Source organism: Yersinia similis (genome assembly GCF_001053095.1).
In the GTDB taxonomy this organism is placed as follows: domain Bacteria; phylum Pseudomonadota; class Gammaproteobacteria; order Enterobacterales; family Enterobacteriaceae; genus Yersinia; species Yersinia similis.
Genome location: NZ_CGBP01000008.1, coordinates 1 through 115,343 on the forward strand (window position 1 = coordinate 1; position 115,343 = coordinate 115,343).

Genomic DNA, 115,343 nt, shown 5'->3' on the forward strand with positions numbered 1-115,343 from the left:
TTTCGGCGAATCTTACGGTAACGCGGGAGGCAGATAATACGCTTTCCCGCTACAGAGTCAACCACTTAATCAGTTAATTTTCTCTGCTCTTCCCGGCCACTCTGTGAAGTTGCTCACAGCGCCGTGTTGATGGATGCGCATTATAGGGAGCTGCTCCAGAATGGCAAGGATTTATCTTCACATTTTTTTCGTTTGTTGATTATTTATGCATGCAGGCTATTTATAACGCGTTTTTATGGCTTTTGGTAGATCTGCCAGACTATTTAGCACCCAATCAGCCGCTGCTTCGCCTTCGGCAGTCACGGGCTTACCCGTTCGAACCAATACTTTAGTGCCGATATTCGCCGCTAATGCTGCCTGCATATCTTCGATTTTATCGCCAACCATATAAGAAGCAGCCATATCAATGTTAAGTTCATTCCGCGCTTGCAGTAACATACCGGGTAATGGTTTGCGGCATTCGCATGTTTCACTGAACTCAGCGACACTGCCATCAGGATGATGTGGGCAAAAATAGATACCATCTAAATCAACACCGCGATCAGCCAACGACCAGTCCATCCATTCAGTTAGGCTTAAAAACTGTTCTTCGGTGAATACCCCGCGGGCAATACCTGATTGATTGGTTACCAACACCAATATAAAACCCATCTCTTTCAATTCACGGCATGCGTCAATAACACCATCGATAAATTGAAAGTTGTCAATTTCGTGGACATAACCATGATCAACATTGACTGTACCATCACGATCTAAAAATATTGCGGGAACGGACTGAGTCACTTATATACTCCTGAGGGCTGTAAACCCCGATAGTATCGCATGTTTTATTACCTATTGAGAACGGAAGAGAATCCACGTTGTCAGTTGACTTGGCCGTCTAGACGCCTTAACATCCGATCCACACTTTGGTTCTACTAAAGTCCACTTTTTATCTAGCCACGGAAATAACGATAAAATAAGAATAATATGATTAAACTCACCCACATCAGCAAAGTGTTCCAGCAGGGTTCGCGCACTATTACCGCGCTATCAGACGTGAGTCTTCACGTCCCTGCTGGGCAAATTTATGGCGTTATCGGCGCTTCTGGCGCTGGTAAAAGTACCCTGATTCGGTGCGCTAATATGTTAGAACGGCCAACCAGCGGTCAAGTTCTGGTTGATGGCCAAGATCTGACCACCTTGTCTGAAGGCCAATTAACACGCGCGCGTCGTCAGATTGGCATGATTTTTCAGCACTTTAATTTACTCTCATCACGCACTGTATACGGCAATATTGCATTGCCTCTTGAGTTGGACAATACATCGCGTGCAGATATAAAGAAGAGAGTGAATGAATTACTGGATTTAGTAGGGTTGACCGATAAGCAAGATGCTTACCCCGCTAATCTGTCCGGTGGGCAAAAACAGCGGGTCGCGATCGCTCGCGCGCTGGCCAGTAATCCTAAAGTTTTGCTGTGTGATGAAGCCACCAGCGCATTAGACCCAGCCACCACCCGCTCAATATTGGAGCTGCTAAAAGATATTAACCGCCGTTTGGGGTTAACGATTTTGCTTATCACTCATGAGATGGATGTCGTGAAACGCATCTGTGATCAAGTTGCAGTAATAAGTGAAGGCAAACTGATTGAAAAAGACAGTGTCAGTGAGGTGTTCTCTCATCCCAAGACACCATTAGCACAACAATTTATTCAATCCACCCTGCATTTGGATATTCCGGAAGATTACGCCAAACGTATGAGCCCGGAGCCAACGGTAGATCACGTCCCGCTTCTGAAGCTGGAGTTCACCGGTAAGTCAGTTGATGCTCCGCTAATTTCACAAGCCGTGCGCCGCTTCAATATTGATATCGGTATCCTAAGCTCGCAGATGGATTATGCCGGTGGGGTGAAATTCGGTGTCATGTTGGCAGAGCTACATGGCGACGTTCAGGATGGCCTGGCTGCCATCAAGTTTTTACAAGATCATCATGTGAAAGTAGAGGTTCTGGGTTATGTCTGAGGCAATGATGTGGTTAATGGCTCGAGGCGTCTGGGAAACTCTTATGATGACTTTTGTTTCCGGTTTCTTTGGCTTTGTTCTGGGGCTACCTGTAGGGGTGCTGTTATATGTCACCCGTCCTGGGCAAATTATCGCTAACAATAAAATTTATAGAACGCTGTCTGGTGTGGTGAATATTTTCCGCTCCATTCCTTTTATTATCTTATTGGTATGGATGATTCCATTTACACGCATGATCGTCGGCACATCGATTGGATTGCAGGCCGCTATCGTGCCGTTAACGGTAGGAGCCGCGCCTTTCATTGCCCGCATGGTGGAAAACGCTCTGCTAGAGATTCCGTCAGGTTTGGTTGAAGCGGCACGTGCGATGGGCGCAACACCGATGCAGATCATCAAAAAGGTATTATTACCAGAAGCCCTGCCCGGCTTGGTGAATGCGGCAACGATTACATTAATTACTCTGGTAGGCTATTCCGCTATGGGAGGAGCAGTAGGCGCCGGTGGCTTAGGTCAAATCGGTTATCAGTATGGTTATATTGGGTATAACGCTACGGTGATGAATACTGTATTAGTATTACTAGTAATTCTGGTCTACCTAATTCAGTTAAGTGGTGATCGGATAGTCAAAGCCGTTACGCACAAATAGTGATTAATCAGCGACTGCCTCACACAGCGGCGCATCTTAACGAATGTCTATAGAGGAAGGGATATGTCTTTAAAATTCAAATCTATCGCAGCAATTAGTGCGCTGATTGGTACCTTGACTTTGGTGGGTTGCGGCCCGACTGAAAAAGCGCCAAACCATATTAAAGTTGGCGTTATTGTCGGTGCAGAGCAACAAGTTGCCGAAGTGGCTCAGAAAGTGGCTAAAGAAAAGTACGGTCTGGACGTTGAACTGGTGACATTCAATGACTATGTGTTACCAAACGAAGCACTGAGCAAAGGGGATATCGACCTTAACGCTTTCCAGCATAAACCTTATCTGGATCAGCAAATCAAAGACCGTGGCTACAAACTGGTTTCTGTTGGCAACTCGTTCGTTTACCCCATTGCCGGCTATTCCAAGAAAATCAAGTCACTGGATGAACTACAACCTGGATCTCAGGTCGCCCTACCAAATGACCCTACTAATTTGGGCCGTTCTCTGTTATTGCTACAAAGCGTTGGTCTGATTAAGCTGAAAGACGGTGTTGGCCTGCTGCCAACCGTATTAGATGTGGTTGAGAACCCTAAAAATCTGAAACTGGTTGAGTTGGAAGCGCCTCAATTACCACGTTCTTTGGATGACCAACAAATCGCTCTGGCGATTATCAATACCACTTACGCTAGCCAAATTGGCCTGACACCAGCTAAAGATGGTCTGTTTGTGGAAGATAAAGAATCACCGTATGTGAATCTGATTGTTGCCCGCGAAGACAATAAAGATGCGGAAAATGTGAAAAAATTTGTTCAGGCTTACCAGTCTGACGAAGTTTATGATGCAGCGAATAAAGCATTCAACGGTGGTGCAGTAAAAGGCTGGTAATCTTTAATTACCTCTTTTATTGAATATATCGACAAGACGGGCTATAGCCCGTCTTGTTATTTGAATAATAGATTGCTTCAATAGCACAACTTAAATGAATAAGGCTGAGGAATTTTTATGCGTGCGTTACCTCTGTGTCTGTTAGCTCTGTCGCTAACTGGATGTACCCTGCTTCCATCAAAGCCATCCACCACAGATAATCCGATTAAGCAACCACCTCCGGTTATCGAACGCAGCCCCACGGCAGCACCACGGCCTGCACCGGTAAAGCTTTATAAAAGTGCCGAAGAACTTGTGGGTAAGCCTTTTCGCGATCTAGGTGAAGTGTCTGGTGAATCTTGCCAATCAACCGTTCAGGATTCTCCACCCAGTATTTCAACCGCTCGTAAGAGAATGCAAATTCGTGCATCTTATATGAAAGCAAATGCCGTCTTACTGCATGAATGTGAAATACAAAGTGGTGTCCCTGGCTGCTATCAACAAGCGGTGTGTCAGGGTTCAGCACTGAACGTTTCATCTAAATGAGTACATTCTCTTTTAATCAGATCGGCGTGATCCGTTCACCATATAAAGAAAAGTTTGCGGTACCACGGCAACCCGGTTTGGTTGAGGATGGTGGTGGCGAATTACAATTGTTGGCACCTTACAACCAACCAGAAAGCGTACGCGGCTTATCTGACTTCAGCCATTTATGGGTGATATTCGTTTTCCATCAGACGATAGATGGTGGCTGGCGTCCAACTGTTCGCCCTCCCCGACTGGGGGGGAATACACGAATGGGCGTATTTGCGACCCGTTCAACTTTCCGCCCAAATCCGATAGGCATGTCACTAATTGAGTTGAAAGGCGTTCGTTGCCAAAATGGTGAGGTGATTCTGGAATTGGGCAGTCTGGATTTAGTTGATGGTACGCCAGTTATTGATATTAAGCCTTATCTGCCTTTCGCTGAGAGCCAACCTCAGGCGCGAGCTGGTTTTGCACAATCTGCGCCAGATGCAGATATGCAAGTTTGCTTTTCTCCAGCCGCCGAGCAACAGTTAGCTAACCACCAGCAGCGTTATCCACATTTGCGCCGTTTTATCAGCCAAGTTTTAGCACAAGATCCACGCCCAGCTTACCGTAAAGAAGATAATGAAAGCCGTGAATATGCCGTTTTATTACTGGAATTTAATGTGCGCTGGCGGGTTATTGGTCAGCAAACAGAAGTGTTATCACTCGACCCACGCTAAATTTTACTCTGCTCTCTTTTGACAACCCGTGCTCACTGGTAAACTAGGCCACTTTTTACTTTTTGGCTGCCCCTAATTGCAGTGCTAATGGAACAAAAATATCATGCGTACTAGCCAATATCTGCTCTCCACTCAGAAAGAGACACCTGCCGATGCTGAAGTTATCAGCCATCAACTCATGCTCCGTGCCGGGATGATCCGCAAACTGGCCTCAGGTCTTTATACCTGGCTGCCAACCGGGGTTCGGGTGTTGAGAAAAGTTGAAAACATCGTGCGCGAAGAAATGAATAACTCTGGTGCTATCGAAGTATCAATGCCAGTGGTACAACCCGCGGACTTATGGCAAGAGAGTGGCCGCTGGGAGCAGTACGGCCCTGAGTTGTTGCGTTTTGTTGATCGCGGTGAACGCCCTTTTGTTCTTGGCCCAACCCATGAAGAAGTGATTACCGATCTGATCCGCGGCGAAATTAACTCTTACAAACAACTGCCGCTGAACTTCTTCCAAATCCAGACCAAGTTTCGTGATGAAGTTCGCCCGCGCTTTGGTGTCATGCGCGCCCGTGAGTTTTTGATGAAAGATGCCTACTCCTTCCATACCACGCAGGAGTCCTTACAGGAAACTTACGACGCTATGTATACCGCTTACAGTAAGATTTTCAGCCGAATGGATTTGAATTTCCGTGCGGTACTGGCGGATACCGGCTCTATCGGCGGCAGTGCATCCCACGAATTCCAAGTGCTGGCAGAAAGTGGCGAAGATGATATCGTTTTCTCCACTGGCTCTGATTACGCAGCAAATATTGAATTCGCTGAAGCATTAGCACCAACTGAACCGCGCGCACCTGCAACAGAAGAGCTGCGAATCATTGATACCCCGAACGCAAAAACTATCGCCGAGTTGGTAGAGCAATTCAAACTGCCAATTGAGAAAACCGTGAAAACCTTATTGGTTCATGCTCACGAAGAGAGTGGTCATAAGTTGGTTGCGCTCTTGGTGCGCGGCGATCATGATTTAAATGAAATCAAAGCAGAGAAGCTGCCACAAGTTGCCAAACCACTGACCTTTGCTAGCGAAGAGGAAATTCGTGCAGCTATCGGCGCTGGCCCAGGTTCATTAGGCCCGGTTAATTTATCATTGCCTGTTATTGCTGACCGCAGTGTGGCGGTGATGAGCGATTTCGGTGCTGGCGCGAATATTGATGGGAAGCATTACTTTGGTATTAACTGGGAGCGTGATTTGCCGCTGCCGCTCGTTGCTGATTTGCGTAACGTAGTAGAAGGCGATATCAGCCCTGATGGCAAAGGCACTCTACAGATCAAACGCGGTATTGAAGTGGGCCATATCTTCCAGTTAGGGACCAAATATTCTGAAGCCATGAAAGCCACCGTTCAGGGCGAAGATGGCCGTAATCAGGTGATGACCATGGGTTGCTACGGTATAGGGGTATCCCGTGTGGTGGCGGCGGCTATTGAGCAGAACCATGATGACCGCGGTATCATCTGGCCAGATGCCATTGCGCCATTCCAGGTTGCTATTCTGCCTATGAATATGCACAAATCTTTCCGAGTGAAAGAATTGGCGGAAGAGCTCTATACCACCCTTCGTTCTCACGGTATTGATGTTATTCTCGACGACCGTAAAGAGCGCCCTGGTGTGATGTTTGCCGATATGGAATTGATTGGCGTGCCACACAATATCGTCATTGGTGACCGTAATCTCGATAGCGAAGAAGTGGAATACAAAAACCGACGCGTCGGTGAGAAACAAATGATTAAGACCAGCGAAATTGTTGAGTTCTTGCTGAGCCAAATCAAACGCTGAATGGCTATCTATGTACCCATCATAAATAAAATTCCCGGCTATTAGGGCTGGGCATTTTACTGATGAAGCTGCCGGAGAACTACCGTGCAGCTTCTTATTTTAACTATGGACAAAGGCTATTTTTTCTCACAACTTTTATTGGCATTAAACTGAATATCACCCTCCGGAATCAGCGTTTTATTCGTTTGCCCTTCTTCCATTGATGGTCTTGTACCAAAATACCCTTTGAGGGTCAAAAACACGGGTTCTCCCGGGTTTCTGCGAGCTTTTAAATACCCAGTTTCCAGTTCGATATTATTCTCTACCGGGAACGCCTTACCAGTTACACAATCGGTAAATATAGCGGCATCAGCAAAGTATTTATACATACCACTTAGTGGCATTGGTGTTTTTGGTAACGGCTGGTCGCTGGGTTCCAACTGATAATTTAGTGCCGATTTAATGGGCAAACCTTGCTGATCGAGCATCACCAAACTTTTATCAACAGGATGGAAGTAACGTTTTTCTCCCTGATCGTTGGTTAACACTAACTTATCAGCAGTACGCGCCCACTTACCGTATTCCGCAAAAGTTTGGTCGCCATCTTTACTGCCGAGATAAACCTCTTTCAAGATAAAAGTCCCATCACTATCGAGGAACAAAGAAGTGTCTAAACCGCTGCAATCCGCACAAGGTAATACGCCCTGATAACTCTGCTGCATGGGTTGCAAAACCTGTTCAGCAGGTTGAGAGCGATTATTACAACCTAATAATGACAGCGCACCTACTGCCAAAAATAGCGTTATTGTTAATTTACTCACAGTCATTCTCCCATACTGTGTCCGATATATATGGAATGAAGTCATATCAACCGCAATGTATCGACATTCGTATAAATATTGACTTCACTCCTGATGTATTTTACCGCGCAGCGCTTTTGTCGCCCCTTTGCGGACTTTACTCTCAACTCGCCTGATTTTGGAACCTTTGGTTGGTTTTGTCGCCCGACGGGCCTTTTCTACCACCATTGCCTGGCGAATTAGGGCTACCAAACGCGCTAATGCCGCCTCACGGTTCATATCCTGGCTACGGTATTCCTGCGCTTTTATAATGACAACACCTTCAGCCGTCACCAAATGGCTATTTAGCAACAATAACCTTTCTTTATAATACTCTGGCAGGCTTGAGGCCTTAATGTCAAAGCGCAAATGGATCGCAGTTGAGGTTTTATTAACATGCTGGCCTCCAGCGCCCTGCGCCCGGATAGCTGTCAGCTCAATCTCACCGCTGGATAGCGTGATACTATTAGATATAATTAACACACTTATTGCCCGTGGTTTTGCCATTCGGCAAAACTAATTTCCAGATTATTCTGTACATCTGATAGCCAGATAGTCCCTTCTTGCAGTGTCGCCTGTAATGACATATTGCGGTTAGACAGCGCAGCTAACTTCGCCATCTGTTCGTCATCAAGAAAACGTACTCTTAAGTTACGATGCCCAGCGAGTTTCTCCTGAACTTGTGGCCACCAGACTTTGGCCGCACGCTCACTGTATGCATACAGTACGACTTGTTTCGATTGATTACAGGCCTTGCGCAACCGTTTCTCTTCAGGTAACCCCAATTCAATCCACAGTTCAATACCGTTGTGGTCATTATGACGCCAAACTTCTGGTTCATCATCAGCACTTAGCCCCTTGGTAAACAGTAAGCGCTCATCAGCATGGCAAATCCATGCCAGTAAACGCAGCATCATACGTTGATCAGTTTCCGAAGGATGTTGCGCTATCGTCAGGTTAATATCCTGGAAAAAATTACGGTCCATATCTGCAATGTTAATAGCGGCTTTATGGATAGTTGCTTTTAGTGCCATGGGTGACCTCTGAATTATCTGGCTAACAGTGTACTTGATTAGACCTGCAAGCAGACAGCGAACCATACAGAAAGAAGGATATAAGTGGTATCAATACCAAAAATAAACCTTAGCTTGCACTCTAATATCTCTACAACTCCTGTGCTATAGTCCTTATAAGTTCAGAGTTTATCTTCGTAGGTTTGCAGTTTGTATTTTCTGCTGAGAGCTTACCGGGTTAAACTTTTCCGGGAGGATTATTGTGCAGCAATACTGTGAATTAGTACGCCGTTTTTATGCCGAGATTGGAAGTGGTGATCTTGGCTACGTGCCAGACGCACTACGCTGTGTATTGAAAGCATTGGACGAAGTTGCGGCTAACGACGCACTCCCGTCCTCCGTTAGGGAACAGGCGGCCTATGCCGCCGCTAACTTATTGGTGAGCGATTATGTCGATGAGTGAAGAGTATCAACCCATCAATTGTGATGACTACGATAATCTGGAACTCGCCTGCCAACATCACCTGATACTGACGTTGAAGTTGAGAGGCGGTGAGATCGTAGAAGGGAAAGCCAGCGATCTGCTGCTGAGAAAAAAGGTCGAGTACCTGATTGTCGAGCAAGAAGGGACAATGCGCGAATTGCGTCTGGACCATATCGCCAGCTTCAGTCACCCCGAAATTGGAACGGTCGTAGTGAGCGCATCATAGTTTCCACTTCCTTGTGAAAAACGGGTCGCTGAAGAGCGGCCCGTTTTACATTTACTCAGCTTACATTTACCTTGCTTACATTTTACCCTGCTTACCTTTAACCCAGCGTACTTGACGTTACTACTGTACTAGCGGCTTTTGTTACTCTGCCCGTCATTGTGCCTTGCCTCTACAAAGCCGCTGTAAGCAACGGTAAAATCGCGTCTGGCAGGTTTATCACCCGACTCACTGACTGGTTTTATTTATTATCCATATATACTAAGGCTTTAGACTGGCATAATACGCAGCCAAATCAGAAAAATCTTCATCGGATAAACCTGATACATAAGCGCGCATCACTTCGGCTTGCCCACCTGAGCGGCTCCCCTTTTTATAGGCTTCTAATGATTGTTGCAGATACAGTGCATTCTGCCCGGCAAGGTTAGGGTACATAGGTACTGAAACTTTACCATTCATGCCATGGCAGGCCACACAATTGGATGACTTAGCACGCCCTGCCTCAATATCATTTTTTGCCCACACCTGAAAACTACACAAACTCAGTAATACCGCCATACCGACGACTAATTTCATCACTGCTCCTCAAAAATTAACGGGGCTATTTCAGACAACTGACAAGCCCTCAATGACTCGCTTTTAAACGGTGAGGAAGACTGCCCACGCCATGGATGGCACTGTTCTAACCCACATGGAAACTATTTTCATACAGGGAATAGGCATTTTTACGATCTGTTTATTCTCTCTGCTGTGGGCATTTAGTCATCAACCGCTACTCTCTCTTCTTCTTTTTCAATGCTGGTGTTGGTTTATCCCAATCTAAGTGCCAGCACGGCTCATTTTCATTCGCCTGCCCCGCTTGGGTAACGAATACCCCCGCGGCTGCAATTAATTGTTCACCGAAATATAACAGCGGAATACGTCCCCGCTGCCATGGGGGAATACCCAGCTCTTGCCATACTTTTTTACTTTGACGCGAGTGATGCCGCCCAACAATTTTGATATCGCCCTGTAAACCAAAACGTACACTTATTTCCTCGCCAACGGTGGCAGACCGGACCGCTTGCCCACCAGCAGAGACAAACCTCAGTACGCCTAAATCGGCAGGTAGCCATAATGGCTCTGGCAATAAAGGTATTATCGACGAATTTGGGGCAGCCTTAACGGTTGCCCAAGGTAAGTAATTTATTGTTATTTCAGCCAGGGGCATTAATAAATACAGATGTTGACGAAAACGGCGTACCTGACAGGTGCCAATCATTAATTGAGGCTCCGCATCTTGCCGTGCCATGGCAACCTCCAACCACAGGCGCTGCAATTGGCTTTGCGATGGCATTGGTGCACCAAGACTCGCCAACCAGCGACGCAATATAGCAGCCCGCTTCGCCACTGATGCCTGTAATAACCCATCAATAGAGAGTGAGCTGTCAGGTTTCTGTAACTGCTGTAGGTTTTCAGCCAACAGTTCATCCAATAACTGCTCCTGCTCAGCACATAACCCCGCACTACGTGCCGTGGCCTGAGCAAAATGTGGCCACCGTTGATTGAGTATTGGCAGAACCTTTAGCCGTAAGAAATTGCGATCAAAACGATCATCTTGATTGCTATCATCTTCAATCCATTGTAGTTGCTGTGTCCGCGCATAGTTCTCTAATATCTTTCGAGAAAAAGCGAGTAGTGGCCGCAAGAGTTGGCTGTGGGCAAAGGGCATTTTGGTCGCCATCGCAGAGAGCCCTGCTGGCCCGCTGCCACGCTTAAGCGCCAACAGGAAGGTCTCACATTGATCGTCCAAATGCTGGGCGGTCAGTAAGACTTCATTGGTAGCCAAATTGGCAGAAAAGGCCTGGTAACGTGCTGATCTGGCTGCCGCTTCTATTCCATTCTGCCGAGAATCAATATTAACTCGCACCACCTTCAGCTCAACATTCCATTGCTCACATTGCTGTATGCAATGTTTTACCCAGCTATCAGCCTGCGGGTTTAAACCATGATGAATATGAATAGCGCGAATGCTCAGCTCGGGAATAAGTTGCTGACGTAAACAGACCAATAAATGCAGTAACACCGTGGAATCTAACCCACCACTGAACCCCACCAACAGATGACGGTTTTCACCCAGTTGAGCGAAAAGGGGGTTAAGTAACACATTGGGTATCGAGGTGACTGAGTTCATGTCATTCCGGTTTCAATTCATATAGCTCCAGTGGTAAACCATCTGGGTCATTAAAGAAAGTAAAACGTGATTGAGTATAGGGATCAATGCGAACTGCTTCGCAAACAACTCCCGCGACGGCAAGTTCTCTTAGCGCCAGATCAATATCATCAACTTGGAAAGCCAGATGACGTAAACCACAGGCCTCTGGACGACTTGGGCGTGGTGCCGGTGAAGGAAAGGAGAATAATTCGATGGTGTATTGACCATGTAACGCCAGGTCAGCTTTCCATGAATCACGCTCTTCGCGATAAACCTCACTGATCAGATTAAAACCTAGCACCTCACAGTAGAACCGTTTACTGGCCTGATAATCTGAGCAAATGATCGCAATATGGTGAATCTTATTTATTGCCAGCACGTGTCCTCCGTTAAATTAAACATGTTCCCCCTGCCATGCTTTAAGTTGCATGTGTGTTGGCCCCCCTGCAACTCGAATTATTAGGGTATATACCCGTCGCTCTTCAAGATGCAAGGGTGTTAGCTGTCCTTTCTCACCCCAGTCACTTAGTTATCTAAGCTCCTGGGGATTTACTCGGTTGCCGCCTAACTGTATCTCGAAGTAACTTGGGTATAGATTGCTTAACTAAATTCGGGTATTCAGTAAAAAATAGATAAAAAAAACCGGCGCTTAAATTCCGCACCGGCTTTATCAGTTAGCAATCAACTCAGCAATAGCCGTAGTTCATCAAGCGCTGATAACGACGATTTAATAACTCTTCATCATTCAGCACATCCAAATCATTGAGATCTGCCAACAGTTGCGCTTTCAGTGAGACAGCAATCGCGAAATAATCACGATGTGCGCCCCCCAGAGGTTCAGGGATCACTGAGTCAATCATTTTCAGTTCTTTTAGACGATGTGCAGTAATCCCCATAGCTTCTGCGGCTAATGGCGCTTTATCCGCACTTTTCCACAGAATAGAGGCACAACCTTCTGGAGAGATAACAGAATAAGTGCTGTATTGCAGCATATTCACTTTATCACCCACACCAATAGCCAACGCACCACCAGATCCACCTTCACCAATCACGGTACAAACGATAGGGACATTCAGTCGTGACATTTCGCGCAAGTTGCGCGCAATCGCTTCTGATTGACCACGTTCTTCCGCCCCAACCCCCGGATAAGCACCCGGTGTGTCGATGAAAGTAATAATAGGTAACTTAAAGCGTTCAGCCATTTCCATCAGACGTAAAGCTTTACGATACCCTTCTGGTGCTGGCATACCAAAGTTACGACGGATCTTCTCTTTGGTTTCACGCCCTTTTTGATGACCAATAATCATCACCGGGCGGCCGTCCAGACGTGCAATACCGCCGACAATAGCTTTATCATCGGCATAAGCACGATCACCAGCCAGCTCTTCAAAATCGGTAAAGATGTTAGCGATATAATCCAGGGTATAAGGACGACGAGGATGGCGTGCCAATTGGGCAATCTGCCATGCGCCGAGGTCCGAGAAAATTTTCCGCGTCAGCTCAACACTTTTCTCACGCAGACGCTGGACCTCTTCATCCAGATTAATATCTAATTTTTCGTCTTGACGGCTGACTGCAGTCAGCGAGTCAATTTTCGCTTCCAGCTCTGCAATCGGCTGTTCAAAATCAAGAAAATTCAGACTCATAGCATTCCTATTTTAGTCAAATTCCAGTTCCACTTGCTCATTACCTACCAACGTTCGCAAATCGATTAATAAGCGATCGGTGGGCGTCACGCGCCATGTGGCCCCAAACCGCAGCCGGGCGCGAGCATCTTCCCGTTGGTAATAAAGATGTACTGGGATCGTCCCCGCTCGATGGGGTTCCAACGACTGACGGAGACGGTTCAAAAGCTGGTCATCAATTTGCCTGTCGGTCAGCGATATAGCAAGCCCACGGGCATATTTTTCACGAGCTTCACTGATGTCCATTAACTCACGGGCGGTCATTTTAAGCCCACCACTAAAGTCATCAAAGCTGACCTGTCCGGTGGCTATCAGGATACGGTCTTTTTCCAATAAATGCTGATATTTTTCCAATGCATCGGTGAATAACATTACCTCCAGACGACCAGAGCGGTCATCTAGCGTACAAATACCAATACGATTACCACGTTTTGTGACCATAACCCTTGCCGCGATCACCAGCCCCACTGCGGTGGTCATTTTGCCCCGATCCGTTGGATGCATATCCTTCAAACGCATCCCACCGGCATAGCGTTCGATTTCCTTAAGGTACTGAGTGATCGGATGGCCAGTTAAATACAACCCCAGTGTTTCCCGTTCACCGTCTAAAACAACCTGCTCCTGCCATGGCGGCACATTGGCATAGGATTGCTCAACCTGCTCAGGCGCGTCGGCTAATACACCAAACATATCTACCTGACCAATCGCTTCGGCTTTAGCATGTTGATCTGCGGCTTTAAGCGCTTCCCCCAGAGAACTCATCAATGCTGCACGGTGTGGCCCCAAACGGTCAAATGCACCGGACATGATAAGTTTTTCTAAAATGCGCTTGTTAAGCTTTTTGGTATCGACGCGGGCGCACAGGTCAAACAACTCTTTAAAGTAGCCCCCCTCTTTACGCGCCTCCAGAATGGCTTCTATCGGCCCCTCACCTACCCCTTTAATGGCACCAATACCATAAACAATTTCGCCATCATCATTCACATGGAAATGGTATAAACCGCTGTTGATGTCAGGGGGCAGAATCTTCAGCCCCATGCGCCAGCATTCATCGACCAAGCCGACCACTTTGTCAGTATTATCCATATCAGCAGTCATTACTGCAGCCATAAATTCAGCCGGATAATGGGCTTTTAACCACAACGTTTGATAGGAGACTAATGCATAGGCTGCCGAGTGAGATTTGTTAAAACCATAACCCGCAAATTTCTCAACCAGGTCAAAGATTTTAATCGCCAACTCACCATCGATACCCTGACTTTTCGCACCATCTTCAAATACAGAACGCTGCTTAGCCATCTCAGCAGGGTTTTTCTTACCCATGGCACGACGCAACATGTCCGCACCACCCAGTGAGTAGCCAGACAGAACCTGCGCAATTTGCATGACCTGTTCCTGATACAAGATGATGCCGTAGGTCGGCTCAAGCACAGGTTTCAAGGATTCATGTTGCCACTCAATATCTGGGTAAGATATCGCTTCACGGCCATGTTTACGGTCAATAAAGTTATCAACCATCCCTGATTGTAACGGACCGGGACGAAATAACGCCACCAATGCGATCATATCCTCGAAGCAGTCAGGCTTCAGGCGCTTGATCAAGTCTTTCATCCCTCTGGATTCCAGCTGGAATACTGCTGTCGTTTCCGAGCGTTGCAGCATATCGAAGCTTTTTTTATCCTCCAGCGGAATAGAGGCGATATCAATTGGCTCCAATCCAGTTTTAGCGCGCCGGGCGTTAATCATCTCCAACGCCCAGTTAAGAATGGTTAGTGTACGCAAACCGAGGAAGTCAAACTTCACCAGCCCAGCATATTCCACATCATTTTTATCAAACTGCGTGACTGGGTTATTACCTTCCGCATCACAATAGAGTGGGGCAAAATCGGTAATTTTGGTGGGGGCAATAACCACACCACCTGCATGTTTACCGGCATTTCGCGTTACCCCTTCCAGCTTACGCGCCATATCAATTAGCGCCCTGACCTCTTCATCAGCTTCATAAATTTCAGGTAGCTGTGGCTCTGCCGCAAATGCTTTTTCCAGCGTCATCCCCGGATCGAGTGGGATTAATTTTGAGATCCGATCGACAAAACCATAGGGATGGCCTAATACACGGCCTACATCGCGGATGACCGCTTTAGCCGCCATGGTACCGAAGGTAATTATCTGGGAAACAGCATCGCGGCCATACATTTCCGCCACGTGTTCGATCACCAGATCACGTTTCTCCATACAGAAGTCAACGTCGAAGTCAGGCATCGATACACGTTCCGGGTTCAGGAAGCGCTCGAACAGTAGATCAAACTCCAGTGGGTCAATATCCGTAATTTTCAGAGCGTAAGCCACCAACGAGCCTGCGCCAGAACCACGCCCTGGCCCCACCGGTACGCCGTTGTCTTTTGACCACTGGATAAATTCCATAACAATCAGGAAGTAACCAGGGAAGCCCATTTGGTTAATAACTTTGAGCTCGATATCCAGCCGTTCATCATATTCTGGCCGTTTTTGCAGCCTAACCTCAGGGTCCGGAAACAGAAACTCCAAACGTTCTTCCAAACCTTGTTTGGCTTTTTCTACCAGAAAATCTTCTGTACTCATCTCCCCCGTGGGGAATTGCGGTAAGAAATATTCCCCAAGACGGATAGTGGCATTACAGCGCTTGGCTATCTCAACACTGTTGATCAACGCTTCTGGAATATCAGCGAACAGCTCACACATCTGTTCTTCATCGCGCATAAACTGCTGTGGGCTGTAATTCTTCGGCCGTTTAGGATCAACCAATGTAAAACCGTCGTGGATAGCAACACGGACTTCATGGGCATCAAAATCCGACTCATCAATAAAACGCACATCATTGGTCGCAACAACAGGCAAACCGCGCTCAGTGGCCAATGCCACGGCAGCATGAAGATAGTTCTCTTCGTCTGGACGCCCGGTACGAATAAGTTCGAGATAATAACTGTCTGGAAAGTGTGCCTGATAAAAGGCGAGACATTGATCAACCTGAACCTGGTTACCCCGTAGCAGGAATTTGCCCACATCCCCCATTCGGCCACCAGACAGCAGAATTAATCCTTCTTTATATTTGCTCAGCCAATCGCGATCAATGATAGGACCCGCAGCGCCATAACCTCGTTGGTAGGCTTCTGAGATCAATAAAGTCAGATTTTGGTAGCCTTCATTATTGCGAGCCAAAACCGTGAGGTGGGCTAATTCATCACCCAGTATTTCACTTTGTACGTAGAAGTCAGCACCGATGATGGGTTTAATCCCTGCACCATGAGCGCTACCGTAGAATTTCACCAGGCCACAGAGGTTAGTAAAATCGGTAATAGCCAGAGCAGGCATACCTAACGCAGCGGCTCTTTTCACCAAAGGTCCAATCTTAGCTAATCCATCGATCATGGAGTAATCGCTATGAACACGCAGGTGGACAAAACGAGGTTCGGCCATATCCAGATACCAGAAATGAGTGAATTGAATCATACGCCCCGGTAGCTAAGTACTCGGAACATCATAGCTATTCCCGTAATACTTCAAGTTGCCTATGTGTAGGCTATCTTCATGCAACTCAAATTATTTAGGGTATATATGTCATGGATGCAAGCTTATCATTTACACCAAACCCAGCACCCGTTTAACCGGGCTAAAACTGCGCCGGTGATGTACCGTTGCACCAAGCGCAGCTAATTTTTCCAAATGAAAAGCCGTTGGGTAGCCTTTATGTTGTGCGAAACCATATTCAGGGAAGAGGAGATCCAACTCAGTCATTTCACGATCACGCGTCACCTTAGCTAAAATAGAAGCCGCGCTGATCTCCGCCACCCGGCTATCTCCTTTGACAACGGCCAGTGACGGCATCTGTAATTTCGGGCAACGATTACCATCGATCAACACATAATCGGGTACAATATGCAGCCCCGAGACAGCCCTTTGCATCGCAAGCATGGTTGCGTGCAAAATATTAAGTTGATCAATTTCTTCTGGTTCAGCACGACCGAGGCTCCATGATAGCGCCTTTTCAGTGATTTCGTCATACAGTGACAGACGGCGCTTCTCACTGAGTTTTTTTGAATCTGCCAAGCCAACTATTGGCCGATTAGGGTCAAGGATCACCGCCGCAGTGACTACAGCACCCACCAAGGGGCCACGACCCACTTCATCCACGCCAGCGATTAAATTAGCCTGTGGGTAAATAAAAGTCTCGCTCATCGACCTGCCAGCTCCAATACAGCTTGTGCTGCCTGTTCATCCGCACCACAGCGGATGCTCTGATGCAGAACCCAAAAACGTTCCTTTAAGGCTGCTATTTCGCTACCACCTTGTAGCAACGGTAAAAGTGCACCAGCGAGTTTTTGCGGCTGGCACTCTTGTTGCAACAATTCTGTCACCAACTCTTCCCCTGCTAACAGATTCGGTAATGATACATAAGGTGTTTTGACTAATCGCTCTGCCAACCAGAAAGTAAATGGCTTCATACGATACCCCACAACCATAGGGCATTTGGCCAGCATACATTCAAGTGCAGCGGTGCCTGAGGCTAACAATGCCGCATCACTGGCGATCATCGCTACACGCGCTTTACCATCCAGTAAATGTACTGATAAATCAGGCGCAATTTCTGCTTTAATTCGCTCGAATTGTTCACGTCGCTTGCTGTTGACCAAGGGAACCAATACTTCCAGATTTGGCAATTGATCACGCAGAATTACCGCTGTACGTAAAAAATCAGCGCTGAGCATTTCAACTTCAGAGTGGCGGCTACCCGGTAACAGCGCCAGACAAGAGGCATTAGCCGCAATGCCAAGCTCTACTCTTGCTGCCTGCTGATCTGGCACCAGTGGCATAGCATCGGCCATGGTATGGCCTATAAAACGACAGGGGACATTGAAACGATCATAAAACGCTTTTTCAAAAGGGAGAAAAGCCAACACCATGTTGGTCGCTTTTCCAATTTTGAAAACACGTTTTTGTCGCCAGGCCCAGACTGATGGGCTGACATAATGAATAGTTCGGATACCACGTTGTTTTAAGCGCCCTTCAAGGGTGATATTGAAGTCGGGGGCGTCAATGCCAACAAAGACATCTGGAGAAAGCTCACTAAAACGCTGAGTCAGATCCCTCCTGATTTTCAATAACCGTGGTAGGCGCTCTAATACTTCAACAACACCCATGACGGCTAACTCTTCCATCTCATACCAGGCTTCACACCCTTCGGCTTGCATCAGAGGCCCAGCGACACCGACAAATCGGGCATTGGGTACTTGAGCTTTCAGCGCCCGAATCAATCCAGCGCCTAAGATATCGCCGGAAGTTTCTCCGGCAACTAAACCAATCGTTAGGGGACGTCCAGCGTTTAATGAACAATCAGCAGTCAATGGGCTATTTTGCATAGGTCAGCGAATAATACCGCGGGTCGAACGAGCAAAGAAATCACTGAACGCTTTAACTACTGGATATTGCTTCGCTAGTTCAGCAATTTCTGGTTTCACTTCATCCAGTGACCGACCACTGCGGTACAATAATTTGTACGCACTACGGATAGCATGAAGAGATTCTTTGTCGAAACCACGACGCTTCAAACCTTCAATATTAATCCCAAATGGTGTCGCATGATTACCCTGAGCGATGACAAAAGGAGGCACATCCTGAGTAATACCGGAACAACCACCGACCATAACATGTGCACCGATCACACAAAATTGATGGATAGCTGTCATTCCACCGATAATAGCGTAATCGTCAATCTCTACATGGCCACCCAACGCTGCGTTATTAGCAAGAATGCAACGGTTACCAATGACACAATCATGGGCAACATGGGTATTAATCATCAGTAGATTGTCGCAACCGACCTGGGTCAAGCCCCCACCTTGTGTAGTACCACGGTGGATAGAGACACTTTCGCGTATACGGTTACGATCACCAATCTCAACCCGAGTAGGCTCACCAGCATATTTCAGATCTTGGTTCGCTTCACCGATGGAAGCAAACTGGTAAATTTGATTATCACAACCGATCTTGGTTATGCCATTAACGACAACGTGGGATTTCAGTTCCGTGCCAGCACCAATTTCCACCTGGGATCCGACAATGCAGAAGGGCCCAATATAAACACCAGCGCCAATGACGGCACCTTCTTCAACGATAGAACTTGGATGGATAAAGGCGGTTTTGTCAATCACGAATCAGGACTCCTTAACGACAGGATTTACAACATCTGGTTTTACAACATCTGATTTTACAACGACAGATTCTGCAGGTGCTGTTGCTGGTTTGCTACGCGCGCACATCATGGTTGCAGTGCAGACGATTTCGCCATCGACTTTAGCTACACCGGTAAAACGGGTCAGGCCACGGCGTTCTTTAACAAACTCAACTTCCATGATCATCTGATCGCCAGGCACTACCGGGCGCTTAAAACGTGCTTCATCAATACCAGCAAAGTAATAAAGCTCGCCCGGTTCCAATTTACCACGACTCTTAAACGCCAAAATCCCTGTAGCCTGTGCCATCGCTTCTAATATAAGCACACCAGGGAAGATAGGCTTGCCTGGGAAATGGCCTTGAAAAAATGGCTCATTAAAAGAGACGTTCTTCACTGCACGCAGAAATTTTCCTTCCTCAAAATCAAGGACACGGTCTACCAGCAAGAACGGAAAACGGTGCGGGAGTAGATCCAAAATCTCTTCAATATGCAGAGTATGAGTGTCAGTAGTCAAAATACTCTTCCTGTCTAAAAAACTGATGCTATCAACAACACGGCCTGCACAGCCCCAAAGGGAGGCATTAGGCAGGCCGCAAATTAGGAACTCTGTAGACTTTTGGCATCACTACCAATAAGTTTGATTATTAACTCAGAGTGTCAGGCTAGAGTGATTATTCTTTATCGATTTTACGCTCAACAGCTTTTAAGCGTTTATTAATACCATCAATATTCATCACTAAAGCGGCAGTTTTGCGCCACATTTTATTCGGTTGTAACGGAATACCGGAGGAGTATAACCCAGGTTCAGTGATTGGTCGCATCACCATTCCCATTCCGGTGATTGTTACTTTATCACAAATTTCCATATGGCCATTAATCACACTGGCACCGCCAATCATACAATAGCGGCCCACTTTCAAACTGCCAGCCATGATAACACCACCGGCAACTGCCGTATTGTCGCCAATCACAACGTTATGTGCAATCTGACATTGGTTATCAATGATGACACCGTTACCAATAATTGTGTTATCCAGAGCACCACGGTCAATCGTTGTACAGGCACCAATCTCAACACGGTCGCCAATATGTACAGAACCAAGCTGTGGTATTTTTATCCAGTTACCACGATCATTTGCATAACCAAAGCCATCGGCACCAATGACAGTACCAGATTGGATCAGGCAGTTCTGCCCAATAACAATTTCATGATAGATAGAAACATTAGCCCACAGACGGCTACCAGCACCAATATGGGTGTTCTTACCAATGAAGCAACCCGCACCGATGACAACATTATCGCCGAGTACAACACCCGACTCTATGACTGCATTCGCACCAACAGAAACCCTCTCTCCCAACGTTGCCTGCGGAGAAATCACGGCACTTGGTGCGATATCCTGAGCAGGTTGAGGTGTGGTATCCATTATTTGAGCCATGCGCGCATAGGTGAAATAAGGATTTTCAACAACTAACGCGGCAACTTTACAAAAAGGTAAATCAGCCTCAGTCAATACCACAGCACCTGCATTACAAGATGCAAGTTGTCCCCGATAGCGGCTGTTTGACAAAAACGTGATTTGCTCAGGTTGGGCAGAATGCATAGAAGCGATGCCGGTGATGACAAGATCGCCATCACCGTGCACCTGTGCATCCAACTGCTGGGCTAAATCAGCCAGTCGAATTGAAGGCATGTTTTATTTAACCTGTTTCAGTACGTCAGCAGTAATGTCTTTAGAAGAATCAGCGTATGCCACTGCATTCGCATCAATGACGACGTCATAGCCACCTTTGGTAGCAACAGATTTAACAGCATCCTGGATACGGCTCAGGATTTTGTTACGCTCTTCTGCCTGACGACGGCGGTTATCTTGCTCAAAAGCCTGAGCTTTAGTAGAGAAAGTTTCACGCTGTTTCATTACTTCATTTTCCAGTTTGGTACGATCACTGGCTTTCATGGTAGAACCATCACGTTGTAGCTTCTGCATTTTAGTCTGCAGATCGCGCTCCATTCCTTGCAGTTCGGTTGCACGGCCTTTGAATTCATTCTCCAGCTGCTTAGCCACGGCTTCACGCGCGGGTAATTGTTGGAAAATGCTGGAAACATTAACAATAGCAATTTTGTCAGCGGCTTGAACGCTGGCTGAAGCAGCCAATGCTAAACCTAGACTTGCGGCACACAACCACTTTTTCACTATAAACTCCTTACCATTACCCGTTTGTGTCAGAGACACCTTGAATTGCACTTGGTAGTGTATCCCACCTGATGAAGCGTCAGATTTCGCCAACGCGACTTAAGATCCTTTCACTACCAGTGCTGTCTTTAAAATTCAGAACTGCTTTGCCCATCAATTACCAAGTTTTACCAATGTTAAACTGGAATTGCTCTGACTTATCACCTTCGTAATCTTTAACCGGTTTAGCATATGAGAACACCAATGGACCTAATGGAGACATCCATTGCAACGCTACACCCGCAGACACACGAATATTGCTCGCTTTACTGTAATCAGGAATACCTGCAGCACGCGTTTTAGCTGTGTTTTCCCAATTGGTATCCCATACAGTGCCTGAGTCGATAAAGACGGAGGTACGCACAGAATTTGAGTATTTTTCACTGATAAACGGTGTCGGTGTGATCAACTCAATACTGGCCACCGCCATCGCATTACCCCCTACCGCATCGGTAGAGTTATTTACTGTAGCCCCACCATTGGCATAATAAGCCGCTTTTGGACCAATGTTATTAGACCGGAAACCACGAACCGTGCTGGAACCACCGGCATAGAAGTTTTCGTAGAATGGCATCTCTTTCGAACCAATACCGTCACCATAACCTAAGCGACCACGACCTAAGAGTACCCACGAACGATCTTCATTTAATGGCTGGTAAGCTGATGTATCGAAAGTCACTTTGTAGAACTCATTATCTGAGCCTGGCACGGTAACTTTCGTGTTCACCGATGATTTCACACCCGATGTTGGGAAGAAGCCACGGTCAAGGTTGTTATATGTCCACCCCAGATTCAGTGTGAAGTCGTCAGTAGTGAAACCTTCGCGGCCATCATAGCCCGGACGCTCCCCCACTGATTCAAGATAACGCCACATGGCAACCTGCGGTAACATGTCAGACAGATCGTTATGGACATAACCGACACCAACACGTAATGAGTTATTCTCATTAATTGGGAAGCCAAGAGTACCGTCGGCACCATAGCTACTGTTGGTATAACCAGATAGATCCGCATTATCCGCTTTAAAGTCATTGTAGAAAATACGCCCACCCAGACTTACACCATCAACAGTGAAGTAAGGGTCCGTTAGCGTAAATTCTGCATAAGTCTGATAATCGTTCTTTGTGCCGTTAATACCCACGGTATTACCGGTACCTAGCCAGTTATCTTGCTGAACGCCAACCTGGAAACTCACACCACTCTCGGTACCATAACCAATACCAAAATTCAGGCTACCCGTGTTTCGTTCTTTCACTTTATAGGTCACATCAACCAGATCGGCGGCTCCCGGTACACGTTGAGTCTCAACATCAACGGTTTCGAAGTAACCCAAACGGTTAAGACGCTCTTTACCCGCCTCTACCTGATCATTGCCCAACCATGCGCCTTCCATCTGGCGCATTTCACGGCGCAACACCGAGTCTTTACTGGTATCGTTACCTTCGAAACGAATATGACGGACATAGAAACGGTTACCTGCATCCACGTTGATATGCAGTTTAACTGTTTTATCGTCATCATTAATTTCTGGCTGAGTGACAACACGTGGGTAAGCATAGCCGTAACGGCCCAACATCTTTTTGATGTCATCTTCCATACGTGTAACTTTACTGCCGTTAAACAACTCACCCGGCTCAATTTTTGTCAGCTTCTCAGCTTCAGATTGATGCCCTGCAAGATTACCGTTCACAATCACACTATTTAGCTTGAATTGTGGGCCTTCAGTAATATTGATGGTGACATAGATGCCTTTTTTATCTGGCGTCAAACTCACCTGAGTTGAATCGATATTAAAGCGCGCATAACCGCGGTCTAAATAGAAGCTGCGCAAGGTTTCAAGGTCACCTGCCAGTTTCTGTTTCTGATATTTACGATCACCGACCACGTTCCACCAAGGCACCTCGTCACGCAGTTGGAAGCGTGAGATAAGCTCATCAGTAGTGAAACTGTGATTACCTACGATATTAATCTGCTGAATTTTTGCAGAAACACCTTCGGTAAAGACCAATTTCAGGTCAACACGATTACGTGGTAATGGCGTAACAACAGCCTTCACTGAAGCGCTGTATTTACCCACACTGTAATAGAAATCTTCGAGTCCTTTTTCAATGTTGGATATAGTGGTACGGTCCAAGGCCTCGCCAACCCGGACGCCAGAGGCTTCCAGATTCTGCTTGAGCATATCTTCTTTCACCGCTTTATTACCGGAGAAAGTGATGCTGGCAATCGTGGGGCGTTCTTTGACTTGAACAATCAGCGTATTACCATCGCGCAGGACGCGAACGTCCTCGAAGTTGCCTGTAGCAAACAACGCACGGATAGTTTTACCGATGTCATCATCACTGACGGTATCGCCTACGCGAACCGGCATATTAAGTAACGCCGCACCGACGGCGACCCGTTGCAGTCCTTCGAAATGAATATCGTTCACTACGAACCCGTCTGCACCGTATACGGTGGCGCTGCCAAACAGCAGCGACGCTATGAGCAACTTTTTCATCGCCATCGTTGTTATGCGTTCTTCCTAACCTATCCCCTGCCGTTAAAGACGGGAGAAATCATTGAAAAGTGCAAGCCCCATTAATAGCACCAGCAAAATCGAGCCGATGCGATAACTGAAGTCCTGCACTCGCTCAGAAACCGGCCCACCCTTCAGCTTTTCTATCGCCAGGAAGAGCAGATGTCCACCATCTAATACCGGTAACGGGAACAAATTGATAATGCCCAAGTTGACGCTGATTAGCGCCAAAAACATCAGGTAGTACACCAACCCGTACTCAGCTGAAACCCCAGCGCCTTGCGCAATAGATATCGGGCCACTTAGGTTATTCAGCTTAACATCACCAGTAATCAGTTTACCCAACATGCTTACCGTCAACCGCATCAACTGCCAGGTTTTATCCCCAGCTTGATAGACTGCCGTAAACGGCCCATATTGGCGAATTGTTTTATATTCATCCGGAAGTGGTATCACTTTCGGCACTACACCCGCAAAACCTTCACTACGGTTTTCTCCAACCGATTTTGTATCTGGTATCAAGGTTAAAGACAAGGGGGTACCCACCCTTTCAATATCTAACACCAGCGGCTGGCCGGGATTATCACGAACCTGTAAAACAAATGTCTGCCAACGATCCAATAACTGACCATTAACTTTAACGATCCTATCCCCTGCTTGTAAACCCGCCTTTTGTGCCGCTGACCCCGGCTGAACTTCAGCCAAGACAGACTCAATCTGCGGACCACGTGGGATAATACCGAGTGCTACCACTGGATCTTGCTTATCCGGTTCAAATTGCCACTGACGTAAATCCAGAGTTTTCTCTACCACATTGGCGGAACCAAATGGAGCGACTCCCACTTGCATTTGCTTATCGCCAATTCTGCTGATCAACGCCAGACGAACAGAATCCCAATCAGGCGTTTCGATGCCATCAACAGACTTAAGTTCCATTCCTGAAGAAATATTGGCTTGCGCAGCAATAGATTGTGGCGAAATATCACCGATGACCGGACGCACACTTGGCACTCCGATGATAAACACCAGCCAGTAAGCGACAATAGCAAAAAGGAAGTTAGCAATAGGCCCCGCGCTGACGATTGCCGCACGTTGTAAAACAGTTTTATTGTTGAATGATTGATGGCGTAGTTCTGGTGCAACAGCCTCTACACGCTCATCTAACATTTTAACATAACCGCCCAATGGGATAAGGGCGATAACATACTCGGTTCCCTGACGATCAGTACGGCGCCATAACGCTTTACCAAAACCAATTGAAAAACGCTCTACACGGACACCACAGCGCCGTGCCACCCAAAAGTGGCCAAACTCATGCACTGTAATTAAGATCCCCAGTGCGACAATAAACGCAGCCAGGCTCCAGAGTATGCTCATCATAATCCCTAAACTCCCCGTCAGTGACGGATTAAAACACTAACAGCATTAAGCAGGCAAATACCGGCACAGCTGCGGTCAGGCTATCGATACGATCCAGTATCCCACCATGACCAGGAATCAAATGACCACTGTCTTTGATTCCCGCTTCACGTTTAAACATACTTTCAGTCAGATCACCGAGTACCGAGGCCAATGCAGCAACCACGGAACAGATTAACAGTTTTTCGGGGACGATATCCAACGGTGCGTATCGACCAAACAGCAATGATATCAGAGCTGACGTCAGTAAACCGCCAATTAATCCTTCCCATGTTTTACCTGGTGAGACTTTAGGCGCTAATTTGTGTTTACCGAACAATTTACCGAACATGTAGGCGCCAGAATCTGCCCCCCACACTAATAACATGACATATAACAGCCACCAAGCGCCGGTATTATGGTTCTGCTCGTAGCCATACTGGCGCAAGGCAAACATTCCCCAAAAGAATGGGACAATAGTCAGAATACCGAAGATGATGCGCAGGAGGCGCGAGTTACGCCAAAATACAGCAGAGCGCGGGTAAGTAAGCACCAGCATCAATGCAGCAACCCACCAGCCCATAGAGAGCCATAGTGGTATACTCACCAAGAGGTGATGAGGTGAATGCTGATATTCAGGGAGACTAAGCAGCATGGCAACAAGCAGGAGTCCGCACAGTATCGCTAACCAGATACGCTGAGTACGACTGACAAAACCCGCTAATTGACCCCATTCCCAGGCTGCAAGCATACTGACGACGAGAGTAACAATAGCGAAACCAACCGGCGGAAGTAGGAACAGTGCACCAATGACAACCGGAATCAAAATCAAAGCAGTTATGAGACGATACTTCAGCAAAAGTTCCCCCTAGGATGCAGTGGCATCGATAGGTGTAGTTCCCCCGAAGCGACGCTCGCGTTGTGCAAATGCATTCAGCGCACCTTCAAAGACATTTTCATCAAAATCAGGCCAGAGGACATCTGTAAAGTAAAGTTCAGCATAGGCTATTTGCCACAACAAGAAATTACTGATGCGATGTTCACCACCGGTTCTGATCACTAAGTCCACCTGAGATTGCTCATGCAGGCAGATATACGAGTTGAGCGACTCTTCACTGATATCTGTAGGTTGCAATTCCCCTTTCTGAACTTGTTCAGCTAAATGGCGCACCCCTTGGATGATATCCCAACGGCCACCATAATTGGCAGCAATGTTGAGTTTCAATCCGTCATTATTTGCCGTTAATTTTTCTGAACGACGAATTCGCTCTTGTAAACGCCCACTAAAACGGCTGATATCACCAATAATAGATAAACGAACATTATGTTTATGCAAGCTTTTTACTTCACTGTCCAGTGCGCGAACAAAAAGCTCCATCAGAGCGGTCACTTCTTGGTCAGGGCGATTCCAGTTTTCACTGCTAAAAGCATAAAGAGTGAGCGCATCTAAATTATGCGTCGCAGCAAAGCTCACTGCTCGTCGAACTGATTTCACCCCGGCTTTATGGCCGAAAACTCTTAATTTACCCTTGTTTTTAGCCCAACGGCCATTACCATCCATAATGATAGCAACATGACGTGGACTCCGGGGGGACAAGTTAGCCCTATCTTCTTTTACAGGCGACATAACGCGAACTTATTTCCTCAATAAATCAGTTGTTCGTCCCGAACATTAGGCATCAAGCGCACAAAAAAAGCCGTGTACCAAGTCACGGCTTCTGGAGTGACAGCCCAAATAGACGGTTTAAATACCTATTGGGTCACTAATCAACAGTCTATCTATCCATTGATAGGGTTGACTATACCATCTCAGCCTTTCCCTAACAAATGACCGGATCAGCGAACCTGACTTAATTATTTAATTTTGCGATGACTTGGGCCGCGACATCCCGAGCTTTGCGATCAATCACCAACACCTCTTCCACACTGGTAGGTTCTGGTAATAACAAACCTTCAACAACAGTACGGTTAATCACTTCAATATCAGTGAAACGAATTTTTGAATCTAAAAATGCCATGACTGAAATTTCATTTGCTGCATTAAGCGCTGTTGTCGCTGCCTGCCCCGCATTACAGGCGTCTATGGCCAACTTTAGACACGGATAACGTTGATAATCCGGGGTTGTAAAGGTCAGCGCACCTACTTTACAAAAATCCAATGGAGCAACACCTGAGTTAACTCGCATTGGGTAAGCCATCGCATGTGCAATGGGTGTCCGCATGTCTGGAGTCCCCATCTGTGCCAGGATACTTCCGTCATGATAGCGAACCATCGAGTGAATAACAGACTGCGGGTGTAACACAACCTCTATCTGTTCTGCGCTGGCATTAAATAACCATCGAGCCTCAATATACTCCAGGCCTTTATTCATCATCGTCGCTGAGTCGACAGAAATTTTCCGCCCCATAGACCAATTTGGATGAGCACAAGCTTGATCTGGGGTGACATCAGAAAACTGCGAAAGTGGAGTTTCACGAAATGGGCCACCAGAGCCAGTCAAAATAATCCGTGAAACGCCATTTTCATTTAATGAAGAATAGCCTAATTGGCGCTGAATTCTTTCAGGCAAACTCTGAAAAATCGCGTTATGTTCGCTATCAATTGGCAGTAATTGAGCACGGCTGCGTTTAACCTCATCCATAAAGAGTTTACCGCAGGTAATCAGCGACTCTTTATTGGCAAGCAAAACTTGTTTACCTGCACGAATAGCGGCCAATGTTGAGGGTAAACCAGCAATGCCAACAATCGCGGCCATCACTTGATCGACATCATCTAAAGCTGCCAATTCGCAGGCAGCAGCTTCGCCGAAATAAACCTCGGTGTCTGAACCCTGTTCTGCCAACAACAAACGTAGTGCTTTGGCTGAGTCTTCATCAGACATCGCTGCATAGCGGGGGGAGAACTCAAGGCATTGCCGCGCCATTTCCCTGACATTACACCCGGCAACTAACGCCGTTACTTTAAATAATTCGGGGTTTGCACGCACAACACTCAACGTGCTGTTGCCGATGGAGCCAGTAGAGCCAAGAATAGTCAGTTGCTTCATGAGGGCGCTCTGAATAACTGTTTGGTGATAGGCGATATATCAATTTGCCTGCATGGCAAACGATACCATCGTTCCAGGTTTTATGGCGAGTAACTGCCGAAAAAACATTGCTAAGATAAGACATTGATCAGATAAACATGACCGGGTAAAAAAGCAAAGCGCCGCCTAAGCGACGCTTATATCACCCGAGTGGAGATTAAAAATCCATCAACTCAGCTTCTTTTACCGCCAATGCGGCATCAACTTTCTTGATATAGGCATCCGTCAGCTTTTGCACATCGTCTTGAGAACGGCGATCTTCGTCTTCACTGATTTCTTTGTCTTTCAGCAATGCCTTCACTTTATCGTTAGCATCACGGCGCACGTTACGAATAGACACACGTCCCTGCTCTGCTTCTGCCCGCACGACTTTAATCAAGTCTTTACGGCGCTCTTCTGTCAGTGCTGGCAATGGAACACGGATAACTGTACCGGCAGACGATGGATTCAGCCCCAAGTCTGAAGTCATGATAGCCTTCTCTACCGCAGCACTCAGGCTACGGTCGAAAACAGTTAGCGCTAAAGTACGGGAGTCTTCTACTACAATGTTAGCCAATTGACGCAATGGTGTCGCCGTACCGTAGTACTCAACCTGAATACCATCAAGGATACTTGGAGAGGCACGACCCGTACGGATTTTACTAATGTGGTTCTGGAATACTTCCAGACATTTTTCCATGCGCACTTCGGCATCTTTTCTAATTTCGTTAATCACGTTGCGAACCCTTGGAAGCTGGTTACTTGGCTGGCCATAGCTTTTGAGTATAGCCGGTGAATATACAAACCAACTGTTGCTGGTTAAAGGGGCAGACAGAACAATCTGCTTACCCCTGATAATAAGGTCTGTCGCTTATTTAGCGATCAATGTCCCTTCATTCTCACCCATCACCACACGACGCAGGGCGCCGGGTTTATTCATGTTGAAGACCCGAATTGGCAGGTTGTGGTCACGGGCCAAAGTGAAGGCCGCCAGATCCATAACTTTCAACTCTTGTTCTAAAACATCCTGATAGGTTAACTGTTCGTACAATGTTGCGTCAGGATTTTTCACCGGATCTGCGGAGTAAACCCCATCAACCTTTGTTGCTTTTAACACAACATCGGCTTCAATTTCGATACCACGTAAACACGCAGCAGAATCCGTCGTAAAGAATGGGTTACCGGTACCCGCAGCAAAAATAACCACACGGTTATGACGCAGCAAGCTAATCGCTTCGGCCCAACTGTAATTATCACAGACGCCATTAAGTGGAATAGCAGACATCAGGCGGGCGTTCACATAGGCACGGTGCAAAGCATCTCGCATTGCCAGACCATTCATAACGGTAGCCAGCATTCCCATGTGGTCGCCCACTACACGGTTCATTCCAGCCTGTGCCAAACCGGCACCGCGGAATAAGTTACCACCGCCAATGACTACACCGACCTGAATGCCCAATTCAACCAGCTCTTTAACTTCCTGAGCCATGCGGTCCAAAACGCTAGCGTCGATACCGAAACCTTCTGCGCCTTGCAGGGCTTCGCCACTCAGCTTAAGCAGGATACGCTGATATACGGGTTTTGCATTGGTTGCCATGGTGTTGTGTCCTAAGCAGCAGTAATAATATTGGAGACTTGACCGTCAGATATTCAGAACAGCAGTGTGCGCTAAAAACTGAGCAGACTAAGCTTATACCCTAAACAATTCGAGTTATAGGAAGGCAGTCAACGCACTTGTAACTTGAAGTATAACGGGTATCGAGTGAATAAAATGGAACCGCCTATTGGCGGCCCCATTTTGAGCATTAAGACTGTTTGCTCATTGCTGCAACTTCAGCAGCAAAGTCAGTTTCAACTTTCTCAATGCCTTCGCCCACTTCAAAGCGGATGAAGTTTACTACATCCGCGTTGTTTTCTTTCAACAGATCGCCAACAGTTTTGCTTGGGTCCATAACGAAGTTCTGACCAGTCAGAGAGACTTCGCCAGTGAACTTACGCATACGGCCTTCAACCATCTTCTCAGCAATCTCACGTGGCTTGCCGGATTCGATAGCAATGTCCAACTGGATTTGGTGCTCGCGAGCAACAACTTCAGCAGGAACATCGTCTGGCTTAACATATTCAGGCTTGCTTGCAGCGATGTGCATAGCAATGTGCTTAACCAGTTCTTCATCAGCACCGGTTGCCGCAACCATAACGCCGATACGTGCGCCATGCAGATAAGTACCCAGAATGTCGCCTTCCAGTACAGCTACACGGCGAATGTTGATGTTCTCACCGATTTTAGCGACCAGGTTTGCACGTTGTTCTTCGAACTTAGCTTTCAGAACATCGATATCAGCGATTTTTTCAGCCAGAGCTGCGTTGATAACTTCTTCGCCAAATGCTTTGAAGCCAGCATCTTTAGCAACGAAGTCAGTTTCGCAGTTCAGTTCCAGAATCACACCGTACTTACCATCAGCGGAAACTTTAGCCAGGATGATACCTTCAGCAGCAATACGGCCTGCTTTCTTGGCAGCTTTAGCCTGACCAGACTTACGCATGTTGTCGATGGCCAGCTCAATGTCACCATTAGCTTCAACCAACGCCTTTTTACATTCCATCATGCCTGCGGCTGTACGCTCACGCAGTTCTTTTACCAAAGCAGCGGTAATAGCAACCATTTAAATTTCCTCGGTTCTCTTGTGAAGACAAAATCTCACATTAGATATGCAAAGGGGGCCTATAAGGCCCCCCTAACCAACATATTTCAATACCTGGTTAATAAGGGCTCACAACGAGCCGGACTTATTATTCAGCTTCTACGAAGCTTTCTTCCGCCTGAACGGCCAGATCTTGAGAACGACCTTCACGGACGGCGGTAGCAACAGCGCCTAGGTACAGTTTAACTGCACGGATTGCGTCATCGTTACCAGGGATGATGAAGTCAACGCCATCTGGATCGGAGTTAGTATCAACGATAGAGAATACCGGGATACCCAGGTTATTAGCTTCTTTGATAGCGATGTGTTCGTGATCAGCATCAACAACAAACAGTGCGTCAGGTAAACCGCCCATGTCTTTGATACCACCCAGGCTGTTTTCCAGCTTGTTCAGTTCACGGGTACGCATCAGCGCTTCTTTTTTGGTCAGCTTTTCAAAGGTGCCGTCTTGAGACTGGATTTCCAAATCTTTCAAACGTTTGATGGACTGACGAACGGTCTTCCAGTTAGTCAGCATCCCGCCCAACCAGCGATGGTTCACGAAGAACTGGTCGCAGTTGTTAGCAGCTTCTTTTACCGCTTCGCTTGCTGCGCGTTTAGTACCAACAAACAGGATCTTACCTTTACGGGAAGAAATTTTAGTCAACTCAGCCAGAGCTTCGTTGAACATTGGTACAGTTTTCTCCAGGTTGATGATGTGAACTTTGTTACGTGCGCCGAAGATGAAAGGTTTCATTTTCGGGTTCCAGTAACGGGTTTGGTGACCAAAGTGAACACCAGCCTGGAGCATGTCGCGCATGGAAACAGTTGCCATGATTAAAACCTCTATAGTATCAGTTGGGGTTATGCCTCCACGTGTCCCATAACGCCGACCCCATAAGCAATTGATAATAATCAAAAACTTTAGGGCACCCCGGCGAATGTGTCGACACGTGTGTGTTATTTACACATATGAGTGCGATTGGTATTGCCCGGCTAAACTGTCTATTTATCGTCAGAATACGTCATCAGAAGATTTGTATTCATTGGAATATAGTGCGGTTCGCCGGCGCGCTTTATACCATAAACAGCCATAACACACCAACTTTTGTTGTGTTTAGTGATGCCCTATAAAGGAAAATTTGGCAGCAAATTGCTTGGCTGATACCATTAGCCACAGATTTTTATTAATCGACAGTTATCTTTTCATTATCTGCATCTCATTAATAACGGCGGCTGGCTATTTACAGCCCCTACGGACACTTTTGCATGGCAATCTCAATCAAAACACCTGAAGATATTCAAAAAATGCGCGTTGCTGGCCGCTTGGCTGCTGAAGTGCTGGAAATCATCGAACCCTATGTGAAACCAGGGGCAACGACTGGTGAACTCGATCGTATCTGTCACGACCATATCACCAACCACCAACAGGCTATTTCTGCCTGCCTCGGGTATCACGGTTTCCCTAAATCTGTCTGCATCTCGGTAAATGAAGTGATCTGCCACGGCATCCCAAGCGATGAAAAAGTGCTGAAAGAGGGTGATATCGTCAATATCGACGTAACCGTGATTAAAGATGGCTTCCATGGCGATACCTCAAAAATGTTTATTGTTGGTAAGCCGACCATTCTGGGTGAACGTCTGTGCCGCGTGACTCAAGAGAGCCTGTACCTGGCGATTAAAATGGTTAAGCCGGGGATCCGTCTGCGGACTCTGGGTAAAGCTATCCAGAAATTTGTTGAAGCAGAGAACTTCTCCGTAGTACGTGAATATTGTGGTCACGGGATCGGTGAAGGTTTCCATGAAGAACCACAAGTTTTACATTACGATGCGGATGACGGCGGCGTAGTCCTGCAAGCAGGCATGGCCTTCACGATCGAGCCTATGGTGAACGCAGGGGATTACCGGATTCGGACCATGAAAGACGGCTGGACGGTAAAAACTAAAGATCGTAGCTTGTCGGCACAGTATGAGCATACTATTGTGGTAACCGATAACGGCTGCGAAATAATGACGTTGCGTAAAGATGACACTATCCCCAACATCATAACGCACGAGTAATAATGACAAGCCGGCACCGCCGGCTTCAGACTGCTGACAAACCCCGATGATGCGATCTTGAACGGTGAGGATAGGCAGAGGAGTAAAGAGTCCGCGCCAAGGAGGGCGCGGCTCGAGCCTACATGGATGTATTTACGGCGTCTTTACGATCTGCCTGTTCTCTCCGTCGCGGGCACTTTGTCAATAACCTCACTTTTTTATGGGCTGCGTTCCTCATCGGGTAAACATATGTCTGACAATCGCACCGAACACTCCCTATCGCTGACGCTCACATCCACTATTCCTGAGCAGCCCGCACTTCCCAGCACTTATCTTGATAGCGACATCAATTGCCCGACACTGAAGCAACGGCTTGAAGCTTTCCAGCGCTGGCAGGCAGAGGCATTTAATAGTGGCACCTGTGCCGAGGTATTAATTGCGGCACGCAGTGATTATATCGACCATCTATTACAGCGGTTGTGGACATTCTATGGTTTTGACAATGTGCCAGAAACAGCTCTGGTTGCGGTCGGTGGCTATGGGCGCGGCGAATTGCATCCATTATCAGATATTGATGTGTTAGTACTGAGTAAGCAGCGTCTGAATGATGAACATGCGCAACGAGTTGGCCAACTCATTACCTTATTGTGGGATTTGAAGCTGGAAGTTGGTCATAGTGTGCGCACACTGGAAGAGTGTTTGCTAGAAGGCCTCGCAGATTTAACCATAGCCACCAATATGATTGAGTCACGGCTGATTTGCGGTGATGTCGCCCTTTTTTTACAGATGCAAAAACATATTTTCAGTGACAGTTTCTGGCCCTCCCCTCAATTTTTCCATGCAAAAGTTGTTGAACAGCAAGAGCGTCATAAGCGCTATCACGGCACCAGCTATAATCTGGAACCCGATATCAAAAGTAGCCCCGGTGGATTACGGGATATCCACACATTACTCTGGGTTGCCCGTCGCCATTTTGGTGCCACATCGTTAAGTGAAATGGTTGATTTTGGTTTTCTCACCAACGCCGAGCGTAATGAACTGAATGAAAGCCAGAGTTTTTTATGGCGTATCCGTTTTGCGCTGCACCTGGTATTGACTCGCTACGATAACCGCCTGCTGTTTGATCGCCAACTGAGCGTTGCTCAACTTTTACGCTACGAAGGTGAAGGCAATGAGCCCGTTGAACATATGATGAAAGATTTCTATCGTATGACACGGCGTGTCAGTGAACTGAACAATATGCTGCTGCAATTATTTGATGAAGCCATACTGGCGTTGGATGCGAATGAAAAGCCGCGCCCACTTGACGAAGAGTTTCAACTGCGGGGAGATTTAATTGATCTCCGTGATGAGAACCTATTTGTTCGTCAGCCTGAAGCGATCATGCGGATGTTCTATCTGATGGTGCGTAATCAGGATATTAAAGGTATTTACTCCACCACTGTCCGGCGTTTGCGCCATGCCCGTCGTCATCTGAAAGCCCCTTTATGTCACATTCCTGAAGCTCGTAAGCTGTTTATGGCCATTTTGCGCCACCCTGGTGCCGTTTCACGTGCGTTACTGCCCATGCATCGTCACAGTGTTTTATGGGCCTATATGCCTCAATGGGGCAGTATTGTTGGTCAAATGCAATTTGACCTATTTCATGCTTATACGGTGGATGAACACACCATCCGGGTTTTGCTAAAAATTGAAAGCTTCGCGGATGAAGATACCCGGCCACGCCATCCACTCTGCGTCGAACTCTACCCTCGCCTACCTCAGCCTGAATTACTGCTGCTGGCCGCACTGTTTCATGATATTGCCAAAGGGCGTGGCGGTGATCATTCAATACTGGGTGCCCACGACGCGGTGGAGTTTGCTGAACAGCATGGGCTTAATTCACGCGAATCCCAATTAGTCGCTTGGTTAGTTCGCTGCCATTTATTGATGTCAGTGACCGCCCAACGTAGGGATATTCAGGACCCGGCCGTTATTCAGCAATTTTCTACCGAAGTGCAAAGTGAAACGCGCCTGCGCTATCTGGTCAGCCTGACCGTGGCAGATATTTGCGCCACCAATGAAAATCTATGGAATAGTTGGAAACAGAGCCTGTTACGCGAGCTTTACTTCGCGACCGAAAAACAGCTACGCCGCGGAATGCAAAATAGCCCTGATTTACGTGAGCGAGTACGCCACCATCGCCTGCAAGCATTAGCTCTACTGCGGATGGATAATATTGATGAAGAGGCACTGCATCGTATCTGGAGCCGTTGCCGAGCGGATTACTTCCTACGCCACTCGCCAAATCAACTTGCCTGGCACGCCCGTCATTTGCTGGAGCACGACTCAACCAAACCGCTAGTCTTGGTCAGCCGTCAGGCTACCCGTGGTGGTACTGAAATATTTATCTGGAGCCCTGACCGCCCATCACTCTTTGCCGCCGTTGTTGGGGAGCTTGATCGCCGCAACTTGAGTGTCCACGACGCACAAATTTTCACCAATCGTGATGGTATGGCGATGGATACCTTTATTGTATTAGAGCCGGATGGCAGCCCGTTGGCACAGGATAGGCACCCAATAATCAGCCATGCATTACAGCAAGCGATAAACCGGTCAGATTACCAACACCCGCCGCGGGTTAGGCGATTGTCACCTAAATTACGGCATTTCAGCGTACCAACCGAAGCTAACTTCTTACCAACCCATAACGAGCGGCGTACTTATTTAGAGTTAATTGCGTTGGATCAACCGGGGCTACTGGCACGTGTTGGCAAAATTTTTGCTGATTTGGGGTTATCACTGCACAGTGCACGGATCACCACTATCGGCGAGCGAGTAGAGGATTTATTTGTTTTAGCAGATAAAGATCGCCGTGCCCTGAGCCTTGAAACCCGTAGTGAATTAGCACAACGATTGGCAGATACTCTCAATCCAAACGATAAACTGTGATACAAATACCTTTTTAGTAATTAAAATTTCTTAAAGTTATTTTTTTACAATTCGCTTTTATTACGACTCATTTTTATTACAACCTATACCCCAGCGATTAGCGTTACAGGCAGCAGCGAATAACACTGTAATGTCAAGTAAGATAGGGTATATCGATATCAGGAAAGAGACCAAGATGCAGCAACTACAAAACGTTATTGAAACCGCCTTCGAGCGCCGTGCAGACATTACGCCAGCGAACGTAGACACCGTAACGCGCGAAGCGATTACCCATGTGATCGATTTATTGGATACCGGCGCTCTGCGCGTCGCAGAAAAAATTGATGGTCAGTGGGTAACACATCAGTGGCTGAAAAAAGCGGTACTACTTTCTTTCCGTATCAATGACAACCAAGTAATGGAAGGTGCCGAAACCCGTTACTATGACAAAGTGCCAATGAAATTCGCAGGCTATGATGAAGCGCGTTTCCAACGTGAAGGTTTCCGCGTTGTTCCACCTGCAACCGTGCGTAAAGGCGCGTTTATTGCCCGCAATACGGTGTTGATGCCTTCCTACGTCAATATCGGTGCTTTTGTTGATGAAGGCACCATGGTCGATACTTGGGCCACCGTCGGTTCTTGTGCGCAAATCGGTAAAAACGTCCATCTATCTGGTGGTGTTGGTATTGGCGGCGTCTTGGAACCACTGCAAGCGAACCCAACCATTATCGAAGATAACTGCTTCGTAGGCGCACGCTCAGAAGTAGTTGAAGGGGTTATTGTCGAAGAAGGTTCTGTTATCTCCATGGGCGTGTTTATCGGTCAAAGCACCCGTATTTATGATCGTGAAACTGGCGAGGTCCATTATGGCCGTGTACCAGCAGGTTCAGTTGTCGTCTCAGGCAACTTGCCATCGAAAGACGGCAGCTATAGCTTGTACTGCGCGGTTATCGTGAAAAAAGTTGACGCAAAAACTCGCAGTAAAGTCGGAATTAATGAGTTATTGCGCACCATCGATTAGAATTAAGAGTAGCGGGCTAATCACCCGCTATTTTTTCACCTTGTATACCAAAGTCATTGGCGACATTTTCCGCCATAATAGAAAGCTGTGGAATATAAAATCAAAAGGGTGGCGTTATGTATGACAATCTAAAAAGTTTAGGCATCACACAACCAGAAGATGTCGATCGCTATAGCCTGCGCCAAGAGGCCAATAATGACATTCTGAAAATTTACTTCCGCAAAGATAAAGGGGAGTTTTTTGCCAAGAGTGTGAAATTCAAATATCCGCGCCAACGCAAGACTGTAGTATCTGATAATGCAGGCCATGGCTATAAAGAAATCAATGAAATCAACCCTAATCTACGCTATGTCATTGATGAGTTGGATCAGCTTTGTAAGCGTGATCAGATTGAAGTTGATTTGAAAAGAAAAATTCTGGATGACCTACGTCACCTGGAAAGTGTTGTCACCAATAAGATTGCGGAAATTGAAGCTGATTTAGAAAAGCTCACCAATGGCCGCTAAATCAGGGTTGGCATAATAATCTCGGTAACCGAATACGTATTGTGACAACGAAAATTGCCACAATACGCAATAAAATCAATATATCAGCGTTACTGAAGCGAGTGACCCCATTGTTCCACCCATGGGGCAGAAACAGCCTCTGGCTCAGAGTGCTCAATAGCATCAATCTCTAACCTTTCGCCAATCCGCACCGCACCCTGCTCTTGCAATAACTCATCGAACGTACGCCCAGCACCACAGAAATTATCATAACTACTGTCGCCTAGCGCAATGACGCCATAGCGTAACTCGGGTTGGAACCCCACCTGCTCACGAACAGCGGCAAAAAGTGATGCGATACTATCCGGGAAATCGCCCTGCCCGGTGGTTGAGGTAATGATCAGAGCATAATGTTGGCGGTAATGCTGCCAGTCCTCTAACGTGCCTTCGTCAAATAACTTTACCTCATGCCCCTGATCTTTCAATATGTTCTCAGCTTCTTCTGCCACTAACAACGCATTACCGTAAACAGTACCAACAAAGATCCCAACTTGAGCCATAAAAGATATTCCTTTGTAGCCAAAAAATCATTCATTATCCTGACTGGTAGCCAGCGGAAACTCAACCCTTTCAAGATGAGGGGCGAGACCCGACCAGCCAAATTGTGACATCAACCCTTGCCAGGGTTCATCCCAACGAGCGCTGAGAGTAAGCACTTCATCGGTCACAGGGTGATTGAGGTGTAAATGACTGGCATGCAGCATTAACCGAGAACAACCAAAATGCTGAGCGACACCTCTGTTCTGACGTAAATCACCATGTGTACTGTCACCAATAATGGGGTGACGGATATGAGCCATATGCCGACGCAACTGGTGCTTACGGCCCGTTTCCGGTTTCAATGCCACCAAGCTATAGCGAGCGGTTTCATAGCGGCCAATCGCCAAAGGAACTTCCACTTGCGCTAATGCTTCATAATGGCTGACAGAAGGCTGTGGAGCCTTATCAGACTTAGCAAACTTATCCGCTATTTTATCCAGCTCTTCGGCCATCGCATAATCAACGGTGCCACCTTCCAATACATATCCGCGCACCACCGCATGATACGTTTTCTGAATCTGGTGTTGCTCAAATTGCAACGACAACATACGAGCCACATCACTGGACAATGCCATGAGTAATACGCCTGATGTCGGGCGATCAAGGCGATGAACGGTATAAACATGCTGACCAATCTGATCGCGCACCGTTTGCATAACAAATACCGTTTCATTACGGTCCAACCAACTACGATGCACTAACCAGCCGGCAGGCTTATTCACCGCAACGATATGTTCATCTTGATAGATAATTTCCAGCATTATTCACTTTCTTTATTCAACAGATCGTCAAGGCACCGTAATTGTGCCAGAAGCGCCGAGTAATCTGGCCGCCCATTACCGCTCAGAGCCTCTTCAAAATACGGCGTAATGGCAAAACGGGTGGGAAACGGGCTATTTAGCTCCAGTAATGCATACATCCGGGGGATAAACACCCACTGTAGCCACTGCTCTGCCGCCATAGTATCAATACTAAAAGGCTCGTTACTCTCAAAAGCTTCTGCTTCCGGTGGGGCGACTTGCCAGAGGTCAGCCTCCCGCATGGCAAACTCAATATCCTGTAAGCTTTGACGCACCCTATTTTCTGTATTCATCATTATGCTCTCAACCCAAAAATTACTACTTACCGGCACCTTCAACGGTGGGCAAGCATATCATTGAAGGGAGAATATGCCCAAATTAACACCATCGTCAATTGGTTCAAGTAACACAAGATCTATACAAAAAAAGGGGTACTGTTTTACCAGTACCCCTCAATTCGTTTTATAGCAATCCAGCTAAAATTGATGCTCCCTGCTCAATCCCTGAAAACTTTTCCGTATGGTTATACTAACCAGCAATCCATCGCAATGTTATACACCATCCCGGCGTTAATCCTTAGGTTATCCTAACCCACCAATCATCCTGAACTGGCTCTCAATCTCCATCCTGGAGGTGTCCCTTGTTTCATCCTGAAACGTCCCTTCACTCGTCCTAAGCAGTCCCTGTGTTCTTCATCCTGAAGCCACATCTTCCAGATGCGTTCCTTCTCCGCCAGATCCTATCCAGCGAGTAAAGGATCGCTTAATCTGCCAAGCGAGACAAGGTAGTGTAACAATAATGATGTATATACTTTTACATATGAAAAAATGAATATTTATAACGAAATGATTTTATTGGATATAAATCTAATACAAGAATTTTACATAGAAAGAATAGAAGTGATGTCTCACAGCTGGTGTGAGAGATCTCGCACACCAGTAACACACGAAGGAGCGAAAACTATGATGTTACTCAGGCAATACCGGTCGTAATGCATCTAAGAAGTGACTGAGCGTTGAAGCCAACAGTATGCGTTTGTCACTACCAAATTGCTCCAAAACAACATTCCCGCTAACGTTACACAATGAAGCCATCGTCATTTCCGACGAAGTGGTCGCTAAAAATAACGTTGGCGAGAGCTTTAACCTTTTCTGTGTAACTAAGTGGCCAATCAGATTTTCCTGTAAACGGATAAAATCATCCTCACTCCACACTTGCAACAATGTAAAACGGTGGTCTCCCAAATCGGCCATCATATCGCCAGCATATTGCTGAGTATAAAAATCATGAATATCGGGATGTAACTGAATCTCCAACGCCCGTTCAATATTGGCCAACGTCGCTTCTGGCAGAAATGCCTGAGGCTGCCAAAATACCTGATCCTCCCCCGTCTCCACAATACAAGGTGAAGGAACGCCATATAGCTCTTTACTGGCAGGCAGATGCCCGGTTTGCTGCTGCCATAAATCAATATAACGTTGAGTAAAACTGCAAAGTGCCGTTGAAACATTCAAATCCATTCTTATTCTCAGTATAGCGGCGGCTTGCCCTGCATCTGAGTGGTAACTGGCTCCACCTCAGAAATACAGTTAAGTGCGGCATAAATTGATAAACTAGCGCTATTGTACCGATCTCTCATCAAGGGAACAGCATGTCTTCGTATCAAAACCACAAGGCGCTGGCGGAACTGACGCTGGGCAAACCAACGGCTTACTGCGACCACTATAACGCCACACTGTTGCAGGCTGTACCACGCAGCATGAACCGTGAACCGCTTGGCCTATATCCAGACAATTTACCATTCCATGGTGCTGATATTTGGACGCTATATGAATTGTCTTGGCTAAACAGTAATGGCCTGCCTCAAGTTGCCGTTGGCGAAATAAGCTTAAACGCAGATAGCATCAATCTGATCGAGTCAAAAAGCTTTAAACTTTATCTCAACAGTTTTAACCAAACTGTTTTTGCCGATAAAGAAAGCGTGCGGATGACCTTACAACGGGATCTGGCTACCTGTGCTCAAGGTAACGTCAGTGTCGCACTGTATGATCTGGATGAAATAACGGGCCAACCCATCGCCAATTTCAATGGCGAATGTCTGGATAAACAAGATATTCGTATCGATAGCTATGAGTTCAATGCTGATTACCTGCAAGGTGCAGCGGGTAAAGATCATGTGGAGGAGAGCCTGGTCAGCCATTTGCTAAAATCTAACTGCCTGATTACCCATCAGCCAGATTGGGGCTCAGTACAAATTCACTACTGCGGCCCACAGATTGACCACAAGGCACTGCTGCGCTATCTGGTCTCTTTCCGCCACCACAATGAGTTTCATGAACAATGTGTAGAGCGCATTTTTAACGACATTATGCGTTTTTGTCAGCCAGAAACATTAACCGTTTATGCCCGTTATACCCGTAGAGGCGGGCTGGATATCAATCCATGGCGTTCCAACACAGATTTTGTACCGCTAACCGGCCGCCTGGCACGGCAATAAATGCGCGCCTGTGCGCAATATTACCGCTCACTGCACGTTAGTATTGGTAAAAAAAGAAAGACAACGTTAAGGTTAATTACAGTATTTTACAGCCTTTTCTGCTGTCCTACAGTGATACACCCTACAGTGATACACGGAATACCCCCTTCAGGGGCAAAGGAGTCATTTTGATTACACATGTCAGCCCGCTCGGCTCAATGGATCTGTTATCACAGCTCGAAGTGGATATGCTCAAACGTACAGCCAGCAGTGACTTGTACCGTTTATTCCGCAATTGTTCATTGGCAGTTCTCAATTCAGGTAGCCTGACCGATAACAGCAAAGAGTTGTTATCTCGCAATGAAACCTTTGATATCAACGTACTTCGCCGTGAGCGAGGAGTTAAACTTGAGTTGGTCAACCCGCCAGAACATGCGTTTGTTGACGGTAAAATTATTCGCTCATTACAAGCAAACCTGTTCGCGGTATTACGCGATATCTTATTTGTAAATGGTCAAATCGTCAGTGCGAACAACTTCCAGCATTTGAATATGGAAAGCTCCAGTCATTTAACTAACCTGGTCTTTTCTATTTTACGTAATGCCCGTGCCCTACATATTGATGAAGAACCCAATATGGTCGTGTGCTGGGGAGGGCACTCAATTAATGAAACTGAGTATCTGTATGCCCGTAAAGTGGGCAGCCAACTCGGTTTGCGTGAATTAAATATCTGCACCGGCTGTGGGCCAGGCGCGATGGAAGCCCCGATGAAAGGTGCTGCTGTCGGGCATGCTCAGCAACATTACAAAAAAGGCCGTTTTATCGGTATGACAGAACCGTCCATTATCGCTGCAGAACCACCAAATCCTCTGGTCAATGAACTGGTTATCATGCCGGATATTGAAAAGCGGCTGGAGGCCTTCGTCCGTATTGCTCACGGCATCATTATTTTCCCAGGCGGAGTGGGTACAGCAGAAGAATTACTCTATCTATTAGGGATTTTGATGAATCCGGAGAATAGTGAGCAAGTACTGCCACTGATTTTAACCGGGCCCAAAGAGAGTGCGGATTACTTCAAAGTAGTGGATGAGTTCATCATGAATACTCTGGGTGATAGCGCTCGTAAATACTACCAGATAATTATTGATGATCCGGACGAAGTTGCCCGTCAGATGAAGAAAGCGATGCCATTGGTGAAAGAGTATCGCCGTAATACTGGCGATGCTTATAGCTTCAACTGGTCTATTCGTATTGAACCAGACTTACAGCATCCGTTCGAACCAAACCATGAAAATATGGCTAATCTGGATCTGTCTCATAATCAACCACCGGAGAAACTGGCCGCAGCATTACGCCGGGCATTTTCTGGGATTGTGGCAGGTAATGTCAAGGAGGTTGGCATTCATGCTATTGAAGCTCATGGGCCATTTAAACTACATGGCGACCCGCAATTGATGAAGCAAATGGACCGCCTACTGCAAGATTTTATTGCTCAACATCGGATGAAGTTGCCAGGTAGCGCCTATACACCTTGCTATGAAATTTGTAGTTGATGAATAGATAATAGTATTTGATGAATAGATAAACTGTACCCAAAGTAATTGAAGTTGTAGTGAGGCAGCAAATAGCGGCCTCGTAGAGGCAAGGCCTATAAATAGGCCGAGTAACGAGAGCTGCTGCAACGCTACAACGTCAAATAAGAAGGGAATTCACTGGGTGACTAACGTTGCCCAACATTACTCTGGCTTAATGACTATTCAGCCCTTACATAAAACAGGTTATGCAAATACACCTTCTTATTGTCGATGCCCTGAATTTGATTCGCCGTATTCATGCGGTGCAGGGGTCACCTTGTATTAAGGCCTGCCAGCAAGCACTGCAACAACTGATTCAACACAGTCAACCCAGCCATGCCGTTGCCGTTTTTGATGAAGATGACCGCTCTGATAGCTGGCGACATCAATGCCTGCCAGATTACAAAGCTGGCCGCTCTCCCATGCCTGATAACCTGCAACAGGAAATGCCACTAATTCGCCAGGCATTTAATGAATTAGGGGTAGCATGCTGGCATTCACCCGGTAATGAGGCCGATGACTTAGCCGCTACTCTGGTGGCAAAAATCGCTGGCGCAGGCCATCAGGTAACCATCGTTTCTACCGATAAAGGCTATTGCCAGTTATTGGCTCCCAATGTCCAAATTCGTGACTATTTCCAAAAGCGATGGCTGGATATGCCGTTTGTGAAGCAGGAGTTTGGTGTATTGCCCCATCAATTACCTGATTATTGGGGGCTGGCGGGGATCAGCAGCAGTAAAATTCCAGGTGTCGCAGGCATTGGTGCCAAAACCGCTACGCTGCTACTGCAACAAGCCGATACGTTGGAAGTGCTCTATCAGAATCTGGAATCAATACCGGAGAAATGGCGTAAAAAATTACAACAACACCAACAGATGGCGTTTACCTGCAAACAAATCGCCACGCTGAAAACGGACTTATTATTGAGTGGCAATCTACAACAGTTACGTTTGAAAAAATAATATACGCATAAAAACTAAGGGGCCAATAGGCCCCTCAGACTGCTGACAAACCCCGATGACTCACTCTTGAACGGTGAGGATAGGCAGAAGAGTAAAGAGTCCGCGCCAAGGATGGCGCGGCTCGAGCCTACATGGATGTATTTACGGCGTCTTTACGATCTGCCTGTTCTCTCCGTCGCGGGCACTTTGTCAATAACCTCAGGGGCCAATAGGCCCCTTAAATATGATGTTACGCTATCGCTAAAACCTAATAACGCTCATCACGGCGGCCCGGTGCACCCGACCAGATACGACGGACATGTACCGTAACTTCTTCGCGGTCATGGTAGAGCTGTTTGGCATGGATATCAGCATTAATACCGTTTTCTTTCAACTGCTCATCCATCATTGCCAAATTTTGTACAACTTCTTCATAGCGCTTTTTCATTGGTAATTTCAGGTTGAAGATCGCTTCACGGCACCAACCATTGACTAGCCATTTAGTGATAAGCTGCGTGACCTTTGTTGGTTTTTCTACCATGTCACACACTAACCAATAAATATTGCTGCGGGTAGGCTCATACTTAAAACCGTCGGCACGGTGATGTGTGACCTGCCCCGTATCCATCAGGCTTTGTGCCATCGAACCATTATCAACCGCTTGTATCATCATGCTGCGTTGTACTAACTGATAAGTCCAGCCACCGGGGCAAGCGCCTAAATCGACAGCATGCATACCACTGGCTAAACGCTCTTCCCATTCATCTGCGGGGATAAATACATGGAATGCCTCTTCCAGTTTTAAGGTTGAGCGGCTTGGTGCATCGGATGGGAATTTAAGTCGAGGGATCCCCATGTAGAATGGAGAGTTATTATTGCTGTAAGAATAACCAACATAACAACAACCCGGTGCAATAAAGAACACATGCACCACTGGCCGATGTGCATTCTCTCGAGCGGACAGAATTTTCTGTTCACGCAAGGCGCTACGCAGAGGCACGGTCAGCTTACGGCAAAACTTGAGTAACTCTTTGCTTTCATTGGTGTCGGCCACCTCAACACGTAACTCGCCAGCTTTTTCAATAACGCCAACCAACATTCCCACGATCGGTGACACACGGTCTTCTGGGGGTAAGTCTTTCAATAACTCCCCCACCACCATCATTTGGCGGGCGAAAATAAACTCGCGGAACGGTATTTCACGGATGAGTCGATCCGCATCCTCTAACTGGTAGCATTCAAACAATACATAGCCACTGTTTTCTTTTACCCGTGCAAAACCAAAGATTTCGAGCTGTGCAGCCTTCTCTGTTATTTCTGCCGCACACTCTTTCTCAAAGCCGGAGCGGCAATATAAAGCAATTTTATTATTCATGGCGTTCTGCCCTTTTTCTTAGACGCAGTGCGCCAATCAACATCAAAATCCATCCCGCCAGAAAACATACTCCGCCTACTGGCGTGATATATACCCACAGTCTCAGGTGTGATAGAGCCAGGCAGTATAAACTGCCGCTAAAGAGTAGCGTTCCGAGCGCTAACAAGGCACCACTCCAGTAAAACCAAAGACTAACCTGCCGTTGCATCGCAACCGCTAATATTAGAATAACCAACGTATGGAACGCCTGATACTCCAGTCCGGTACGAATCCAGGCCATTTCATTCGGCCCCAGAGAGGTACTTAATACGTGAGCTCCGAAGGCGCCGAAAGCAACATAGAAAAAACCGCTCAGAGCGGAAAATATCAGCATTAAACGACTGTTCATCGTTACTAACCTTAAATTAGACAAAGTTATCGTTATATCGCCCGGTACACTCGCCCTATTGTATCGTGGCGAGTGACCATCGTGAATGGGTTGTCATTACTACGCAGACACTGTAATCAATCAAGTGCGGTGATTAACTAAACATTATAATTAACCAAACATTATAATTAACCAAACACTGTGATTGATCAGTTATCATAACGAAAACGTAACTTCTCCTGCTCACTGGCAGCCCTTGCCAGTATCCACTGACGGAAGGCGGCTATTTTACCCAGTTCTGCCTGACTGTCATGGCAAACCAGATAAAAAGCATTTTTACTCACCAAAACATCGTTAAACGGGCAAACCAATCGGCCCGCTTCGATCTCAGACTGAGCCATGACATTATTCACCAAAGCAATCCCTTGTCCATGAACCGCGGCCTGAACCACCATGGCGCTGTGGCTAAATATCGGACCTTGCTGCACATTAATCTGCGGTACCCCCAGTTGGCGGGTATACGCTAACCAGTCACGGCGTGAAGTATCATGCAACAAGGTGTGATTAGCCAGATCTGATGGTACTTTTAATCCATTCTCACCGGTTAGTAAGCTAGGTGCGCAGACTGGCAATAGGAATTCAGCATACAAGCGTTCTGTACGCAGCCCACTCCAATTGCCGCGGCCATAGAATATCGCGACATCCACATCATCAGCGAGCTTATCTTCTTCCCGATCCACCGCTTGGATCCTCACATCAATACCTGGGTAGGCCGCATTAAATCCTGACAAACGAGGAACCAGCCATTGAATGGCAAAGCTGGGCGGTAAACTGACGGTTAACGCCCCCTTAGCACTGCGCGCTTGCAACTTACGAGTCGCTTCATTAATAGAAGTGAAAATCTCTTTGATATCGAGGTAATAACTCTGCCCTTCTTCGGTCAACAGCAAAGAGCGATTACGTCGGCGGAACAATTTCAGCCCAAGAAAATCCTCCAGCGATTTGATCTGGTGGCTAACAGCGGCTTGAGTAACAAATAACTCCTCGGCTGCTTTAGTGAAACTTAGGTGACGGGCGGCGGCATCAAAAGCCCGCAAGGCATTCAGGGGTGGTAATCGTTTTGACATGAATTGGACACTTTTTTATAACGGCCCATCATCAGATGAAACCCTTTGTTTACTTATTAGTTTTTATAATCCGAGCCATTATAAATTGTCCATTGAGGATGCGCTAGTAAATACCTATAGTGACGGCACTTCCCCGAGCCGGAACGAAAAGTAGGTTTGGTATCCCAGGTACTGAAATGCTTTTGGCTTTGTGGTTGTGATGTTGTGTTTGCAAATGGTCTGGTATGCCAGACATAGTAGCTAAGCTACTGCTTTTTTTCACTTCCTGTACATTTACCCTGTCTGTCCATAGTGATTTTATGCAGCACCGCTATTTTGGCGGTGCTTTTTTTTATCCTATTTTCGAGATTAAATTTAAGTTGCTGCTGATACCTCCTAACGTTGTATCAGGCCTCTTTTCCCTCTCGGTTTAGCATTAAGCTCGTTATCTTTAGTCATTTTTTACTTCTTAGCGATTTACCTATTGTCAGACACCATTCATACCGGGGTGACTGATCATCTCTGTCTCATCGTCTACTTTCGGTTTACCATCAGCAACGATAGTGCAACCATCACTAATGTGTATAACGTCAATGTGTATAACGTCAGTATGCACAACATCATTGCTCAAACACGTGACCATGATAAAAGCAAAAAAATTCGAGGTCACTCACAGGATGCCAACAACAGTATGAAAGTTTTTAACCCAATAGATTTTCGTCGAGAATTCCCTGCGCTCAGTGATAAATTAACCTATCTGGACAGTGCGGCGACCGCCTTGAAACCACGCGCAATGATTGAAGCGACGCAGCAATTTTATCAGCAGGATTCAGCAACGGTACACCGCAGCCAACATCAATCGGCATTATCATTAACGGTTCGTTTTGAAAACACCCGCCAACAAGTGGCTGATTTTATTAACTCATCCACAGCAGAAAATATTATCTGGACACGCGGAACAACTGAAGCCATCAATCTGATCGCGCAAAGTTATGCCCGCCCCCGTTTACGGCCTGAAGATGAAATTATTGTCAGCGAAGCTGAGCATCATGCGAATTTAATTCCCTGGTTGATGGTAGCGGAGCAAACCGGTGCCAAAATAGTCAAATTACCGATTGGCCTTGATCACCTGCCAGATTTACAACAACTACCTCAATTACTTAATGAGAAGACACGCATCTTAGCGCTGGGGCAGATGTCTAACGTAACAGGCGGTAGCCCTGATCTGGCTCAGGCTATTAGGCTGGCTCACCAATATGACTGTGTTGTCGTGGTTGACGGTGCTCAGGGAATTGTTCATTGCCCAGCCGATGTTCAGGTATTGGATATTGACTTTTATGCATTCTCTTCCCATAAATTGTATGGCCCAACCGGCATTGGCGTGCTGTATGGGAAGACTGAATTATTAGAAGAGATGCCCGCCTGGCAAGGCGGCGGTAAAATGCTTACCCATGCATCATTCGGGGGCTTTACACCTCATGAAGTGCCTTATCGCTTTGAAGCGGGTACACCCAATATTGCTGGCGTTATTGGTTTATCAGCGGTACTCAAATGGCTGGAACATATTGATCTGGAAGAGGCCGAAGTTTATAGCCAAGGTTTAGCTACAATGGCAGAAAATAAGCTCGCACAATTACCGGGTTTTCACAGTTACCGTTGCCAGCAATCCAGTTTATTAGCATTTACTTTCGATGGTGTTCATCACAGTGATTTAGTGGCGTTATTGGCCGAACAAGGTATCGCACTACGTGCTGGGCAGCACTGCGCGCAGCCACTGATGGCAGCTCTGGGAGTCAATGGCAGTCTGCGGGCTTCTTTTGCGCCTTATAATACACCCCAAGATGTTGAAATGCTTTGCTCTGCGCTTGATAAGGCATTGGAACTGCTTCGAGACTAACTGCTGCCAACGATCGTTTCGATATACCCTAAATAATTCCAGTGGCAAGGGGGCGGCAATCAAGTGACCGAAAGCAGTCAACATACAAGTAACTTGAAGAATGGCGGGTGTAAATATCAATATGAAAATAAGATGAGAATATGATGATTGCCCCACATCCTTTTGGCCATGACATTACGGCTACTGACCTGATCGAAAAATTCAGTGTTCACAAACAGTGGGAGGATCGCTACCGTCAGTTAATTCTGCTGGCCAAGCAACTCCCACCGCTGCAGGATACATTGAAACAAAATGGGCTAGAATTGACGGGTTGTGAAAACAGAGTCTGGCTCGGACACCAACATTTGCCAGATGGCACGTTGCATTTCTATGGCGACAGTGAAGGCCGTATAGTGCGGGGGCTACTAGCCGTGATTCTAACCGCCGTAGAGGGGAAAACACCACAACAGGTGCTGGCCGCAGACCCCTTGGCCCTGTTTGAGCAACTGGGGCTGCGCCAACAACTCAGCACCTCGCGAGCTAACGGGTTACAAGCACTGGCTCAAGGTGTACGAACCATCGCGGCCAAATACGCAGAACGATAACTCTATACAGAATAATAATTATATAGAAAAATAAGCGATTATGACGCAGTGGCGGCTGACTCATGCTGACGGGCCGCTTTAGCCATCATCTTCTTCAATACATGGGACACAGCAACAAAGCCAAACGTGGCAGTGACCATCGTTGCCGAACCGAATCCAGAGGTACAATCCATTTTTTTAGGTCCTTCGGCAGTGCTACGGGATGCACACACAGAGCCATCGGCTTGTGGATAGACCAAAGGCTCACTGGAGAAAACGCAATCAATACCCAGCTTGCCTTTGCTATTTTTCAACACGTTAAAATCATTTTTCAGTCTTTCGCGCAGTTTAGCAGCTAAAGGATCTTGGATAGTTTTAGCCAGATCAACCACTGCAATACGGGTTGGATCAATTTGCCCACCCGCTCCACCGGTAGTCACCACTGGGATTTTATAGCGACGGCAGTAAGACAATAGCGCAGCTTTTGGGCGCACACTATCAATTGCATCAATAACATAGCTGAAATTCTTATTTAAAAGCTCAGCGACATTATCCGCAGTAATAAAATCATCAATACAAGTCACATGGCATTCAGGATTGATGGCCAGAATACGCTCGGCCATGACGTCTGTTTTAGCCTGCCCTATGTTGTGGCGCAGAGCATGGATTTGACGGTTAGTATTCGTGACACAAACATCATCCATATCAATTAGTGTAATCGCACCGATACCAGTACGCGCCAATGCTTCCGCCGCCCATGAACCTACGCCGCCAATACCGATGACACAAACATGCGCCTGTGAAAAAAGCGCCAATGCTTGTTGGCCATAGAGGCGTGCAATACCACCAAACCGCTGTTGGTAAGCTTCGGAATAGGCTGTGCTCATAGACTTGTTACCTTAATAACGTAGAAATAATAAATGGCTTCAAAAAATACTCTTCGTACTCAATAAGATTCTAAGTACTCATGGAAAAGCGGGAGGTTATTGACAAAGTGCCCGCGACGGAGAGAACAGGCAGATCGTAAAGACGCCGTAAATACATCCATGTAGGCTCGAGCCGCGCCATCCTTGGCGCGGACGCTTTACTCCTCTGCCTATCCTCACCGTTCAAGATCACGTCATCGGGGTTTGTCAGCAGTCTGAGCGGCCGATTGGCCGCTTAATCAAAACAAATGTTTACCCTGCATATCCGCTGACTTATCGATCCTGATTATTCACCAGTAATGACGAATCATTGCTGGCAGGCTCGCTCTGCGTGCCACCTTTATAAGCAGTGAACAACGGACCACTGCTTTGTGCATTTTTCAGTACCCAGACCCGGCCATAATGGTTGTAGAACCCAGCGGCCTGACCTGCCTCATGACCAATCCCCTGATAAATATCAAAATGTTGGCCTTTTATTGCGCCCCCAACATCCAATGCCACCATCAGACGCATTTGATATTTACCGGTAAATTTTCCTTGGTCATCAAGTACAGGCACTTCTGCCAACAGGGTGGTACCCGGCGGAATCAGTGATTTGTCTGATGCCACAGAGGCTTTAGCAATCAATGGGACCGCACTGGCTCCTTTAACTGGCGCATACATTACCGGTTTAAAGAAAACGAAAGAGGGATTCTGCTCCAACAACTCTCTGACTTCAGCTTCACTGTGGTTTTCAGCCCATTGACGGATAGCCTGCATCGACATATCAGCCCTTGCTACTTCACCGCGATCAATAAGTACTTTGCCGATACTGCGGTAAGCGTGACCATTTTTACCCGCATAACCGAAGAATGTCAGAGGCCGCCCATCACCATAATCAACATAGCCGCTGCCCTGAACTTCCATCATGAAATTGTCTACCAGTGAATTGGTATACGCGATGATTAAATTACGGTTATCCAGCGCACCAGCATAAATCGCCGCCCGATCCGGTAAACGGCGTTTTCCTTTAGCAGGCATACGATACAGCGGATGACGGAATTCGCCTTGTGGCGTGTAGCGGGCCTGAAGCACAGGTGTGTAGTAACCGGTAAATTGTACGTTACCGAAGTTATCTACACCTTCCATCTGATAAGCATTCAAACCAAACAAACTCAACTTACTGGTATCAGCACCAGCCAGCATCCAGTTTTGTACCGCATTGAATGTATCGCTGTTGCGGTTATACAGACCCAGTGAAGACTGATTAATCACTTTCACCTGATCAGAATAATCTTTGGCGTTGACTGGCTTACCTGTCGCATTGGGTTCATTCACCAGTTCCAGTGATTGCTCCAGACGACCATCCTTATATTGTTGCCCACGATCGGTTGGCCGTGATTGGCAACCAGCCAGAACGGCAATCATTATTCCACTCAGTAGGTATTTGCCCCAACGACTTGTCATTTCACGCCTTCTCTTTAACTCATTTTATCTACCGGCGAACGATAACAAACGCCTATGGATAAAGGAATCAGCAGGCAGAAAAAAATCTCAATGACTGTTATGGAGAAAAAAAAAACAGATAGACGATAAAATAATCGAAAAAACATATTTACAGGAATTTTATGGTAAAACTACTTGCAACAGATCTCATCCAGAGTATAGTGCGCTCAATCGGACGCGGGGTGGAGCAGCCTGGTAGCTCGTCGGGCTCATAACCCGAAGGTCGTCGGTTCAAATCCGGCCCCCGCAACCAACCGATACTGATTACCAGCAGTATCAAATGTAGTTCGATAGTGTTGAAATTTAAGATGTATTCAGTAAAATAGCGGTACATTTGAATTAAGAAGTGGTAAAGAGTTAAGCGATAAAAAGCTGACTTGTATAAAACTGATTAGTGCAGAGTTAATAGTGTAATGACGGACGCGGGGTGGAGCAGCCTGGTAGCTCGTCGGGCTCATAACCCGAAGGTCGTCGGTTCAAATCCGGCCCCCGCAACCAATTACATTATAATATCGTGAAAGAAACAGCAGTAAGATAGAAAATAAGTATTAAGACGGACGCGGGGTGGAGCAGCCTGGTAGCTCGTCGGGCTCATAACCCGAAGGTCGTCGGTTCAAATCCGGCCCCCGCAACCAATTCTTAATCATATTGATATCATCATTAGGCACCCTATCGGGTGTTTTTTTGTTTCTGGCATTCTATGCCTTCCCTGGCACTCCCCTAAGCGCAAGTGCTTATCTGCGCCTGCTACATAATAGCTTCGCCCTAGTGCATTGAACTATAACCACGCTATTTATAGTCACTCTATTTTTGACAGAAACACCCATTATTTTACAGAAATACCAATCACAATCGCGCCATTGCCCCACCATTAGCGAAATACGCTTTAATACCAGAAAAAATAGATTCCGCTATCTGTTGCTGAAAACGACTGGTGCGTAATTTCCTCTCTTCTTCCAAATTACTGATGAACGCAGTTTCTACCAGAATTGATGGGATATCAGGTGCCTTTAATACCGCAAATCCTGCTTGATCGACACGATTTTTGTGCAATTTGTTGATTTTACTCATCCGACTCAGTACTTCTTTACCAAACTTCAAGCTATCGTTGATAGTTGCGGTTTGTAATAAATCAATAATGGTATGGTCAAGATAAGGGTCACCACTTTTGCTAACCCCACCAATCTGATCAGCCTCATTTTGTGTCTGGGCCAGAAAACGAGCGGCAGCACTGGTGGCTCCTTTGGTCGATAAAGCAAAGACCGAGGAGCCACTCGCCGCCCGATTGGTAAAAGCATCGGCATGAATCGAAATGAATAAATCCGCACGAAGCTTACGTGCTTTTGCCACGCGTACTTTCAGTGGGATAAAGACATCTTCATTACGAGTCATAAACACCCGCATATTGGCTTCTTTCTGAATCAACGCCCGTAGCCGACGGGCAATTTGTAGCACGACGTCTTTTTCCTTGGTTTTATTTTTGCCAATAGCCCCCGGATCTTCCCCGCCATGCCCAGGATCCAACATGATAATAATGGGTCTGTCACGCCCTGCTTTACCTGCTTTGGGCGTTTCTGGTGGCAAGGTTCGATCCACATTACCTTTATTATAATCCTCCAATAGGGCCAGCAGAGGATCATCTTCTGCCGATGTGCCCCCCTCAGCAGGGTACAGATCGACCACCAAGCGATTACGAAATTCAGCGAAAGGTTTTAGAGTAAATAATTGAGGGCTGATACTTTGCTTCAATTCCAATACCAAACGGACAGTATTTTTATCAAACTGCCCTACCCGCGCCTGTTTAAGATAAGGGTCAGCGGATTGAACTTGCCGACTGATCTCTTTCAATACGCTATTTAGCTGTACGCCTTCAATATCAACAACAATACGATCAGGATGAGTTAAGGCGAATTGGCGGTACTTCAGTGGTGTATTTGACTCTAATGTGACTCGGGTGTAAGTAGAAGAGGGCCATACCCGGACAGCGACAATATGTGAAGATGCGGCAAATCCAACCCGGCTTATACTCAGCATCCAAGCTGCTGCGGCACCTTGTAATAAACGGCGACGACCAGAATTATGATTTGAATCTGCCATGTAACTCCAAAGTAACAACTAAAATCTAATAAAAAAACAAACCAAAAAAAATTATGAGGAAAAACTTTAACGAATCAATTTAATGCTGTCATTAGAAAAACATCTTTATGTTACTCAGTTTATTAATGCATACACTTTATGTATATGCAGTTAGTATCAATTTCGTGCTTGCCATCTTGGTCAAAAAAGAATAAAAATACAAAAATACCGAATAAAAATTCAAAAGAGGATCTGCCGTGAAGGAACGTAGTACCGAACTGGTTCAAGGATTTCGCCACTCAGTTCCCTATATCAATGCGCACCGCGGCAAGACATTTGTTGTCATGTTGGGTGGCGAAGCGATTGAACATGAAAACTTCTCTAGTATCGTCAACGATATAGGCTTATTGCATAGCCTTGGGATCAGATTAGTCGTGGTATACGGTGCCCGACCACAGATTGACAGTAATCTGGCAGATCATAACTACGAACCTATTTATCATAAACATACCCGTGTGACTGACGCCCGGACTCTCGAGATGGTCAAGCAAGCAGCCGGTTTATTACAACTGGATATCACAGCCAGACTTTCAATGAGTTTGAACAACACCCCACTGCAAGGTGCACATATCAACGTAGTTAGCGGTAACTTTATCATTGCTCAACCGCTAGGTGTGGATGATGGTGTTGATTATTGCCATAGTGGGCGTATCCGGCGCATTGATGAAGAAGCGATTCATCGCCAATTGGATAATGGTGCTATCGTTTTGCTGGGGCCTGTTGCGGTATCGGTCACGGGTGAGAGTTTTAATCTCACATCAGAGGAAGTTGCGACTCAGTTAGCCATCAAACTGAAAGCTGAGAAAATGATTGGATTCTGCTCATCGCAAGGGGTGACTGATAGCGAAGGTAATATTATTTCAGAGCTGTTTCCAAACGATGCGCAAAAGCGGATTGAAGACCTGGAACAAGATGGGGATTATAATTCGGGCACAGTACGTTTTCTGCGTGGCGCAGTTAAAGCATGCCGCAGCGGTGTGCGCCGTAGCCATTTACTCAGCTATCAGGAAGATGGTGCTCTGATTCAAGAACTCTTCTCCCGTGACGGTATCGGTACCCAGATTGTCATGGAAAGTGCGGAGCAAGTACGCCGAGCCACTATCAACGACATCGGCGGTATCTTGGAACTGATCCGCCCATTGGAACAACAAGGGATCTTGGTGCGCCGTTCACGTGAACAATTAGAGATGGAGATCGATAAGTTTACTATTATTGAACGGGATAATTTAACTATCGCTTGCGCCGCCCTCTATCCGTTCCCTGATGAACATATTGGTGAAATGGCTTGTGTCGCGGTCCATCCAGATTATCGCAGCTCCTCCCGGGGAGAGATGCTACTGAATAGGATAACCAATCAGGCGCGGCAAATGGGCCTTAAAAAGCTGTTTGTGCTGACCACACGCAGCATTCACTGGTTCCAGGAACGCGGTTTTACACCTGCAGAGGTAGATGTTTTACCCATTCAAAAACAGGAGCTGTATAACTATCAGCGCCGTTCAAAAATCTTGCTGGCCGACCTGTAACCGCCACCTTAATCCTTTTGTACTTGCGTACTTGAAATTAGGGGCAGTGGCAGTGCCTATATTCACTCACTCAGATCACTTATTTGAAGTAGATACCTCAGGGCGCTTATGCCCTGAGGTTATTGGCGATTTAATTTATTCAAGCGATCAACTAGCCCGCTCAGCCGGAGAGTCGGTGTGCGTATCGCATTACTTAGCACGGCATCGCTGCAATAAAGCGTCAAATGTTGGCGGGCGCGGGTAATTGCGGTATAGACCAATTCACGGGTTAACACCGGCATAAACGTGTTAGGTAGTACCAATGCTGTGTGTTCAAACTCTGAACCCTGCGATTTGTGAACCGTCATGGCATAAGCGGTTTCATGGCTGGGGAGGCGACTAGGTTGCACTGACTTTATATTGCCATCGGGCAATTGAAAATATACCCGTAGCTCGCCTTCACTGTCATGTAAGGCAATACCAATATCTCCGTTGAATAAACCAAGTGCGCTGTCATTAAGTTCTATCATCACTGGCCGCCCAACATACCAACGGCCAGAAGGCCCTGGTGAACGGATAATGAATCCTTTACGATGTAAAACCTGTTCAATGCGTTCGTTTAAGCCACTGACACCGAATGGCCCAGACCGTAATGCGCACAGAAGTTGATAACGGCCAAATGCTGCCAGTACCTCTGCCGCAGGTGCTAACGCAGCCACCCGCTCGAGGTAATGCTGATAGCCCACAGCACAAGCCTCCAAAAGTACCTGATAATCTTCCTCATCGACCAGAGGGAAGCGTTCAACATCAGAATATGCACCGTTTAATACGGATAAAGCATGCCGATACTCCCCTGCATTAACTGCCAGAGCAAGCTGCCCAACTCCCGACTTTTCATCGAAACGGTAACTTTTACGCAGTAAACACAAGCTATCGCGTACATTCGCTGAATCAGAATAGGTTTCATCTGGCTGCACTTTACTGGCTAATACATCATTAGTTAACAAATAGCCCGTTAACTGAGTTAATTGCTGTGCCCGTTGCTCGCTGTAACCTAATTCGGCAAAACGGCAGATATCACCTAGAACTGCCCCCGCCTCAACAGATGCCAGTTGGTCACGGTCACCAAGGAATATCACCCTGGCCTTGGCAGGTAAGGCCGCAATTAAGCGCGCCATCATAGGTAAATCAACCATTGATGCTTCATCAACGACCAGTACATCAAGACTTAATGGATTACCACGGTGGTAACGCAGGCGCTGGCTATTGGGCTGAGCACCCAGTAAGCGGTGCAAAGTCGAAGCCTGATCAGGGAATAATTTACGTTCATCATCAGTAAGAGAGAGTTGCCGAATAGCTTTGCCCAGTGATTCAGTAAGACGTGCAGCGGCTTTACCGGTTGGTGCAGCAAGTTGAATACGTAAACGTTGCCCCTGGCTAAGCCGTATCAATGCCGTCAAAAGTTTGGCAACTGTGGTGGTTTTCCCCGTGCCCGGCCCGCCGGAAATAACTGAAATTCTACGGGTAGCCGCAACCGCTGCCGCCACTTTTTGCCAATCAACCTCACTACCAGCACAACCAAACAAAGCGTCTAGCGTCTCCCGTAATAGCGATTCATCAACAGAAGTGGCAATACCTTTACTGGCCATAAAATCACTATCTCTGTTCATAAAAACAGAGTCACTGGCAATAAATTGGACAACATCTCCTTCGTACTGCCACATTCGTTGCAGATATAAACGTTCCTGCTGTAGCACTAATGGTGTTGGTTGCGAGCCATCACTGACTACCGCGGAGTTTTGTAATGCCTGTAGCCACTGCGTTCTATCTGGAGAACCCGCCGCCTGCCATAGCGCCAGTGATAAATCGGGTTGCCGCCCACCAAATAACAGTTCTGGCTGCAAATAATGTAATGGCAGGCAAACATGACCGGCCCCTGCTTCTGCACTAAGGATCGCGGCGACCAGTTGTAACTGCGGGTTATCATCACCGGCAATCATTCGTGAAAACTGCACATCCAGTGGGCGCAATAAGCGGTCTCGAGCAGCCTGAGCCAATAACGTCATCATCGTGATGCCCTCTCGTCGCTGTGGATGGCGTTGCTACAGTTGTTGTCACTAGCAATTGCGTTACTGCCGATTGTGCCACTGAATAAGTGATCCATTTCTTCAATCAGTTTCTGTTCAGGCCGGCAATTAAAAATACCGTGCCCTGGATGCTGCTGACCAACGCCGCGCAAGAAGAGATAAATAACCCCACCAAAGTGGCGTTGATAGTCATAATCTGCCAAGCGATGGCGTAAATAGCGGTGTAAAGCCAAAGTATAAAGTTGATATTGCAGATCATAGCGATGTTCAGCCATCGCTTGCGTCATCGCCTCAACGGTATAAGCACTACTGTCTTCACCCAACCAGTTGGATTTGTAATCCAGTAAGTAATATCGCCCCTGCCAGCAAAAAACCAAGTCAATAAATCCTTTGAGCATCCCTCTAACCTGTTGAAAATCCAATGCAGGACACTGTCGAGAGAGAGGATCATACTGTTTGATTAAACGGTCTAATACCTCAGCACGTAGCAGGCTATCGATTGGTAGATAAAATTGTAGCTCTGCCTGTTTGCTCTCTGGCAACAACCCAGCCAAAGTGGCCCCAGTATCATTAAGTGGCGTTTGCACAATATCATTTAGCCATTGGTGTAACACGGGTGCCCACTGTTCGCTAAAACCCTGTAGCTGTAACCGCTCAGATAACCACTCCAGTTCAATCGGTTGACTGAAATCTAATGGCTCAAGCAAATCATGTAAGAAAGTCCCTGGGGCCGCCCCCCGAGGGAAGGTATGAGGTGTTAAATGGCCTTCTGTCACCACCGCCTGTTCACCTACGGCATCAATATCCAACCGTGGCAGCAACACCTGTAATGGCGCGCCCAGAGCTTGCGATACGTCCCCTGTTGTGGAGCCATATAGCTTCTTTGTGGAGCTAGACTGCTGTAACCCGGAATAGCTGGTTATGCGCCAATAATCTTGCATTTGCCGGGTAAAATGACGTGCAGTAAGTTCAGGCAAGGCTTTAGGCTGTGGTTGCCAAGGTTTATCATCAGATGGCTCAACAGGCGAAACGCAAATATCGCCATTAGATGAGAGCGCTAAGTCAGTTAACTTTTCTCTTAGATAATGAGCATCACTAGGTTGACCATGCTGGATCAAATAGCCTAACGCACTGCGATGCATATCGCTCTCGCCTTGCTTTTTCCTGCCACCTTTAATCAGCGGTGCAATGCCCACGCTGCAATGATAAACCGAACGCGTCAACGCGACATACAATAGCCGTAAATCCTCAGCCAGACGTTCTTCTTCAGCTAAAGCCTGGCTTTCTTCATCAGCATTAAGATCAAGTAAAGCCTCAAAGCTATGTCGGTCATGGTAAAGCACATTTTGTTGTTGCCGGAAATTACCGATAAAAGGCAACCAAACCAATGGATATTCCAACCCTTTCGATTTATGGATAGTAACCACTCGAACCAAATGACGATCACTTTCCAAGCGTAATTGTTGACTATCTGACTGGGGATTAGGTCGGGCGATTTGCTGTGCTAACCAGCGAATTAGTGCGTGCTCACTATCCAGTTGCGAGGCGGCCTCTTGTAGTAATTCCCCCAGATGTAGTAAATCTGTCAGCCGACGCTCCCCACCGGGTGTCGCCAACAAGTTTTCAGCTAAATGGCGGCGGGCCATCATCTCCCGCAGCATGGGTAATACCCCACGTCGCTGCCAATGATGGTGATAGTGATCAAACTCATCGACCAGCGCATCCCAGGCTCGCTCATCGTGATTTAACTCATCCAACATTCTTGCATCCAACCCCAAGATACCCGTAGCCATAGCACTACGTAGTGCACGTTCCTGCTCTGGTGCTAACACGGCTTGCAGTATCCACAAGAGATCTTTTGCTTCTGTAGTATCAAAGACACTGTCACGATTAGATAAATAGACCGATGGGATCGCCAGCGCACTGAGCGCATCACGTATCAATGCGGCCTCTACCCGGCTACGCACCAGTATGGTTATATCTGATGCCTGAACCGGTTTTGGTCCTTTCGTGGTCAGTAGTGCTGCTTGCCCCTGCTGACCTGCAGTCAACCAATCACGAATTTGTGCTGCACATTGTCTAGCCATTGATTGTTGGTACTCACTTACACCAACACCGTCACCGGGTTGCAGCCAAAAGTGTAGCGCGGGTTGTTTTTCTCCTTTAATTTCAAAGGATAAATCATGGTTCTTTTCGGCGGCAGCGACCTTAATAAAGGGGATCTGCTCAAATAAGAAAGGCGTATTAACCAGACTAAATAGCCTGTTCACTGATTGCACCATGGGAAAAGAAGAGCGCCAGTTAGTTTCCAATGTGTAGTGGGCGCTTACTTCTGAACGGGCACGAATATAGGTAAATATATCTGCACCACGAAAAGCATAAATAGCCTGTTTAGGATCACCAATCAACAATAAAGCGTACCCTTCTTGCCCACCATAAACGGTGTGGAAAATGCGGTATTGTTGTGGATCGGTATCCTGGAATTCATCAATCATTGCAACGGGATAGCGGGCACGAATAGATTGGGCGAGCAACTCGCCACCCGATTGCTGTAATGCGGCATCTAACTTACTGAGTAAGTCATCAAACCCCAGCTCAGCACGCTGCCGTTTTTCCTGCTGTACAGAAAACCGTATTTCGCCGATGGCTCGGGCTAAAATAAGATCCCTCAACGTTAGGGGCTGCTCAAATATCGAGTCTATAGCACTAAATAAAGTATGTTGTGGAGCGGCCCCCTTCTTGGTTTTCTCTAATAACACCGACTGGCGAAATTTTTCCAGTTCTTTAGGTAATTGATAATCTTCCGTTTCCTGCTCCGCCCATAATCCTACCTTTTCCAGCCAGTTAGGTAAGTGCTTGCTGCTATAACTGCGTTTATCAACGCCAGAACGACTAATTAACGCTTCTAATTCAGAGGCGGCTAAACGCCACTCTGCTTTGAGTGCATCAATCTGTGTCACAACGTGCTGATGGCGGCTGAGGATCGTTTCATCGTCACCGGGCGCTTGCCGAAACTTTGGCGTTTCACCTTGTAAGTAAGCACTCAGATCACTGAGTAATGCCTCCGGCCCGCTCCACTCCTGACTTACTGCCCGTGCGATGACTAAGGGAAGCGGATAACAATGACGCCGCCAAAAGTCAGCACAGGCCTGCCGCCATAATGGGAGTTCATCCTGAACTAACGTTTGTTCAAACAAAATGCCGGATTCAAAAGCGTTATTTGCCAGCATTCTTTGACAGAAGCCATGAATAGTGTAAATCGCGGCTTCATCCATCTGACGCTCAGCCGCCAATAATTGCGCGGCGGCGGCGGCCAAATCGGTGATTTCGGCTAATAGAGCCTGGTGCATTGGGTCATCACTGACTCCCCGTACGCAAGCGATACGCAACCCATGGATATTATCGCGAATTCGCCCCCTGAGCTCTTCGGTCGCAGCTTCAGTAAAGGTCACCACAAGGATCTCCTCCACCATTAAAGGGCGAAGGAATGCAGCATCACCCCCTAACCCAAGCAACAATCTAAGATAAAGGACCCCGATGGTAAATGTCTTACCAGTACCGGCAGAGGCTTCTATCAGCCTCTCGCCATATAGGGGAAGCGTCAGCGGTTCAAGCCGCTGGGGAGTCGTGGGTGTCATGGAGCCAATACCTTCTGCGGCAGCGTAGCCTGTAAAGAGGAGGTGGTAGGATAAGTTTTCCATCCCTCCGGTACCGCGAACCCTCCGGCCTGCCCCTGACCTTTAACTTGAGAAAGCAGTGCCAGACCTTGTGGTTTAATTACCGCTTGCTGGAAGAAATCCGCCAGTTCATTAGCAGTAAGCTGTTTCACTTGAGCAATCATCTTCTCACGGCTATCAAATGCAAAGTTATTGCGATTGAAGTCATTACTGTAGCGCCCAGCCTCTTCATCTAATGTCTGTGGCCTTTGCAATAATTGATTGACCAGCCCCTGCTTATATTGTTCAAAATCATCGGGCTTCATTTCGCGCAGGCGTTTTTCAGCTTGTGGATAGAACGCGAGGTATCGCTGGTAAAGATAATTAGGTTCCTTACTGTTACTTTGCAGTAAGAAGCCGATACCCCATTGATGACCAACCGATATTGGGAAAGAAAATACGGCATAACCAAGCTGTTCTTCTGTGCGTAATTGATCGTAGAACCATGGTTGAATGATCTGCCCTAACAAGGCGCTACGTGCTACACCAGCAATTTCTGTATAGCCAGTAGGGACATAGACTGCCGCCAAAGCTGCGTCAGAACTACTGCCGACCCGTTCCATATTGGCCAACTGTGTTTTCTCAATGATGACATCTTCACCGACCCACCAAGTCGTTCCGATTAAATTCAGCTGTTTTTTCAGCGATTCAGTGAGTTCTGTGACTTGTTCGGCTGTCATATTGCCCACGGCCAAAACTTCTATCGCAGACTGTTTCAGTAAATCATCCCGATAGGTCAGCACATCCTGCACACTGATGCTATCAAGTAGTTTACGTCGCTCACTTCGCTCCGAATAAGGCACATTAGATAGCAGCTTAGCGGGCTGAATAGCCAACTCATAAGCTTTGCCTTTCTCTGCCACGTCTAATTGCTCACGATACCAAGATTTGGCCTGCACCAATTGCTCTTCTGTTGGTGTAAAACTGGCATAGCCTGCAACCAAAGATGTCAGTAACTGCGGCATACGCTGTGTAAAGCCATCAGCATTAACATACAAACCATTGTTCGGTGCGGTAGAGAAACTGATCCCGCCAATAGAGGCCTGGTAACTCAGTTGGTCAAGTGAGAGACCCGCAAGGTAATCCGTCAGGGCAAAAAGCACCTGATGGCGAGCTGAGTCCAATGCATGAGGGTTGCGGAAAGCAACCGTAATATCGGCTTTTGGTTCGTCAGCAAAATACTGACTTGGCATGTAGAACACCCGTAATCCTGGCTGGTCTGCCACATTCTGTGGGCGGGTAATGTTCTTATCTGCTTTGATCAGAGTGAAATTATCAGGAATATACGAGTTAAGTGCTGGCAAACTTAGCGCAATTTTTTGCCCTAGTTGCTGCCATTCTTTCATCCGCTGTGCGCCTATTTTATCAACCTGATAAGGTGCATCGACAAAATAAGCGACTTTGTTGTGCGGTTCTTCAGGGCTGACAAACCAAATACGGGCATTTTCAGGCGTCATCTCGGCCAATCGGGACGCAATAGCTTTGGGATCATACTGATCAGCCAGATAAGGCGCATCAAGCGTATGTGCAACAGGAACTCGTAACATCATATCCACGAGCCATTCGATATAGTCCATATCACGGGTGATAGAGGGATAACGGAAATCGAGATTCAATACATGTGCAATTTCATCGAAATAGCTTTTTTTAATCCCCTCTTTATGCAGCATATTGATGTAATCAAAAATTGCCGCGACTACAACATCACGTTGTGCCAGCCCCTTATCGGTTAGCGAGACAGTGATAGAGAACACCCCCCCATTTCTATCCAACATTGGGTCAGCGCCCGCATTGATTGCATCTGCCAGCCCTTGTTTTTGTAGCCAGTCAGATAAGGTGTTTTTACTGCGATTACTGATCAAATAACTAATATAGGTATCTGTTTTACTACGAAAATCCACACTATTGTTCGCAATGCGGAAATCTACTTTTAGCTGTTTACGGGGTTGGGCTGGAACATAATGAATAATGATCCCCGTTTGGTCAGGTGTAACGACCGGGACAGTAATCGTTGGTACTTTTGCATCCCTATTAGGGATACGACCGAAGGTGTCTGCGGCTAATTGTGCTAGCTGCTCTAATGATTGGTTGCTGTACAACACCCCCACCATGATATTTGCAGAATAGTAGCGGTGATAGAAGCTAACCAATTCATCATGTAGCTTGCCATCTGGCTTGTCCCTAAGAGTTTCAAGGTTACCACCAGAAAAACGTGCGCTTGGATGTGCCGGGTTAAGCGTTTCTGCATTAACTTGCGCCATACGCATACCATCGCGTGAACGGGCCATCGTCAATTCAGCATTGACAGCATTACGCTCACGATCCGCGTTAATGGGGTCTAACAAAGGTTCGGCAATGGCATCCGCCAACCGCTCAACCGCAGGGGCTAATGCATCATTTTCAATTTCAAGATAGAAAGCGGTTCGGTAAGAAGCCGTGCTCGCATTATGGCTCCCTCCGTGCTTTTTCAGAAATTCAGAAAAACTGCCAGGTTCAGGGAAATGCTTGGACCCCATGAGCACCATATGCTCTAGGTAATGGGCCAAACCTAGCTGATTATCTGGGTCTTCCAGTGACCCTATCGGTAGCGCTAAAGCCGCCAAAGATTTAGGGGCTTGTGTATCGGAAACCAGTAGCACTGTCATGCCATTGGATAATTTTATTGCCTGATATTTACGTAAGTCATGTTCACTTTTGTAAATGGTTTCCGCCAAAGGTTGCCACGCGGGAGTTGCAGCCCAGCTCAATGGAGCCAGTAAACCTAATAAGAAAACGATACCGACAATGCGGGCAAGCTGTTTATGCATTCCATTTCTCCACTAGCTTCATAAGAATGGTCACTAAAGTACGTATTAGCTTTATTGTATTGAACTGACAACAAGCGTTCTTCACGCCTTATTATGGCGAGCTATCGGTAATAAATAACGTTCAGTTTCATATAAAATCATGTCCAAATGTTGGTTATCCATTCGTCTGCAGACCCTTTGTATATAGTGGTCTTCACCTTCGCCAGTGACTCTCTGATCACCTTGCCAAACCTGTAAAAGTTTCATCCGTGCTTTACCTTGCGTCTCTTCGTCCCACAAAATTTGGCCGGACTCGCGATCAAAGCATTGGCTCAACCATGCCCATCCACTTTTACTCAAGAGCATCAGTGGCTCACATAAACCTTTTTGATAACCTTCAATGAGTTGTAGTAAATAAGGCCGGGCTTCATCAGCCGTCATGGGGGCATAACGCCAGGCGGTTCCTTTACGTCCATATATCCGGCTTTCTCCCTCACCACCCGCTGCACAATACACGAGATGTTCAAGCCACAATAAAAGGCCATCGACGGCGGTTAATATTGATGGCCGCCAACGGACTAAACCATCGTCCTGAACCTGATGAATCCATCCCGTAACCGTGGTATCTGCGAATTCAATGTTGAGTTCAATACTGTGATTCTCTTTACGTTCACTGCGGATTTGTTCAGCCAAGGGTACCATCTCATCTTGTTGGCTCTCCCAATAAAGTTCACCAAAAGACCCATAAGGCAGTACGCCGGCAGCTCTGGCTCTGGCAAAAACTCTATTAATATCGTCTTCATCTATCAGCGCATTAAGTAGCTGGGTATTAAATTGATAACGGCTAAGGTTATCCAAGGTAAATGGCTCTTCATCAGGTAATTCTGTTTCTTCAATAACAAAATTAACCCCTAACCGCAGTTGGAAAAATGCTCTCACGGGATGTCGGTAAAAACGCACTAATTCATCTAGTGTGATCTCAGGCAGCGGCTCAGCCTGTAGCGGTTGGTTGAAATCTGGGTGTGCATGCCCCTTGGACTCGGCAGAAGGCAGCCATTCAGCAGCATAGCTCTGTAATTCGCTATTTTTAATGAAATTTTCAGCGGAGAATGGCATACGAGCATGCCAACATAATAAGTGCTGCATTACCCGTTGAGCACTGCCATCAGCACTGAGCTTTTCATCGCCAGGTAAATGATAGCTTTGTGCGACATATTCAATTAATTCGCTTACCAACACTGAAGGATAACGCTTACTGTTGTCTTGAATAGAACGCCCAATGTAGCTGATATAAAGCTGCTGCTGAGCAGATAACAGAGCCTCTAGGAACAAATAGCGATCATCGTCGCGGCGGCTGCGGTCACCACGACGAACCTTCTTGGCCATTAGATCAAATCCCTGTGGGGGCAACGTTCTCGGGTATACCCCATCATTCATGCCCAATAGACAAACCACTTTAAATGGGATGGAACGCATTGGCATCAAGGTACAAAAATTGATAGGCCCGGCGAGAAAACGTTGGCTAATACGTTCATTATCTAAACGTGCGGCCAATTCATCTCGTAGCAGATTGAGTGGTACAACGTCTGGATATTTGGCTGCAATACCGTAGCCGATCACCTTCTGCCACTGTTGTTCAATCAACACCAGAACGGCTTCAGTATCATTGTCTTGATCGAAGAACGTATCCAATAATTGGCGACATATTGGTAACCATTCGCTGAGTTTTCGGGGTTGACTTAATTGTTGCCGCCATTGACTCAGGTGCATCAGCATATCGGCCAATTGCCCGGCGAGTTCTGCTGCCAGCCCACTGGATTCATCGTAAGGCAGGATACCTTGCCAATCCCCTGCGGCACTGTCCATTGCATAACCCAATAGCATCCGGGTTAAGCCAAAACGCCATGTGTGTTGACCCGTCGCAGGCAAGGATAACTCCCGCACATTATCATCATCCAATCCCCAACGAATGCCTGATTCCCCTACCCATTGCCGCAAGCGCCTTAAACCATCTTCAGTGATACCAAATTTGGTGGCTAAGGCAGGGACTTCCAACAGTGCCAATACTTGCTCAGCGGTAAAGCGGCTCTGGGGTAAATCAAGTAGGGTAATAAAGGCGTGTAACGCAGGATGTGCCTGGCTGGCTTTGCGATCAGAAATCGCAAACGGCAGATAACGCTCAGACGGAGCATTACCAAATACAGCTTGAATGTATGGTGCATAACTGTCGATATCCGCCACCATCACAATGATGTCGCGCGGGGTCAATTCAGGATCTGCGGCTAATAGCCCAAGTAAATGATCTTGCAGCACCTCAACTTCTCGCTGTGGGCTGTGGCAGACATGTAAGCTAAGTGAGCGGTCCTCCAGATCTAATCGGCGTTTTTGATCACTACACGTTAAGGTTTCTGGGGTTGTGCCAATAACTGCGTGATCTTCCAACTCCAGCATATCGTGTTGAATGCCATGCAAAAGATTATCTGGCTCGATATCAACAAAAGCATGAACCTCTTGAATCTCATCAATTTGAGAGAGCAAATACATGTGATCCCGCCCTAATCGCCCCCATGAGGCCAATAGTGGGTTACTGAGGTTCTGCTCACCATCTGTATTAAATAGTTGCTCTGCCTGCTGCGGGTTGCGAAACAGACTTAGTTCAATCGATTCACGGTAATGCCGACGTTTACGGCTTTGTAATTTAGCGAGGAAAGCATAATCTTGAATATCTCCCCAGAAATAACGGCAGGGGTTAGTAAACATCAAATGAATATCAATGTGTTTACCCAATGCTTGCAGGGCCTGTAAATAGATGGGGGGCAACGCCGATATACCACAAATAAATACCCGTTTCGGTAACCCTTGCGGGCAAACGTCCGACTTGAGTAGTTGGTGGATAAAACGCTGATAGAGGTTTGCCCGGTGCCATTCCGGTTGTTCCAATTGGCGAGTATAACGGGTCAGTTCACCCCACAGTAATGCTTGCCATTGCTGTGCATCATCAAGCCCCTCAATCAATTGCCCACGTTCCCAACTTTCCAGCCATTCTGGGCGATACACCAGATATTGGTCAAAAAGATCTGCCACCCGTGCCGCGAGCTGGTGAATTTTACGCCGATCCCCATCATCACTTAAATAACGCTTCATGGGAGAAAATAGTGGGTTCTCCAATAAATCTGGCAGTAGCCACATAAGTTTCCATGTCATGGCATCTTTGCTGAATGCACTTTCTTTAGGAATATCAGGCAGAACGCGAGTAAACATGTCCCAGATAAAAGTAGCCGGTAGAGGAAACGCTATATTGGCAGCAATACTGAACTGTTGAGCCAGTTGCATTTGCAACCATTGGGCTATTCCGGGGCTTTGTACTAACACCACTTCTTGCTGGAAAGGATTATCCAACGGTTCTCTTTCTATCAGCGCAGTGGTGAGCGCTTTGAGTAAATCCAATTGATTAGAATGATAAACCGTGAACATGGTGACTCCCTTAAGGCACGTTGGATAATATCCAAAAGTGATTACATCAACCTATTATCGCTTATGGATAGTTCCTGAGGTTGAATACTCTAACTTGATAATGAGTCTGCGCAATAGGTTATCGGTAATACATACCCTAAATAATTCGGGTTGAACAAAACCATCGGCTTAATTCTACTGACGAGTCTTGGCGGGTTATCAACTTGACGCTAAATTCCCGGCAATCCCCCTCAATGCGATCGATAAATTGGCGATAGTGCCAACCTGGTTTCACTTCAGGTGCCCACCGTTCTTCGGGGTCGGTGCCGCTCTGACTCTCAATATATTGATGCAACCACGACCAAGCTTGCCGTTGTTGCCATGAGGAGGCAAAGCCTTGTAAGAGTACCTGATGGTATTGCAGTAGCCCCAGTAGTGAGATTGAGAAAAATAATGCGGCAATCAAAACTTCCAGTAAGCTGAATCCACGTAGGTGACGCAGGTTGAAACCGCTGGTCTCCACTGAAATCGTGTGTCCATAAGCGCGTTTGGTTATTAATCGAGGCAAAATTGTGCATCCTTATCAGGACAAAAATCCAACCAACCATGAGGCGTGTGAATCAACTGATAATTCCCCGAACTCCCTGTTATCGCCTTCAGTTTAACACGTTGGTAAAGCATCAGCGGGGAGAGCGACCCAAGCGGAAGGCTCTCTCCTTTGAGAATAAAAAACCCCGCCAGTGATGACCGCTTAACGCAAGCTTTTAAGCCGAGTTCCTGATGTGCCATGCAATGCCACGCTGAGCCTACCTGCCAAGGTATTCTAAGTGCCCAGCGCTGGCTGCTCCCCCAGTTGAGCGATGATTCAGCTTGATTATAAGCCCGTAAATAGCGTTGTTCCTCTCCGGTAATTTGCTGAATATTATCTAATTGCCGATGTATCGCTGATAGCCAAAATAACCCTAAAGAAAAAAGTACCATAACCGCTGCCAAGGTACTGCTGCCTCGTTGAAATACCTGCGTCATACATTATTCCCACGGATAAGATAAATCACCTGATGGTGGATAGCTGAATGACCCGTTTTATGCCCCACCAGCCGTAATCTGAAGAGCTGCCTAGATAGCGGGGTTACGGAAAAGTGAGTCACAGTAACATCACGTGGATCAAACAGTTTTTCCCAACCACGGCCATGGCAGTTCAGTTCGCCGCGCTGACTTTCTAACGCTTTATTACGCAGCCGATAACCAAAATATTCTGACTCTTGATGTTTCGCCCCTTCCCATCTCCCATTGCGATTAAGATCATAAGCAACAATCAGACAAGAGTGAGCCGTTTCACCGAGATAATTATCTGTTGTTATGGCCTCTCCCTGACATTCTCCGTGGCAAAAACCCGCTCTGCGCAGATCTTTTTCCATAGCCCCCATAGCCTGATTCATCACTAATTCCAGGCGATAATGCTGTTGCAACACCGAAATTTGTTGGCCTAATTTGGGCATGACCTGTGCTGTGCTCAGCGCTATCAGACTACCGAAACTTAGCGCCAGCATCATTTCAGGTAGGGTAAAACCAGCGACTCGTGTTGGCTGCGTGTTGAGTGGGGCGGGCAACATATTGACCACTAAAGGCATAAATGGATACCTGCCATTGATTGTTGTTCACTACATAACCTTAGTCGCCCACGGCTCGAGATAACCAGGCGAATACGTCCTGCTGGGCTACTGAGTATGATGTTACCCGCTTGGGCTGTATTTCGAACGCCATAAAAACCCATCTCTTTTTGTAGCGGGAGCGTTATTGCAATATCACGGTAAGGCGGGATAAATAGCGACCCAGCCAGCCCGGTACAGGGAGGGGTAGGTTTATTACCACTCCCCAAACACCCTTGCCCATCCGGTTGGGCCCACAATATGGCAGTACGGTTATTGCGATTAGCTTCTGCCTGTAAGTGAGTTAAGAAAGCGAGCAATTGGCGAGCACTATCGGCAAGCTTTGCCCGCTGTCGGTAATGATGCCAGCTTTGTCCTCCCCATAAGGTCATGACACTGACCAATGTAATGACTACTAACAGTTCGATTAGGCTTATTCCTCTTTGTTTTATTAGTGATCTTTGTTTTATAAAAACTTTTTGCTTTCTAAGCAAAGGTGCCTTTGGTAATAGCTTGCCGGTTTTTATGCTATAGGTTTTCATGCCGTGAGTTTACGTTGCTGAAATTTGAGATCCAGAGGCAAGCTTCCGGGACTGGAAAGGGTACGCAAAACATAATCAATGGATACAGAAATACAGGGAGGTTTGCGATACGACTCGCATGTTTATCGGGTGACCGGGAGAAATAGAAAATATAAGGATAAAAAGGTGTCAAAGAGATAAGGAGGGTAAGAGGCACAAAACGGAGCCATTACAGCTCCGGTATGAAGATTAAATCGCGATAGGAGCTTTAATGCCAGGGTGAGGATCATAGCCCTCAATGTCAAAGTCATCGAAATGGTAGTCAAACAACGAATCGGGTTTACGTTTGATCACCAGTTTCGGTAATGCTCGTGGCTCGCGGCTCAATTGCAGATGCGTCTGGTCAATATGGTTGCTATACAAGTGAGTATCCCCGCCCGTCCAGACAAAATCGCCTACGGCCAGATCACACTGCTGCGCCATCATATGAACTAATAACGCATAGCTGGCAATGTTAAATGGCAAGCCAAGGAACACATCGCAAGAGCGTTGGTACAGTTGGCAAGAAAGTTTGCCATCAGCTACGTAGAACTGGAAAAAGGCATGGCATGGTGCTAATGCCATTTGATCCAGTTCGCCCACATTCCACGCAGAAACAATAATCCGGCGCGAATCAGGGTCCTGCTTCAGTTGATTGACTACGTTACTCAACTGGTCAATTTTTCGGCCATCAGCAGCGCCCCAAGCACGCCATTGTTTACCATAAATCGGACCAAGATCGCCGTTCTCATCTGCCCATTCATCCCAGATTGAGACATTATTTTCCTTCAGATAAGCAATATTGGTATCGCCATTCAGGAACCATAACAACTCATGGATAATCGAACGTAGGTGGCAACGCTTGGTGGTGACCAATGGGAAACCGTCTTGTAAATTGAAACGCATCTGATGCCCAAAAATTGACAGAGTGCCGGTACCGGTACGGTCAGCTTTAGGAGTGCCTTCTTCCAGCACTTTTTTCATCAAATCCAGATACTGTTTCATGTTACCTCACGAATTTTTTTGCGTAGGACGGCGATATGCCCAAATCATCATAATAATACCGGCCAGAATCATAGGCACAGACAAGATTTGCCCCATACTGATCATGCCCTCGAACAAGCCGAGTTGTTCGTCTGGTTGGCGGAAACACTCCACAATGATGCGGAAGGTACCATAACCAATCAAAAACAGCCCAGAAACACTGCCCATAGGACGTGGCTTGCGGATAAACAAGTTCAGGATGATAAATAGCACCACCCCTTCGAGGATCATTTCGTACAGTTGCGAGGGGTGGCGCGGCAAGGCACCGTATTGATTAAATATCGCCTGCCATTTCGCAGGATCAGCAGCAACGATGGCGATATCTGTATTACGGGAAGTTGGAAATAACATCGCCCACGGGGTATCGGTAGTGACACGGCCCCAAAGTTCGGCATTGATAAAATTCCCCAGACGCCCAGCGCCCAAACCAAAAGGGATCAGCGGAGCAATAAAATCAGCAACCTGGAAGAAGTTGCGTTTGGTTCGGCGGGCAAACCATAGCATGACACAAATAACACCAATCAAACCGCCATGGAATGACATACCGCCATCCCACACTTTAAACAGATAAAGTGGGTTATCGAGGAACATCGGCAAGTTATAGAACAGGACATAACCTACTCGCCCCCCGATAAAGACACCAAGGAAACCAGCGTATAGCAGGTTTTCAACTTCTTCTTTGGTCCAACCACTACCAGGCTTATTCGCACGACGGACAGCGAGCCACATCGCAAACACGAAGCCCACCAAATACATTAGGCCGTACCAATGGAGGGAAACCGGACCAATTGAGAAAATGACCGGATCAAATTTAGGAAACGCCAGATAGCTATTGCTCATCTATCACCACAAAATGTCTATCGTTCTTGCCCAGTTAGGGCTACAGGTAGCGCATAATAGCATAGGCCAAGGCCACTCTGGGGAGCACCAGTAGGAAAAGTTCTGTAAACAACGATTACCTTCTTAATTGATATTGCAGCAGCGTAAGCCACTCTCGCCCCTTCAAATCACTGACCTACGTCAGCGCATTGGGTTTCATCCATTTATTGTATAGCTACAACATATTGTATAGCTACAACATCAATGACTTTGGGTATCTATGTCTGGACATAAATACCTGTGCCTGAATGTGAAAATATCCGCTAAGAAACGAGAAAATATGCTCATCAAGCATTTTATTTCCCTCCCCGAATTAGCCCCCCTAAACCACGGCGTTCCATAAATGCAGCGGTTAGGTGACGCACATCTGTAGTCATCTGAGCGGTTAATACCCGTACCACCAGCGCTTGTGCATCGGACAACTCTATATTACGTAACAGGTATTTGATGCGTGCCACACTGCGACCATTCATACTGAGGTTGCGGTAACCCAACCCAACCAGCAGTAACGCCCCCATAGGATCACCGGCCATTTCACCACATAGACTGACTTGCAGACCAGACTCTGTTGCCTGCATCAGAATTTGGCGAAGCACTTGTAACATCGCTGGGTGGAGGCTGTCATACAGCGAAGCGACCCGGGTATTGTTGCGATCAACGGCCAATAAATATTGCGTCAGATCATTGGTGCCAACCGAGATAAAATCCACCCGAGACTTCAAATAAGGCAGCATGAAAATCATGGATGGAACTTCAATCATCACCCCCAACCGAGGTTGTGGCAGCACATAACCGAGCATTTCCTCGACTTCGCGACCTGCACGGTCAATCAAACGTTTCGCTTCATCAACCTCTTCGATACTGGTGATCATCGGCAATAAAATACCTAAATTACCGGTCCCGGCATTAGCTCTGAGCATAGCTCTTACCTGAATCAAAAAGATTTCGGGCTGATCCAAGGTGATACGAATACCCCGCCAGCCCAGACAAGGGTTCTCCTCGCTGATAGGCATATAGGGTAGCTGCTTATCCGCACCGATATCCAAGGTACGCAAGGTCACGGGCTTGTGTGGATAAAGCTGTAACATGCCTTGGTATTGCGCAACTTGCTCTTCTTCCGATGGGAAACCGCTTTGTAGCATAAACGGTATTTCTGTACGGTACAGGCCAACACCATCGACCCTTCCCCCCAGTAATTGTTCATGTTCTGGGCTAAGACCCGCGTTTAGCATCACCTGGATCCGCTCACCACTTTTCAGGGCCGCAGGTTGCTCAACATCATCTTCAGCCAGTTTACTGAGCTCAATCTCTTCGGTGACCAGCCGTTGGTACTCTTTGACCAGTACCGGCTCGGGATCAACCAAGACTTCGCCGCGATAACCATCAACAATCAACAGCCGCTGGCTGAGTAATGAAGGCTGGATATCCGCCCCCATCACTGTCGGGATGCCCATTGCACGGACCAAAATAGCCGCGTGAGAGTTGGCGGCACCATCACGCACCACAACCCCCGCCAGACGGTCCTGTGGTACCTCTGCGAGCAATGTTGCAGTAAGTTCATCAGCAACCAAGATAAAGCGCTCAGGCCATTGGCTGGCTCCGGAGGTACTGTCATCGAGATGGAACAATAAACGTTGGCCCAATGCCCGCAGATCACTGGCACGCTCGCGCATATAAGTATCTTGCAGACTGGCAAACTGGGCAGCAAACTCCTCAACCACCAGTTTAACCGCCCATTCAGCCACCGCACCGGCATCAATTTGCGCAAATAGCTCACGCTTTAGGCGAGCATCATTTAGCAAGTGGGAGTAGAGATCAAAAATTGCCGCACTCTCTTTTTGTGAACTGGCGGCAAAGCGCTTACTGAAGCGGCGAAACTCAGCCGCAGCCTCTTCCAATGCCTGAGTCAGACGTTCACGTTCAAGGGTGCTATCAAGCGTTGAGGCCTCGTAGACCAGATCAAGCGAAGGCTGTGAGATATCTTGCCAGCCTTCTGCCACCGCCACTCCAGGAGCCGCCGCCAATGCACGGATCCGTGTTTGGCGATACTGACCAAAAATGGCATTTAGCTGAGATTGAGAAAGGATACCTGCCAACTGTGTTGCCAGCGTGACCATGAACGACTCTTCGCTCTCATCAAACTGGCGGTGCTCACGTTGTTGAACCACCAGCACACCAAGCAACTGACGGCGGTAAATGACGGGTACCCCGAGAAACGCCCGATAGCGTTCCTCCTTGACTTGCGGAACATATTTAAAACTGGGATGGCTCTGAGCATCAGCCAGATTAATTGGCTCGGCCAAACGCCCCACCAGCCCAACGATCCCCTCGTCAAAAGCCAGCGTAATAGTACGCCCACGGGGCTTTTTCAGCCCCCTGGTCGCCATTAGGTAGTAACAACGGCGGTCATTGTCTGCCAGATAAATCGAACAGACTTCCGTGTCCATCGCCAGACAGGTTTCATTGACCAACAGCTCTAACGCCTCCGTCAGGCCAGTTGCCATCGCCACTTTCTCAACTACTTCTCGCAAACGCATGAGCATGATCGGCTTAACTTAACCTCTTTTACGGCGATAAGCGGGCGGTACCCGTGGAGGAGCGATCTCCTGCACAGGCATTACGGTTGCAGCAAATTCTTTCATTACACGACGGTAAACATCACGTTTAAAAGACACCACCTGACGAACCGGATACCAGTAACTGACCCAGCGCCAGCCATCAAATTCCGGTGTACTGCTACGTTGCATATTAATATCGGCTTCGTTACACATTAACTGTAGTAAGAACCACCGCTGTTTTTGGCCGATACACACCGGCTTTGTATCCCAACGCACCAAACGCTTTGGTAATTTGTAACGCAACCAATTACGGGTTGAAGCCAGTATCCGAACATCTTTTTTGTTCAATCCTACTTCTTCAAAAAGTTCACGGTACATCGCCTGCTCGGGTGTTTCACCGGGATTTATTCCCCCTTGAGGAAACTGCCAAGAGTGCTGTCCATAGCGCCTGGCCCACAATACTTCACCCTGCCGATTACAAATTACAATACCCACATTCGGGCGGTAGCCATCATCATCGATCACCGGACTACCTCGATAAGCTCAAAACTCAAAGATGCTCTGATTGTTTCACACTAGCAACAGGCGGTAAACCACTGCTTATCAGCCGACTAAACCTGATAACTTTGGGATAACTCACAGATATTGGCAAAGTTATAAACACCCCAAGGAGCGGACTTCATATTTTATTCACTTTTTCTGTGGATATAGGTGTGCAGAACTCAAGGAGAAAGCGGGTACAACTCATTTTAATATAAAAACACGTCAAAAAATAAAAAATAAAAAAACCATTAATTTCAACAGAATAACAGGTTTACTACAGGGATATATTGCATGGTAATGTGATCTATATCCGTTTCCGATCGGGTGCTGTCTAAAGATCCACCAATGTAGTTTTTATCCACAGATAATGGGTTTAAGTTACACAAAAAAGAGTAAAACTCGCAAAAAAGTCTATCGTCAAGGCTGTAAATTGAACCAGTATTCATAATTTACTGAGGTTATCCAATAAATCTGTGGATAAATAGGTATAAGATCCTGTTCATTATTGCTGTCAACGGGTGCACAAGATAACCAAAATAAGAATATTACCTAAGGGTAGGAACAGAAAACTTCCTTTAAATCATGCTATTATTGCTATCTGTTTCACTGGATTATAATGCTTGAGCAGTCATTTTTATTTGAGCTTACTTTTTAACCACTTTTAGCGAGTTTTTCCGAATGTCTGTTTACTCTCTACCCCCTGCCCCCCCCAGTGATGAACATCAACTTTTTCAACGTGCGCAGGCATTGTCTGGTTTTACCCTTGGTGAATTAGCGACACGTGCCCAGTGGGTCATCCCAGCAGACCTAAAACGCGTAAAAGGTTGGGTTGGGATGCTGCTGGAGTTTTATCTAGGTGCCAGCGCTGGCAGTAAACCAGAACAGGATTTCGCCGATATCGGCATAGAGCTGAAAACCATCCCAATCAGTGCACAAGGAAAACCACTGGAAACGACATTCGTCTGTGTGGCACCACTCACCGGGAATAGCGGTGTCACCTGGGAAAGCAGCCATGTGCGTCATAAGCTTGCCAGAGTGTTATGGGTGCCCGTCGAAGGTGAACGTCATATTCCGTTAGCAGAACGCAGAATCGGTGCTCCGCTGCTGTGGAGCCCTAATGTAGAAGAGGAAGAGTTACTGCGCCGCGATTGGGAAGAACTCATGGATCTGATTGTTTTGGGTAAAGTCGAAAGCATCACGGCCCGCCATGGTCAGGTGTTACAATTGCGCCCCAAAGCAGCCAATAGCCGGGCATTAACAGAAGCAATCGGCGAATTTGGGCAGCCTATCATGACCTTGCCACGTGGTTTTTATCTGAAGAAAACACTAACCGCTCCGATGCTGGCTCGTCACTTTTTGCTATAATCCAGTCATTCCTATTATGGTCATTAATTCATTACACTGATTGATACGTTAATAATGATTAATACGGTAGTCGTGATTAATTAAAGCGGAATGTTCTATATCTCGCTGATACTTTATATCCCGTTTTTTCCCCCCACTTTTACTTTGCGCTCTTCCCCCTGCCCCGGCGCTTCGTTATAGTCGAATAAGGTAGGTTTGACTTATACCTAAATCATTGGTGTTGAGTAAACGCAGCTAACAACGCTGCAACATCAAAAGCGAAGGGTATGGCCTGACAATTTCAGACACAAGATTCAGACACAAAGGAAGGTCGGCAATGCAATATCATCGTATCCCCCACAGTTCATTGGAAGTAAGCCTGCTGGGTCTGGGCACCATGACGTTTGGTGAGCAAAACAGTGAAGCCGATGCCCACGCTCAACTGGATTATGCCGTTGCAGCCGGTATTAACTTGATTGATACCGCAGAAATGTACCCGGTGCCTCCAAGGCCAGAAACTCAGGGATTGACTGAGCAATATATTGGTAGCTGGATAAAAGCACGCGGTTGCCGCGAAAAAATTATTTTAGCCAGTAAAGTCTCCGGGCCATCACGCGGTGATGATCAACCCATTCGCCCGAATATGGCATTGGATCGAAAGAATATCCGCATCGCGCTGGAAGAGAGCCTTAAGCGCCTTAATACCGATTATCTTGATATTTATCAGTTACATTGGCCTCAGCGGGAAACAAACTGTTTCGGTAAGCTGAATTATCGCTATAGCGAGCAAACTGCCGTCGTGACCTTGCTGGAAACACTGGAAGCCCTGAACGAGCAAGTACGGGCCGGTAAAATTCGTTATATCGGGGTATCCAATGAAACACCATGGGGTGTCATGCGTTATCTGCAACTGGCAGAAAAGCATGATCTACCGCGTATCGTCTCTATTCAGAACCCTTACAGCCTGTTAAACCGTAGCTTTGAAGTGGGTCTGGCAGAGATTAGCCAGCACGAAGGCGTTGAGTTATTAGCTTATTCCAGCCTGGCTTTTGGCACACTGAGCGGCAAATACCTTAATGGCGCGAAACCTGCCGGTGCACGCAACACCTTGTTCAGCCGTTTCACCCGTTACTCTGGGCCACAGACCCAATTAGCGGTGGCTGAATATGTGGCGCTGGCAAAACACCATGGGCTGGATCCGGCGCAGATGGCTCTGGCCTTTGTGCGACAACAGCCGTTTGTTGCCAGTACGCTACTCGGCGCAACGTCGCTGGAACAACTGAAAAGTAATATTGATAGCCAAAATATCGTGCTGAGTCAGGAAGTACTGGATGCACTGGAAGCAATCCATACCCGCTATACCTTCCCCGCACCTTAAATCTTGTCGTAGCCCTTACCTAATATGAAGGCCGCTGATGCGGCCTTCATAGTATTGACAAAATGCCCACGACGGAGAGAAAAATAGTTTCATTTTGGTCAACGATGTAATTGTTGATGTCAGTATTTAGTGGGTGAAACTGGTATGGGAAATCTCAGATGGAATTGTACATATATATTATTACTGCCATGAAAAAGATGCGTTATCAGGGCTAAATGTTAATCTCGCTTTGCTCCATTGTTTTCCTTCAAGGGCTTGTTCTATACATTGGGCAGGATATAAGTCATCTGCAGGTTGGAAATTCTGATACTCAGAATCAGCGGCTATCTTAAATTTATGAGAAATGTCTAGCCTTCGTTTTCCGTCTTCAGTCTGGCACTGGATACATTCAATAAAGGCTTCATAAAATTGGTCCGGTAAGCCTTCAAGCATACATCCTTGCGCCCAGACAAGTAATTGCTCAGGAGTGTGCTTTGTTAACTCGTTCGCTGTGGAAGTTGAGGTTAAACGGTGAAGTGTATTAAACAGACTCTTGGTCATTATTATATCCCTGTTCAGAAATTGCTTAAAGGAGACGGCATGCCGGTTTTTAAATTTCACAAGCAAACATTTTTAATCTTTAATCAACAAAAACAAGTGGCTTTATCTAAAGAATATAAATCTCAGGTGAAGCAACTCATTGAAATTAATATAATCGATATTTCAAAAGGCGATATTTGTCAGCAGTCTGAAGGATCTCCTTGAGATCCTTTCAGATGACAGACGAATCATATCATTCAGGCTGACGCGTTTTCTGGCGCTGTTGCCGCCACTGCCAGCCCCATAACAGAGCAATAGCCAGCGCGAATACCACACCAAAACCGACACCTACCGCCACAACAGGGGCACCTAATTTGACCACTAGCGAGTAAAGCCCCAACATAAACAGCATCGCAGTATTCTCGCCCAAATTCTGTACGGCAATAGCATTCCCAGCCCCAACGCTGTGTTTACCACGCTCCTGTAGCAGCGCATTGAGTGGGACCACAAAGAACCCCCCCAAAATCCCAATGATAATCAACAGCAGATAAGCCATCGGCATACTGTTTTGCAGGGAGAATATGGTGACCATCACGCCAATCAGCACGCCAGCCGGTAAACAACGCTTCACTGTTTTTAGCGTCACAAAGCGGGCGGCGGCACCCGCACCCACCACAATCCCAATCGCTACCATGGCATTTAACAAGGTTGGTGTCGCATTATCGGCAATGCCAAGCGCCACAGGGACCCAAAGCACTAACAGGAAGCGCAACGTCACACCTGCGCCCCAAAACAGGCTGGTACCCGCCAGTGAGAAGCGAGTTTCGCTATCCTGCCAGAGAAGACGACAAGCGGTGAAGAAGCTGCCTGTCATCGCCCGTGGACGCCATGAAGCGCCTGAACGTGCTGCGGCCAAACGTGGAATAAATAAATTGGCTATTACCGCAATCGCATAGACCAAGGCGCAAACCCCTAATGCGGCCATTAAATGCCAGTCTGCCAGTATCCCCCCGGCAACCGAGCCAAGTAAGATCGCGGCGATCGTCGAGGCTTCCATCATTCCGTTTGCTTTCACCAACTGCTCACCAGAGGTGATTTCCCCCAGAATGCCATATTTAGCTGGTGAATAGGCTGCCGCTCCCACCCCAACCAGGCTATACCCCAGAAACGGATTTAAACCAAAACAGATAACCAAAGCGCCAGCCAATTTCAAACCATTAGCCACCATCATTACCCGGCCTTTGGCGAAACCATCGGCAATCTGCCCGACGAACGGTGCCAGAACAATATAAGTCGCGACAAATGCCATCTGTAAAATGGGTTGGCTCCAGTCGGGATAAAGTTGCTGTTTAATCAATGCCAATGTGGCAAACAGCAGGGCATTATCCCCGAAAGCGGAGAAAAACTGAGCACAGAGTACCGCGACCATGCTCCGAGATAACAAAGGCTTATCTGCTAATACGTCCTGACTCATACGCTCATCTCCGGATCTTGTGCCATTTTGCCCAACGTGACGAAGTCAGGTTTACCGCTGCCTAATAAGGGGAGAGCTTTCACGACCCGGATATCGCGCGGCACCGCCAGTTCAGGCACACCACTTTCCCGTGCCGCTTTGATTAACCGTTCACGGGTTATCTCACTGTCAGTGGTAAACAGCACCAATGCTTCACCTTTCGCACTGTCAGTTTTAGCCGCTGCTGCATGTTGCCCTTCCGGTGAAAGGCTTATTGCCAATTGTTCAACGCTCTCCAGTGATACCATTTCCCCAGCCAACTTAGCAAAACGTTTCACCCGGCCACGGATCGCGCAGAATCCTTGTTCGTCGAGGGTCACAATATCACCGGTGTCATACCAATTAGCTTCAAGTTCACCCTGAGCATTTTCTGCTGATGGCTGCTCCAATACACCGGGATTCTCTACCCGTAAGTAACCACGCATAATATTAGGGCCGCGTAATTGTAAGCGGCCACCTTGAGCAATCCCCGGTACGTTAATCAATCGGGCTTCCATCCCCGGTAAAATGCGCCCTACCGTGTTCACTTTAGCCGCCATTGGTACGTTAATCGCCACAACGGGCGCGCACTCGGTTACGCCATACCCTTCCAGAATACGGATACCAAATTTATCCTGCCAAATCTGTTTGGTGCTTTCAGCCAACTTTTCAGCGCCAGCAACCACATAACGCAAGCGGGCGAAATCATATGGATGGGCAAAGCGCGCATAATTCCCCAAGAATGTTGAGGTACCAAATAGCACGGTACAGTTACGGTCATATACCAGTTCAGGTACCACACGATAATGCAGCGGACTAGGGTAAAGGAATACTCGGCTGCCGGTCATCAGTGGTGTGAATAATCCAACCGTCAGGCCAAAAGCATGAAACAGCGGCAATGATGACATAAAGCGATCACGCGGCGTGAAGTCAGCAATGGTTCGGATTTGTTCGACGTTAGCCAGCAAACTGGCATGAGAATGCACCACGCCTTTAGGGTTACCTTCCGATCCGGAGGTAAACAAGATTAACGCGCTGTCATCAGCTTGCTGCGGCAACATCGCTCTGCGCGGGCAGCACAAGTGGAATAAGATCCACAGCTTATCAGCCAGTGTCACCGTGTCTTTTAAATCTTCCAGATAGACCCAGCTCACCTCATTGACCTGTTCCGGCAGGTGTGTCAGTTTGCCTTTCTCCAAAAACTGGCGCGAGGTGACGATGGTTTTAAGTGAAGCCGCAGTGATAGCACTCTGTAGCCCTTTAGCGCCCGAGGTGTAATTGAGCAGTGCCGGAATTCGCCCACGTAACGATGCGCCAAAAATAGCAGCCGCAGTAATGGTGGCATTGGGCAGCAACATCCCGACATGCTCACCCGGCACGGTAAAGCGTTGCAAAATACGGCTCACACCGAGCGTTTTCTTCAGTAGCGTCTGGTAGCTGTCCTCTTTAAATGCGACATCTTCAATGCAAGGTTTAAAGCGACCATAGCGGGTTTGTGCCGATAGCAACGCTTCAAATAGCGTTTCCTGTGGCACCGTGGCCATGCGGGCCGCCATCATAATGGTATGCAGGTGCTCACCGGCCAGAACTCGCCGTTCGCGCGAGCGTGGCGCTTGTGGCATAGGAATGGTGGTGGCCGGTAACACATGAATACTGATTTTTGGGAACCAGCGTGTTTTTAGCACGCCCTGCAATCGCCCAAAATGAGTAAATTCAGGGCCATCTAAACGGATAGGGACCACCGCCGCACCTGATTTTGCCGCAACAAATGCCGCCCCATCATAAATTTTCATCAAGGAACCGGTCACGGTGATGCGCCCTTCAGGGAAAATGACTACCGGCCTCCCCTGTTCGACCATTCTGACCAGATGTTTAATGGCCATCGGGTTGGTCGGATCCAGCGCAACAAAATCCACATGAGGCTTTAGCCAACGCATATACCAGGTGTCAGTAATACTGGTATAGACAGCAAATACTGGCTTGATCGGTAGAAATAGCGCTAATAAAGCACCATCGAGGAAAGAGACGTGATTGGGCGTAATAATTAATTTTTCATGCTTAAATTGGTCGGTGACACCATCAATGGTGACACGGAATAACCCACGAAAAAGAGCACGCAATAAGCGATAAGCCATGTCTATATCCCTATAACTCAATGAATTTGAAAAATAGAGAATACTATAATAATGACTGATGTGTCGTTAATAGCACACGAACAATGTGGTTAGGAAAGCGTACCTAAAAAAAAACCTACGCATCTGCGTAGGTCGGTGCAAATAAAAAACGATCTTTGATATACAGCGAATGTTGATTATTCACCAATTAATACCTCTGGGATCACTACTGTAGCGGGTTCGGTGAGAGCACAGCCAGCAAGGAATCGCAACATTTACGCGCAAAGTGTAAGCAGGAGTGACCATTGTCAGGAAAGCGAAATAAGTTTGTAATTCATTAATATATAAATGAGGTAAACCGTGAGTAGCATCGCATTTCAGCCACCAGAGAAATACATTCCCGAGTGGCTTTTTGGCGAATATACCCTAAATAATTCGAGTTACAGGAAGGCGGCAAACGAAAGACAATCTACTCATAAAGCGCCACCTCGACCAAACAGCTCATCGCATTTGGGCCTTGAGTCAATCGAGATGTCACAATATCCAGAGTCAATACATTTGGGTTACCGGATTGTTCAATTTTATGCCGTTTGCCCCCAAAACCAGGTTCAAACCAGGCTTCGGTTGCCATCAATACTACCCCACGGGTAACCCCATCAGTAATACTGACCCCCGCCAGACAGTGACCGCGTAAGTTGCTAACCTGGACCTGACTGCCTTCGGTAATATCACGGCTGGCCGCATCCAGCAGATGCATATACAGCGTTTCACGACCTGCGGTTTTATTGCTCTGAGCCAGTGGGGCGGCATATAGTCATTTTTGGCGATGTCGCGATAGCAAACAAACGCGACAAGCCATCCTGCTAATCTCCTTTTCTTTGGTTTTTCTTACTAAGTTGCGACCATCCCCCCTTGCGGGCAATCCTATTTTCCGCAAAACTGAGTGATGTAAGCGGTTACCCTGAGGATCTCTAAAACAAAAATGGCCACTATAAAGGATGTTGCCAAGCTGGCGGGGGTTTCCGTCGCAACGGTATCTCGTGTTATAAATCATTCCCCCAAAGCCAGTGAAGCATCACGCGTGGCAGTGTGCAAGGCTATGGAACAACTGCAATACCACCCAAATGCCAACGCCCGAGCATTGGCGCAACAATCGACAGAAACGGTCGGTATGATTGTGTCTGATGTATCGGACCCCTTCTTCGGTGCGATGGTGAAAGCCGTCGAACAAGTCGCGTATGCCACCGGTAATTTCCTGTTAATTGGCAACGGTTACCATGATGCCGAAAAAGAGCGTCAGGCCATCGAACAACTCATTCGCCACCGCTGCGCTGCGCTGGTGGTACATGCCAAAAAATTATCCGATGACGAACTGACGTCATTAATGGAACAAATTCCTGGCATGGTGTTAATTAACCGCACCTTACCGGGCTTCGAACCCCGTTGTATCGCATTAGATGACCGCTATGGCGCCTGGCTGGCAACTCGCCATCTCATCCAGCAGGGGCACAAACGGGTAGCGTTCATTTGCTCCAATCATCAGATTTCTGATGCGCTTGACCGGATGCAAGGCTATTTGGATGCGTTGAAAGAATTTGATCTCCCGGTTGATGAGCGTTTAATTACCTACGGCACCCCCGACGAACTCGGCGGTGAGCAGGCAATGACCGATCTACTCGGCCGTGGTAAACACTTTACCGCGGTAAGCTGTTATAACGACTCAATGGCGGCCGGGGCGTTATCGGTTCTCAGTGATAACAGTATTGATGTGCCACAGGAGATTTCACTCATCGGTTTTGATGATGTATTAATCTCCCGTTACTTGCGCCCACGCCTGACGACAATCCGTTACCCAGTCGTTGCGATGTCCACTCAAGCCGCTGAGTTGGCGCTCGCATTGGCCAACAACACACCGTTACCCGAAATTACCAATATGTTCAGCCCAACGCTGGTTCGCCGTCACTCGGTGGCCAGCCCGCCAAGCCTACGGGATGACGCCGATTAAACGCGTTCCAAGTCAATCAATTCTTCAATAGTTTGACGGCGGCGGATCAAGCGCGGTTGGCCCTTTTCAAACAGCACTTCAGGTAATAACGGGCGGCTGTTGTAGTTAGATGACATCGAAGCGCCGTAAGCGCCCGTATCATGGAAGACCAGATAATCGCCAATGACCGCAGCAGGCAGAGCAAGGGTCTCCACGCCTCCGCCCTCTTGCTGAGTGAAGACATCGCCAGATTCACAAAGTGGGCCAGCAACCACGGTATCAATCAGCGGAACTGACGTCAGGTCGCGCCCATCCGCAGGAAGCAATGAAATATGGTGATAACTGCCATACATCGCTGGGCGCATCAGATCGTTAAATCCGGCATCAACCAAGACATAATGCCGGCGCCCCATATCCTTAACAGCACGAACCTGAGCGATCAATACACCTGACTCTGCGACCAGGAAGCGGCCTGGTTCAATTTCAAGGCTAACCGGGTGGCCCAAATGAGCAGCAATTCGCTCTCTGGCGCTATTCCATAACCCATAATAGTGTTCAGTATCAATCACATCATCGCCAAACTGATAGGGGATCGATAACCCACCGCCAGCGGAGATAGCACTGATATCCTGCCCTAAGGTAATCACTTGCTGAACCATGGCATCACAGACTTGCTCAAGGTGTTGATAATCGACACCTGAGCCAATGTGCATATGAATCCCCACCAGTGTTAAACCATAGTGTTCAATCTTCTTGATTGCACGAGGGAGTTCTTCATGCCAAATGCCGTGTTTGCTGTTTTCACCGCCAGTATTGGTTTTCTGGCTATGCCCATGACCAAAGCCCGGATTGACGCGCAGCCAAACAGGGTGACCCGGAGCCTGCTGCCCCAGTTGATCCAACATATCGATAGACCCGGCATTTACCGGGATATTCAATTCAGTAACACGTAATAATGTCGCTTGATCCAGTAAATCAGCCGTGAAGACAATTTCGGCAGGTTCCTGCCCTGGTTGATAACCCGCGTGCAATGCACGCTCGATTTCACCCAAAGATACCGAATCAACCTTAACGCCTTGCTCACGCATCAGGCGCAGAATATGGATATTCGAACAGGCTTTTTGCGCGAAGCGGATAACATCAAAATGGCGTAATTGATTAATACGCTCAGCAATAATATCACCATCATAGGCCCACACCGGGCAACCAAAACGCTCAGGCAAGGCAATCAGATTTTGGGCAGTCAGTGCTGAAGAACTGTCATTCAGTGCGCGTGGCATAGGTATTTCCTAATTGTGTTAGCCATTAATGTTCGAGCTCATCAATGTGCTGAATAATGTACCAAATAATATCTAAATAATGAGCTGCGAAAATGACTCCGCGAATACCTCATTATTAACATTGTGGATTTGTTAGGAAAATATCTATTTACCCTTAGTCTATTCATTTATGATATGGGTTGAATTGATCAGTTCACGTTTCAGGAGTGTAAGAATGCCTGCGATTTCCTTACGACAAATCGAGATTTTTCATGGCGTCATGACAACGGGCAACCTGACTGAAGCGGCGTTGTTACTGCAAACATCACAACCGACCGTCAGCCGTGAATTGGCCCGCTTTGAGCAATTGGTGCAACTCAAGCTTTTTGACCGGGTACGTGGCCGCCTTTATCCTACCGTGCAAGGGCTGCGGTTATTCGAAGAGGTTCAGCGTTCATATTATGGTTTGGATCGTATCAAACAGGCAGCTGAAGGTATCCGCCAATTTCAACATGCCCAACTCTCCATTGCCTGCCTGCCCGTCTTTTCTCAATCGTTACTCCCCGCGGTATGTAAACCCTTTATTGACCGCTATCCAGAGGTCAGCCTGAATGTCATTCCGCAGGAATCGCCATTATTGGAGGAGTGGCTTTCAGCCCAACGTCATGACTTAGGGCTAACAGAAAATACCCAAACACCCGCGGGTACCCAACGCCATACCCTTATGACGGTCAATGAAGTTTGCGTATTACCTGCCGATCACCCGTTGCGAGAGAAATCGGTGCTGACACCACAGGATTTCAGCGGGGAAAATTTTGTCAGCCTGTCAGTCACCGACAGTTACCGTCAGCTATTAGATAACCTGTTTGCGGAGGAAAGGGTCACCCGCCGATTAGTTATGGAGACCCACAGTGCAGCATCTGTTTGCGCCATGGTGCGTGAAGGGGTGGGGGTATCGATAGTCAATCCCCTTACCGCACTAGATTACCTTAGCAAAAGCTGTGGCTCGGGGGTTTGTGTCCGGCCATTCAGTGTCGACATTCCTTTTACCGTTAGCTTAATTCAGCCATTACATCGCCCATCATCCACCTTGGTCGATACGTTTGTCGGGCACTTAAAACAGCAGACAACGCTTTTCCAACAGCGTCTGGCAACAGTCATTGCCCCTGCGTGCTAAGCCATTTTATTCCCAATAGTACGCGCGCGGGAAAACGTAAATAGACACAGCAACAAACCCATGACCGCCAGTGCCGCGGCGGCCAGCGGCACCGCCGTCAAACCAAGACCTTTGGCAATCACAACGCCCCCGACCCACGCCCCTAAGGCATTGCCCACATTAAAGGCCGCAATGTTCAGCGTTGACACCAGATTAGGGGCTTTTTTACCATAAGCGACGACATTAATTTGCAACGCAGGCACTGCGGAAAATGCGGCTGCTGACCATAAAAATAGTGTAACTTCCGCCGCCAACAGTGAATAACTGGTCCAACTAACAAGCTCCCAGTCAGACAATATCCACCCACACTCAGTGGCAGGCAGATCAATTTACCGCCAATAATGATTCATTAATGGACACGGTGTAGTGAGTAGAATTAAGAGGTAAGACAATCAAAGTCACTGCTTCAGGTAAAGAGAGAACGGTGATCTCAAGTAACAAGGATATTACATAAATTGACGAATCATAACCAGTTAATGAATGACGTTATAAATAGCCTGGTAAGTAAAAACACGTTAATTCACACGCAACGTATATGAAATAATCAATAACTCGATGCTATCGCTGATAATAAAAATAGGTTTGATGATGTAACAAACCTGTTAGCTCTATTATCGACAGCACTTCATATCGATAGCACTTCATATCGATAGCATCTCACTTCATTGTCGATAACCACTGAGGATTTGTGGCAAACCACTCAACCAAAAAATCCAGCATCGTTCTTAATGTGGTTGGCATTTGTCGGCGCGAAGCATAAATACCATAAATACCCATAGCCTGCGGTTGATAATCTGGTAATAACTTAATTAACTCACCACGGACAATATACGGTGCTACAGAATAGATCGGCTGCAAGGTGACACCCGCGCCCTCTAAAGCTCCACTCAGTAAAACTACTGATTCATTCGCACTCAAATTGCCACTGACGGCAACAGATGATTTCACCCCCAACCGATCAAAATGCCATAAACTCTCACCGAAGTAGGAGTACGTCAGGCAGTTGTGTACCGTTAAATCTTGTGGGCTTTCGGGAATACCTTGGACAGATAAATAAGCGGGTGAGGCACAGACGACTGAATAACAAGTTGAAAGAGGACGAGCAATTAAGTTGGGATCTAATTCATTCGTAATCCGTAGCGCCAGATCAATACGTTCTTCAACTAAATTGATCGCCCGGTTATTCATCTGTAAATCAACAGCGACCTGTGGATAACGGCGTAAATACTCAGCAACCGCAATAGCCAGAGCACTCTGCCCAAGAGATTGCGAACAACTGATACGTAGCAAACCGCGCAACTCTTCACTTTCCTGCCCCTCAACCAGATCCATATCCTGAGCAAACTCAAGCATACGTCGGCAGCGCTCAAGCGTCGCCTCACCGGCATGTGTCAGGCTCAATTTACGGGTTGTCCGATGCAATAAGCGCGCCCCCGCCCATTGCTCCATCTGAGCCAGATAGCGTGTCACCATTGCCCTAGACATCTCCAAAGCCTCTGCGGCGGCGATCATACTCCCCCGCTCCACAATCGCGACAAAAACCTGTGCTGCGGTGACTCTATCCATGATTGGCTCGATTTATGCAACAAATAATTGCTCATTATCGGGTTTTTCTATCGATATATGCAATCTATTATCTATCACATACCCCACGACCAACAGGACATCAAACATGTTAAATAAAACGCTATTACAAATCACCTTTACAAGCCTCGTGGCTTTTTCCACCATCACCACAGCAGCCACCACTGAACCGTTGAAAATGGAAGTCTATAACCCTGGCGAAAAAAGTATCTTCCCAGTGTCTTCTGAAATTATCAGTGGAAAAACCGAAGTGGTGCTGATTGATGCGCAATTTCAGCGTAATGATGCCGAAGCCTTGGTAAAAAAAATCCAACAAAGCGGTAAGAAATTAACCACCATTTACATCAGTCAGGCAGACCCCGATTTCTATTTTGGTTTGGATGTCATCGCTAAAGCCTTCCCACAAGCTAAGGTGATCGCAACACCACAAACTATCGAAGAAATTAAGGCAACCAAAGACGGAAAAATGGCTTATTGGGGCCCCATTCTGAAAGAGAATGCTCCCACAGCCGTGATTATTCCACAGCCTCTACAAGGCAAGAGCTTCACCGTAGATGGGCAACAAATTGAAGTTGAAGGCTTAGATGGCCCATCACCTGAGAAAACCTTTGTCTGGATCCCATCACTGAAAGCGGTGGTTGGTGGTGTCGCCGTTTCCGGTAATATCCATCTATGGGTTGCGGATACCCAAACCCCAGAGTCACGCGAGAATTGGCTAACAACGCTGGAAAAAATTAAAGCACTCAAACCGGCGATCGTCGTCCCAGGGCATTTCCTCGGTAACGCCCCACAAACTTTAGAATCGGTGACATTTACCCAAAACTATTTAACGACGTTAAATACGGAAATTCCTAAAGCAAAAGATTCTGCTGAGCTGATCGCAGTGATGAAGAAGCATTACCCTGAACTGAAAGACGAATCAAGTTTGGAATTAAGTGCAAAGGTATTGAAAAACGAAATGAAATGGCCTCAGTAAGAATCAGCACATGTAATAGAGAAATAAATGCAATAAAACGGCAAACATCATCAAACGGTAAGTTGAATCAGTCGTAAATTGAATTGCTAAAAAGAAGCACAGAGGAACACACTATGTTCGGTACAACATTGCACTATATTTTCGACCCACTATGTGGATGGTGCTATGGCGCAGCCCCCTTGGTGCAAACAGCTCAAAATATTCCAGGCTTGACGCTGGTATTGCACGGGGGTGGCATGATGTCTGGTACAAACCGCCGCCAGATTAATAGCCAATGGCGCAGCTATGTTATGCCCCATGATAAACGTATTGCAGAATTGACCGGACAGACTTTTGGCGACAATTACTTCAACCAATTACTGAATGATACTTCGGCAATAATGGATTCTACACCCCCTATTACCGCCATTTTGGCCGCAGAGGAACTGGCGGGTGATGGAGCTAAAATGCTGCATCGTATCCAACTGGCGCATTATGTTGAAGGCCGTCGCATTGCCGATACCCCCGAACTAACCGTGCTCGCCACAGATATTGGCCTGAATACAGAGGCTTTTATTAATGCTTTTAACATCGCCCAAAAACATGCTGCACAACATATTGCGGAAAGCAGAACCTTGTTAGCAAAAGTGCAAGGGCACGGCTTCCCAACATTTATATTGCAAGATGCTGCGGGCACGATGGCGGTTTTACCCGCAGGCGATTATTTCGGTAATCAACCTGGTTGGATTAATAGGTTAACTAACGCAGTGAATCAATAGCAGCGACCGCGCTCTCCTTTGCTAATCGTAGAGGAGAGCGTTTTTCTACAGGTAAACAAAAGCGAGCCACTGACCGATTAAGCTGTAAAGTCTGCTGTTGTAAGACTTCTGATGCGTGTGCAGATTGCTCAACCAATGCTGCATTCTGTTTTGTTGCGTCATTAATCATCTCTACCTGCGCGGCCATCGCCTCAATTCCTTTACTTTGATAATGTGATGCAGTAGTTATTTCCGCCATTAAATCGGTGACTTTCTTCACCACATCAATAATAGCCTGTAAATTCTCACCAGAACGATTAACCAACGAGACCCCCGCAGAAACTGAGTTGGCAGAACGCTGAATAAGGCGCTTAATATTTTGTGCTGAATGGCCACTTTGGTGAGCCAATGTACCGACCTCACGTGCCACTACAAAGAACCCACGCCCGTGTTCACCTGCATGAGCGGCTTCAATTGCTGCATTTAATGCCAAAATATTGGTCTGAAAAGCAACCGACTCAATGAGCGTAATAATTTCGCTTATCTCCCGTGAACCCGTGGAAATATCGGCCATTGAACTCACCACATTAGACATCATCTCTCCTCCTTCGCTGGCCGTATCTCTAGCTTCATTCACCAGATGATTCGCCTGCTCGGCACTCATGGAGTTTTGTTTAACCCTGACGGTAAGCTGCTGCATACTTTGCGCCGTCACCGCCAATGATTGAGTTTGTGAGTGCGTTTGTTCAGAGAGACGATGGTTATCAGTCGTAATCTGGTTCATACCGGTCAGGATCACCTCAGCACCTCCTCGAACCTGGCTAACCAATGCAACTAGCCCTTCTTGCATATGCCGTACGCTATAAGTTAGTTGCCTAATTTCTCGGCAAGCAAAAGACGTGTCTTCAATACGGTATGATAAATCCCCGGCAGCAATCTTATTGATACGTGAGATAAGGTGGTTTAAGGGTGCAATCATCCAACGGGTGACACCTAGCCAGGCAGAGAAAGCCAGTACCAACAATATGGCCAGAGCACCAATAATGATCTGTTTAGCTGAAGACAGTGAGGACAAGAGTTGCTCATCCATCACACTGCTGCCCTTTTCATTTTCCTGTAAATAACGGTAGTACTTCTCGGTAAAGTCGCTCTGAAAGCCCTGGATAGGTACTTCAAAGAAGGTATCAATATTGTGCTTTTGCGCTAACCCCTGCGCTAGTTCAACCAGCCCCTGATACAACCAACTGATGGTAGCTCTCCTTAAGTTCACTCAATTCTTGTCTTGCCTACTGTCTTGGGCGGAAACCGCCTGCAACTGCAGATAGCTGTCCTGAGATTGCTGCAAGGACTGCAATGCCTCATTGAGAAGACTTTGCCAACTGCCTTCAGAGCCGGTCTCTTTATCTTCCATATAATAGATACCAGCACGATTCAGTTTGTCACTGGCAATTAATAGTTCTATCCGCGCACGATCCATCAACGCCTCTTGCTGATGATTACGGTGTGTTATCTCTACATTCGTTTTGGTACTATTTAAAATATGAGATAAATAGCCTATGGAGAAGATCTGCAACAAAGAAAACAGACTAATCACTAAAGTAAAACCAAATAATATTCCCAATCTAGATTCAGAAAACGAAAATTTACTTATAATGTAGCCAAGATATTTTTTAAACACATAATTCATGCGTGAAAACATTTTATTCACATTTGGTCATAATAGATATATCCATGCTAGCAGTTCAATATGACAGATATATTTCAGCAACAACATCATTATACTGTGACAGCTAAATAAAATTAATGAGGTCATTTAATACTCGTCATAAATTATCAATCACAACCACCACATGTTATATATTAGCACGAACTAGTAATCGAGTACTATTAACCGGATGCCCTTGAGATTGCTCGATCAAAATAGTATTAGCATCCAAACGATAAAAAATTGGATGACTTACATCATAAGGAGTGTTAAGGAAGTCACTAAGAATTTTATCTTCATTATCGACGAAATAAATGGACAGCATCTTAACATAGAAAATATTATTATTAGCATTATGGATATCAAATAGAACATTGCATCTGGCTTTTACTTGGTCGCGGTCATCATAAACATCCACAGACGATTGTATCGAGCGATTAATAATATTGATACGGGAAAAAGCATGATAATTACCACTATCAGCACTTAATAGATAATTTTCTTCCCAGTAACCTTCAAGATTTTTCATCGGATGTATATAAGCATAAATAACGCCAATCGTTGTGCCTATCCCTCCTCCGAGTAGAACAGACAGTAATATCGGATAAATTATTTTTTTTCGCATACCAGTTCGTCTCCCTGACGTTTACAAACAACATAGCCACCATCTTTTCTCTTTTTCAGTAAAACATAAGGATATTTCTGATAAACAGATAAAAACTTTTTATCGTGTACCTTATCCAAATTAATTAATATAGGCAAAGAGTTAACGTCTACTAATTTCACTTGATAAAAGTTCAAAGCCACATTAAAAAATATGAAGAAGAAAATAACGCCAAGTATAAATAGGCTACCTCTATAAAATGACACTTTTCCTTTTAAAAAAGATATTGTCATTTTATCCACAGTAGAGCCTATTACTTCAACTTTATCATAATGTTGATATTGTTCTTCACCCTCTATGAAGATTTCAGGTTTAACACCTATACGATACCCCTTTTTGGGAATAGTAATCACTAACTCATGCTTTTTATCATCAAGTGCATGACGTAGATTACTGATCGTCTGAGTTAAGGTATTATCAGTAACATAACTCCCCTCCCATAATCTCTTTTCAATATCCTCCCTTGACATAGACTCTGGATAATAGTCACAAAGTAAAGATAACAGTTCTGATTCTTTGTTTCTTATTTTAGTTACCTTTCCATTCCTATCAATCGTTCTTTTTTGTGGGGTAAAAAAAATATCATTAATAACTATTGTATTCATTATATTCTTATTATTTTGAGTAATTAAATGTTAGTGCTTGATATAAGCATAACAAAAAAATATTAATTATATTCATTAACTAATCTATTTTTTATATTTAAAACAAAAATATGAAAAAACACTGTTGCGCCAGTGATGTATTTAAAAAGTATATCAATAAAAACCCACTAATTATAAATTTACAAAAAATCACGTAAAAAGCAAACTCACCTAATTTAATTTGTTATTGTCACTGTACTTATCCTATGCTTTTATTATAAAACCATTCGTTTACACCAGAGATAATCATGTCAAAATTAAATATAAAATTAATAGTGTTTTTTTCACCTGTATTATTTGGGTGCCAAATAAACAGTGAAAAAAACAAACCTAATGAGGAGATAATCAATCAACTCACAGCACTGACGGCTGGATTACATTTTTTAAAAGAAGACTGTAACCTCAAAGAAATTCCAAATAAACAAGAAATTATTAACTCTGCAATTAAAATAGCCAATCTAAAGGGTGAAATTACGACATCTAAATATCACAATGAAATCATAAATAAAAGTGAATTTCTATATCAAGACATCAAATCAGATTTGACCGCTAAAAACACTAAGTGTCTGGAGTTAGAGGAACTATTAATCCCGTTTATTGAAAAAATAAATTAGTCACATGACTACCAATAAACAAGTATAGAATACCAGCAAACGAAATATAAGGGCCAAATGCGATGTGATTAATCTCTTTTCCATTCTCTTTTCTATCGAAAAGATAAAAAACAGCATATGCAACAATACCAAACAAGGAAGAAAATAATATTAAAAAAGGTACTGCACTCACACCAAACCAAGCACCTAATGCGGCCATTAATTTAAAATCACCGTAGCCCATTCCATCGACACCTCTTACTATTTTAAACAACCAATATGATAGCCACAAAAAAAGGTATCCACTGACAGCACCCAGTACCGCAGAGCTCAGTGGTGTAAAAAGCGTATCTATATTGATAAGAAGACCAAGCCACAGCAAAGGTATTGTCATGCAATCAGGAAGGAGGTAGGTATCGAAATCTATAAATGCCAATGCCGTAAGTGTCCAAATTAACACCAAGCTAGTGCAGATAAGTAAGTCTTCTTGAAAAATCATAAGAACCAGGAGTGTTTGAATGACAGCTAATATTTCAATAAATAGATAGCGAATGCTTATTTTTTTATTACAACAACGGCTGACACCTCGCAGAAAAATCCAACCAAGTATCGGTATATTATATTTTATTGGTATTGACTCATTGCAATGGGGACAAAAAGAACCAGGTTGAAATAAATTAATGCTTTTTAAATGAGAAAATATACCCACTTCCTGATCGTGCAATTCATATTGAGGTGAACAATTGGCTAACGTAATAGGTAATCGATATATTAAAACGTTAAGAAAACTTCCCACCACGGCACCAATAATCAAATAACCAACAAAGTAATCGTGTATACCCATCATATTTATCTCTATTATCCAGAGTGGTTTACTTAAAGAATATAATCTCACCCGAAATATATCCATTATCATAATCCTGGTGAGTATATATATTCGCACTATATACATCAATACCATATTTATCTGAAACATCAATAATGGCATCAAGTAAACTTGAGAATTTAGCTGAATTTATTTCCACCAAAAATTTATCATCATCAAGTAAAGAGGCAGTGAATATTATATTTCTATTTTCAAATGATTTATTCACTTCAACATCAATACCCTTACTCTCTTTATTATTTTTTATGTTAAATTTTTTCGCCATGATAGAGTGCTCCTGAAAATGAAAACTTAGTTCATTATATTTTACCAATAAATTTTTTTTTCTAACTTCAATTACTCCATTGGCAACATAATACACTATAGCAATAGAAATAATAATAATGTAAAGCAGTAGTATTCTTTTCTTTGCAGAAAAAAATTGCTGTAAAAAAGAAGCATAACTCATGGTTGGATGCTTAGCTTAATATTAAATTTATCTTCTCCAGAACGAGTTACCTTAAGTCTGGCATTGAATAGATTAGTTTTATTATTTATCATTTCATTTATTAAATCATCATCACCTTCAATATCAATGGATATTTCACCTTTAATATAATTGAAATTAAAACTATGCATATCTACACTTTCATCACTTGTATAATAATTTACAGCATTTAATAACTTTATAAAACTGATACTGTCTTTTTTAAGATCCAGATCTAAAATATATTTATTGAAGTTCGTATTAATATCTCCTTCATGATATGCAGGGGGTAAAAACTCAGCATAAAAATTTTGTGCTGCCTTACCTAAGGTCTCCGTATCCCTTACTATTTTGTAACCCTGATACCAACCATTTAAGTTCATTACTAAAAACAAGAGAAAAAACCAACTGGCAAAACGTAAAAAAACACCATTCTCTACTATTATTTTTTCAGCATATTTATATTTCCCACTCAATAGATTAACATGAGTACTCCTCAAACTTTTTGCCATAACTAACATAGGATCGCTATAGTCTAGTGACTGCCAATTACCCCATTTAATATCTGCTGGGCTAAAAGCATTAACGGTAACGGTGGGTTCTACTATCATAAGTATGTTTTCCAAAACACTCGAACTAACTAAAAAACCAGACATTTCATTATTTCTAACTAACCAGTTACTATCAATTTTTATAACACTCCATTCATTGTTAAAAAATGGCAGGGCAAAAGCGTCAGGTATTATACAACATGCTGATATCCCATTTATTTTTAACCAGGACAACCAACGGTTCATCAATGCATGTTCAATGGCGGCAACATGGCAAAACGTTTTATCTTGATCTAATATCACAATATGAAAATTGTCTACATAACTAGAAATAGACTGTTCAATCGAAAAGGCTATTGATTTTATATTATTCGCTACTTTATTTAAATTAACATTTAAGCGTCTAAAAACAATTTGGCTTGCGGGGACCAAAATTTTGACAACATCATTAGCATATAATGCTAAATCTCCTAAGTCAGCAAGTCCATTAATTTTTCCATATCGGATTAGTTTCTTATCCTGTGATTCAACATACCAATAGATAGGTTCATATTCTGTTTCCCCCAATCGAATAAGGAGTGTAAATGTTGACTTTACGCCATCAATTATGTTGCTCACTAAAACTATATCTCCGTTGTAAAACAGTTATTGTCTTACCGACAACATGAATAAAACTAATTAGTTGATAATAACTATCTTTAGAATCAATTCTAAAGATATAATTAATAAAATACTCATCTACGGTTAGTTTATCTAAAATGTTTTTATTGACATCTCTATCACTCATCGTTGAATACGATGTCAATAAACTATAGAATAAAAAAGTGCTCCCCCACCCCTTATTAGGCTTTGCTGAAATAACATCATAAATATCTCTTTCAGTGACTGTATTGAGTAAAACAGCTTGTAGGTACTGACTATTCTCCACTTCTAGCATATTGATGTTAACTAATAATTCTCTATCACGTCGGATACAGAGCATTGGTGCTATTTTTAAAAAATCATCTCGACTCATATTGGATGAAATATTAATTTCATCTACCTCATAGGGAATATTTTTTAACATCGATAGTCCATTATTACGCTGTTCAAAGATGAGGCTTGAACGATATAAATCAATTAATCTTGCTAGAGTATCCTGTGTTTCTTTTATTTCCACCCCACTGATTAACAACAAGTATTTAAAAACCCGCCATGGATAAGTCTTAATTATTTTTTCGGGATTGGAAACTTTAGTTCTCAATGCATTAATATTAAAGCAGTTTGTATTATCTATTGACTTAATATTAACACTCCATTTACCTGTTGTGATCTGTCCCTCTGAGACTGAATGCCTAAACTCATTATAATGGAAACTATCATATGATATTTTTTTTATTAATTCACTCACGAATTTTTCTTCGGCACCCAGTAATATCCATTTTTCCTTCTGCCGTTGCTGACTATTTTTTACCAGGTAGTAGATATCGAACCAATAATGATATGATACCATTACCATGGTGCTCATTAAAAATAGTGTACATAAAACTATTAGTAATGCAATGCCATGTTGATTCACAGTTCTTCCTAATTTAGCAAAAGAATAACTCGCCTAATCACCCCAACACCTTTAACATCAAGGGTGATTTCAATGCCTTGTGGAGAACGGTCAATCCTATTCCATTCATTTAACCATTGCCCTTGATGAAACACTCTCACACGAAAGTCATTTATCCCTTCGATAATGCAATAAGATTGAGCCTTCATTTTATTCGTATTTTTTAAAGTTAAGTAAGATAATCTTTCCAGGCAATTTTCCTTCAATCGATAACCGAGTCTTTCCTGCTGATAATGAATAAATATCTCGGTGTTTATTTTGTTATTTCTTAATATATAGATACCGAAACTGTCACTATCGAGTACACCTACACCGATAATTCGTCCTTCGTTACTAAAATAATCATTTTGTGATCCTGTATGCATGACTGAATGTGAAACATCACGTTCTAATAGGCTAATAACTCTGTGTAACCTAATAAGTCCTTGTACTTTATTCCCCATGACATTATTACTTTTAATAGTGATTTTCAAGGATGAATAAATAATAAAACTAACCATTGAGAAAATGACAACAGCAAGTAGCATCTCCAATAGAGTAAATCCACAAACTGAACGTTTAATCATTAGTTTTTATATAGCCTTCAAGTAAAAAATCAGGATGTTCACTTTCCTTATTATTACGCACTTCAACAACGACCATGACCATTCTATCATCCTGAAGTTTTATACTTCTCGATTGCCAATACCAGATCCGACCAGCCATAAACTCCTGTCCCACCAACCATTCATTTGTTTGCTCTATTTTTAATATTTTAATTTCCGTTAAAATATTTTCAGCAACCCAGGAAGAAATCATTCTCTGTTCTAGTATATTTACCCACACTAAGCGTTCACTAATAACTCTCATGATACTCAACCCAGCAATACAAAACATTGTCAATGCAATTATCACTTCTAATAATGTAAAACCTTTTGTATTACGCAGTTCGCCCCCTATTTCATTTATGAATAAATATACTTGCTCCTGCTATATTGTTTTTTATTTCAACACATTCAGTATTTTCTTCATTTTTTAAAACCAAGAAAAAATCCGAATACTCCTCCTCTGGAGAGAATATCAATTGTGGTTTAATATTAGCCCCAATGACATTATCAATGATGATATCTTCACCATGGACATTAAGTTTAGATATTAATTTATCTGAATACTCTCTGCTTAGAATATTATTTTCTCCGGCACTCTGCCAAATACAATTCATTTTAGTGTTAATTTTTAAATTATCTTTTATGCCATGACAATCATAGCAGCAAAATTTATAAAATCGCCAGTGTGTCTCTGATAATTGAAGCCCAAATACCCCGCCTTCATATCGACTTCTCTGGTTAATATATTGTAATCCTCTCATGAGGTTCTCAGCTTCACTCTTCACAACCCCGCTGCCTTTAGGCAATGTTATCAGTGCAGAGTAGTAGAATCCTGAGATAATTATCATGGATAATAATAATTCGACCAAAGTAAACCCTTTCTGACTATGGAACATGGATCGACGTCTCGCTAATAGGTAAAGTAGGCCAATTACCAATATCATCCTCAGTTGCTGGTAACCTATCAGGTCCTATTGAAAATATATCTATCTGGCCATGTGTTCCTGGGTTATTCATTTGGTAAGAATTCCCCCATGGATCTATTGGTAAACGCCGGATATAACCATCGGATGGGTATCTCTGAGGCAGTGGTGGAACATTGGATTTAGTCACTAAAGTTGCAATGCCTTGCTGCTCGGTAGGATAATACCCGTTATCTAATCTATACATATCTAATGCATTTTCTAGTGCACTAATATCACTTAATGCTTTCTGTTGGTCCGCTCTATTTTTATTAGACATCAGACTAGGGATTGTCAAACTAGCAAGCAGGCCTAGAATCACAATAACGACCATAATCTCCAATAATGTAAATCCTTTTGTTTTTTTATTTTCCATTATCCCCTCATAAAATAAACTACATAACAAGACTGTTAATTTGAAGTATTGGCTGAAGAATTGATAGAATAACAAATGAAATAAATACAGCCATAACAATAATTATAATTGGCTCTAACAATAGCATTACTATATTTATTTGATTCATCAGATCTTCTTCTTGGACACCAGCCACAGTTTCTAACATGCGGTCCAACTTACCACTACGCTCCCCTGATATGATCATATGTAATATGATAGGGGTAAATATTCCACTATCGGCTAAAGATGATGATAAACTACAACCCTCACTGACTAATTTAACTGAAATATTTAACTTGTTTTTTATGTATAAATTCGTTAATGCAGCATTACTCATATTCATTGCCTGTACGATTGCCACCCCATTAGAATGTAGTGTTGTTAATGTTCTAAGATAACGAGATGTATTTATACGAACAAACATATCCCCTAAGATTGGCAATCTTAAATAGTACCGATGAAAAAAGATATTTATTTTATTTATTTTTAGTAATCTATGTAAAAAAATCACTACCAAAACGGTTATAGCAATGATAATAACAATATTCTCTTTTACGCCATAACTGAGCATCATCAATAATTTTGTTGATAATGGTAACGCCTTCTCAGAAAAAGAAAACTGTTCTACTATATTCGGTACAACTGCTGTCAGCAATATGACAATGACACCTAGTGATATTATAATTAACACACAAGGATAGATGAGTGCCTGAATTATTTTTATTTGTATTTTTTTTGCCTGCTCGATATGGTCAGCAAGACGAACCAGCACTAATCCCAGATGCCCTGATACTTCTCCAGCTGTAATCATCGTTTTATATAATGGGCTAAACACTGCAGGAAAATGAGATAGCGCATCAGCAAAGGAATGCCCCTCCTGTATATTAAGTCTAATTTCTTGAATTATTTTAATCATTTTACTTTTACTATTTTGTTTCCCAACAATATCTAAAACCTCATCTAGTGGCATTGAAGAACTTACTAATGTTGCTATCTGCCGTGTAATCAATACCAAATCCGTCTTATTGCTATTTCTTTTGATCATATACTTATTAAAAAGTAAAATTCTTTTTTTTATACTTAAGACATGCATGTTGTTCTTATAAAGGAGATAGCGGGCTGCGCGTATATTTTCCGCGTCAATATTACCTTTTATCTTGGCTCCACTTTTGCTGATGGCAACATATTTAAATACAGCCATTATCATCCTCTTGGCATATTCTTATCAGCTCCTCTATAGTGGTTAATCCTGCAATGACTTTGCTTATCCCATCAGATAGAAGACTGTTTATAGCCCCACTGGCCAATTTAGCCAGTTCAAACTCTCCTAACCCTTTATAAATAGCCCCCCGCAACAAGTTATCTACGACGAGAAACTCATGGAGAGCAATACGTCCACGATAACCAGTAAGATTACATTTGTTACAACCTTTAGCACGGTACACCGAGCCAACCAGAGAGCATTTATCATCAATATTCAAACGTTGTAATACCGTCTCCGTCACTGGCGACGCTTGCCGACACGCTATACATAATCTTCGAACCAACCGCTGGGATATGATGGCCAATAATGAACTTGAAAGCATAAATGCCTCTACATTCATATCCTTCAGTCTGGTCACTGCACCTACCGCACTGTTGGCATGTAATGTAGATAGAACTAAATGGCCGGTTAGAGAAGCTTGAACCGCTATTTGTGCCGTTTCAATATCACGAATTTCACCGATAAGAATAACGTCAGGATCTTGGCGTAATATTGCCCTTAAGCTACGAGCAAATGTCATTTCAATTTTTGGGTTTACTTGCGTTTGGGATATACCAGGTATGTCGAACTCAATAGGGTCTTCTACAGTCATAATATTTTTCTCATTCGCATCAATCCCCATTAAAGCAGCATATAACGTAGTGCTTTTACCCGAACCAGTTGGGCCAACAACCAAGATAATGCCATGAGGCTTGTGTACCTGCGTATTCATAGAAATACAGTTATTTTTCGACATACCTAATGAGGGTAAATCCAATTTAATGCTATTTTTGTCAAGCAAACGCATAACTACCCGTTCACCATGACTAGATGGTAATACCGAAACGCGAACATCCAACGCTCTACCCGCTAAATTTAGAGCTATACGTCCATCTTGTGGAATACGTTTTTCTGCAATATCTAATTTGGCCATAACTTTTATACGCGACACTAATAATAGTGCAACATGACGCTGTAATTCCAATATATTCCTTAACACACCATCAATACGAAATCTTACAGTAAGTTTCTTATCGAAAGACTCTATGTGTATATCAGATGCCAACTCTTTAATTGCTTCTACCAAAATGCTATTAATTAATTTTATTACAGGTGCTTCATCTGTTATATCCAATAAATCATCACTGTCAGATAATTCGCTAGCAAAAGAGTAAACATCAATCTCATTACTGATAATGCTCATTGTCTGATATGGGTCAGCTGAATTGTTTTGGTACCGTTCAGTTAAGTTATTTTCAAACTCTTCATCAGTAACTAAATTGAAAGATATTGGACTATTAGCCACCCGATGACCTTCAAGTATAGCCTCCAATGTCGCTGATTTACGACAAACCAACTGGCAGCCCTGAGCCATAGGCAGAATAAGCACACCATGACTCTTTGACCAACTAAACGTTAATGGAAAAGTATGGAGTTCAGATTCAATATCCGTCATAGCTCTGAATCCAACAGTATGTAGAAATTATTTATATCTTTCCTAATGCTAGGGATAATACCTAAGTGTTTTTTATCTGACAGCACTATATCATCGGCTAAAGTATATCCACTCACATTATCTTGTTTGTATTTATCATATTCTTTTGACGTCACTATGTTATAGTCATCGGATTCTCTAAGTATCGTCGGTTTTATAAATAGAATAAGATTACTTTTTTCCACTTTCTCTTTGGTTTGTCTAAATAGCCATCCTATTAATGGGAGATCACCTAAGAAAGGGACTTTATTAACAATCGTACTGGATTTCTTATCAAGTAATCCACCAACAACAACTGTTTCTCCACTTTTGACTAATACTGCATTATTCACTACTCGTTTGTTAAAAACAGACCCTAAATTATTTGTATTAACAGTAGAGCCATCAGCGATACTTGATACCTCTTGCCTGATTTCAAGTAGAACTGAATCACCTTTGTTTATTTGTGGTTTTACTTTTAGCATGACACCTATAGATTGCCTTGAAATTGAATTATATACCTTATCTGTAGTTGTCGTTTGCGTTGATGTGAGCACTGGCACCTCCTGACCCACATTGAATTCAGCCTCCATATTATCAAGAGTAACAATACTGGGAGTTGCGAGTATATTATTATTTGTATTTGTCGATAAAGCGCTAAGCAATACATTCCAGTTTCCTTTGTAAAAACCAGCAGTTAATCCAGTAATTGTTGTGGCTATACCCCATCCATTATTATTTAGTAAGCCACCAGGATTTTTAATAAAATTAACATCATCAGAACGCTTGTTTTCCCATTTAACGCCAAGATTAACACCTTCTCCATTTTGAGTTTCGACAATAATAGCCTCTACCAAAACCTGCGCACGTCTGACATCTAATTTTTCTATTACTTCCCCCAACGCTAGCATCATGTCAGGATCTGCTGTAATAACTAATGCATTCGTCTGGTCATATGCTTTTATTGCCACAGGTCTCTGGTTCCATTTATTAGATTGCTTTATTTTTTTCTCATCCTGCAAACCTGTGCTTATTCCATTTAATACATCTAATAGCTTTGAGGCTTGAGCATATTTCATATAAACCACTTTTGTATTCCCATCGCTACTTTGTCGCTTATCGAGTTTCTTTATCATTAGAATAGACTTTTTTCTGATATATGTGTCACCGCTGATTAATATAGAATTTGTTCTTTCATCAGCAATAACCTTTCCTACCATTAATACTTCTTGTTTTAAATTATTTATTGGATTTATAGCTTCATTTACTATTTTAACAACATCAGCAGCAATCGCATAATTGAGTTTATAAAGCTCAATGTCATTATCTCCGGCTTGATCAAGATCAGTAACTATTGAATGTAGACGGTTTACTATCGCAGCACGCCCTGTAATTAACAAAACATTAGATGGGTCATAATTAATAATACTACCAGATTCCGTATTATCATTGAGTTGTCGTAATAACGGCGCTATTTTTTTTGCTGATATGTACCTAAGAGTAATAACTCTATTTATCAATTCATCACCATCGAATGTTACCCCCTCTTTTGGTTCCGGTGCTACTACTCCCTTGGCTCGTTTTGATGGGATCACTTTGAGGACATTATGTGGCATCTCAATGGCCGCATAACCATAAACATCAAGCACATTCAAGAAAAGTTGATAATACGTATCTTTATCCAATTTCTCATAACTTCGAATGCTGATAAGCCCCTGGACCGTAGGATCTATAATAATAGTTTTATTAATATTCTTACTTACTGAATTAATAAACTCTTTTATATCTACATCTCTGAAAGAGACAGAGAAGTCAGCACTTATTATGTCTAATGGCATAATTATAGTGAATAAAAAAATAATTCCATGGATAGATTTAATTCCTTTGCCACTAACATACATGATATTACACCATTTATTTTAGATGGATTGATAAGTCTACGCTCTATACAGATAAAACAAAAAATATTTTTAATATAAATAACACATTAGTAAATTATCAATGAATAATATTTACCCGCATACTTAATAATTACTCTATCAGTAAATATCCTCACTATTACTATATCTTCATATTCTATATTCTCCCTTGTTAGATATATTTTTTGCTTTCCATTTATCTCCAATATTGCAATCGACTCTGATGGTTCTGAGTGTTCAACTACGCCAACCAGTTTTATTTCCCCTATATACTCTGGAGAGTAAAAAAGAACATCATTCATTTCCATTTCTTTATCTGGTTTTTTTATTTTACGTTCAAACATTTTCGACAATTTACTACTGTCTATTACCTTAGTCTTTTCGGTAGAATTTTGACTATCGTAGGCCTGTCCATCGTACAAGATAAACATATCATTGCTATCATTATAAATAATTGACCAAAAAACCATCACTGTATGAAATACAACTAGAAATATAATACTCAATTCAATAAAGATAAATTGATTACAGGTGAATTTCCTAAAAGGATTTTTTAGTCTTATCTTTAACAAAAACACCCCTCTCATTATAAATAATGATAGCAAACTAACAAAGACGGTGAATATTATTTATTAATAGCCACTGAATCTCTCATTTACCTTAGTGGACATAACTGTTATTAATAAACTTGTATCAAGTCTAATTCCATATCTATTTATTGTTTTAATAATACATTCAGGGATCCCAAAACTTTTTAAATGCACTCTAAACTTATGAATTAACTGGTGGTAGTTATTATCTGAAATACTTTTATGGTTTTCGTACCATACTACTTTTATAATATCTTGCTTTCTATTTACATCGTTAAACAAACACATAACCAGTCTTTTCTGTTTCTCATTAATATCAATGCTAACTTTTCTTGTGTGAAAATGGATTTTATTCATACAGCAATCCAAAGACATCTCTTTTTCATAATCAATGACTCCTTTACCATTGATATCAATGAATTTACTACCAGAGACAACAGAAACCGTATCAACATACATAGATAACCCTTAAAATTATTCATTAAGTTTATAACAACCGATCACGTTAAAGATGTGATAAGGAAATACGTGTTTATTATCGTTGTCATTCAATGAATAAAACCAATTAAATTATGTATTTTAACTATATTTAATGAATATAAATATTTTTTAATCAACTCACTAAGGATTTAGTTTCTCCACTATATGATAGATAATATATAAAAATCAAATAGTAAGCAATGAAGTTTCCTAAAAGCCAATTAAATAAAGAATATACAGAAATATACTTACCGACATGTCATTATTATTTATAATACTTAAAATCAATTTTATTCACTTATGTAACAGAAGATAATCACACGAGTAAAATACAATAATGAAAATAAATTTCAAGAAATAAAGTTAACTTTCAAATGACTGTTTAACTTTACAACTCAAAATACAGAATAATAACATCATATTGGCATTTAATTTACATAACTTATATGATGAATTTATTATTTTGATCTAATTCATATGTAATCGTTTAACTATCAATTTTGTGAAGTATTTATATTTATTCATAAAAGTAAATACATAAAGAAGACATATTGATTTTCGTGTTATTCATATAATCATACTTTTTAATTTCAGCCAAGCCTAACAAACCAATAAAAAAAGAAAAAGGATGAATAAATTAATGTCACTAATAGATATATGTTCTGACTTTCCCCCTGAATTATATCAAGGGGAAAGAAAAAGAGGAAATGATAGCGAAGTTACACTACATGAAAAACTCTACTTCTCCATTATTTAAATTATACATACTTCCAACGATTTTAACTTTCCCTTCTTGTTCTAACTTCCTGATTATTTCGCTATTTTTACGTATTTCATCCATAGTATTTTTGACGTTGGTTTTGGCTACGGCATCCACATACTTTTCATTCTTACTGCTTTTTTCACCATCAAACTGGGTCACTTCAATTGCCGGTCTGATTCTATTAAGAAGGCCCGTCAGATTACCTAATTCAACGTTATCTATCGCACCTTTTATTGCACCACAGGCAGTATGTCCCATAACGAGAATGACTTTAGCACCAGCCGCAGCACTGGCAAATTCCAAACTGCCCAGTAAATCATCATTAGCGATATTACCGGCAATTCTGGCATTAAATGTCTCACCGATCCCCGTATCTAAAATAATCTCTGCAGGTGCTCTGGAATCGATACAACTCAATATGACTGCAGCTGGAAATTGCCCTTCTGCACTGGCACGTTTTTGTGCGAGGTAATCATGCTGCAGTGCTTTGCCAGATGTAAACCGCTTGTTACCCTGTTTTAAACTTTCAACTATCTGATCTGGCGTTAACTTATCCCGTTCTTCTTGGGTCAGTGCCGCAGCATAAGATATTTGAGGTAATCCCAGACCAATTCCTCCGATAACGCCTGCAGCAGTCATGCCCAAGGCAGCTTTCAATACGCTTCGTCTGCTATTGGGATGATTTTCTTCTGAACAACAATCCGTTATCTTACTCATGAGACCTCCTGAAGTGATTATAACCCTAATGTATGCCGAACATTTAATATCCAGCGTTTTAAAGGTAGTACAAATTATTTGTCTCCACAGTTTATTTTCACTAAATTGCTAAAATAGTGAGCCAAGTAACAAAAAATAAGTACAGAAATTACAGCATCTTGCTCAATACGCGACGGCACTCTCTTATCTACTCAGTCAGTTGTCTGTAATGTCTGGCCCAATTGCATTCCCAGTAAAGCAAGATCCAAGCCTGTTTGGTCATGAGCAAGAAAAATTAATTTAATAAACGGGTCAATTCTCGTCAGTCACGAAAGCGCTATTACATGGCAGATAGCTTCCATTTTCTTACTGTAAATTTCAAAACCATGACTTAGTGCACTAATCTCCCTCCTCAGCCTCCTTGATCTTTTCGAATCCTTGTTATTATCTTTCTTATTATTTCAAAGTAATATTCCAAAGAGTTTTATCGGTAACCGATAGGGAGAGTAAACAAGACATGTATAAGACGCCCATTGTGGGCTGTTTGGTGGGATTAATGGTGGCATGGCTACCACCAGCGGCGGCACAACAGTTCGAATTGTTGGCAAGTGTTACATATCGGGATGCCAGATCAGACTTTCGATGACAGTCGACTGCAAGAAATTGTACGTATCCAGAATAGTGCTTAGCAATTCCAATACACTTTACTAGCAGCCGAAGATCACGCCTTTACCCTAGCTGAATACTGATTGATCGTTATTGACTAACGGATATTGATGAGGTTTACCGAGTCGTTCCTTAGAGGCTTCTTTTGGAAGCGACTTTTTACACTCCCTTTCATTTTTGTATGACAAACATCCCCACCACCTTTCGAACTCTTTTTTTTGTGTTTTTTTGTCTAATTTCGAAAATATGTGATTTCGGTTAATAAACTACAGACTTTCGATGTGTTATTTTGTGATCCATCGTAAGCACTCGAAAGCATATAAAGGATATAATCACACTCAAGGTACAAGCCTTCACCAGGTTATTAATCATAAAAAAGCGATTTACCTACAGGCCGGTCAAAAAATTTCCGGTAACGGAGCTATCGATGCTGGAACCTCTCTTCAGATCCCGCAATGTAGCGTATTTCTATAATTACAAGGATTACATGTCATTATGAAAGCGAAGTTGTTAATCACCTCTGGAAAGTTGTTAGTCACCTCTGGAACTGCGGCCTGCCTGGGAATTATGGTTGCCTTGATGCCTGCTGATGTTCAGGCAGCAAAAGTGAATGCAACCCTCAGTTGGGTAACGGGGGATTATGGTACAACTTACGATTACAGCGGTCCACGTCTGGATATGACGATCAACCCGGATGGCTCTAACTGGTACTACGATCTCGGTTTTCGTAAGCAGTTGCACGATACCGATCAACGTTATCAGCGTATGGAAGTGAGTGCCGGTTATCGTTTCCGTTTTGCTGAAGGTTGGATCCAGCCCAGTTTTCGTATCCGTGAAGATTTAAGCACCTATGCGAGCGGAAACCGTACCACGATTAATTTTTATGATGCCAAGGTTGCGGGGCAATATCAGTTATCCGAACGTTTCGCTTTTGTCGGTAACATGATAGTAGGGATGGAGCGCGAAGAAGCGAACACCGCGTCTAGCCTAGTTGAGCGTAATTCTGATCGTCTGTCCTGGGAGATTGAGCCGGGTATCCGTTTTAAATCCAGCGCCAATACACAGATGACACTGAACTATTTTAATGCAGGTAAACGTAGCGATAAGGGTGAGACCTGGGGGTTATCTGATGACTCGAAAAACCAGCAGGTACGTTTCTACTTCAACTGGAATACGCCAATTGGTCTGGTGTTAACACCTTATGCACGTTACTCCCTGGCCTATGGTGAAACATCTGGCTGGTATGAAAGTGCAGCATTCAGTGAAACTAAGACCATGAGTAAAGTTGATCGTTTGGCATTACAGTTAGCTTACCCATTATCAGATACTTTCCGCCTTCAAGCCGAATATTATATTGAAAATGTGAAATATCAAGAAGGCTATACGATGGGTAAAGATGACTCACGGGTGAAATACATGAGAGTAGGTGTAAGAGCAACATTCTAAATTAACGAATACACCTGTTGATTTAAAGCTGCATTGATGTTATTTGCGATTTAAAATAACCCATAGCACCTATTTATATTCATTTTTATTCCTGTTTATTGGAAGGTAATGTCATGCATAATAAATTTAAGGCGAATACTCTCGCCATAAGTATCTCTGCGATTCTATTGTCGGTCTCTTTTAATACACTTGCCGTAGTTTGCCCACCAGAAGCGCCAGCAGGCAGTAGTTGTGATGCGTTCATCGCTAATGATGGCAGGGCTGTATCATTAGCTAATGATTTATATATCACCAATGGAAATGCATTAACTTATTCAGGTAGCACTCCCTTTGTAGCACAATATTTGCGTAAAAATATTATTGCCACCGGCACGGATGCACACGCGATTTATGCTGATGGGAACACGGTATTTAACAATAATATTAACCTCGAAAGAGGTATCAGTATTATCAGCGAGAATGGTACAGCAATTAAAATTGATGGTTCATTCTCACACACAGCCGCAACCCCTAACTTTGGTGTAGCTATTAAAGATGGCTCTATTGTTAGAGGGAATGGTGCCGCAATTGATTTCCGTGACGCTAAAACAGCTATGCGTATGGATATTAATGGCAGTATCTATGGCGATATACGAGGTAATGGTGTTGCAGGGAATAAGATTAACTTTGCCTATCAAGGTGCTGCAGCGAATGCCTTATTCGATGGTTATGCAATTTCAGGTGTTGAGAAATTAGAAAACTGGGGCAACCTGAGTATTATTGCAAAAGATAGAACCATCACTTGGAGTGGTGATTTTACGAATAAAAACAATGCCTCTCTTGACTTTAAAATTGGTGATGAGGTGGATTTAGCATCCCCCATTTTACTCGTTGAAGGTAAAACGGTATTTAATACGGGAAGTAAAGCCCTGTTTTCATATGTAGGCAGCAATATTAATGACATCGTGAATAAAGATATTATCCTTATCCAGTCCAATGGTGGGATGAGCGGGCCAATTGATGTTGCCCAAAATGAAATCACCGTGCTCAGTAACCTCTCGCCGTTATTAGCACAGACGGACTCTTGGGTGACTACGACAGACCCCATAGTGAACGGGGGAATAAGTGGTAATCAGTTAATCGTACGTTATGGTGTGAACTACGAAGGTACCGATAATTTCCTGGACCTGGCACTTGAAGGCGGGGCTAATAAATATCAGCTCAATGCAGCAAATTATATCGTGAGTTATGCACTCAGCCAATACAACAAAACTCAATCCGAAGCGAGTGGTGAATTACTGGCATTGTTGACGTCAGCCGGTAATAGTAGTGCTGGTATTGCCAGTATGGCCGATCAGATAACCCCGAATGCGGAAGGTGGTGAAGTCCGCGCTGCATTACGGATGGTAGATAAAATGCGCGATCAAATAGATAACCGCAGCCTCTATTTGCGTAATCAGTCAGCAGCAACTCCGTGGAACTTCTGGGCACAAACCTTATACGCTCACAGCCGTCAAAGCAGCGGAACGTATACGCCGGGATATCAGACCAATGGCTATGGTATTAATGTCGGTGTAGACCGCCGTTTTAATGATGAATCACTATTTGGTGTTTCTCTTGGCTATCAGAATGCCAATATTAATATTCACAGCTATGGTAATGAAAAAGATGTCGATAGCTATGAGCTTATGGCTTATACCGGCTGGTTTGATGATCGTTACTTCTTCAATGGTAACGTGAATATGGGATATAACAGTAATAGCAGCACCCGCAATATTGGTGAAAATACCGGTTATCAGGGGAATACAAAAGCAACGGCAGACTATAACAGTTTACAAATGGGTTATCAGGTCAAGGCCGGTATGACCTTTGATTTGGATGTGGTGAAACTACAGCCAAGTGTTGCCTATAACTATCAATGGCTCCGTGTGGATGACTATGCAGAATTCGGCTCACCTGCCAGTTTGGAAGTGGATCGCCAATCTTATTCAGTGAAACATTTAGGTGCTGGTTTAACCGCATTTAATACCTATGAGTTAGGGATGGGTTTATTGACACCGTCACTGACATTAATGGGTTACCGTGACCTGAATGATTCCGAGATTATTGTCAAAAAGGCCGGATTAACCACGAATCAGGGGAAAGGAAAAGGCCGTTTTATCGTTGAAGGTGATAGCGTCGGCAATAATATTTTTGAAGCAAAAATGAACTCTAATTTACAGTTAAAAAATAATCTTAGTCTGGATGGAAATATTAATTACTACAAACGTGGTGATTATAACGAAGGCTATATCGGTCTGAGTGTTTCTAAACACTTCTAAAATTTTGTGGTCAGCAGAAATAGTATCTTCCTCCTCTGATGACCACCTTTTTATTGGGTAGCGACGATTATGTATGCACCATCCAGGTTAAAACTTATTGCTCTTACCATTACTACATTATTAGGTACCGCGGCTTGTACACCTCATCTTTCGACCAATAATACAAAAAGTGCGAAAACAGAGGTGAATCAAAAAGCGCTGATGCAATCTTCGATTATTGATTTCGATGGCAATCAGCTGCCTGATTTTGTGACCGCCAGTTCAGGTTCAACATTATCTCTGAGCTCCACCCGCTATATTATGGGTCAACAGTCGCTTAAATGGGAATGGCAGGCAGGCAGTACGATGACCATTGAGCACCCTATTACACAAGTCACCGATCAGGTCGCGTCTAAAACCTGGGGGCGTAAAGCCACACAGGTGCTCTCTTTTTGGATCTATAACGAAACTCCGGTGGATGATTATATGATAGTCGATCTGGGGCGAGGACTCGGTCCGTCAGGGGCTCCGGATGCCGGTATCAAAGTCAAAATGAATTTCAGTGGCTGGCGCGCAGTGGGCGTGTCACTGCAAAATGATCTGGAAGGGCGGGAAATCGAAGGTATTGGCTTCGATGATAATGAAGAAGGTGAAAGCGGTGGACGTAGCACTATCGCGGGCGGTGCGAAAAGCGATATGGACAGCATCCGTTTTCGGGCGCCGCTAAAAGCAGCAGCGGGTACCTTCTATATTGATCGCGTTATGCTGTCTATTGATGATGCTCGATATCAATGGTCGGATGATCATGTCAAAACCCGTTATCAGATCCCGGAAATTGATTTTCGGTTACCCGCAAAATTGCCAACACCAACGGCAGGGGAAATAGCGGCAGCTGATGATATTCGTGATGCATTGATCCGCGTCTTTACCGAAGGTCAAAGCGGTGAAAATGGCTTGGTTTTGATAGATAATCGCGAGAAATTACGCGCTCATTTTGCAGCATTAAAAATTCACCGTGATGCCGCAGGCCAATTATCGGGTCGGCACATTATTACAGATAAACAAAAGGTGTTATATCAACCGGAGTTTATGGATGATGCTGATAAGAAACGTTTCAGCCATTATGTGCTTCTGGCCGATTACGCCACGCTGATGTTCAATATCAGCCGGGCCTACCAACGCAGTACATCAGAAGAAACTCGTCAGGAACTGGCTGATATGTATATCCTGATGACTCAACACCTGTTGGATCAAGGCTATATGGATGGTAGCGCACTGGTGACAACCCACCACTGGGGATACAGCTCACGCTGGTGGTATATCTCAGCTATGTTAATGGCGAATGAACTGGATAAACATCAACTGCGTCAGCCGGTTTCCGATGCGCTGTTGTGGTATTCCCGTGAATTTAAAGCCAACTTTGATATGATCCCAGGGCCGGAAAGCTCGGATCTGGACTATTTCAATACCCTATCCCGCCAACATCTGGCGTTGCTGATGCTGGAATCTGATCCGGCAAAACGTGTGGCATTACTCAAGCGCTTTGGTGAATACATCAATGTGGCACTTTCACAGACGCCACCGGGAGGCTACGACGGCTTGCGACCAGATGGTACGGCATGGCGTCATGAAGGTAACTATCCAGGTTACTCATTCCCTGCCTTTAAAAATGCCGGTCAATTGGTATATATGCTACATGGCACACCATTTGCGGTAAGTGATGAAGGGCGGGCGGCACTGAAAAAAGCCATGTTATCGGCATGGATCTACAGTAACCCGGCAACCTCACTGGGGCTGGCGGGGCGTCATCCGTTTAACTCTTCAAGTGTGACTCTGTTCCAAGATTCCTTCCACTGGCTAGCACTCACGGGTGATCCGAAAACCGGTGATAAAGTGGATAAAGCGCTGGCAGCCGCTTATCTGCAAATTACCGGAACACCGGAAAGTGAGAGTGAAGCAATCTTTGGTGTACGCATTGCTCCAGCAGAGCTCCCCCAAGGAAACTGGACATTTAACGGCGGTGCATTCGGGATCCACCGTTTCAGCGACAAGATGGTGACGCTGAAGGCGTACAACAGTAATGTCTGGTCGTCAGAGATCTATTATCGCGATAACCGTTATGGCCGTTATCAGAGCCATGGTGCAGTACAGGTCCTTCCGTATGGTAGTCAGAAAGAGATAGGTTTTGTACAAGATGGTTGGGACTGGAATCGCAATCCAGGCACAACCACGATCCACCTTCCGTTAGCTGAGCTGGATAGCCCTAACACGCATACCCTGATGTTACGTGGTAATCATCCATTCAGTGGTCACTCATCACTAAGCGGCAAATATGGCATGTTTGCCTTTAAATTTGATGCGCCATCTATGCCGAAATTTGACAGCAGTTTTACCGCGCGTAAGAGTGCTCTCGAAACTGAAAATCGGTTAGTTCTATTGGGCAGTAACATCAGTAACAATACGGAAAAATATGCTACTGAAACCACCCTGTTCCAACATGGTATTACAGATAAAGCCAGTGATCTCTGGGTGAACGGCGAGCGCATTACGGCATTGCCTTACCAGCGCGCACTGGAGGAAGGTGACTGGTTAATTGATGGCCATGGCAACGGCTATCTACTGACCAAAGGGGCGAAAGGTGAAGTACGCCGCCAGCATCAGGTTTCTGCCAATGATAAATCCCGTGCCCCTACTGGAGGCAATTTCAGTCTGGCCTGGCTTGATCACGGGGCGAAACCACAGAATGCACAATACGAATATCTGATGGTGCTAGAGGCAACACCAGAAGGTATGCAACAACTGGCCACAGATTATCGGGCCGGTAAGAAAGTGTATGAGGTGTTACGTCAAGATGCCTCCGTACATATTGTGCGTGATAACGTGACGCAGACGACCGGTTACGCAGCCTTTAGTTCTGTAACACCAGATGAAGGTGTGGTGAAAAATATTGCTCAGCCAGCCATTGTTATGACGCAAATACAGAGTAATGGTCAGCTTAAGATCAGCGGTGTTACGCCAGATCTGAATATGACCCGCACAACGAAAGCAACGCCATTAGCGATTTCCGTGACACTCAACGGCCAGTGGCAAGCCACGGAGAATAATCCGCAGGTGAGCGTAAAACCCGCGGGAAAGACCACGCAACTGGTGTTTACCAGCTACTTTGGTATGCCACAAGAGGTCACGCTCAAGCCGATGAACTAGCTCTCAGCGTTACATTATTTCTCAGTGTTACATTATTAAAACATGACTCAGGGCGCTTCGGCGCCCTGAGGTTATTGACAAAGTGCCCGCGACGGAGAGAACAGGCAGATCGTAAAGACGCCGTAAATACATCCATGTAGGCTCGAGCCGCGCCATCCTTGGCGCGGACGCTTTACTCCTCTGCCTATCCTCACCGTTCAAGATCACGTCATCGGGGTTTGTCAGCAGTCTGAGGGTGCTTCGGCGCCCTTTTACTATTACGTCTAAGTCATAACACCTGCGCCTGAGTAATAGTATTTGGGTCTGAGTGATAACATTACGTGTGATGATGAAGAGACCAGCAGGAATGACACAAGATCCGCGATAACCTCTTCCTGAGCAGATTTTCAGGAAGAGGAAGTCAGCAGTCGATCAGTGATTAAAGATAAGCATTAGCCGCATTAGCCGCAACTTCTGTTGGCCGCCAGACATCACCAGAGTGCTCCAGCCAAGGGATTAACTCGTCAGCAATCAATTGATTCACCAGAACCATATTTTCTGCGGCAATGTTTTTCATCTGGTAAGGATCATTTTTATTGTCATGCAGAGTATAAGTGAGCGGCTTGCCAACTTTACGATCGATGACTAACGTATAGCGATCTGTCCGCACTCCGCGCTGACCGTAAGATTGTCCACCATAAGGCATAAAAGTATACAACTGCGAGGTAGGACGTTTATCACCCGGGCGCCCGGCAACCGTATTAGAGAAATCCGTGCCTTCGATCTGATCCGGGATATGCTCGCTCATGCCCATCAGACCCAGTAGCGTCGGATAAATATCGGGGGCGGAGAACAGCAGTTCATCTTCCCGCACAGGCAGTTTTCCCGGCCAGCGGAACATCATAGGAATACGCATCGATTCTTCGTAATGTACATTCTTGGTTGGCTGACCGTTAGAACCCATACAGCAACCATGATCAGAGAAGAAAACTACCAGGGTGTCTTTATCCAGATTCAGGCGGTCTAGCTCAGCAACAATACGGCCAAATTGCTCATCGACACCGTTCACCATCGCCATATACTCTTTAAAATATTTTGGCCCGTAACCGTCCTGATAGGCTTTATCCCATACCACATTCGGACGGGTATTTAGAGATTCTGAGGTGTGGTCTTTAAAACGATCCAGGTATTTTTGTGGAACCTGATCATACGGTGAATGCGGTGGGTTCATGGAGACCACTAACGCGAAGGGTTGATCGTTATCTCGGTATTTCCCCCCCTCATTGCGCAGATACTTAATAGCGATATCGGCCTCATGCTCCGGGCTCCACTGGTTAATTTTTAGTGGGTTATCACGTGGCGTATCGTTGGTCCAGTACATAGGATTAAGATGTAAATCGTAAGTCCCGTAACTGTACCAAAAATCGAAACCGTGGCGTTTTTCCGGTGGCGTCCAGTCATTCCAATAACGCCCTTCCATTGGGTTGTTATAGCTTGGCACAAAGGGGGCTTCTGGTGCATCAAGATGCCATTTGCCGATGTAACCCATGCTGTATCCCTGTTTCTTCAGGATATCAGACCACGTGACCGACTCTTTTTTAAGTTCAATACCAAAATCTTTACCCCCAAAATTGCCATCAGCTCCCGTGTGGCAGTTGCCTTGTAAGCCATTGCGATAAGGATATTGTCCGGTCATTAGCATGCCACGGAAAGGTGTACACAGCGGATAATTGGACACCGCTTGTTTCAATACCACACTTTGACTGGCGAACTGGTTAATAAAAGGGGTAATTGAGGGGTCTTGTCCCATAAACCCCAGTGACTGGGTACGCATTTCATCCGGGAAAACAATCAATAGGTTTGGTTGTTTTCCGGTTTTTTTCGCGGGTACTGCGGCCTGAGCCGTACTGAGCACCCCCGTCGCGGCCGCGGTTGCCCCCAACGCGCCAGAAACTGCGATTCCTTTTAATAAATTTCGTCTTGTTAGCGACATGCTGTTACTCCAGAGAGAAATAGAAAATTTCTGTTTTAAAGAATCTAGCTGTATTACAAGTGAAACGGTTTCATTACTGGATGTTCGCTTTCCTTCTGATACTGAACATTTCGATACCGTTCGATAACCACAAATCGTAAACAAACAAAACAAAAAATGCTGTGTTTAGGATCACAATGAAAGATTAAGGTGCTTTACTTAAGTGAGGAAAAAATATGAATAGGCAATACATCATGTAATTGTGGTGATAAAATACCCAGGCCAGGTAACTTTTTTAAATAAAAAACAAATTAAATCAATTAATTGTATTTATTTTTCTTGTTTCTATGCACTCTTATGTCATTTATTTTCGTTTAAACATCAACCAATACATTCA

At 45.0% G+C, this 115,343-nt stretch carries 99 protein-coding genes, 3 tRNA genes and 6 pseudogenes; 35 read left to right on the top strand and 73 right to left on the bottom strand.

The window, feature by feature from the left end; translation table 11 throughout:
- Nucleotides 1-216 precede the first annotated feature (216 nt).
- Entirely contained in the window at nt 217-783 is a 567-nt protein-coding gene (gene gmhB, locus AC971_RS07920; protein ID WP_025380974.1) for a D-glycero-beta-D-manno-heptose 1,7-bisphosphate 7-phosphatase, read from the bottom strand.
- 186 nt (nt 784-969) lie between these two features.
- Between gmhB and metN the strand changes: the two genes are divergently transcribed.
- The 6 genes from metN (at nt 970) to proS (ending at nt 6,577) form a co-directional block, all read left to right on the top strand.
- Nucleotides 970-2,001 (top strand): methionine ABC transporter ATP-binding protein MetN, encoded by a 1,032-nt coding sequence (gene metN / locus AC971_RS07925; protein ID WP_011192854.1) that lies wholly within the window; start codon nt 970-972, stop codon nt 1,999-2,001.
- Nucleotides 1,994-2,647 carry a methionine ABC transporter permease MetI gene (locus AC971_RS07930; RefSeq protein ID WP_002212160.1) on the top strand — a complete coding sequence of 218 codons (654 nt, stop codon included), beginning with the start codon at nt 1,994-1,996 and terminating at the stop codon, nt 2,645-2,647. The genes metN and AC971_RS07930 overlap by 8 nt, the downstream gene beginning before the upstream one ends.
- A gap of 63 nt (nt 2,648-2,710) precedes the next feature.
- The gene (locus tag AC971_RS07935; RefSeq protein ID WP_002212159.1) at nt 2,711-3,526 is read left to right on the top strand and encodes a MetQ/NlpA family lipoprotein; all 816 of its coding nucleotides are present in this window, start codon (nt 2,711-2,713) and stop codon (nt 3,524-3,526) included.
- Nucleotides 3,527-3,643: 117 nt separating this feature from the next.
- Complete coding sequence (rcsF, locus tag AC971_RS07940; RefSeq protein WP_002212158.1) at nt 3,644-4,051, top strand: Rcs stress response system protein RcsF; 408 nt, start codon at nt 3,644-3,646, stop codon at nt 4,049-4,051.
- Nucleotides 4,048-4,755, top strand: a complete 708-nt coding sequence (tsaA, locus tag AC971_RS07945) for a tRNA (N6-threonylcarbamoyladenosine(37)-N6)-methyltransferase TrmO (RefSeq protein WP_025380975.1) — start codon at nt 4,048-4,050, stop codon at nt 4,753-4,755. The genes rcsF and tsaA overlap by 4 nt, the downstream gene beginning before the upstream one ends.
- 103 nt (nt 4,756-4,858) lie before the next feature.
- Nucleotides 4,859-6,577 (top strand): proline--tRNA ligase, encoded by a 1,719-nt coding sequence (gene proS, locus AC971_RS07950; RefSeq protein ID WP_025380976.1) that lies wholly within the window; start codon nt 4,859-4,861, stop codon nt 6,575-6,577.
- A 116-nt stretch (nt 6,578-6,693) separates the two neighbouring features.
- Here proS and nlpE read toward each other — a convergent pair whose 3' ends face one another.
- The 3 genes from nlpE to AC971_RS07965 form a co-directional block, all read right to left on the bottom strand.
- A complete protein-coding gene (gene nlpE / locus AC971_RS07955) occupies nt 6,694-7,377 on the bottom strand; it encodes an envelope stress response activation lipoprotein NlpE (protein ID WP_025380977.1) in 684 nt (227 codons plus the stop codon).
- Nucleotides 7,378-7,461: 84 nt separating this feature from the next.
- Nucleotides 7,462-7,878: an alternative ribosome rescue aminoacyl-tRNA hydrolase ArfB gene (gene arfB / locus AC971_RS07960; RefSeq protein WP_038402326.1), complete on the bottom strand. Its 417-nt coding sequence runs from the start codon at nt 7,876-7,878 to the stop codon at nt 7,462-7,464.
- A 2-nt stretch (nt 7,879-7,880) separates the two neighbouring features.
- Entirely contained in the window at nt 7,881-8,429 is a 549-nt protein-coding gene (locus AC971_RS07965; protein ID WP_025380979.1) for a YaeQ family protein, read from the bottom strand.
- 241 nt (nt 8,430-8,670) lie between these two features.
- On the opposite strand from AC971_RS07965, the gene AC971_RS07970 reads away from it, so the two are divergent.
- Together AC971_RS07970 and rof are read left to right on the top strand one after the other, a co-directional pair.
- Nucleotides 8,671-8,871 (top strand): YaeP family protein, encoded by a 201-nt coding sequence (locus tag AC971_RS07970; RefSeq protein ID WP_002212152.1) that lies wholly within the window; start codon nt 8,671-8,673, stop codon nt 8,869-8,871.
- Complete coding sequence (rof, locus tag AC971_RS07975; protein ID WP_002218374.1) at nt 8,858-9,118, top strand: Rho-binding antiterminator; 261 nt, start codon at nt 8,858-8,860, stop codon at nt 9,116-9,118. Before AC971_RS07970 ends, rof begins: the two co-directional genes overlap by 14 nt.
- Before the next feature lie 258 nt (nt 9,119-9,376).
- Here the strand turns inward: rof and AC971_RS07980 are convergent, their stop codons facing one another.
- From AC971_RS07980 to rpsB, 20 genes are all read right to left on the bottom strand, one after another.
- Nucleotides 9,377-9,694, bottom strand: coding sequence for a c-type cytochrome (locus AC971_RS07980; RefSeq protein ID WP_025380980.1), 318 nt, complete (start codon nt 9,692-9,694; stop codon nt 9,377-9,379).
- Between the two features lie 193 nt (nt 9,695-9,887).
- Nucleotides 9,888-11,288, bottom strand: coding sequence for a tRNA lysidine(34) synthetase TilS (gene tilS / locus AC971_RS07985; protein ID WP_025380981.1), 1,401 nt, complete (start codon nt 11,286-11,288; stop codon nt 9,888-9,890).
- 1 nt (nt 11,289) lies between these two features.
- Nucleotides 11,290-11,688, bottom strand: coding sequence for a VOC family protein (locus AC971_RS07990; RefSeq protein ID WP_025380982.1), 399 nt, complete (start codon nt 11,686-11,688; stop codon nt 11,290-11,292).
- Nucleotides 11,689-11,995: 307 nt separating this feature from the next.
- Nucleotides 11,996-12,955 carry an acetyl-CoA carboxylase carboxyl transferase subunit alpha gene (gene accA / locus AC971_RS07995; RefSeq protein ID WP_025380983.1) on the bottom strand — a complete coding sequence of 320 codons (960 nt, stop codon included), beginning with the start codon at nt 12,953-12,955 and terminating at the stop codon, nt 11,996-11,998.
- A gap of 12 nt (nt 12,956-12,967) precedes the next feature.
- Nucleotides 12,968-16,450 carry a DNA polymerase III subunit alpha gene (gene dnaE / locus AC971_RS08000; RefSeq protein WP_025380984.1) on the bottom strand — a complete coding sequence of 1,161 codons (3,483 nt, stop codon included), beginning with the start codon at nt 16,448-16,450 and terminating at the stop codon, nt 12,968-12,970.
- 162 nt (nt 16,451-16,612) lie between these two features.
- The gene (gene rnhB, locus AC971_RS08005) at nt 16,613-17,209 is read right to left on the bottom strand and encodes a ribonuclease HII (protein WP_025380985.1); all 597 of its coding nucleotides are present in this window, start codon (nt 17,207-17,209) and stop codon (nt 16,613-16,615) included.
- Nucleotides 17,206-18,390: a lipid-A-disaccharide synthase gene (lpxB, locus tag AC971_RS08010; RefSeq protein ID WP_025380986.1), complete on the bottom strand. Its 1,185-nt coding sequence runs from the start codon at nt 18,388-18,390 to the stop codon at nt 17,206-17,208. Before lpxB ends, rnhB begins: the two co-directional genes overlap by 4 nt.
- A 3-nt stretch (nt 18,391-18,393) precedes the next feature.
- Complete coding sequence (gene lpxA / locus AC971_RS08015; RefSeq protein ID WP_025380987.1) at nt 18,394-19,182, bottom strand: acyl-ACP--UDP-N-acetylglucosamine O-acyltransferase; 789 nt, start codon at nt 19,180-19,182, stop codon at nt 18,394-18,396.
- 3 nt (nt 19,183-19,185) lie between these two features.
- On the bottom strand, nt 19,186-19,719 hold the full coding sequence (gene fabZ / locus AC971_RS08020) for a 3-hydroxyacyl-ACP dehydratase FabZ (protein WP_025380988.1): 534 nt from the start codon (nt 19,717-19,719) through the stop codon (nt 19,186-19,188).
- A gap of 157 nt (nt 19,720-19,876) precedes the next feature.
- The gene (gene lpxD, locus AC971_RS08025) at nt 19,877-20,899 is read right to left on the bottom strand and encodes a UDP-3-O-(3-hydroxymyristoyl)glucosamine N-acyltransferase (RefSeq protein ID WP_025380989.1); all 1,023 of its coding nucleotides are present in this window, start codon (nt 20,897-20,899) and stop codon (nt 19,877-19,879) included.
- A gap of 3 nt (nt 20,900-20,902) precedes the next feature.
- Nucleotides 20,903-21,400 carry a molecular chaperone Skp gene (skp, locus tag AC971_RS08030; RefSeq protein ID WP_002212140.1) on the bottom strand — a complete coding sequence of 166 codons (498 nt, stop codon included), beginning with the start codon at nt 21,398-21,400 and terminating at the stop codon, nt 20,903-20,905.
- Between the two features lie 157 nt (nt 21,401-21,557).
- Nucleotides 21,558-23,945 (bottom strand): outer membrane protein assembly factor BamA, encoded by a 2,388-nt coding sequence (gene bamA, locus AC971_RS08035; protein WP_025380990.1) that lies wholly within the window; start codon nt 23,943-23,945, stop codon nt 21,558-21,560.
- Nucleotides 23,946-23,981: 36 nt separating this feature from the next.
- Nucleotides 23,982-25,337: a sigma E protease regulator RseP gene (rseP, locus tag AC971_RS08040; RefSeq protein WP_025380991.1), complete on the bottom strand. Its 1,356-nt coding sequence runs from the start codon at nt 25,335-25,337 to the stop codon at nt 23,982-23,984.
- Between the two features lie 28 nt (nt 25,338-25,365).
- On the bottom strand, nt 25,366-26,214 hold the full coding sequence (gene cdsA, locus AC971_RS08045) for a phosphatidate cytidylyltransferase (protein ID WP_025380992.1): 849 nt from the start codon (nt 26,212-26,214) through the stop codon (nt 25,366-25,368).
- 9 nt (nt 26,215-26,223) lie between these two features.
- Nucleotides 26,224-26,982 carry a (2E,6E)-farnesyl-diphosphate-specific ditrans,polycis-undecaprenyl-diphosphate synthase gene (ispU, locus tag AC971_RS08050; protein WP_025380993.1) on the bottom strand — a complete coding sequence of 253 codons (759 nt, stop codon included), beginning with the start codon at nt 26,980-26,982 and terminating at the stop codon, nt 26,224-26,226.
- Between the two features lie 223 nt (nt 26,983-27,205).
- Complete coding sequence (gene ispC / locus AC971_RS08055) at nt 27,206-28,402, bottom strand: 1-deoxy-D-xylulose-5-phosphate reductoisomerase (protein ID WP_025380994.1); 1,197 nt, start codon at nt 28,400-28,402, stop codon at nt 27,206-27,208.
- A gap of 196 nt (nt 28,403-28,598) precedes the next feature.
- Nucleotides 28,599-29,156: a ribosome recycling factor gene (gene frr, locus AC971_RS08060; protein WP_025380995.1), complete on the bottom strand. Its 558-nt coding sequence runs from the start codon at nt 29,154-29,156 to the stop codon at nt 28,599-28,601.
- Between the two features lie 135 nt (nt 29,157-29,291).
- Nucleotides 29,292-30,017 (bottom strand): UMP kinase, encoded by a 726-nt coding sequence (pyrH, locus tag AC971_RS08065; RefSeq protein WP_002212133.1) that lies wholly within the window; start codon nt 30,015-30,017, stop codon nt 29,292-29,294.
- A gap of 208 nt (nt 30,018-30,225) precedes the next feature.
- Nucleotides 30,226-31,083 carry a translation elongation factor Ts gene (tsf, locus tag AC971_RS08070; protein WP_002212132.1) on the bottom strand — a complete coding sequence of 286 codons (858 nt, stop codon included), beginning with the start codon at nt 31,081-31,083 and terminating at the stop codon, nt 30,226-30,228.
- A gap of 127 nt (nt 31,084-31,210) precedes the next feature.
- On the bottom strand, nt 31,211-31,936 hold the full coding sequence (gene rpsB, locus AC971_RS08075) for a 30S ribosomal protein S2 (RefSeq protein ID WP_025380996.1): 726 nt from the start codon (nt 31,934-31,936) through the stop codon (nt 31,211-31,213).
- A 434-nt stretch (nt 31,937-32,370) separates the two neighbouring features.
- On the opposite strand from rpsB, the gene map reads away from it, so the two are divergent.
- The 5 genes from map to AC971_RS08095 all read left to right on the top strand — a co-directional run bounded on the left by map (nt 32,371) and on the right by AC971_RS08095 (nt 37,578).
- Nucleotides 32,371-33,162 carry a type I methionyl aminopeptidase gene (gene map / locus AC971_RS08080; RefSeq protein ID WP_025380997.1) on the top strand — a complete coding sequence of 264 codons (792 nt, stop codon included), beginning with the start codon at nt 32,371-32,373 and terminating at the stop codon, nt 33,160-33,162.
- 122 nt (nt 33,163-33,284) lie between these two features.
- Nucleotides 33,285-33,386 (top strand): gluconate 5-dehydrogenase, encoded by a 102-nt coding sequence (locus tag AC971_RS25740; RefSeq protein WP_072071371.1) that lies wholly within the window; start codon nt 33,285-33,287, stop codon nt 33,384-33,386.
- A gap of 4 nt (nt 33,387-33,390) precedes the next feature.
- The gene (gene glnD, locus AC971_RS21905; RefSeq protein WP_025380998.1) at nt 33,391-36,072 is read left to right on the top strand and encodes a bifunctional uridylyltransferase/uridylyl-removing protein GlnD; all 2,682 of its coding nucleotides are present in this window, start codon (nt 33,391-33,393) and stop codon (nt 36,070-36,072) included.
- 175 nt (nt 36,073-36,247) lie between these two features.
- A complete protein-coding gene (dapD, locus tag AC971_RS08090) occupies nt 36,248-37,072 on the top strand; it encodes a 2,3,4,5-tetrahydropyridine-2,6-dicarboxylate N-succinyltransferase (RefSeq protein WP_002212128.1) in 825 nt (274 codons plus the stop codon).
- A gap of 116 nt (nt 37,073-37,188) precedes the next feature.
- The gene (locus tag AC971_RS08095; RefSeq protein ID WP_025380999.1) at nt 37,189-37,578 is read left to right on the top strand and encodes a DUF3461 family protein; all 390 of its coding nucleotides are present in this window, start codon (nt 37,189-37,191) and stop codon (nt 37,576-37,578) included.
- Nucleotides 37,579-37,667: 89 nt separating this feature from the next.
- On the opposite strand, the gene AC971_RS08100 is transcribed toward AC971_RS08095, so the two are convergent.
- The 4 genes from AC971_RS08100 to syd form a co-directional block, all read right to left on the bottom strand.
- The gene (locus AC971_RS08100) at nt 37,668-38,117 is read right to left on the bottom strand and encodes a flavodoxin (protein ID WP_025381000.1); all 450 of its coding nucleotides are present in this window, start codon (nt 38,115-38,117) and stop codon (nt 37,668-37,670) included.
- Between the two features lie 27 nt (nt 38,118-38,144).
- The gene (gene truC / locus AC971_RS08105; protein WP_025381001.1) at nt 38,145-38,918 is read right to left on the bottom strand and encodes a tRNA pseudouridine(65) synthase TruC; all 774 of its coding nucleotides are present in this window, start codon (nt 38,916-38,918) and stop codon (nt 38,145-38,147) included.
- Nucleotides 38,918-39,250: a YqcC family protein gene (locus AC971_RS08110; protein ID WP_025381002.1), complete on the bottom strand. Its 333-nt coding sequence runs from the start codon at nt 39,248-39,250 to the stop codon at nt 38,918-38,920. Before AC971_RS08110 ends, truC begins: the two co-directional genes overlap by 1 nt.
- A gap of 675 nt (nt 39,251-39,925) precedes the next feature.
- Entirely contained in the window at nt 39,926-40,477 is a 552-nt protein-coding gene (gene syd / locus AC971_RS08115) for a SecY-interacting protein (RefSeq protein WP_025381003.1), read from the bottom strand.
- A 131-nt stretch (nt 40,478-40,608) separates the two neighbouring features.
- Here syd and queF point away from each other — a divergent pair, with 131 nt between their 5' ends.
- From queF to AC971_RS25080, 4 genes and pseudogenes are all read left to right on the top strand, one after another.
- Nucleotides 40,609-41,454, top strand: coding sequence for an NADPH-dependent 7-cyano-7-deazaguanine reductase QueF (gene queF, locus AC971_RS08120; RefSeq protein ID WP_025381004.1), 846 nt, complete (start codon nt 40,609-40,611; stop codon nt 41,452-41,454).
- Between the two features lie 167 nt (nt 41,455-41,621).
- On the top strand, nt 41,622-42,986 hold the full coding sequence (gene ppnN, locus AC971_RS08125; protein ID WP_025381005.1) for a nucleotide 5'-monophosphate nucleosidase PpnN: 1,365 nt from the start codon (nt 41,622-41,624) through the stop codon (nt 42,984-42,986).
- A gap of 227 nt (nt 42,987-43,213) precedes the next feature.
- A complete protein-coding gene (xni, locus tag AC971_RS08130) occupies nt 43,214-43,969 on the top strand; it encodes a flap endonuclease Xni (protein ID WP_025381006.1) in 756 nt (251 codons plus the stop codon).
- 131 nt (nt 43,970-44,100) lie between these two features.
- A pseudogene (locus AC971_RS25080) lies at nt 44,101-44,169 on the top strand (gluconate 5-dehydrogenase); the annotation flags it as partial.
- A gap of 47 nt (nt 44,170-44,216) precedes the next feature.
- Here AC971_RS25080 and rlmM read toward each other — a convergent pair.
- The 4 genes from rlmM to AC971_RS22875 form a co-directional block, all read right to left on the bottom strand.
- Nucleotides 44,217-45,323, bottom strand: coding sequence for a 23S rRNA (cytidine(2498)-2'-O)-methyltransferase RlmM (gene rlmM / locus AC971_RS08135; protein ID WP_025381007.1), 1,107 nt, complete (start codon nt 45,321-45,323; stop codon nt 44,217-44,219).
- Nucleotides 45,316-45,711: a DUF423 domain-containing protein gene (locus AC971_RS08140; protein WP_025381008.1), complete on the bottom strand. Its 396-nt coding sequence runs from the start codon at nt 45,709-45,711 to the stop codon at nt 45,316-45,318. Before AC971_RS08140 ends, rlmM begins: the two co-directional genes overlap by 8 nt.
- Nucleotides 45,712-45,899: 188 nt before the next feature.
- The gene (locus AC971_RS08145) at nt 45,900-46,817 is read right to left on the bottom strand and encodes a transcriptional regulator GcvA (protein ID WP_025381009.1); all 918 of its coding nucleotides are present in this window, start codon (nt 46,815-46,817) and stop codon (nt 45,900-45,902) included.
- A gap of 466 nt (nt 46,818-47,283) precedes the next feature.
- Nucleotides 47,284-47,397, bottom strand: a complete 114-nt coding sequence (locus AC971_RS22875; protein ID WP_080984334.1) for a DUF903 domain-containing protein — start codon at nt 47,395-47,397, stop codon at nt 47,284-47,286.
- Between the two features lie 90 nt (nt 47,398-47,487).
- Between AC971_RS22875 and csdA the strand changes: the two genes are divergently transcribed.
- Nucleotides 47,488-48,693, top strand: coding sequence for a cysteine desulfurase CsdA (gene csdA, locus AC971_RS08150; RefSeq protein ID WP_025381010.1), 1,206 nt, complete (start codon nt 47,488-47,490; stop codon nt 48,691-48,693).
- A 140-nt stretch (nt 48,694-48,833) separates the two neighbouring features.
- The gene (gene csdE, locus AC971_RS08155; protein ID WP_025381011.1) at nt 48,834-49,277 is read left to right on the top strand and encodes a cysteine desulfurase sulfur acceptor subunit CsdE; all 444 of its coding nucleotides are present in this window, start codon (nt 48,834-48,836) and stop codon (nt 49,275-49,277) included.
- A gap of 38 nt (nt 49,278-49,315) precedes the next feature.
- On the opposite strand, the gene tcdA is transcribed toward csdE, so the two are convergent.
- From tcdA to mltA, 3 genes are all read right to left on the bottom strand, one after another.
- Nucleotides 49,316-50,143, bottom strand: coding sequence for a tRNA cyclic N6-threonylcarbamoyladenosine(37) synthase TcdA (gene tcdA / locus AC971_RS08160; RefSeq protein ID WP_025381012.1), 828 nt, complete (start codon nt 50,141-50,143; stop codon nt 49,316-49,318).
- A gap of 59 nt (nt 50,144-50,202) precedes the next feature.
- Nucleotides 50,203-50,304: a gluconate 5-dehydrogenase gene (locus tag AC971_RS24220; protein WP_144236038.1), complete on the bottom strand. Its 102-nt coding sequence runs from the start codon at nt 50,302-50,304 to the stop codon at nt 50,203-50,205.
- A 151-nt stretch (nt 50,305-50,455) separates the two neighbouring features.
- The gene (mltA, locus tag AC971_RS08165) at nt 50,456-51,628 is read right to left on the bottom strand and encodes a murein transglycosylase A (RefSeq protein ID WP_025381013.1); all 1,173 of its coding nucleotides are present in this window, start codon (nt 51,626-51,628) and stop codon (nt 50,456-50,458) included.
- A gap of 215 nt (nt 51,629-51,843) precedes the next feature.
- On the opposite strand from mltA, the gene AC971_RS08170 reads away from it, so the two are divergent.
- The 3 genes from AC971_RS08170 (at nt 51,844) to AC971_RS08180 (ending at nt 52,302) form a co-directional block, all read left to right on the top strand.
- Nucleotides 51,844-51,920: transfer RNA gene (locus AC971_RS08170), tRNA-Met, on the top strand.
- 168 nt (nt 51,921-52,088) lie between these two features.
- Nucleotides 52,089-52,165 (top strand) — tRNA-Met (locus AC971_RS08175).
- A 60-nt stretch (nt 52,166-52,225) separates the two neighbouring features.
- Nucleotides 52,226-52,302 (top strand) — tRNA-Met (locus tag AC971_RS08180).
- Between the two features lie 211 nt (nt 52,303-52,513).
- On the opposite strand, the gene amiC is transcribed toward AC971_RS08180, so the two are convergent.
- Complete coding sequence (gene amiC / locus AC971_RS08185; protein WP_025381014.1) at nt 52,514-53,764, bottom strand: N-acetylmuramoyl-L-alanine amidase AmiC; 1,251 nt, start codon at nt 53,762-53,764, stop codon at nt 52,514-52,516.
- A gap of 236 nt (nt 53,765-54,000) precedes the next feature.
- Between amiC and argA the strand changes: the two genes are divergently transcribed.
- On the top strand, nt 54,001-55,326 hold the full coding sequence (gene argA / locus AC971_RS08190) for an amino-acid N-acetyltransferase (RefSeq protein ID WP_002211624.1): 1,326 nt from the start codon (nt 54,001-54,003) through the stop codon (nt 55,324-55,326).
- A gap of 119 nt (nt 55,327-55,445) precedes the next feature.
- On the opposite strand, the gene recD is transcribed toward argA, so the two are convergent.
- From recD to rppH, 12 genes are all read right to left on the bottom strand, one after another.
- A complete protein-coding gene (gene recD, locus AC971_RS08195) occupies nt 55,446-57,374 on the bottom strand; it encodes an exodeoxyribonuclease V subunit alpha (RefSeq protein WP_025381015.1) in 1,929 nt (642 codons plus the stop codon).
- Entirely contained in the window at nt 57,371-61,030 is a 3,660-nt protein-coding gene (gene recB, locus AC971_RS08200) for an exodeoxyribonuclease V subunit beta (protein ID WP_025381016.1), read from the bottom strand. The genes recD and recB overlap by 4 nt, the downstream gene beginning before the upstream one ends.
- On the bottom strand, nt 61,027-63,915 hold the full coding sequence (gene ptrA / locus AC971_RS08205) for a pitrilysin (RefSeq protein WP_025381017.1): 2,889 nt from the start codon (nt 63,913-63,915) through the stop codon (nt 61,027-61,029). The genes recB and ptrA overlap by 4 nt, the downstream gene beginning before the upstream one ends.
- A gap of 81 nt (nt 63,916-63,996) precedes the next feature.
- Nucleotides 63,997-67,368 carry an exodeoxyribonuclease V subunit gamma gene (gene recC / locus AC971_RS08210; RefSeq protein ID WP_025381018.1) on the bottom strand — a complete coding sequence of 1,124 codons (3,372 nt, stop codon included), beginning with the start codon at nt 67,366-67,368 and terminating at the stop codon, nt 63,997-63,999.
- Nucleotides 67,369-67,504: 136 nt separating this feature from the next.
- On the bottom strand, nt 67,505-67,915 hold the full coding sequence (locus tag AC971_RS08215) for a type IV pilus modification PilV family protein (protein WP_025381019.1): 411 nt from the start codon (nt 67,913-67,915) through the stop codon (nt 67,505-67,507).
- Complete coding sequence (locus tag AC971_RS08220; RefSeq protein WP_025381020.1) at nt 67,903-68,373, bottom strand: YgdB family protein; 471 nt, start codon at nt 68,371-68,373, stop codon at nt 67,903-67,905. Before AC971_RS08220 ends, AC971_RS08215 begins: the two co-directional genes overlap by 13 nt.
- A complete protein-coding gene (locus tag AC971_RS08225; protein ID WP_025381021.1) occupies nt 68,370-68,978 on the bottom strand; it encodes a prepilin peptidase-dependent protein in 609 nt (202 codons plus the stop codon). Before AC971_RS08225 ends, AC971_RS08220 begins: the two co-directional genes overlap by 4 nt.
- On the bottom strand, nt 68,969-69,538 hold the full coding sequence (locus AC971_RS08230; RefSeq protein WP_025381022.1) for a prepilin peptidase-dependent protein: 570 nt from the start codon (nt 69,536-69,538) through the stop codon (nt 68,969-68,971). The genes AC971_RS08225 and AC971_RS08230 overlap by 10 nt, the downstream gene beginning before the upstream one ends.
- A 228-nt stretch (nt 69,539-69,766) precedes the next feature.
- Complete coding sequence (gene thyA, locus AC971_RS08235; RefSeq protein WP_011192873.1) at nt 69,767-70,561, bottom strand: thymidylate synthase; 795 nt, start codon at nt 70,559-70,561, stop codon at nt 69,767-69,769.
- Between the two features lie 6 nt (nt 70,562-70,567).
- A complete protein-coding gene (gene lgt, locus AC971_RS08240; RefSeq protein WP_025381023.1) occupies nt 70,568-71,440 on the bottom strand; it encodes a prolipoprotein diacylglyceryl transferase in 873 nt (290 codons plus the stop codon).
- Nucleotides 71,441-71,775: 335 nt separating this feature from the next.
- Nucleotides 71,776-74,022 carry a phosphoenolpyruvate--protein phosphotransferase gene (gene ptsP / locus AC971_RS08245; RefSeq protein ID WP_025381024.1) on the bottom strand — a complete coding sequence of 749 codons (2,247 nt, stop codon included), beginning with the start codon at nt 74,020-74,022 and terminating at the stop codon, nt 71,776-71,778.
- Between the two features lie 12 nt (nt 74,023-74,034).
- A complete protein-coding gene (gene rppH, locus AC971_RS08250; protein ID WP_025381025.1) occupies nt 74,035-74,562 on the bottom strand; it encodes an RNA pyrophosphohydrolase in 528 nt (175 codons plus the stop codon).
- 696 nt (nt 74,563-75,258) lie between these two features.
- Here rppH and mutH point away from each other — a divergent pair.
- A complete protein-coding gene (mutH, locus tag AC971_RS08255) occupies nt 75,259-75,945 on the top strand; it encodes a DNA mismatch repair endonuclease MutH (protein WP_025381026.1) in 687 nt (228 codons plus the stop codon).
- Between the two features lie 316 nt (nt 75,946-76,261).
- The gene (locus AC971_RS08260) at nt 76,262-77,302 is read left to right on the top strand and encodes an NADP(H)-dependent aldo-keto reductase (RefSeq protein WP_025381027.1); all 1,041 of its coding nucleotides are present in this window, start codon (nt 76,262-76,264) and stop codon (nt 77,300-77,302) included.
- Between the two features lie 180 nt (nt 77,303-77,482).
- Here AC971_RS08260 and AC971_RS08265 read toward each other — a convergent pair whose 3' ends face one another.
- On the bottom strand, nt 77,483-77,734 hold the full coding sequence (locus tag AC971_RS08265; RefSeq protein ID WP_025381028.1) for a hypothetical protein: 252 nt from the start codon (nt 77,732-77,734) through the stop codon (nt 77,483-77,485).
- 192 nt (nt 77,735-77,926) lie between these two features.
- Between AC971_RS08265 and AC971_RS25085 the strand changes: the two are divergent.
- A pseudogene (locus tag AC971_RS25085) lies at nt 77,927-78,019 on the top strand (hypothetical protein); the annotation flags it as partial.
- A 55-nt stretch (nt 78,020-78,074) separates the two neighbouring features.
- On the opposite strand, the gene lplT reads toward AC971_RS25085, so the two are convergent.
- The 3 genes and pseudogenes from lplT to AC971_RS08285 all read right to left on the bottom strand — a co-directional run.
- Nucleotides 78,075-79,295, bottom strand: a complete 1,221-nt coding sequence (gene lplT / locus AC971_RS08275) for a lysophospholipid transporter LplT (RefSeq protein ID WP_002209842.1) — start codon at nt 79,293-79,295, stop codon at nt 78,075-78,077.
- Entirely contained in the window at nt 79,292-81,448 is a 2,157-nt protein-coding gene (gene aas, locus AC971_RS08280) for a bifunctional acyl-ACP--phospholipid O-acyltransferase/long-chain-fatty-acid--ACP ligase (protein WP_025381030.1), read from the bottom strand. The genes lplT and aas overlap by 4 nt, the downstream gene beginning before the upstream one ends.
- Nucleotides 81,449-81,896: 448 nt before the next feature.
- Nucleotides 81,897-82,232, bottom strand: a pseudogene (locus AC971_RS08285) (molybdopterin dinucleotide binding domain-containing protein); the annotation flags it as partial.
- A 177-nt stretch (nt 82,233-82,409) separates the two neighbouring features.
- Between AC971_RS08285 and galR the strand changes: the two are divergent.
- On the top strand, nt 82,410-83,432 hold the full coding sequence (galR, locus tag AC971_RS08290) for an HTH-type transcriptional regulator GalR (RefSeq protein ID WP_025381032.1): 1,023 nt from the start codon (nt 82,410-82,412) through the stop codon (nt 83,430-83,432).
- Here the strand turns inward: galR and lysA are convergent.
- Nucleotides 83,429-84,691, bottom strand: coding sequence for a diaminopimelate decarboxylase (gene lysA / locus AC971_RS08295; protein WP_025381033.1), 1,263 nt, complete (start codon nt 84,689-84,691; stop codon nt 83,429-83,431). The two genes, galR and lysA, sit on opposite strands and share 4 nt — an antisense overlap.
- Before the next feature lie 214 nt (nt 84,692-84,905).
- On the opposite strand from lysA, the gene AC971_RS08300 reads away from it, so the two are divergent.
- The gene (locus AC971_RS08300) at nt 84,906-85,847 is read left to right on the top strand and encodes a LysR family transcriptional regulator (protein WP_025381034.1); all 942 of its coding nucleotides are present in this window, start codon (nt 84,906-84,908) and stop codon (nt 85,845-85,847) included.
- On the opposite strand, the pseudogene AC971_RS08305 reads toward AC971_RS08300, so the two are convergent.
- Nucleotides 85,844-86,167, bottom strand: a pseudogene (locus AC971_RS08305) (MFS transporter); the annotation flags it as partial. The gene AC971_RS08300 and the pseudogene AC971_RS08305 sit on opposite strands and share 4 nt — an antisense overlap.
- Before the next feature lie 376 nt (nt 86,168-86,543).
- Nucleotides 86,544-87,452 carry a LysR family transcriptional regulator gene (locus AC971_RS08310; protein WP_025381036.1) on the bottom strand — a complete coding sequence of 303 codons (909 nt, stop codon included), beginning with the start codon at nt 87,450-87,452 and terminating at the stop codon, nt 86,544-86,546.
- 106 nt (nt 87,453-87,558) lie between these two features.
- Here AC971_RS08310 and AC971_RS08315 point away from each other — a divergent pair, with 106 nt between their 5' ends.
- Nucleotides 87,559-88,446, top strand: a complete 888-nt coding sequence (locus tag AC971_RS08315) for an MBL fold metallo-hydrolase (protein WP_025381037.1) — start codon at nt 87,559-87,561, stop codon at nt 88,444-88,446.
- A gap of 113 nt (nt 88,447-88,559) precedes the next feature.
- Nucleotides 88,560-89,204 (top strand): DsbA family protein, encoded by a 645-nt coding sequence (locus tag AC971_RS08320; protein WP_025381038.1) that lies wholly within the window; start codon nt 88,560-88,562, stop codon nt 89,202-89,204.
- Here the strand turns inward: AC971_RS08320 and AC971_RS08325 are convergent.
- The 3 genes and pseudogenes from AC971_RS08325 to AC971_RS22880 form a co-directional block, all read right to left on the bottom strand.
- A pseudogene (locus AC971_RS08325) lies at nt 89,185-90,882 on the bottom strand (methyl-accepting chemotaxis protein). The gene AC971_RS08320 and the pseudogene AC971_RS08325 sit on opposite strands and share 20 nt — an antisense overlap.
- A 154-nt stretch (nt 90,883-91,036) precedes the next feature.
- Nucleotides 91,037-91,417, bottom strand: a complete 381-nt coding sequence (locus tag AC971_RS23840) for a hypothetical protein (RefSeq protein WP_174407874.1) — start codon at nt 91,415-91,417, stop codon at nt 91,037-91,039.
- 80 nt (nt 91,418-91,497) lie between these two features.
- Nucleotides 91,498-92,157, bottom strand: coding sequence for a winged helix-turn-helix domain-containing protein (locus tag AC971_RS22880; protein ID WP_025381040.1), 660 nt, complete (start codon nt 92,155-92,157; stop codon nt 91,498-91,500).
- 287 nt (nt 92,158-92,444) lie between these two features.
- Between AC971_RS22880 and gspS the strand changes: the two genes are divergently transcribed.
- The gene (gene gspS, locus AC971_RS08340) at nt 92,445-92,810 is read left to right on the top strand and encodes a type II secretion system pilot lipoprotein GspS (protein ID WP_025381041.1); all 366 of its coding nucleotides are present in this window, start codon (nt 92,445-92,447) and stop codon (nt 92,808-92,810) included.
- Here the strand turns inward: gspS and AC971_RS08345 are convergent.
- The 14 genes from AC971_RS08345 to AC971_RS08410 all read right to left on the bottom strand — a co-directional run bounded on the left by AC971_RS08345 (nt 92,791) and on the right by AC971_RS08410 (nt 105,421).
- Entirely contained in the window at nt 92,791-93,633 is an 843-nt protein-coding gene (locus AC971_RS08345) for a prepilin peptidase (RefSeq protein WP_038402328.1), read from the bottom strand. The two genes, gspS and AC971_RS08345, sit on opposite strands and share 20 nt — an antisense overlap.
- Before the next feature lie 28 nt (nt 93,634-93,661).
- Nucleotides 93,662-94,123 carry a hypothetical protein gene (locus AC971_RS08350; protein ID WP_025381043.1) on the bottom strand — a complete coding sequence of 154 codons (462 nt, stop codon included), beginning with the start codon at nt 94,121-94,123 and terminating at the stop codon, nt 93,662-93,664.
- The gene (gene gspL / locus AC971_RS08355) at nt 94,120-95,310 is read right to left on the bottom strand and encodes a type II secretion system protein GspL (protein WP_025381044.1); all 1,191 of its coding nucleotides are present in this window, start codon (nt 95,308-95,310) and stop codon (nt 94,120-94,122) included. The genes AC971_RS08350 and gspL overlap by 4 nt, the downstream gene beginning before the upstream one ends.
- Entirely contained in the window at nt 95,294-96,250 is a 957-nt protein-coding gene (locus tag AC971_RS08360) for a type II secretion system minor pseudopilin (RefSeq protein WP_025381045.1), read from the bottom strand. Before AC971_RS08360 ends, gspL begins: the two co-directional genes overlap by 17 nt.
- Nucleotides 96,251-96,258: 8 nt before the next feature.
- Nucleotides 96,259-96,855 carry a type II secretion system minor pseudopilin GspJ gene (gene gspJ, locus AC971_RS08365; RefSeq protein ID WP_025381046.1) on the bottom strand — a complete coding sequence of 199 codons (597 nt, stop codon included), beginning with the start codon at nt 96,853-96,855 and terminating at the stop codon, nt 96,259-96,261.
- Nucleotides 96,848-97,237 carry a type II secretion system minor pseudopilin GspI gene (gene gspI, locus AC971_RS08370; protein WP_309598777.1) on the bottom strand — a complete coding sequence of 130 codons (390 nt, stop codon included), beginning with the start codon at nt 97,235-97,237 and terminating at the stop codon, nt 96,848-96,850. Before gspI ends, gspJ begins: the two co-directional genes overlap by 8 nt.
- Entirely contained in the window at nt 97,230-97,820 is a 591-nt protein-coding gene (locus tag AC971_RS08375) for a pilus assembly FimT family protein (protein WP_269429546.1), read from the bottom strand. Before AC971_RS08375 ends, gspI begins: the two co-directional genes overlap by 8 nt.
- The gene (gspG, locus tag AC971_RS08380) at nt 97,762-98,214 is read right to left on the bottom strand and encodes a type II secretion system major pseudopilin GspG (protein ID WP_025381049.1); all 453 of its coding nucleotides are present in this window, start codon (nt 98,212-98,214) and stop codon (nt 97,762-97,764) included. Before gspG ends, AC971_RS08375 begins: the two co-directional genes overlap by 59 nt.
- Before the next feature lie 19 nt (nt 98,215-98,233).
- Nucleotides 98,234-99,436: a type II secretion system F family protein gene (locus tag AC971_RS08385; RefSeq protein WP_156343833.1), complete on the bottom strand. Its 1,203-nt coding sequence runs from the start codon at nt 99,434-99,436 to the stop codon at nt 98,234-98,236.
- A complete protein-coding gene (gene gspE / locus AC971_RS08390) occupies nt 99,423-100,934 on the bottom strand; it encodes a type II secretion system ATPase GspE (protein WP_025381051.1) in 1,512 nt (503 codons plus the stop codon). The genes AC971_RS08385 and gspE overlap by 14 nt, the downstream gene beginning before the upstream one ends.
- Entirely contained in the window at nt 100,931-102,853 is a 1,923-nt protein-coding gene (gene gspD / locus AC971_RS08395) for a type II secretion system secretin GspD (protein ID WP_025381052.1), read from the bottom strand. The genes gspE and gspD overlap by 4 nt, the downstream gene beginning before the upstream one ends.
- A gap of 86 nt (nt 102,854-102,939) precedes the next feature.
- Nucleotides 102,940-103,341 (bottom strand): type II secretion system protein N, encoded by a 402-nt coding sequence (locus AC971_RS08400; RefSeq protein ID WP_025381053.1) that lies wholly within the window; start codon nt 103,339-103,341, stop codon nt 102,940-102,942.
- A gap of 162 nt (nt 103,342-103,503) precedes the next feature.
- Nucleotides 103,504-103,920, bottom strand: a complete 417-nt coding sequence (locus AC971_RS08405) for a winged helix-turn-helix domain-containing protein (protein WP_025381054.1) — start codon at nt 103,918-103,920, stop codon at nt 103,504-103,506.
- A gap of 745 nt (nt 103,921-104,665) precedes the next feature.
- Nucleotides 104,666-105,421 carry a carbonic anhydrase gene (locus AC971_RS08410; RefSeq protein WP_025381055.1) on the bottom strand — a complete coding sequence of 252 codons (756 nt, stop codon included), beginning with the start codon at nt 105,419-105,421 and terminating at the stop codon, nt 104,666-104,668.
- 496 nt (nt 105,422-105,917) lie between these two features.
- On the opposite strand from AC971_RS08410, the pseudogene AC971_RS25590 reads away from it, so the two are divergent.
- From AC971_RS25590 to AC971_RS08425, 4 genes and pseudogenes are all read left to right on the top strand, one after another.
- A pseudogene (locus tag AC971_RS25590) lies at nt 105,918-106,089 on the top strand (hyaluronate lyase).
- A 472-nt stretch (nt 106,090-106,561) separates the two neighbouring features.
- Complete coding sequence (locus AC971_RS08415; protein ID WP_025381056.1) at nt 106,562-107,512, top strand: OmpG porin family protein; 951 nt, start codon at nt 106,562-106,564, stop codon at nt 107,510-107,512.
- 113 nt (nt 107,513-107,625) lie between these two features.
- Nucleotides 107,626-109,812, top strand: coding sequence for an autotransporter YapM (gene yapM, locus AC971_RS08420; protein ID WP_025381057.1), 2,187 nt, complete (start codon nt 107,626-107,628; stop codon nt 109,810-109,812).
- 69 nt (nt 109,813-109,881) lie between these two features.
- Nucleotides 109,882-112,995, top strand: coding sequence for a chondroitinase family polysaccharide lyase (locus AC971_RS08425; RefSeq protein ID WP_025381058.1), 3,114 nt, complete (start codon nt 109,882-109,884; stop codon nt 112,993-112,995).
- A gap of 418 nt (nt 112,996-113,413) precedes the next feature.
- Here the strand turns inward: AC971_RS08425 and AC971_RS08430 are convergent, their stop codons facing one another.
- Nucleotides 113,414-114,967 carry a sulfatase family protein gene (locus AC971_RS08430; RefSeq protein ID WP_025381059.1) on the bottom strand — a complete coding sequence of 518 codons (1,554 nt, stop codon included), beginning with the start codon at nt 114,965-114,967 and terminating at the stop codon, nt 113,414-113,416.
- Between the last annotated feature and the right edge of the window lie 376 nt (nt 114,968-115,343).

Coding starts and splice junctions, on each gene's coding strand:
- metN (WP_011192854.1), top strand. CDS start 970: ATGATTAAACTCACCCACATCAGCAAAGTGTTCCAGCAGGGTTCGCGC.
- AC971_RS07930 (WP_002212160.1), top strand. CDS start 1,994: ATGTCTGAGGCAATGATGTGGTTAATGGCTCGAGGCGTCTGGGAAACT.
- AC971_RS07935 (WP_002212159.1), top strand. CDS start 2,711: ATGTCTTTAAAATTCAAATCTATCGCAGCAATTAGTGCGCTGATTGGT.
- rcsF (WP_002212158.1), top strand. CDS start 3,644: ATGCGTGCGTTACCTCTGTGTCTGTTAGCTCTGTCGCTAACTGGATGT.
- tsaA (WP_025380975.1), top strand. CDS start 4,048: ATGAGTACATTCTCTTTTAATCAGATCGGCGTGATCCGTTCACCATAT.
- proS (WP_025380976.1), top strand. CDS start 4,859: ATGCGTACTAGCCAATATCTGCTCTCCACTCAGAAAGAGACACCTGCC.
- AC971_RS07965 (WP_025380979.1), bottom strand. CDS start 8,429: ATGGCACTAAAAGCAACTATCCATAAAGCCGCTATTAACATTGCAGAT.
- rof (WP_002218374.1), top strand. CDS start 8,858: ATGTCGATGAGTGAAGAGTATCAACCCATCAATTGTGATGACTACGAT.
- tilS (WP_025380981.1), bottom strand. CDS start 11,288: ATGAACTCAGTCACCTCGATACCCAATGTGTTACTTAACCCCCTTTTC.
- accA (WP_025380983.1), bottom strand. CDS start 12,955: ATGAGTCTGAATTTTCTTGATTTTGAACAGCCGATTGCAGAGCTGGAA.
- dnaE (WP_025380984.1), bottom strand. CDS start 16,450: ATGGCCGAACCTCGTTTTGTCCACCTGCGTGTTCATAGCGATTACTCC.
- rnhB (WP_025380985.1), bottom strand. CDS start 17,209: ATGAGCGAGACTTTTATTTACCCACAGGCTAATTTAATCGCTGGCGTG.
- lpxB (WP_025380986.1), bottom strand. CDS start 18,390: ATGCAAAATAGCCCATTGACTGCTGATTGTTCATTAAACGCTGGACGT.
- lpxD (WP_025380989.1), bottom strand. CDS start 20,899: ATGCCTTCAATTCGACTGGCTGATTTAGCCCAGCAGTTGGATGCACAG.
- bamA (WP_025380990.1), bottom strand. CDS start 23,945: ATGGCGATGAAAAAGTTGCTCATAGCGTCGCTGCTGTTTGGCAGCGCC.
- rseP (WP_025380991.1), bottom strand. CDS start 25,337: ATGATGAGCATACTCTGGAGCCTGGCTGCGTTTATTGTCGCACTGGGG.
- ispU (WP_025380993.1), bottom strand. CDS start 26,982: ATGTCGCCTGTAAAAGAAGATAGGGCTAACTTGTCCCCCCGGAGTCCA.
- ispC (WP_025380994.1), bottom strand. CDS start 28,402: ATGAAGCAACTGACTATTCTTGGCTCTACTGGCTCCATCGGCAACAGC.
- pyrH (WP_002212133.1), bottom strand. CDS start 30,017: ATGGCAACCAATGCAAAACCCGTATATCAGCGTATCCTGCTTAAGCTG.
- tsf (WP_002212132.1), bottom strand. CDS start 31,083: ATGGTTGCTATTACCGCTGCTTTGGTAAAAGAACTGCGTGAGCGTACA.
- rpsB (WP_025380996.1), bottom strand. CDS start 31,936: ATGGCAACTGTTTCCATGCGCGACATGCTCCAGGCTGGTGTTCACTTT.
- map (WP_025380997.1), top strand. CDS start 32,371: ATGGCAATCTCAATCAAAACACCTGAAGATATTCAAAAAATGCGCGTT.
- AC971_RS25740 (WP_072071371.1), top strand. CDS start 33,285: ATGGATGTATTTACGGCGTCTTTACGATCTGCCTGTTCTCTCCGTCGC.
- glnD (WP_025380998.1), top strand. CDS start 33,391: ATGTCTGACAATCGCACCGAACACTCCCTATCGCTGACGCTCACATCC.
- dapD (WP_002212128.1), top strand. CDS start 36,248: ATGCAGCAACTACAAAACGTTATTGAAACCGCCTTCGAGCGCCGTGCA.
- AC971_RS08095 (WP_025380999.1), top strand. CDS start 37,189: ATGTATGACAATCTAAAAAGTTTAGGCATCACACAACCAGAAGATGTC.
- AC971_RS08100 (WP_025381000.1), bottom strand. CDS start 38,117: ATGGCTCAAGTTGGGATCTTTGTTGGTACTGTTTACGGTAATGCGTTG.
- truC (WP_025381001.1), bottom strand. CDS start 38,918: ATGCTGGAAATTATCTATCAAGATGAACATATCGTTGCGGTGAATAAG.
- AC971_RS08110 (WP_025381002.1), bottom strand. CDS start 39,250: ATGAATACAGAAAATAGGGTGCGTCAAAGCTTACAGGATATTGAGTTT.
- syd (WP_025381003.1), bottom strand. CDS start 40,477: ATGGATTTGAATGTTTCAACGGCACTTTGCAGTTTTACTCAACGTTAT.
- queF (WP_025381004.1), top strand. CDS start 40,609: ATGTCTTCGTATCAAAACCACAAGGCGCTGGCGGAACTGACGCTGGGC.
- xni (WP_025381006.1), top strand. CDS start 43,214: ATGCAAATACACCTTCTTATTGTCGATGCCCTGAATTTGATTCGCCGT.
- rlmM (WP_025381007.1), bottom strand. CDS start 45,323: ATGAATAATAAAATTGCTTTATATTGCCGCTCCGGCTTTGAGAAAGAG.
- AC971_RS08140 (WP_025381008.1), bottom strand. CDS start 45,711: ATGAACAGTCGTTTAATGCTGATATTTTCCGCTCTGAGCGGTTTTTTC.
- AC971_RS08145 (WP_025381009.1), bottom strand. CDS start 46,817: ATGTCAAAACGATTACCACCCCTGAATGCCTTGCGGGCTTTTGATGCC.
- csdA (WP_025381010.1), top strand. CDS start 47,488: ATGAAAGTTTTTAACCCAATAGATTTTCGTCGAGAATTCCCTGCGCTC.
- csdE (WP_025381011.1), top strand. CDS start 48,834: ATGATGATTGCCCCACATCCTTTTGGCCATGACATTACGGCTACTGAC.
- tcdA (WP_025381012.1), bottom strand. CDS start 50,143: ATGAGCACAGCCTATTCCGAAGCTTACCAACAGCGGTTTGGTGGTATT.
- AC971_RS24220 (WP_144236038.1), bottom strand. CDS start 50,304: ATGGATGTATTTACGGCGTCTTTACGATCTGCCTGTTCTCTCCGTCGC.
- mltA (WP_025381013.1), bottom strand. CDS start 51,628: ATGACAAGTCGTTGGGGCAAATACCTACTGAGTGGAATAATGATTGCC.
- amiC (WP_025381014.1), bottom strand. CDS start 53,764: ATGGCAGATTCAAATCATAATTCTGGTCGTCGCCGTTTATTACAAGGT.
- recD (WP_025381015.1), bottom strand. CDS start 57,374: ATGATGACGTTATTGGCTCAGGCTGCTCGAGACCGCTTATTGCGCCCA.
- recB (WP_025381016.1), bottom strand. CDS start 61,030: ATGACACCCACGACTCCCCAGCGGCTTGAACCGCTGACGCTTCCCCTA.
- ptrA (WP_025381017.1), bottom strand. CDS start 63,915: ATGCATAAACAGCTTGCCCGCATTGTCGGTATCGTTTTCTTATTAGGT.
- recC (WP_025381018.1), bottom strand. CDS start 67,368: ATGTTCACGGTTTATCATTCTAATCAATTGGATTTACTCAAAGCGCTC.
- AC971_RS08220 (WP_025381020.1), bottom strand. CDS start 68,373: ATGACGCAGGTATTTCAACGAGGCAGCAGTACCTTGGCAGCGGTTATG.
- AC971_RS08225 (WP_025381021.1), bottom strand. CDS start 68,978: ATGCCTTTAGTGGTCAATATGTTGCCCGCCCCACTCAACACGCAGCCA.
- AC971_RS08230 (WP_025381022.1), bottom strand. CDS start 69,538: ATGAAAACCTATAGCATAAAAACCGGCAAGCTATTACCAAAGGCACCT.
- thyA (WP_011192873.1), bottom strand. CDS start 70,561: ATGAAACAGTATCTGGATTTGATGAAAAAAGTGCTGGAAGAAGGCACT.
- lgt (WP_025381023.1), bottom strand. CDS start 71,440: ATGAGCAATAGCTATCTGGCGTTTCCTAAATTTGATCCGGTCATTTTC.
- ptsP (WP_025381024.1), bottom strand. CDS start 74,022: ATGCTCATGCGTTTGCGAGAAGTAGTTGAGAAAGTGGCGATGGCAACT.
- mutH (WP_025381026.1), top strand. CDS start 75,259: ATGTCTGTTTACTCTCTACCCCCTGCCCCCCCCAGTGATGAACATCAA.
- AC971_RS08260 (WP_025381027.1), top strand. CDS start 76,262: ATGCAATATCATCGTATCCCCCACAGTTCATTGGAAGTAAGCCTGCTG.
- AC971_RS08265 (WP_025381028.1), bottom strand. CDS start 77,734: ATGCTTGAAGGCTTACCGGACCAATTTTATGAAGCCTTTATTGAATGT.
- lplT (WP_002209842.1), bottom strand. CDS start 79,295: ATGAGTCAGGACGTATTAGCAGATAAGCCTTTGTTATCTCGGAGCATG.
- aas (WP_025381030.1), bottom strand. CDS start 81,448: ATGGCTTATCGCTTATTGCGTGCTCTTTTTCGTGGGTTATTCCGTGTC.
- galR (WP_025381032.1), top strand. CDS start 82,410: ATGGCCACTATAAAGGATGTTGCCAAGCTGGCGGGGGTTTCCGTCGCA.
- lysA (WP_025381033.1), bottom strand. CDS start 84,691: ATGCCACGCGCACTGAATGACAGTTCTTCAGCACTGACTGCCCAAAAT.
- AC971_RS08300 (WP_025381034.1), top strand. CDS start 84,906: ATGCCTGCGATTTCCTTACGACAAATCGAGATTTTTCATGGCGTCATG.
- AC971_RS08310 (WP_025381036.1), bottom strand. CDS start 87,452: ATGGATAGAGTCACCGCAGCACAGGTTTTTGTCGCGATTGTGGAGCGG.
- AC971_RS08315 (WP_025381037.1), top strand. CDS start 87,559: ATGTTAAATAAAACGCTATTACAAATCACCTTTACAAGCCTCGTGGCT.
- AC971_RS08320 (WP_025381038.1), top strand. CDS start 88,560: ATGTTCGGTACAACATTGCACTATATTTTCGACCCACTATGTGGATGG.
- AC971_RS23840 (WP_174407874.1), bottom strand. CDS start 91,417: ATGAAAAATCTTGAAGGTTACTGGGAAGAAAATTATCTATTAAGTGCT.
- AC971_RS22880 (WP_025381040.1), bottom strand. CDS start 92,157: ATGAATACAATAGTTATTAATGATATTTTTTTTACCCCACAAAAAAGA.
- gspS (WP_025381041.1), top strand. CDS start 92,445: ATGTCAAAATTAAATATAAAATTAATAGTGTTTTTTTCACCTGTATTA.
- AC971_RS08345 (WP_038402328.1), bottom strand. CDS start 93,633: ATGGGTATACACGATTACTTTGTTGGTTATTTGATTATTGGTGCCGTG.
- AC971_RS08350 (WP_025381043.1), bottom strand. CDS start 94,123: ATGAGTTATGCTTCTTTTTTACAGCAATTTTTTTCTGCAAAGAAAAGA.
- gspJ (WP_025381046.1), bottom strand. CDS start 96,855: ATGATTAAACGTTCAGTTTGTGGATTTACTCTATTGGAGATGCTACTT.
- AC971_RS08375 (WP_269429546.1), bottom strand. CDS start 97,820: ATGATATTGGTAATTGGCCTACTTTACCTATTAGCGAGACGTCGATCC.
- gspG (WP_025381049.1), bottom strand. CDS start 98,214: ATGGAAAATAAAAAAACAAAAGGATTTACATTATTGGAGATTATGGTC.
- AC971_RS08385 (WP_156343833.1), bottom strand. CDS start 99,436: ATGGCTGTATTTAAATATGTTGCCATCAGCAAAAGTGGAGCCAAGATA.
- gspE (WP_025381051.1), bottom strand. CDS start 100,934: ATGACGGATATTGAATCTGAACTCCATACTTTTCCATTAACGTTTAGT.
- gspD (WP_025381052.1), bottom strand. CDS start 102,853: ATGTATGTTAGTGGCAAAGGAATTAAATCTATCCATGGAATTATTTTT.
- AC971_RS08400 (WP_025381053.1), bottom strand. CDS start 103,341: ATGGTTTTTTGGTCAATTATTTATAATGATAGCAATGATATGTTTATC.
- AC971_RS08405 (WP_025381054.1), bottom strand. CDS start 103,920: ATGTATGTTGATACGGTTTCTGTTGTCTCTGGTAGTAAATTCATTGAT.
- AC971_RS08410 (WP_025381055.1), bottom strand. CDS start 105,421: ATGAGTAAGATAACGGATTGTTGTTCAGAAGAAAATCATCCCAATAGC.
- AC971_RS08415 (WP_025381056.1), top strand. CDS start 106,562: ATGAAAGCGAAGTTGTTAATCACCTCTGGAAAGTTGTTAGTCACCTCT.
- yapM (WP_025381057.1), top strand. CDS start 107,626: ATGCATAATAAATTTAAGGCGAATACTCTCGCCATAAGTATCTCTGCG.
- AC971_RS08425 (WP_025381058.1), top strand. CDS start 109,882: ATGTATGCACCATCCAGGTTAAAACTTATTGCTCTTACCATTACTACA.
- AC971_RS08430 (WP_025381059.1), bottom strand. CDS start 114,967: ATGTCGCTAACAAGACGAAATTTATTAAAAGGAATCGCAGTTTCTGGC.